104 protein-coding genes, 3 tRNA genes and 1 pseudogene (2 of these 108 running past the window's edge) are annotated in these 112,671 nt (G+C 62.1%); 70 read left to right on the top strand and 38 right to left on the bottom strand.

Annotated elements, in window-relative coordinates:
• A protein-coding gene (locus AC1Q67_RS06610; protein ID WP_492234759.1) for a glutathione S-transferase family protein crosses the window boundary here: on the top strand, positions 1–240 show its end. 462 nt of this gene lie to the left of the window's left edge; 240 of the gene's 702 nt are visible here — the last part of the coding sequence; its start codon lies beyond the left edge, outside the window; its stop codon occupies positions 238–240.
• 102 nt (positions 241–342) lie between these two features.
• Here AC1Q67_RS06610 and AC1Q67_RS06605 read toward each other — a convergent pair whose 3' ends face one another.
• Positions 343–540, bottom strand: coding sequence for a cysteine-rich CWC family protein (locus AC1Q67_RS06605; RefSeq protein ID WP_492234760.1), 198 nt, complete (start codon positions 538–540; stop codon positions 343–345).
• A 112-nt stretch (positions 541–652) separates the two neighbouring features.
• Between AC1Q67_RS06605 and AC1Q67_RS06600 the strand changes: the two genes are divergently transcribed.
• Positions 653–2,158, top strand: a complete 1,506-nt coding sequence (locus AC1Q67_RS06600; RefSeq protein WP_492234761.1) for a DUF1800 domain-containing protein — start codon at positions 653–655, stop codon at positions 2,156–2,158.
• Between the two features lie 2 nt (positions 2,159–2,160).
• Entirely contained in the window at positions 2,161–3,402 is a 1,242-nt protein-coding gene (locus AC1Q67_RS06595; RefSeq protein WP_492234762.1) for a DUF1501 domain-containing protein, read from the top strand.
• A 111-nt stretch (positions 3,403–3,513) separates the two neighbouring features.
• On the opposite strand, the gene AC1Q67_RS06590 is transcribed toward AC1Q67_RS06595, so the two are convergent.
• A complete protein-coding gene (locus tag AC1Q67_RS06590) occupies positions 3,514–4,455 on the bottom strand; it encodes an aldo/keto reductase (protein ID WP_492234764.1) in 942 nt (313 codons plus the stop codon).
• 12 nt (positions 4,456–4,467) lie between these two features.
• The gene (olsA, locus tag AC1Q67_RS06585) at positions 4,468–5,313 is read right to left on the bottom strand and encodes a lyso-ornithine lipid O-acyltransferase (RefSeq protein ID WP_492234765.1); all 846 of its coding nucleotides are present in this window, start codon (positions 5,311–5,313) and stop codon (positions 4,468–4,470) included.
• Positions 5,314–5,734: 421 nt separating this feature from the next.
• Here olsA and AC1Q67_RS06580 point away from each other — a divergent pair, with 421 nt between their 5' ends.
• Positions 5,735–6,091, top strand: coding sequence for a DMT family protein (locus AC1Q67_RS06580; protein WP_024577776.1), 357 nt, complete (start codon positions 5,735–5,737; stop codon positions 6,089–6,091).
• A gap of 178 nt (positions 6,092–6,269) precedes the next feature.
• Here the strand turns inward: AC1Q67_RS06580 and AC1Q67_RS06575 are convergent, their stop codons facing one another.
• From AC1Q67_RS06575 to AC1Q67_RS06560, 4 genes are all read right to left on the bottom strand, one after another.
• Positions 6,270–6,449 carry a hypothetical protein gene (locus AC1Q67_RS06575; protein ID WP_006021964.1) on the bottom strand — a complete coding sequence of 60 codons (180 nt, stop codon included), beginning with the start codon at positions 6,447–6,449 and terminating at the stop codon, positions 6,270–6,272.
• A gap of 161 nt (positions 6,450–6,610) precedes the next feature.
• Positions 6,611–7,282: a glutathione S-transferase family protein gene (locus tag AC1Q67_RS06570; protein ID WP_029659908.1), complete on the bottom strand. Its 672-nt coding sequence runs from the start codon at positions 7,280–7,282 to the stop codon at positions 6,611–6,613.
• A 236-nt stretch (positions 7,283–7,518) separates the two neighbouring features.
• Positions 7,519–8,508 carry a glycosyltransferase family 2 protein gene (locus tag AC1Q67_RS06565; RefSeq protein WP_492234768.1) on the bottom strand — a complete coding sequence of 330 codons (990 nt, stop codon included), beginning with the start codon at positions 8,506–8,508 and terminating at the stop codon, positions 7,519–7,521.
• Positions 8,495–9,724 carry a glycosyltransferase family 87 protein gene (locus AC1Q67_RS06560; RefSeq protein WP_492234769.1) on the bottom strand — a complete coding sequence of 410 codons (1,230 nt, stop codon included), beginning with the start codon at positions 9,722–9,724 and terminating at the stop codon, positions 8,495–8,497. The genes AC1Q67_RS06565 and AC1Q67_RS06560 overlap by 14 nt, the downstream gene beginning before the upstream one ends.
• A 212-nt stretch (positions 9,725–9,936) precedes the next feature.
• On the opposite strand from AC1Q67_RS06560, the gene AC1Q67_RS06555 reads away from it, so the two are divergent.
• From AC1Q67_RS06555 to AC1Q67_RS06520, 8 genes are all read left to right on the top strand, one after another.
• A complete protein-coding gene (locus tag AC1Q67_RS06555) occupies positions 9,937–11,139 on the top strand; it encodes a pyridoxal phosphate-dependent aminotransferase (protein ID WP_492234770.1) in 1,203 nt (400 codons plus the stop codon).
• A 122-nt stretch (positions 11,140–11,261) separates the two neighbouring features.
• On the top strand, positions 11,262–11,768 hold the full coding sequence (locus AC1Q67_RS06550) for a DUF992 domain-containing protein (protein WP_492234771.1): 507 nt from the start codon (positions 11,262–11,264) through the stop codon (positions 11,766–11,768).
• A gap of 183 nt (positions 11,769–11,951) precedes the next feature.
• Positions 11,952–12,434: a DUF992 domain-containing protein gene (locus AC1Q67_RS06545; protein ID WP_492234773.1), complete on the top strand. Its 483-nt coding sequence runs from the start codon at positions 11,952–11,954 to the stop codon at positions 12,432–12,434.
• 318 nt (positions 12,435–12,752) lie between these two features.
• A complete protein-coding gene (locus AC1Q67_RS06540; RefSeq protein WP_492234774.1) occupies positions 12,753–14,804 on the top strand; it encodes an elongation factor G in 2,052 nt (683 codons plus the stop codon).
• Positions 14,805–14,987: 183 nt separating this feature from the next.
• Positions 14,988–15,245 (top strand): helix-turn-helix domain-containing protein, encoded by a 258-nt coding sequence (locus AC1Q67_RS06535; protein WP_492234775.1) that lies wholly within the window; start codon positions 14,988–14,990, stop codon positions 15,243–15,245.
• A 41-nt stretch (positions 15,246–15,286) separates the two neighbouring features.
• Entirely contained in the window at positions 15,287–17,002 is a 1,716-nt protein-coding gene (locus AC1Q67_RS06530; RefSeq protein ID WP_492234776.1) for a SulP family inorganic anion transporter, read from the top strand.
• Positions 17,003–17,083: 81 nt separating this feature from the next.
• Positions 17,084–17,917 (top strand): shikimate dehydrogenase, encoded by an 834-nt coding sequence (locus AC1Q67_RS06525; RefSeq protein WP_492234778.1) that lies wholly within the window; start codon positions 17,084–17,086, stop codon positions 17,915–17,917.
• A 69-nt stretch (positions 17,918–17,986) separates the two neighbouring features.
• A complete protein-coding gene (locus AC1Q67_RS06520) occupies positions 17,987–18,298 on the top strand; it encodes a hypothetical protein (protein ID WP_492234779.1) in 312 nt (103 codons plus the stop codon).
• Between the two features lie 120 nt (positions 18,299–18,418).
• Here AC1Q67_RS06520 and AC1Q67_RS06515 read toward each other — a convergent pair whose 3' ends face one another.
• A complete protein-coding gene (locus AC1Q67_RS06515; RefSeq protein ID WP_492234781.1) occupies positions 18,419–19,594 on the bottom strand; it encodes an alpha-hydroxy acid oxidase in 1,176 nt (391 codons plus the stop codon).
• 88 nt (positions 19,595–19,682) lie between these two features.
• Between AC1Q67_RS06515 and AC1Q67_RS06510 the strand changes: the two genes are divergently transcribed.
• The 12 genes from AC1Q67_RS06510 to AC1Q67_RS06455 all read left to right on the top strand — a co-directional run bounded on the left by AC1Q67_RS06510 (position 19,683) and on the right by AC1Q67_RS06455 (position 33,530).
• Positions 19,683–19,847: a hypothetical protein gene (locus AC1Q67_RS06510; protein ID WP_192817771.1), complete on the top strand. Its 165-nt coding sequence runs from the start codon at positions 19,683–19,685 to the stop codon at positions 19,845–19,847.
• A gap of 59 nt (positions 19,848–19,906) precedes the next feature.
• Positions 19,907–20,083: a hypothetical protein gene (locus tag AC1Q67_RS06505; protein ID WP_192817770.1), complete on the top strand. Its 177-nt coding sequence runs from the start codon at positions 19,907–19,909 to the stop codon at positions 20,081–20,083.
• Positions 20,084–20,294: 211 nt separating this feature from the next.
• The gene (glmM, locus tag AC1Q67_RS06500) at positions 20,295–21,644 is read left to right on the top strand and encodes a phosphoglucosamine mutase (protein WP_492234782.1); all 1,350 of its coding nucleotides are present in this window, start codon (positions 20,295–20,297) and stop codon (positions 21,642–21,644) included.
• Between the two features lie 251 nt (positions 21,645–21,895).
• Positions 21,896–23,137 (top strand): MFS transporter, encoded by a 1,242-nt coding sequence (locus tag AC1Q67_RS06495; protein ID WP_492234783.1) that lies wholly within the window; start codon positions 21,896–21,898, stop codon positions 23,135–23,137.
• Positions 23,138–23,468: 331 nt separating this feature from the next.
• A complete protein-coding gene (locus AC1Q67_RS06490; RefSeq protein ID WP_492234784.1) occupies positions 23,469–24,290 on the top strand; it encodes an outer membrane protein in 822 nt (273 codons plus the stop codon).
• Between the two features lie 156 nt (positions 24,291–24,446).
• Positions 24,447–25,274, top strand: coding sequence for an outer membrane protein (locus AC1Q67_RS06485; RefSeq protein WP_024578131.1), 828 nt, complete (start codon positions 24,447–24,449; stop codon positions 25,272–25,274).
• A 111-nt stretch (positions 25,275–25,385) separates the two neighbouring features.
• On the top strand, positions 25,386–25,964 hold the full coding sequence (locus AC1Q67_RS06480; protein WP_024578130.1) for a glutathione S-transferase family protein: 579 nt from the start codon (positions 25,386–25,388) through the stop codon (positions 25,962–25,964).
• 172 nt (positions 25,965–26,136) lie between these two features.
• Positions 26,137–26,763 carry a flavin reductase family protein gene (locus AC1Q67_RS06475; RefSeq protein WP_024578129.1) on the top strand — a complete coding sequence of 209 codons (627 nt, stop codon included), beginning with the start codon at positions 26,137–26,139 and terminating at the stop codon, positions 26,761–26,763.
• Positions 26,764–26,904: 141 nt separating this feature from the next.
• The gene (locus AC1Q67_RS06470; protein ID WP_492234785.1) at positions 26,905–28,077 is read left to right on the top strand and encodes a phosphoserine transaminase; all 1,173 of its coding nucleotides are present in this window, start codon (positions 26,905–26,907) and stop codon (positions 28,075–28,077) included.
• A 123-nt stretch (positions 28,078–28,200) separates the two neighbouring features.
• The gene (gene serA / locus AC1Q67_RS06465) at positions 28,201–29,790 is read left to right on the top strand and encodes a phosphoglycerate dehydrogenase (protein WP_492234786.1); all 1,590 of its coding nucleotides are present in this window, start codon (positions 28,201–28,203) and stop codon (positions 29,788–29,790) included.
• 161 nt (positions 29,791–29,951) lie between these two features.
• Entirely contained in the window at positions 29,952–31,640 is a 1,689-nt protein-coding gene (locus AC1Q67_RS06460; RefSeq protein WP_024576137.1) for a methyl-accepting chemotaxis protein, read from the top strand.
• A gap of 201 nt (positions 31,641–31,841) precedes the next feature.
• On the top strand, positions 31,842–33,530 hold the full coding sequence (locus AC1Q67_RS06455; RefSeq protein ID WP_492234787.1) for a methyl-accepting chemotaxis protein: 1,689 nt from the start codon (positions 31,842–31,844) through the stop codon (positions 33,528–33,530).
• A 24-nt stretch (positions 33,531–33,554) separates the two neighbouring features.
• On the opposite strand, the pseudogene AC1Q67_RS06450 reads toward AC1Q67_RS06455, so the two are convergent.
• The 4 genes and pseudogenes from AC1Q67_RS06450 to AC1Q67_RS06435 all read right to left on the bottom strand — a co-directional run bounded on the left by AC1Q67_RS06450 (position 33,555) and on the right by AC1Q67_RS06435 (position 37,102).
• A pseudogene (locus tag AC1Q67_RS06450) lies at positions 33,555–33,912 on the bottom strand (GIY-YIG nuclease family protein).
• A 74-nt stretch (positions 33,913–33,986) separates the two neighbouring features.
• On the bottom strand, positions 33,987–34,979 hold the full coding sequence (locus tag AC1Q67_RS06445) for a Bug family tripartite tricarboxylate transporter substrate binding protein (protein WP_492234788.1): 993 nt from the start codon (positions 34,977–34,979) through the stop codon (positions 33,987–33,989).
• Between the two features lie 126 nt (positions 34,980–35,105).
• Positions 35,106–36,053 carry a DMT family transporter gene (locus AC1Q67_RS06440; RefSeq protein ID WP_492234789.1) on the bottom strand — a complete coding sequence of 316 codons (948 nt, stop codon included), beginning with the start codon at positions 36,051–36,053 and terminating at the stop codon, positions 35,106–35,108.
• Between the two features lie 119 nt (positions 36,054–36,172).
• Positions 36,173–37,102: a DMT family transporter gene (locus AC1Q67_RS06435; RefSeq protein WP_492234790.1), complete on the bottom strand. Its 930-nt coding sequence runs from the start codon at positions 37,100–37,102 to the stop codon at positions 36,173–36,175.
• A gap of 221 nt (positions 37,103–37,323) precedes the next feature.
• Between AC1Q67_RS06435 and AC1Q67_RS06430 the strand changes: the two genes are divergently transcribed.
• The 3 genes from AC1Q67_RS06430 (at position 37,324) to AC1Q67_RS06420 (ending at position 40,939) form a co-directional block, all read left to right on the top strand.
• Positions 37,324–38,616, top strand: a complete 1,293-nt coding sequence (locus AC1Q67_RS06430) for an adenylosuccinate synthase (RefSeq protein WP_024576143.1) — start codon at positions 37,324–37,326, stop codon at positions 38,614–38,616.
• A 90-nt stretch (positions 38,617–38,706) separates the two neighbouring features.
• Positions 38,707–40,302 carry a hypothetical protein gene (locus tag AC1Q67_RS06425; RefSeq protein ID WP_492234791.1) on the top strand — a complete coding sequence of 532 codons (1,596 nt, stop codon included), beginning with the start codon at positions 38,707–38,709 and terminating at the stop codon, positions 40,300–40,302.
• 4 nt (positions 40,303–40,306) lie between these two features.
• Entirely contained in the window at positions 40,307–40,939 is a 633-nt protein-coding gene (locus AC1Q67_RS06420) for a formyltransferase family protein (RefSeq protein WP_492234792.1), read from the top strand.
• A 174-nt stretch (positions 40,940–41,113) separates the two neighbouring features.
• Here the strand turns inward: AC1Q67_RS06420 and AC1Q67_RS06415 are convergent, their stop codons facing one another.
• Entirely contained in the window at positions 41,114–41,332 is a 219-nt protein-coding gene (locus AC1Q67_RS06415; RefSeq protein ID WP_024576146.1) for a hypothetical protein, read from the bottom strand.
• A 366-nt stretch (positions 41,333–41,698) separates the two neighbouring features.
• Here AC1Q67_RS06415 and AC1Q67_RS06410 point away from each other — a divergent pair, with 366 nt between their 5' ends.
• From AC1Q67_RS06410 to AC1Q67_RS06390, 5 genes are all read left to right on the top strand, one after another.
• Positions 41,699–41,998, top strand: a complete 300-nt coding sequence (locus AC1Q67_RS06410; RefSeq protein ID WP_492234793.1) for a hypothetical protein — start codon at positions 41,699–41,701, stop codon at positions 41,996–41,998.
• Positions 41,999–42,035: 37 nt separating this feature from the next.
• The gene (locus tag AC1Q67_RS06405) at positions 42,036–42,530 is read left to right on the top strand and encodes a hypothetical protein (RefSeq protein ID WP_492234794.1); all 495 of its coding nucleotides are present in this window, start codon (positions 42,036–42,038) and stop codon (positions 42,528–42,530) included.
• Positions 42,531–42,703: 173 nt separating this feature from the next.
• Positions 42,704–43,678, top strand: coding sequence for a Bug family tripartite tricarboxylate transporter substrate binding protein (locus AC1Q67_RS06400; protein WP_492234795.1), 975 nt, complete (start codon positions 42,704–42,706; stop codon positions 43,676–43,678).
• 382 nt (positions 43,679–44,060) lie between these two features.
• The gene (locus AC1Q67_RS06395) at positions 44,061–44,342 is read left to right on the top strand and encodes a hypothetical protein (protein ID WP_492234796.1); all 282 of its coding nucleotides are present in this window, start codon (positions 44,061–44,063) and stop codon (positions 44,340–44,342) included.
• A 502-nt stretch (positions 44,343–44,844) separates the two neighbouring features.
• Complete coding sequence (locus AC1Q67_RS06390; protein WP_492234797.1) at positions 44,845–45,192, top strand: hypothetical protein; 348 nt, start codon at positions 44,845–44,847, stop codon at positions 45,190–45,192.
• A gap of 264 nt (positions 45,193–45,456) precedes the next feature.
• On the opposite strand, the gene rpoH is transcribed toward AC1Q67_RS06390, so the two are convergent.
• Both rpoH and AC1Q67_RS06380 read right to left on the bottom strand, forming a co-directional pair.
• Complete coding sequence (gene rpoH / locus AC1Q67_RS06385) at positions 45,457–46,356, bottom strand: RNA polymerase sigma factor RpoH (RefSeq protein WP_024576152.1); 900 nt, start codon at positions 46,354–46,356, stop codon at positions 45,457–45,459.
• Between the two features lie 219 nt (positions 46,357–46,575).
• A complete protein-coding gene (locus AC1Q67_RS06380) occupies positions 46,576–47,583 on the bottom strand; it encodes an RluA family pseudouridine synthase (RefSeq protein WP_492234798.1) in 1,008 nt (335 codons plus the stop codon).
• On the opposite strand from AC1Q67_RS06380, the gene AC1Q67_RS06375 reads away from it, so the two are divergent.
• The 6 genes from AC1Q67_RS06375 to AC1Q67_RS06350 all read left to right on the top strand — a co-directional run bounded on the left by AC1Q67_RS06375 (position 47,582) and on the right by AC1Q67_RS06350 (position 52,957).
• Complete coding sequence (locus AC1Q67_RS06375; RefSeq protein WP_492234799.1) at positions 47,582–47,914, top strand: hypothetical protein; 333 nt, start codon at positions 47,582–47,584, stop codon at positions 47,912–47,914. The two genes, AC1Q67_RS06380 and AC1Q67_RS06375, sit on opposite strands and share 2 nt — an antisense overlap.
• A 148-nt stretch (positions 47,915–48,062) precedes the next feature.
• A tRNA-Glu gene (locus AC1Q67_RS06370) sits at positions 48,063–48,137 on the top strand.
• Positions 48,138–48,390: 253 nt separating this feature from the next.
• Positions 48,391–49,716: an ABC transporter substrate-binding protein gene (locus AC1Q67_RS06365; RefSeq protein ID WP_024576158.1), complete on the top strand. Its 1,326-nt coding sequence runs from the start codon at positions 48,391–48,393 to the stop codon at positions 49,714–49,716.
• 296 nt (positions 49,717–50,012) lie between these two features.
• Positions 50,013–51,638, top strand: coding sequence for an NADP-dependent glyceraldehyde-3-phosphate dehydrogenase (locus tag AC1Q67_RS06360; RefSeq protein WP_492234800.1), 1,626 nt, complete (start codon positions 50,013–50,015; stop codon positions 51,636–51,638).
• Between the two features lie 126 nt (positions 51,639–51,764).
• Entirely contained in the window at positions 51,765–52,604 is an 840-nt protein-coding gene (locus tag AC1Q67_RS06355) for a hypothetical protein (RefSeq protein WP_492234801.1), read from the top strand.
• 119 nt (positions 52,605–52,723) lie between these two features.
• Entirely contained in the window at positions 52,724–52,957 is a 234-nt protein-coding gene (locus AC1Q67_RS06350) for a hypothetical protein (protein WP_034461609.1), read from the top strand.
• Here AC1Q67_RS06350 and AC1Q67_RS06345 read toward each other — a convergent pair.
• On the bottom strand, positions 52,954–54,195 hold the full coding sequence (locus AC1Q67_RS06345; RefSeq protein WP_492234802.1) for a multidrug effflux MFS transporter: 1,242 nt from the start codon (positions 54,193–54,195) through the stop codon (positions 52,954–52,956). The two genes, AC1Q67_RS06350 and AC1Q67_RS06345, sit on opposite strands and share 4 nt — an antisense overlap.
• Before the next feature lie 241 nt (positions 54,196–54,436).
• Here AC1Q67_RS06345 and htpX point away from each other — a divergent pair, with 241 nt between their 5' ends.
• Positions 54,437–55,342 carry a zinc metalloprotease HtpX gene (gene htpX, locus AC1Q67_RS06340; protein WP_024576163.1) on the top strand — a complete coding sequence of 302 codons (906 nt, stop codon included), beginning with the start codon at positions 54,437–54,439 and terminating at the stop codon, positions 55,340–55,342.
• Positions 55,343–55,415: 73 nt separating this feature from the next.
• On the opposite strand, the gene AC1Q67_RS06335 is transcribed toward htpX, so the two are convergent.
• Both AC1Q67_RS06335 and AC1Q67_RS06330 read right to left on the bottom strand, forming a co-directional pair.
• Positions 55,416–55,616 (bottom strand): cold-shock protein, encoded by a 201-nt coding sequence (locus tag AC1Q67_RS06335; RefSeq protein WP_006021915.1) that lies wholly within the window; start codon positions 55,614–55,616, stop codon positions 55,416–55,418.
• A 159-nt stretch (positions 55,617–55,775) separates the two neighbouring features.
• Positions 55,776–57,515, bottom strand: a complete 1,740-nt coding sequence (locus AC1Q67_RS06330) for an adenylate/guanylate cyclase domain-containing protein (RefSeq protein ID WP_492234804.1) — start codon at positions 57,513–57,515, stop codon at positions 55,776–55,778.
• A 186-nt stretch (positions 57,516–57,701) separates the two neighbouring features.
• Between AC1Q67_RS06330 and AC1Q67_RS06325 the strand changes: the two genes are divergently transcribed.
• Positions 57,702–59,267 carry a glycosyltransferase family 39 protein gene (locus AC1Q67_RS06325; protein WP_492234805.1) on the top strand — a complete coding sequence of 522 codons (1,566 nt, stop codon included), beginning with the start codon at positions 57,702–57,704 and terminating at the stop codon, positions 59,265–59,267.
• 57 nt (positions 59,268–59,324) lie between these two features.
• Here AC1Q67_RS06325 and AC1Q67_RS06320 read toward each other — a convergent pair whose 3' ends face one another.
• From AC1Q67_RS06320 to AC1Q67_RS06310, 3 genes are all read right to left on the bottom strand, one after another.
• Positions 59,325–59,579, bottom strand: a complete 255-nt coding sequence (locus AC1Q67_RS06320; RefSeq protein WP_492234807.1) for a hypothetical protein — start codon at positions 59,577–59,579, stop codon at positions 59,325–59,327.
• A 119-nt stretch (positions 59,580–59,698) separates the two neighbouring features.
• Positions 59,699–60,742 carry a YcjF family protein gene (locus AC1Q67_RS06315; protein ID WP_492234809.1) on the bottom strand — a complete coding sequence of 348 codons (1,044 nt, stop codon included), beginning with the start codon at positions 60,740–60,742 and terminating at the stop codon, positions 59,699–59,701.
• Positions 60,739–62,208 (bottom strand): YcjX family GTP-binding protein, encoded by a 1,470-nt coding sequence (locus AC1Q67_RS06310; protein ID WP_492234810.1) that lies wholly within the window; start codon positions 62,206–62,208, stop codon positions 60,739–60,741. The genes AC1Q67_RS06315 and AC1Q67_RS06310 overlap by 4 nt, the downstream gene beginning before the upstream one ends.
• 200 nt (positions 62,209–62,408) lie before the next feature.
• Between AC1Q67_RS06310 and trhA the strand changes: the two genes are divergently transcribed.
• Both trhA and AC1Q67_RS06300 read left to right on the top strand, forming a co-directional pair.
• A complete protein-coding gene (gene trhA, locus AC1Q67_RS06305; protein ID WP_024576169.1) occupies positions 62,409–63,110 on the top strand; it encodes a PAQR family membrane homeostasis protein TrhA in 702 nt (233 codons plus the stop codon).
• 178 nt (positions 63,111–63,288) lie between these two features.
• Positions 63,289–64,086 (top strand): SDR family oxidoreductase, encoded by a 798-nt coding sequence (locus AC1Q67_RS06300; protein ID WP_492234811.1) that lies wholly within the window; start codon positions 63,289–63,291, stop codon positions 64,084–64,086.
• Between the two features lie 154 nt (positions 64,087–64,240).
• On the opposite strand, the gene AC1Q67_RS06295 is transcribed toward AC1Q67_RS06300, so the two are convergent.
• From AC1Q67_RS06295 to AC1Q67_RS06275, 5 genes are all read right to left on the bottom strand, one after another.
• Positions 64,241–65,095 carry an HTD2 family dehydratase gene (locus AC1Q67_RS06295; protein ID WP_492234812.1) on the bottom strand — a complete coding sequence of 285 codons (855 nt, stop codon included), beginning with the start codon at positions 65,093–65,095 and terminating at the stop codon, positions 64,241–64,243.
• Positions 65,092–66,210 (bottom strand): CaiB/BaiF CoA transferase family protein, encoded by a 1,119-nt coding sequence (locus AC1Q67_RS06290; protein WP_492234813.1) that lies wholly within the window; start codon positions 66,208–66,210, stop codon positions 65,092–65,094. Before AC1Q67_RS06290 ends, AC1Q67_RS06295 begins: the two co-directional genes overlap by 4 nt.
• A 224-nt stretch (positions 66,211–66,434) precedes the next feature.
• Entirely contained in the window at positions 66,435–67,601 is a 1,167-nt protein-coding gene (locus AC1Q67_RS06285; protein WP_492234814.1) for an acyl-CoA dehydrogenase family protein, read from the bottom strand.
• A 130-nt stretch (positions 67,602–67,731) separates the two neighbouring features.
• On the bottom strand, positions 67,732–68,997 hold the full coding sequence (locus tag AC1Q67_RS06280; RefSeq protein ID WP_024576174.1) for a cytochrome P450: 1,266 nt from the start codon (positions 68,995–68,997) through the stop codon (positions 67,732–67,734).
• Positions 68,998–69,067: 70 nt separating this feature from the next.
• Positions 69,068–70,339, bottom strand: a complete 1,272-nt coding sequence (locus AC1Q67_RS06275; protein ID WP_492234815.1) for a cytochrome P450 — start codon at positions 70,337–70,339, stop codon at positions 69,068–69,070.
• 231 nt (positions 70,340–70,570) lie between these two features.
• Here AC1Q67_RS06275 and AC1Q67_RS06270 point away from each other — a divergent pair, with 231 nt between their 5' ends.
• Positions 70,571–72,052, top strand: a complete 1,482-nt coding sequence (locus AC1Q67_RS06270; protein WP_492234816.1) for a methyl-accepting chemotaxis protein — start codon at positions 70,571–70,573, stop codon at positions 72,050–72,052.
• A gap of 213 nt (positions 72,053–72,265) precedes the next feature.
• Complete coding sequence (locus AC1Q67_RS06265; protein ID WP_024576177.1) at positions 72,266–73,438, top strand: isovaleryl-CoA dehydrogenase; 1,173 nt, start codon at positions 72,266–72,268, stop codon at positions 73,436–73,438.
• A 123-nt stretch (positions 73,439–73,561) separates the two neighbouring features.
• On the opposite strand, the gene AC1Q67_RS06260 is transcribed toward AC1Q67_RS06265, so the two are convergent.
• Both AC1Q67_RS06260 and AC1Q67_RS06255 read right to left on the bottom strand, forming a co-directional pair.
• Positions 73,562–74,371, bottom strand: a complete 810-nt coding sequence (locus tag AC1Q67_RS06260; protein WP_492234817.1) for a DUF2927 domain-containing protein — start codon at positions 74,369–74,371, stop codon at positions 73,562–73,564.
• A 129-nt stretch (positions 74,372–74,500) separates the two neighbouring features.
• Positions 74,501–75,010, bottom strand: a complete 510-nt coding sequence (locus AC1Q67_RS06255; RefSeq protein ID WP_492235696.1) for a L,D-transpeptidase — start codon at positions 75,008–75,010, stop codon at positions 74,501–74,503.
• Between the two features lie 350 nt (positions 75,011–75,360).
• Here AC1Q67_RS06255 and AC1Q67_RS06250 point away from each other — a divergent pair, with 350 nt between their 5' ends.
• From AC1Q67_RS06250 to AC1Q67_RS06235, 4 genes are all read left to right on the top strand, one after another.
• Complete coding sequence (locus tag AC1Q67_RS06250) at positions 75,361–76,905, top strand: acetolactate synthase large subunit (protein ID WP_492234819.1); 1,545 nt, start codon at positions 75,361–75,363, stop codon at positions 76,903–76,905.
• A gap of 77 nt (positions 76,906–76,982) precedes the next feature.
• The gene (locus tag AC1Q67_RS06245; protein ID WP_024576181.1) at positions 76,983–77,201 is read left to right on the top strand and encodes a hypothetical protein; all 219 of its coding nucleotides are present in this window, start codon (positions 76,983–76,985) and stop codon (positions 77,199–77,201) included.
• A 124-nt stretch (positions 77,202–77,325) separates the two neighbouring features.
• Complete coding sequence (locus AC1Q67_RS06240; protein ID WP_024576182.1) at positions 77,326–77,487, top strand: Flp family type IVb pilin; 162 nt, start codon at positions 77,326–77,328, stop codon at positions 77,485–77,487.
• A gap of 107 nt (positions 77,488–77,594) precedes the next feature.
• Positions 77,595–78,710 (top strand): acyltransferase family protein, encoded by a 1,116-nt coding sequence (locus tag AC1Q67_RS06235; protein WP_492234820.1) that lies wholly within the window; start codon positions 77,595–77,597, stop codon positions 78,708–78,710.
• 45 nt (positions 78,711–78,755) lie between these two features.
• Here AC1Q67_RS06235 and AC1Q67_RS06230 read toward each other — a convergent pair.
• From AC1Q67_RS06230 to AC1Q67_RS06220, 3 genes are all read right to left on the bottom strand, one after another.
• Positions 78,756–78,830, bottom strand: a tRNA-Val gene (locus tag AC1Q67_RS06230).
• Positions 78,831–78,951: 121 nt separating this feature from the next.
• The gene (locus AC1Q67_RS06225) at positions 78,952–80,247 is read right to left on the bottom strand and encodes a hypothetical protein (protein ID WP_492234822.1); all 1,296 of its coding nucleotides are present in this window, start codon (positions 80,245–80,247) and stop codon (positions 78,952–78,954) included.
• Positions 80,248–80,394: 147 nt separating this feature from the next.
• Positions 80,395–80,964, bottom strand: coding sequence for a DUF1134 domain-containing protein (locus tag AC1Q67_RS06220; protein ID WP_024576185.1), 570 nt, complete (start codon positions 80,962–80,964; stop codon positions 80,395–80,397).
• A gap of 121 nt (positions 80,965–81,085) precedes the next feature.
• On the opposite strand from AC1Q67_RS06220, the gene AC1Q67_RS06215 reads away from it, so the two are divergent.
• The gene (locus tag AC1Q67_RS06215; protein ID WP_024576186.1) at positions 81,086–81,583 is read left to right on the top strand and encodes a YHS domain-containing (seleno)protein; all 498 of its coding nucleotides are present in this window, start codon (positions 81,086–81,088) and stop codon (positions 81,581–81,583) included.
• Here the strand turns inward: AC1Q67_RS06215 and cysQ are convergent.
• Positions 81,577–82,401: a 3'(2'),5'-bisphosphate nucleotidase CysQ gene (gene cysQ, locus AC1Q67_RS06210; protein WP_492234823.1), complete on the bottom strand. Its 825-nt coding sequence runs from the start codon at positions 82,399–82,401 to the stop codon at positions 81,577–81,579. The genes AC1Q67_RS06215 and cysQ overlap by 7 nt on opposite strands.
• Positions 82,402–82,564: 163 nt before the next feature.
• Here cysQ and chpT point away from each other — a divergent pair, with 163 nt between their 5' ends.
• The 8 genes from chpT to chrA all read left to right on the top strand — a co-directional run bounded on the left by chpT (position 82,565) and on the right by chrA (position 91,498).
• Complete coding sequence (chpT, locus tag AC1Q67_RS06205) at positions 82,565–83,212, top strand: histidine phosphotransferase ChpT (protein WP_024576188.1); 648 nt, start codon at positions 82,565–82,567, stop codon at positions 83,210–83,212.
• A 186-nt stretch (positions 83,213–83,398) separates the two neighbouring features.
• Positions 83,399–86,122 carry a hybrid sensor histidine kinase/response regulator gene (locus AC1Q67_RS06200; RefSeq protein WP_492234824.1) on the top strand — a complete coding sequence of 908 codons (2,724 nt, stop codon included), beginning with the start codon at positions 83,399–83,401 and terminating at the stop codon, positions 86,120–86,122.
• 11 nt (positions 86,123–86,133) lie between these two features.
• On the top strand, positions 86,134–86,604 hold the full coding sequence (locus AC1Q67_RS06195) for a chemotaxis protein CheW (protein WP_024576189.1): 471 nt from the start codon (positions 86,134–86,136) through the stop codon (positions 86,602–86,604).
• 72 nt (positions 86,605–86,676) lie between these two features.
• On the top strand, positions 86,677–87,042 hold the full coding sequence (locus tag AC1Q67_RS06190) for a response regulator (RefSeq protein WP_024576190.1): 366 nt from the start codon (positions 86,677–86,679) through the stop codon (positions 87,040–87,042).
• 54 nt (positions 87,043–87,096) lie between these two features.
• Complete coding sequence (locus tag AC1Q67_RS06185) at positions 87,097–88,272, top strand: protein-glutamate methylesterase/protein-glutamine glutaminase (protein ID WP_492234825.1); 1,176 nt, start codon at positions 87,097–87,099, stop codon at positions 88,270–88,272.
• Entirely contained in the window at positions 88,269–89,138 is an 870-nt protein-coding gene (locus AC1Q67_RS06180) for a CheR family methyltransferase (RefSeq protein ID WP_492234826.1), read from the top strand. Before AC1Q67_RS06185 ends, AC1Q67_RS06180 begins: the two co-directional genes overlap by 4 nt.
• A gap of 132 nt (positions 89,139–89,270) precedes the next feature.
• Positions 89,271–90,101, top strand: a complete 831-nt coding sequence (locus tag AC1Q67_RS06175) for a chromate resistance protein ChrB domain-containing protein (protein WP_492234827.1) — start codon at positions 89,271–89,273, stop codon at positions 90,099–90,101.
• Between the two features lie 59 nt (positions 90,102–90,160).
• Positions 90,161–91,498: a chromate efflux transporter gene (gene chrA, locus AC1Q67_RS06170; protein ID WP_492235697.1), complete on the top strand. Its 1,338-nt coding sequence runs from the start codon at positions 90,161–90,163 to the stop codon at positions 91,496–91,498.
• Positions 91,499–91,702: 204 nt separating this feature from the next.
• Here the strand turns inward: chrA and ctrA are convergent, their stop codons facing one another.
• Entirely contained in the window at positions 91,703–92,404 is a 702-nt protein-coding gene (gene ctrA / locus AC1Q67_RS06165; RefSeq protein ID WP_006021880.1) for a response regulator transcription factor CtrA, read from the bottom strand.
• Positions 92,405–92,771: 367 nt separating this feature from the next.
• Here ctrA and fliI point away from each other — a divergent pair, with 367 nt between their 5' ends.
• From fliI to AC1Q67_RS06145, 4 genes are all read left to right on the top strand, one after another.
• Complete coding sequence (fliI, locus tag AC1Q67_RS06160; protein WP_024576195.1) at positions 92,772–94,097, top strand: flagellar protein export ATPase FliI; 1,326 nt, start codon at positions 92,772–92,774, stop codon at positions 94,095–94,097.
• Between the two features lie 106 nt (positions 94,098–94,203).
• Complete coding sequence (gene fliJ / locus AC1Q67_RS06155; protein WP_006021878.1) at positions 94,204–94,623, top strand: flagellar export protein FliJ; 420 nt, start codon at positions 94,204–94,206, stop codon at positions 94,621–94,623.
• A gap of 280 nt (positions 94,624–94,903) precedes the next feature.
• Positions 94,904–95,452, top strand: a complete 549-nt coding sequence (locus tag AC1Q67_RS06150; protein WP_024576196.1) for a sigma-70 family RNA polymerase sigma factor — start codon at positions 94,904–94,906, stop codon at positions 95,450–95,452.
• Between the two features lies 1 nt (position 95,453).
• On the top strand, positions 95,454–96,440 hold the full coding sequence (locus tag AC1Q67_RS06145; protein WP_492234828.1) for an anti-sigma factor: 987 nt from the start codon (positions 95,454–95,456) through the stop codon (positions 96,438–96,440).
• Positions 96,441–96,572: 132 nt separating this feature from the next.
• On the opposite strand, the gene AC1Q67_RS06140 is transcribed toward AC1Q67_RS06145, so the two are convergent.
• Both AC1Q67_RS06140 and flhA read right to left on the bottom strand, forming a co-directional pair.
• Positions 96,573–96,782, bottom strand: a complete 210-nt coding sequence (locus tag AC1Q67_RS06140; RefSeq protein WP_492234829.1) for a hypothetical protein — start codon at positions 96,780–96,782, stop codon at positions 96,573–96,575.
• A 301-nt stretch (positions 96,783–97,083) separates the two neighbouring features.
• Positions 97,084–99,216, bottom strand: a complete 2,133-nt coding sequence (gene flhA, locus AC1Q67_RS06135) for a flagellar biosynthesis protein FlhA (protein ID WP_024576199.1) — start codon at positions 99,214–99,216, stop codon at positions 97,084–97,086.
• A gap of 293 nt (positions 99,217–99,509) precedes the next feature.
• Between flhA and AC1Q67_RS06130 the strand changes: the two genes are divergently transcribed.
• From AC1Q67_RS06130 to AC1Q67_RS06105, 6 genes are all read left to right on the top strand, one after another.
• Complete coding sequence (locus AC1Q67_RS06130; RefSeq protein ID WP_492234830.1) at positions 99,510–100,745, top strand: MFS transporter; 1,236 nt, start codon at positions 99,510–99,512, stop codon at positions 100,743–100,745.
• Positions 100,746–100,836: 91 nt separating this feature from the next.
• Positions 100,837–101,184 (top strand): aspartate 1-decarboxylase, encoded by a 348-nt coding sequence (gene panD / locus AC1Q67_RS06125; protein WP_024576201.1) that lies wholly within the window; start codon positions 100,837–100,839, stop codon positions 101,182–101,184.
• 54 nt (positions 101,185–101,238) lie between these two features.
• Positions 101,239–102,369, top strand: a complete 1,131-nt coding sequence (locus AC1Q67_RS06120) for an 8-amino-7-oxononanoate synthase (RefSeq protein ID WP_492234831.1) — start codon at positions 101,239–101,241, stop codon at positions 102,367–102,369.
• A complete protein-coding gene (gene bioD / locus AC1Q67_RS06115; RefSeq protein WP_024576203.1) occupies positions 102,366–103,004 on the top strand; it encodes a dethiobiotin synthase in 639 nt (212 codons plus the stop codon). The genes AC1Q67_RS06120 and bioD overlap by 4 nt, the downstream gene beginning before the upstream one ends.
• Complete coding sequence (locus tag AC1Q67_RS06110) at positions 103,004–104,263, top strand: adenosylmethionine--8-amino-7-oxononanoate transaminase (protein WP_492234832.1); 1,260 nt, start codon at positions 103,004–103,006, stop codon at positions 104,261–104,263. The genes bioD and AC1Q67_RS06110 overlap by 1 nt, the downstream gene beginning before the upstream one ends.
• Before the next feature lie 63 nt (positions 104,264–104,326).
• Positions 104,327–104,402, top strand: a tRNA-Ile gene (locus AC1Q67_RS06105).
• Between the two features lie 164 nt (positions 104,403–104,566).
• Here the strand turns inward: AC1Q67_RS06105 and AC1Q67_RS06100 are convergent.
• Genes AC1Q67_RS06100 through AC1Q67_RS06090 form a run of 3 tightly spaced genes read right to left on the bottom strand, consistent with a single transcriptional unit; the run spans position 104,567 to position 107,039 of the window.
• The gene (locus AC1Q67_RS06100; RefSeq protein WP_002713070.1) at positions 104,567–106,159 is read right to left on the bottom strand and encodes a recombinase family protein; all 1,593 of its coding nucleotides are present in this window, start codon (positions 106,157–106,159) and stop codon (positions 104,567–104,569) included.
• Positions 106,156–106,632 (bottom strand): DUF2924 domain-containing protein, encoded by a 477-nt coding sequence (locus AC1Q67_RS06095; protein ID WP_009737330.1) that lies wholly within the window; start codon positions 106,630–106,632, stop codon positions 106,156–106,158. The genes AC1Q67_RS06100 and AC1Q67_RS06095 overlap by 4 nt, the downstream gene beginning before the upstream one ends.
• A 32-nt stretch (positions 106,633–106,664) precedes the next feature.
• The gene (locus AC1Q67_RS06090; RefSeq protein WP_081602401.1) at positions 106,665–107,039 is read right to left on the bottom strand and encodes a DUF3489 domain-containing protein; all 375 of its coding nucleotides are present in this window, start codon (positions 107,037–107,039) and stop codon (positions 106,665–106,667) included.
• Between the two features lie 642 nt (positions 107,040–107,681).
• Between AC1Q67_RS06090 and AC1Q67_RS06085 the strand changes: the two genes are divergently transcribed.
• The 3 genes in view from AC1Q67_RS06085 to AC1Q67_RS06075 are tightly spaced (at most 15 nt apart) and all read left to right on the top strand, a layout consistent with a single transcriptional unit that may run on beyond the window.
• The gene (locus AC1Q67_RS06085) at positions 107,682–110,321 is read left to right on the top strand and encodes an ATP-binding protein (protein ID WP_002713069.1); all 2,640 of its coding nucleotides are present in this window, start codon (positions 107,682–107,684) and stop codon (positions 110,319–110,321) included.
• Positions 110,318–111,493: a DNA methyltransferase gene (locus tag AC1Q67_RS06080; protein ID WP_002713068.1), complete on the top strand. Its 1,176-nt coding sequence runs from the start codon at positions 110,318–110,320 to the stop codon at positions 111,491–111,493. The genes AC1Q67_RS06085 and AC1Q67_RS06080 overlap by 4 nt, the downstream gene beginning before the upstream one ends.
• A gap of 15 nt (positions 111,494–111,508) precedes the next feature.
• A protein-coding gene (locus AC1Q67_RS06075) for a Z1 domain-containing protein (protein ID WP_002713067.1) crosses the window boundary here: on the top strand, positions 111,509–112,671 show its 5' portion. 685 nt of this gene lie beyond the right edge of the window; the window shows 1,163 of its 1,848 coding nt (coding positions 1–1,163); the start codon lies at positions 111,509–111,511; the stop codon falls past the right edge of the window.

Below are 112,671 nucleotides of genomic sequence, written 5' to 3'. Positions count from 1 at the left end.
GCGGTCGAGGGATTCCGCAACGCGCTGAATCCGATGCGGCTCACGCTCAAGACGCAGCCTTACATCGGCGGCGAGTCGCCGAATTACGCCGACTACATTGTGTTCGGCCCGTTCCAGTGGGCGCGCGCGACCAGCCCGTTCAGGCTGCTGAAGGAAGACGATCCGGTCTATGCCTGGCGCGAAAAGCTGCTCGATGCGTTCGGCGGCATGGCGCGAAATTCGCCCGGGTATGCGGTGTAGTGCAGAAAGATCGTCATTGCGAGGAGCGTTGGCGACGAAGCAATCCATCTTTTGTATCGAGAATTTGAATGGATTGCTTCGCTTCGCTCGCAATGACGTGAATCAGGTCGCTGCGCGCCGCTCCGCCGCCGCCCGCAAACACGCCTGACACAAACAGTCCTCGCCCTCGGCGGGCAGCGGCAGTTTCGCTGTCTCGTCCGAGCACCAGCAGGGGCCGGACAGGTTGCAGGTGAACGCCGTTCCGCACCGCGCGCAACTCACCGTCCGCTGCCCGGCGGGATCAACGGGTGGCTTGGTCACGGTCTCGTTCACGATTCTGCCGAATCCTTCATGTGACGTTCAGGCGCCCATGGCGCATACTTCGCACCATATTCGGCCAACCGATTTCTGAGATCAATCGTGAGTTCCAGCAATGGCGCGTGATCCGCAAGGCGCTCTCATCGCACTCAACCGGTTCGGATTTGGCGCGCGCGGCGGCGCGGCCAGCGACTTTTCCAGTGCAGCTTCCGATCCGCGCGGCTTCGTGAAGGCGGAACTGGGCAGGCCCAACGCGGCTTTGCTCGATGCGCCCGGTTTGCAACCGACGCCCGCGCTGGCACAGGCGGTGTTCGATTATCAGAAGGACGTCAAGCAGCAGCGCGAAGCGGCGGCGAAAACCGCACAGGCGATGGCCTCTGCGCCGGGGGAGGCGAAAGCCGCCGAAACGGATATGAAGCCCGATCCTGCCAAGGCAATGATGCCGCCCGACGCCATGCAGCCGGCGATGCCGAACGCCGCGCCGGCCAAGGAGCCGCCGAAGCCGCTCAACATCATCCAGAAGACGTTCCGGGCCGAGGCGCTGGCGCGGCTTCAGCGCGCAACCATGGCTGAGTGCGGATTCGTCGAACGGCTGGTGACGTTCTGGTCCAATCATTTCTGCACCTCCGCCAACAAGGGCGAGCTGGCGCGGATGTGGGCTGGGGCGTTCGAGCGCGAGGCGATCCGTCCGCATGTGCTGGGCAACTTCGGCGAGATGCTCCGCGCGGTCGAGCAGCATCCGGCGATGATCTTCTTTCTCGACAACCAGCAGTCGATCGGGCCGGACTCGCGCGCCGGACAAAACCGCAAGAAGGGCCTGAACGAGAATCTCGCCCGCGAGATCATGGAGCTTCATACGCTCGGCGTGAACGGCGGCTACACCCAGGCCGACGTGACATCGCTGGCGCGCATTATCACCGGCTGGACCTTCGCAGGACGGCAGGCAAAGCTGGGTGCGCCCGGCACCTTCATCTTCAACGCCAATGCGCATGAGCCGGGACCGCAAAAGCTGCTCGGCAAGGTCTATGAAGACACCGGCCTCGCGCAAGGCGAGACGGCGCTTGCCGACATCGCGCGGCATCCGGCGACGGCAAAATTCATCGCCACGAAATTCGCGCGCCATTTCGTGGCCGACGACCCGCCGCCCGCGCTGGTGGCGAAGCTCGAAAGCACGTTCAGGAAAACCGGCGGCGATCTGCATGCGATGACGCTGGCGCTGGTCGATGCGGATGAGGCGTGGCGGGCGCCGATGACCAAGATCCGCATGCCGTACGAATATCTCGTGGCGGCCGGGCGGATGATGGGACGCATCCCGGAAGACCCGCAGCGTTATCTCGGTGGATTGAATGTTCTCGGCCAGCCGCTGTGGACGCCCGCCGGGCCGAATGGTTTTGCCGACACCAATGCGGCCTGGGCCGCGCCTGAAGGCATCAAGCTGCGGCTCGACATCGCGTCGCAGATTTCGTCGCGGATCGCCGACAGCATCGATCCGCGCGCGCTGCTCGATGTGGTCGCCGGGGACGCTGCTTCGGCCGAGACGCGGCAAACCATCGAGCGGGCGGAATCGAAGCAGCAGGCGTTCGCGCTGCTGCTGATGTCGCCCGAATTCCAGAGGAGATGAGCATGTCCAGCCTTCCCGATGATTGCTGCGAAAGCCATACCGCGCGCGGGCTGACGCGACGTTCGCTGCTGCTCGGATCGGCGACCTTCGCGGCCTGGGCCTACCTGCCGAAATTCGCGCGCGCGAAGGACGGCCGCGATCCGCGCTTCGTCACCATCATCCTGCGCGGTGCGCTCGATGGCCTCGCCACCGTCGCGCCGGTCGGCGATCCCGATTACGCCGCGCTGCATGGATTGATCGCGCTCTCGCTGGATGGCGCACACGCCGCGACCGCGCTGGATTCATTCTTCGCGCTGCATCCGTCGATGCCGGAATTCGCGCGGATGTATAAGGACAAGAAAGCCGCTGTGGTTCATGCAGTGGCGACGCCCTACCGCGAGCGCTCGCATTTCGACGGGCAGGATGTGCTGGAAAGCGGCTTTGCCGGGCCGGGCCGCGTGCAAAGCGGCTGGCTCAATCGCGCGCTGGAGGCACTGCCGCGCGGCGAGCGCGTCATGAGCGGACTGGCGGTCGGCCCCACCACGCCGCTGGTGCTGCGCGGTGCCGCCCCGACGGTCGGCTGGGTGCCGCCGTATCTGCCGCAGGCCGCCGACGACACCGCGATGCGCCTGATGAATCTCTACACCCACCGCGATCCCGCATTGGCCGCAGCGCTGTCACAGGGCTTGCAGATCGACAAGATCGCGGCGCGTGACGATGCCATGAAGCCGAAACCGGGCATGAACGGCGCAGGCGCGATGCGGCTCGCGGCCAAGGGCGCGGCGCGGTTGATGGCGGCGGACGACGGCCCGCGCATTGCGGCGCTCGCATTCGACGGCTGGGACACCCACGCCAATGAAGGCGGGGCGGTGGGGCGGCTGGCGCAATTGCTGGGCGGACTCGACGGAGCACTGGCGGAATTCGAGACCGTTCTCGGAGAGCGCTGGCGCGACACAGTGATTGTGGTGGCCACCGAATTCGGCCGCACGGCGCGGATTAACGGCACCGACGGCACCGATCATGGCACCGGCACGATTGCGCTGCTTGCGGGCGGCGCGGTCAACGGCGGACGGGTGATTTCGGACTGGCCGGGACTCAAGCTGGCGAATCTTTATGAGGGCCGCGATCTCAAGCCCACCACCGATCTGCGCGGTGTGATCAAGGGCGTGCTGCGCGATCACCTCGGGCTCGGTGAGCGCGTGCTGGCGGACACGGTGTTTCCCGACAGCGGGGCGGTGAAAGCGATGCAGGGGCTGGTGGTTTAGCGCAAGATTGGAGCAAAGTCGTCATTGCGAGGAGCGCAGGCGACGAAGCAATCCAGCCTTCAGGAGTGGATTGCCTCGCTTCGCTCGCAATGACGGGAGCGAGTGAAACAGTCAGCCCTTCGTGATCTGATCGATCTCCGCCATCTCCTCCTGCGTCAGCTTCCAGCCGATGGCTTTGACATTCTGCTCGATCTGCTCGACGCGAGTTGCGCCGGCAATCACGCTCGACACCTGCGGCCGCGCCGCCAGCCACGAGAACGCCAGCTCCAGCATGGTTTTTCCGCGCGCATTCACGAAATCCTGAAGCTTCTGCACGATGTCGAGATTCTTGTCGGTCATGTAGCGGTCGCTGAGATATTGCATCTTGGCGAAGCGGGTATCGGCGGGCGCTGCCTCGCCGCGCTTGTATTTTCCGGTGAGCAGTCCGCTCGCCAGCGGGAAGAACGGCAGGATGCCGAGATTGTAAGCTTCCGCTGCAGGAAACAGGTCTTTCTCGTGGTCGCGCACGATCAGGCTGTATTCGTCCTGGCATGACACGAACGCATGGGTGTTGATGCCGCGCGCGGTGAACTGTGCTTCGGCGACGCGCCATGCCGGAAAATTCGAGCAGCCGATGTAGCGCACCTTGCCCTGACGGATCAGATCTTCCAGCGCGCGCAGTGTTTCTTCAATCGGGGTCAGAGGATCGAAATCGTGCTGCTGGTAAAGGTCGATGTAATCGGTCTTCAGGCGGCGCAGGCTGTCCTCCACCGCGCTCATGATGTAGCGGCGCGATGCCCCCTGCTTGGTGCCGTCGTCGCTCATCGCCTTGGAGTACTTCGTGGCGAGCACAATGTCCTTGCGGCGGTCGCCGAGCACTTCGCCCAGCACGGTCTCCGAGCCGCCGCGTCCGGCATAGATGTCGGCGGTGTCGAACAGCGTGATGCCGAGATCGATCGCCTTGTGGATCACCTTGCGCGAGGTCTCCAGATCGGTGCGCTGGCCGAAATTGTTGCAGCCGAGGCCGACAGCCGACACGCGCAGGCCGGAGCCGCCGAGATTTCTGATTTCCATGATCTTACCCCGTCAGGTCTGGTCGAGGGCCGGAATGGCAGGAGGCAATCCTTCTTCCGTACCTGACGGCTGCGCCGGAGGCGAGCGCAAAGCGCGCGCCGTCATGCGCCGCACCGCGGTTTCGGCATCCCGCGCGATCTCCTTGCGGTTCGCGGCCATGCCGTACCCGATCGCCTCGCCCCAGCTCACCGTGACGTCGACCGCGCCATTCGCCAGCACGTTCAGCAGATGCGGCACCAGTTCGGCTTCGCCATACCACGCCACCTTGTCGCGCAGTGCGCGGCCGACCGGCACGCCGCCGAAGCGGACATAGGCGATCGACACCGGTTGGACGGTGACGCGGTCATGATGGGTGGAATCGCCTATGGCATGGTGCACCGCGCCGATCAGCGCCGACCGGAACGGCAGGATGCGAATCCCGTCGCTCGAGGTGCCTTCGGGAAACAGCACGACGGCGTCGCCCCCGAGCAGGCGGTCGCCCATGGCGCGCGCGGCATCGCCGGTCTTGTGGCGGCGTTCGCGTTCGACAAAAACCGTGCGCTGCAATTTGGCGAGCTGACCGAACAGCGGCCAGTTCGCAACTTCGGACTTTGCGACAAACACCACCGGCGCGACCGCGCCGAGCACGGTGATGTCGAGCCACGAGGCGTGGTTCGACAGGATCAGCACCGGGGTTTCGCGCGTGCGCTCGCCGACCTGTGTGATCCGGATGCCGATGATCGCGCAGGTCGCGCGATGAAACAGGTTCGGCACGATGCGCTGGAGCCGGCTGTTGAGCAGGATTCCCGCGAGCTGGAACGGCAGCAGCAGAAGGGCGATGAGAACCAGCAGGGTGCCGGCGCAGATGGTGCGGATCATGAGGTGCGTATCGGTCTCAGGGAAATCGTGACGAGGTATTGATCATATCATAGCGGGCGCATCGCACACCGCGAAAGCGAACAACAGACCGGCGGCAGTTCGGACAAAAAAGGCGCGGCCCCGGCCGGATACAGCGCAGAGGGGATTTACGCGACCGGGGACCGCTCGAACGCGTGATCGATGACGGGGGCCGGACCACACGCATCCGCAGGCTAGGGGCCGACCGTAACAGCGCTATGACAGCGCCAATTGTCCACAGGCAGGGCTGCCAGCGTGCTCAACAGCTGTGGCGTCCCTGCGAAGGCGGGGACCCAGAACCACAGGGCGGCGTTGGTGAAAACGTGATCGCCAACGTATGCTTCAGGAATGATGGTTCCCCGCTTTCGCGGGCGATATGGACGTTTGTTTCGAAAGGATACCCATGCCCACGACGGTTTCGCCGTTTCTTCTGCCGATCCTGATGTTGCTCGCCTCCAACATTTTCATGACCTTCGCCTGGTACGGCCATTTGAAGTTCAAGGAGCATTCGCTGCCGCTGGTCATCATGGTGAGCTGGGGCATCGCCTTCTTCGAGTATTGGCTTGCGGTGCCGGCCAATCGCTGGGGCAGCGCGGTCTATTCGGCGGCGCAGCTCAAGACGATGCAGGAAGTCATTACGCTGGTGGTGTTCGCTGGCTTTTCGGTCCTGTACCTGAAGGAGCCGCTCGGCTGGAATCACGCGATCGGCTTCGCCTTCATCGCGGCGGGCGCATTCTTCATTTTCCATAAATGGTCGTGAGTACCGTCGCCGTAGTCATGGCTGCGCGCCTGCGTCGCGATCAAAAATCCTGCAACGAGGATGATCGCGAGCGTCAGCGACGCTGAAACCACAACGAGAGACGTCTTCATCCGTGTATCTCCACCGCGCGCGTCTTCGCGCGGCCGCGGGGTAGTCTGGGTGCGCAGGGAAAAGCGGCTCAGCCAGCAATCGGCATGGCGGCCACGACCTTGATCGACAGCGCCGTAACGGTGACGAGCAGGCACAATGACAGCGACGCCACCGCGAGCGAGGCGGCGACGGCGTTCGTCAGTCGGAACGATGCAACACGCGCGGACCGCAGTCCGAAACCAATTCCTGAAACGGGCGACCGGATCATGGTCGGGCATCCTCAAATCGGGCGGCGAATCACCACTGCCCGGAATGTGTCAGGACTCGCTGTCGAGATTGCGGCATGCCCTAGCCAAACGTGGCAGAAGCAAGGCAGGGGCTGAAAAATCAGCAGGTTATGCCCATTATCCCGCTCCGATTCGGCTGGTTTCAGGCCTCTGCGGTCAGGCCGGTCTCGGTTCCCGGGGCGGTTTCGGGGGCCGCGACCTCGGCAGGCTTCCACGCCATCGACACGAAGCGCGGCTCGCTTTCGACCCGCTTCAGCCAGGCCTTCACGGACGGATAGCCGGAGAGGTCGAAGTCGCACTGGTTGGCGACGTGGGTGTAGCCGTACATGGCGATGTCCGCGACGGTCAGATGCCCTGCGGCGAAGTAGTCGTTGGTCTTGAGGTGATTTTCCATCACCCGCAGCGCGGCGTAGCCGCGCTCCATCCAGTCTTCCAGCGAATGGGTCTGCAGGTCGCGGCCGCCGCGCACCAGCACGAGCCAGAAATACGCAGCGCCGACGCTCGGCTCCAGCGCGTGCTGTTCGAAGAACATCCATTGCAGCGCCTGCGCGCGATCGATGCGGTCCTCGGGCGCCAGCGATGTGCCGATCGCCACATACCAGAGGATCGCGTTGGACTCTGCGAGATAGCGCCCGTCGGCGACTTCGAGCAGCGGCACCTGTCCTGAGGGATTGCGCGCGAGAAATTCCGGCGTGCGGCTTTCACCGCGCAGAATGTCGACCTCGATGGCTTTATACGGCGCATTCAACAGCGCCAGCGCAAGGCGGACCTTGTAGCTGTTGCCGGAGCGCTGCATCGAGTAAAGTTTGTACATACAGGCCTTCGAAAGTACCGCCGGAGACATACGGCGCGAACCGGACTGCCACCCCTGCCTGCCCCCAGGCCGATGTAACAATGAGGTTCTGGGACCCTCGCCGCAAGGCCTTTGCGTTAGAAAAAGTCAAATCGCTCACAGCCGCGTAGCCATGAGAGATTTTATTCTGCGGAATGTGGGTCAGTGCGTCAATTTCGCGCGAAACAGCGCGAGAAAATGCTGGTTTTTTGTGATCGTCAAAGTTTGTTCGCAACTGCGTCAAGATCGAGATAGCGCATCCGCTTGGCTTCGCGGCGGCCCTGCGCAATGGCCTCAAGCACGAGACCGATGGCGAAGGAGAGGAAGCCGAGCTGCGCGATGGCGGCGGCGAGTATCGCGGTGGGAAAACGCGGCACGAGTCCGGTCTCGAGATACGTGACGATCAGCGGCGCGCCGAGGCCGAGGCAGATCAGCAGCAGCATGGCGCCGATCGCGCTGAAGAACCGCAGCGGCCGTGTTTCCTTGTAGAGCTTGATGAGCGTCAGCAGAATCCGGGTGCCGTCGCGATAGGTCCTCAGCTTGCTCTGCGATCCCTCGGGCCGCGTCGCATAAGGCAGCGGCATCTCGCCGGTGGCGATCTTGAGATCGAGTGCATGAACCGACAGCTCAGCCTCGATTTCGAATCCGCTCGATGTGACCGGAAACGATTTCGCGAAGCGCCGCGACAGCACGCGATAGCCTGAAAGAATATCGGTGAAGCCGTCGCCGAACATGTGCGCAAGGATGCGGTTGAACAGGTGGTTGCCGAAACGGTGTCCGCGCGGAAACGCGCCGTCGCCGCCGTTGCGGGTGCCGACCATCATGTCGAGGTTGCGCGTCACCAGCGCCTCGATCAGCGCGCCTGCTGCGGTCGGATCGTAGGTCGCGTCGCCATCGGCGAGGATGTAGATGTCGGCTTCGATATCCGCCAGCATGCGGCGGACCACGTTGCCCTTGCCCTGTAGCGTTTCGCGGCGGACGATGGCGCCTGCGGCGACCGCGGCCTCATAAGTGCCGTCGGTGGAATTGTTGTCGTAGACGTAAATCCGCGCGCCGGGCAGCGCGCGCTGAAAGCCCTCGATCACAGCGGTGATGGCGGCTTCCTCGTTGTAGCAGGGCAGCAGCACCGCGATCGAGCGGTTGCGCACCATGGCGCTCTGCGGAAACAGATCATCGATTTCGTCGCGGACGCGATCAAGCTTTGACAAGACGGCTGCTCCCGATTGCATGAATGCCGAGATCGCTCGCTGCGCGCCGCAGCGTCATCGTGTAAAGTGCGATCATCACAATGAGTCCGAGCGGAACGCCGCTCAGGCCCGCGATGCTGCGCGTGAGGAATGGAGCGGCCCATGCCAGCGCCAGCAGCGAGATTTCGTACGGCTGGAAGCCGCGCGCGAATCCGTGACGTGCGAGGAACGCAATCGCGATGCCGAGCACCACGAGGTCGTAGTCCAGCACATAGGGTGTCGCCAGCAGGCTCGCGATGGCCAGCGCCGCGGCCTTCAGTTCGAATGCGGCCTGCGAGCGCCACAGTCTGACGACCGTGACCGCGAGCACCAGCGCGAGCGCGCCTTGCGCGGCGTAAGCCAGATCGATGCCGCCGCCCCACATCCGCACCGCGGAGAACAGCGACTGGATTTTCTCCCAGCCGGTGCCGCCGGCTTCGAGCACGATGGTGCGCGTGAAGGTCGCGGACTCGGCGAAAGCGTGCCAGACGTTCATGCCGAACAGCAGCGTCGACATGGCGATCAGCGCGATCACCGTCGCGGCGGCGCTGATGATCGTGGTCCAGCGGCCGGTCGCGAGCAAGACGAGCGGAATCAGAATTCCGAATTGCGGCTTGTAGGAGAGGAGGCCAAGGCAAAGGCCGGCCAGTGCGGGCCGCCGCTCCAGCAGGGTGAGAAATCCGCCGAGCAGGGCTGCGGTGAAGAATCCATTCTGGCCGTGGCCGACATTGACGAACACGGCCGGAAACGCCGCCGTGACCAGCCACGTCTCGCGCCTCGGCACGATGGCGTGAATGGCTGCCATGAAAGCAGGGAGGGACACCGCGAGCCAGCATGCGAGCGCGAAGCCGTAGGGCATCAGCGCCAGGGCTGCCGCGACCATCAGGAAGAACGGCGGATAGTGCCAGCCGAAGAACGGGACATCGCGGCCCTCGAACACCGCGATCTCGGCGGCGTGCTGGAGCCTAGGGTCGTAGGCGTCAGCCGCCTTGCCCGACAGGGTCAGAACCCCGGCTGCGTAGACGTTGGAGAAGTCGGTTCCGATCGGCTTGCCGTTGCGATCGATCATGTGGTCCGAGGTGGCGAGCAGGCCGATCAGCCCGGCCACTGAAATGGCGAGGACCAGCAATGCATAGTTGCGGATACGGGCCGGCGTGAGCCAGCTTCCGGTCCGCAGGGCTTGCCAAATATGGCTCATTTTCTCGCCAGGATTTATGAATGTTGCAGGGGGCCTTTTGCGCGCATCGACCCTAGGCGGCGCGCTTTAAGGTTTCCTTAGTCCGGCACGCAATTTCGTGTGTTTTCGGCGAAGTTTCTTGCGATGCAGCGTCGCCCGTTTTAGGGTGCCCCGCCCGCTAAACCCCGCGAATCCGGGCCTTCGCGACCCTCAGCATCCTTTAGGAGAACACGATGCCGTTTCTGTCCGCTGCGCTTGACCGTGTGAAGCCGTCCGCGACCATCGCGGTCACGGATAAAGCACGTCAGCTCAAAGCCGCGGGCCGCAATGTCATCGGTCTCGGCGCAGGCGAGCCCGACTTCGACACGCCAGCCAACATCAAGCTGGCGGCGATCCATGCCATCGAGGCCGGCAAGACCAAGTACACCGCGGTGGACGGCATTCCCGAGCTGAAGGACGCGATCATCGCGAAGTTTCAGCGCGAGAACGGCCTGACCTACAAGCCGAACCAGATCACGGTCGGCACCGGCGGCAAGCAGGTGCTGTACAACGCGCTGATGGCGACGCTGAACCCCGGCGATGAGGTCATCATCCCGGCGCCGTACTGGGTGAGCTATCCGGAGATGGTGGCGCTCGCGGGCGGCGAACCGGTGCCGGTGGTCTGCACCGCGGAGTTCGGCTTCAAGCTGCAGCCGGCCGCGCTGGAGAAGGCGATCACGCCGAAGACCAAGTGGATTATCCTCAACTCGCCGTCGAACCCGACCGGCTCGGCCTATACCCACGCCGAACTGAAGGCGCTCACCGATGTGCTGGTGAAGCACCCGCATGTCTGGGTGATGACCGACGACATGTACGAACATCTCGTCTACGACGACTTCAAGTTCGCCACGCCGGCGCAGGTCGAGCCGAAACTGTTCGACCGCACGCTGACCGTGAACGGCGTGTCGAAAGCCTACTGCATGACCGGCTGGCGTATCGGTTATGCGGGCGGGCCGCAGCAGCTCATCTCGGCAATGGCGACCATCCAGTCGCAATCGACCTCGAACCCGTCGTCGGTTTCGCAGTGGGCGGCAGTCGAGGCGCTCAACGGACCGCAGGACTTCATCGCGGCGAACAACAAGGTGTTCAAGGAGCGCCGCGATCTCGTGGTCGCGATGCTCAACCAGGCCAGCGGCATCGACTGCCCGCGTCCGGAAGGCGCGTTCTACGTCTATCCGTCCTGTGCAGGCACCATCGGCAAGACCGCGCCGTCGGGGAAAAAGCTCGAGACCGATGAAGATTTCGTGACCGAGCTTCTGGAAACCGAAGGCGTCGCGGTGGTGCAGGGGTCCGCATTCGGCCTCGGCCCGGCGTTTCGTATCTCCTACGCCACCAAAACCTCGGATCTCGAGGAAGCCTGCAAGCGCATCCAGCGGTTCTGCGGTAACTTGCGCTAAAGCAACACTGCCGGAATAACGTCAGCAGTTTGATTGGAAATAAGGAAAGCGCCATGTTTTTGACACGGCGCTTCCCTTTTGTCCGCGCGCCAATCAAAACAATCAATCTGGAGTTCAATTCCATGCGTCTTTCATCAGCTCTCGGTACCGCGTTCGCGGCACTCGTCGCCTCGTTCGCCACGGCGAATGCACAGCAGGCCGTTCAGGTCGGCGTGCTGGAATGCCGCGGGGGCCAGAACGTCGGCATGGTCATCGCGTCCAAGACCACCCTCGAGTGCGTCTTCCGCAGCGAAGGCCGCCGTCCCGAGCCTTACCTGGCGCATGTCACCCGCATCGGCGTTGACCTCGGCGTAACCGAAAACACCACCTTCGCATGGGCCGTGCATGCGCCGACCCAGCGGCTCGGCCGCGGCGATCTCTCCGGCAGCTACGGCGGCGTCGGCGGCAACGTCTCGTTCGGCCTCGGCGGCGGTGGCAATCTGCTGTGGGGCGGTTCGCAGAATTCCTACGCCCTCCAGCCGCTCAGCCTGCAGGGCCAGACCGGCCTGAACGTGGCCGGCGGCGTTGTCGGCCTTGATCTTGAGCCGGCGGGCCTGGTGAAGCGCAAGCATCGCCGTCACCGCCACTAAGCAGTTGAGTTAACAAAACGGAATGAAAAAGGCCCGCACATGCGGGCCTTTTTTGTTGCTCTTTAAGGGCTATCGGCAGGGCGGGAATTGAACATTACCCGCCGGTATGACTAGATGCGCGGACCTTTCACGGTCTTTTTCACATCGATCCTTCAATTCGCGCCATATAGCCGGAGATATCCCATGCGCCGCCTTTCCACCGTCCTGTCCGTTGCTTCGGCAGCCCTCGTCGCGACGGCTGCCCTCGTTCATGCGCAGTCCGGGCGCACCCAGGTCGGCGTGCTTGAATGCCGCGGCGGTCCGAATGTCGGCATGATTGTCGGTTCGGTGACCAATCTCGGATGCGTCTTCCGCTCCGACGGCCGCCCGGACGATCTCTATACCGCGCGCATCACCAAGATCGGCGTCGATCTCGGCATCACGACTGAGACCGCGTTGTCATGGGCGGTGTTCGCGCCGACCGCGCGTATCGGCATGGGCGACCTGTCCGGCAATTACGCCGGCGTCGACGCCAGTGCCGCGGTGGGCGTCGGTCTTGGCGGCAACGCCATGCTCGGCGGTTCGGCCAATTCCTTCGCCCTGCAACCGCTGAGCGTGCAGGGACAGACCGGCTTGAGCGTCGCTGGCGGCGTGCAGAGCATGGAACTGCGTCCGGGCCGGTTCTGAGAATTCTCAGTTCCATTCGTCATTGCGAGGAGCGTTTGCGACGAAGCAATCCCTTTTTTGAGATTTCAAAGAGTGGATTGCTTCGCTTCGCTCGCAATGACGACATCACATTGCTGCGCAGCGGCATGTTTCCCGCTTGCCAACCGTACCGCGCCTTGAGACGATCACGGTGCCGACCCGCATGAGCGCATTCAGCAGAAGTGGGATTGGCGCGAGCGGAATGCGCCCAACATGAGTTAAGAGTGTTCCGGCGGCGACCGGATGAACCCTTCGCCGGGAAGTGCTCGATGCGGGCCGTACTCCATGAGGAGACGGCAAATGGGACAAGACAACCTGAGAAGTCCCCGTGGTCCCCGGTGCATTGCGCTGGTGGGCCCATTCCAGAGTGGCAAGACCACGTTACTTGAAGCGATCCTGGCCCGGACCGGGGCCATTCCCAAAGCAGGCACCGTTGAAGCATGTACCACCGTCGGGGATCAGTCTCCGGAGGCGCGTAACCATCGCATGAGTGTCGGGCTGACAGCCGCGACCACCACCTTCATGGGCGACAGCTACACCTTCATCGATTGTCCGGGGTCCGTTGAATTCGCGCACGACATGCGTGCCGCGCTGCCGGCGGTCGATGCCGCGGTCATCGTGTGCGAGGCCGACGAGCGCAAGCTGCCGCAATTGCAGATCATCATGCGCGAGCTCGAAGACCTCGGGATTCCGCGCTTCCTGTTCCTCAACAAGATCGACAAGGCGAACAAGCGCATCCGCGAAACGCTGGCGACGTTGCAGCCGGCCTCGCGCACGCCGCTGGTATTGCGTCAGATTCCGATCTGGAAAGGCGATCTGATCGCCGGATTCGTCGACCTCGCGCTGGAGCGCGCCTTTGTCTATCGCGAGCACATGCCGTCCGAGGTGATCGATCTCGATGCCGGCGATCTCGACCGCGAGAAGGAAGCCCGGCTCACCATGCTGGAGAAACTCGCCGATCACGATGACCGGCTGCTCGAACAGTTGCTGGAAGATATCCCGCCGCCGCGCGATGCGGTGTTCGACGATCTCGCCAGCGAACTGCGCGAGGGGCAGATCTGTCCGGTGCTGCTCGGCTGCGCGACGCGGGAGAACGGCGTGCTGCGGCTGATGAAGGCGCTGCGCCACGAAGCGCCAAATGTCACGGCCACCGCCAAGCGCCTCGGCGTTGACGACGAGAAGACGGGACTCGCCTACGTGATGAAGACCACGCATCTTCAGCATGGAGGCAAGTTGTCACTGGCGCGTGTTCTGCGCGGGCACATTACCGATGGCGACACTGTGCTGTCGTCAGGCGGCGGCAGCGGCCGCGTGTCGGGAATCTCAATCCCGAATGGCGGTGCCGACGGCAAGCGTGCATCCGCGGCTGCCGGCGAGACGGTTTCGCTCGGCAAGCTTGATCCGGTCCACACCGGCGAGACGCTGACGACGGGCAAGACCACGCCCGCTGCGCTGGCCGATGTCACGGCGACGCCGCCCGTTCTGGCGACGGCGCTGTCTGCGCTGGATCGCAAGGACGACGTCAAGCTCGGGCAGGCGCTCACACGTCTGGTCGAGGAAGATCCGTCACTGAGCGTTGTCCATAATCCTCTCACGCACGAAATGGTGCTGTGGGGACAGGGCGAGATGCATCTGCGTGTCGCGGTTGAGCGTTTGAAGGACCGCTTCGGTGTCACCGTGAAGCAGCATGCGCCGCCGGTCGGCTATCAGGAGACCATCCGCAAGACGATCACCCAGCGTGGACGTCACAAGAAGCAGTCCGGTGGCCATGGCCAGTTCGGCGATGTGGTGCTCGACATCAAGCCGTTGCCGCGCGGCAGCGGCGTGGTGTTCCGGGAAAAGATCGTCGGCGGCGCGGTGCCGAAGAACTACATCGGCGCGGTGGAGGAAGGCGTCGGCGACGGCATGATGCGCGGGCCGCTCGGCTTCCCGGTGATCGATCTCGAAGTGACGCTGACCGACGGCTCGTATCACAGCGTCGACTCCTCCGATCAGGCGTTCCGCACGGCGGCGCGTATCGGCGTGACCGAGGCTCTGCCGCAATGCGCGCCGGTGTTGCTGGAGCCGATCCATGTGGTCGAGATCGTCTGTCCGACGGAGGCGACTGCGAAGATCAACTCCATCCTGTCCGGGCGGCGCGGCCAGATTCTCGGCTTCGACACCCGCGACGGGTGGACCGGCTGGGATCGGGTGCGGGCCATGATGCCCGAAGCGGAGATCGGCGATCTCATCGTCGAACTGCGCTCGGCCACCGCGGGCGCCGGCGGCTTCACCCGGCAGTTCGACCACATGTCGGAAGTGACCGGCCGCGCGGCGGAGCAGATCATCGCCGCGCATCGCGCCGCAGCGTAGCGGGCAACGTCGCGCAGGCGACGAGCCAGAAATGAAACTGGTCGCCTCTCCCCGGCCGCGGGAGAGGCGACAATCAAAGTTCCCTGTCAAAAATCAGCGTGCAAACGGTCTTATGTGATGTATTATACATCACTAAGGCCGTTTTTTAGTTGCATCCTGGCCTGCCAGAATGGAATCCTGCCATTGATTACGTCATCGCAGATGCGCGCCGCGCGGGCCCTTCTGGGCATCGACCAAAAGACTCTCGCGGAACTGTCCGGTGTGTCGCTTCCCACCATCCAGCGCATGGAAGCCAGCGGCGGCGTTGTTCGCGGTGTTGTCGACTCGCTGACCAAGGTCGCCGATGCGCTGAATCGCGCGGGCATCGACCTGATCGGTGACAACGCCAGAAGCGAAGGCGGGGGCCGGGGTGTGCGGTTCAGGGAGCCGTCGCAAAGTTAGAGGGCCGGCGGTGCGCCGGCGTGAGACGCGGGCGCAAATACATGGATGCATCGGGAACACAGGCGCGGCAGCCGCAGCCAACATTCGCCGAACTGTACACGCCGAAATTCGTCACCGTCCTGCGCGAAGGTTACGACCTCGATGCCTTCCGTGCCGACGCTGTCGCCGGCCTGACAGTTGCCATTGTCGCGCTGCCGCTGTCGATGGCCATCGCGATTGCCTCCGGCACGACGCCTGATCGCGGCCTCTACGCCGCGATCTTCGGCGGCTTCCTTGTTTCGCTGCTCGGCGGCAGCCGTTTCCAGATCGGCGGTCCCGCGGGGGCGTTCATTGTGCTCGTCGCGGCATCGATGGCGCGTCACGGCATCGAGGGCGTGCTGCTGGCGACGACGATCGCCGGGCTTATCCTGATCGTGGCCGGATTTCTCAAGCTCGGCACCTATATCAAGTTCATTCCCTATCCGGTGACAGTGGGCTTCACCGCAGGCATTGCGGTCATCATCTTCGCCAGCCAGATCCGCGATCTGCTCGGCATCACACTCGCGGGCAGGGAGCCGGGCGAACTGATCCCGAAGCTTGAGGCGCTGGGGCGCGCCATCGGCACCACGAATATCGCGGCCGTGGCGATCTCGGCCGCAACCGTCGTCATCATTTCAGGCCTGCGGAAATTACGACCGGCCTGGCCCGGCATGCTGATCGCCGTCGTCGTGACCGGTCTCGCGGCAGCGTTGCTGTCGCTGCCGGTGGAAACCATCGGCACGCGTTTCGGCGGCATTCCGCAATCATTTCCGGCCCCGTCGTTTCCCGTCATCACATGGGCGAAGATTCAGGCGGTGCTGCCGGATGCGATGGCTTTCGCATTGCTCGGCGCGATCGAGTCGCTGCTGTCCGCCGTGGTCGCCGACGGCATGACCGGCCGCCGTCATCGCTCCAACTCTGAACTGGTGGCGCAGGGTTTTGCCAATATCGGCTCGGCGTTGTTCGGCGGAATCTGCGTCACCGGCACCATCGCACGCACCGCCACCAATGTCCGCGCCGGCGCGCGCGGGCCGATCGCCGGCATGCTGCATTCGGTGTTTCTGCTGGCCTTCATGCTGCTGGCTGCTCCGCTCGCGAGTTACATTCCGCTGGCGACGCTGGCGGGCGTGCTCGCCGTGGTGGCGTGGAACATGGCGGAGAAGCATGAGTTCGCGACACTCATTCGCTCGTCATGGGGCGATGCCGTCGTGCTGCTCGCGACATTCCTGCTCACCGTGTTCCGCGATCTCACCGAAGGCATCGTGGTCGGTTTCGCGCTTGGCGCGCTGTTGTTCATCCACCGCATGTCGCAGATCACCGGCATCGACACCTACGCGCCGCTCACCGTCGACGACAAGGCCGACAGGTCGAACGGCGACCGCGAACCCTACGATCCCGCCCTCGCTGCGGACCGCGACATTATGGTCTATCGCATCAGCGGTGCCTTCTTCTTCGGCGCGGTCGCCGCCGTCGCGTCCGTGCTTGATCGCCTGTCCGGCTACAAGGCGCTGGTGATCGACTTCAAGGCGGTACCGCTGCTAGACTCCACAGCGGCGAATGCCATCGCGCAGATCGCGGTCAAGGCGCGGCGTCATGGCGTGCGGGTGTTCATCACCGGCGCATCGCCTTCCGTACGGCGAACGCTGCTGTCCTATGGCGCGCGGCCGCCACAGGCGAAATACCGCTCCGACATTGCGAGCGCCGTCGCTGAAATCAAACGGCTGGATCAAACGATTTGACAGCGCCGGGGGCTGCGTGATTTGACCGATCCACGTACGCATTTGATGCAGATGCGGGTTGATCGAACCGGAGCGCGATTTGTGAGTGTGACACCTGCCGCATGTCTGATCGGCTGGCCCGCGGCGCATTCGCGCTCGCCGCTGATCCATAAATACTGGCTGAAGTCCTTCGGCATCGACGGCGACTATCGCATCGAGGCGGTGGAGCCGGCGGCGTTCGCGGATTTCATCGGAAACCTTGCGGCGCGTGGCTACAAGGGCGCCAATGTCACCATCCCGCACAAGGAGCAGGCGCTCGCACTCTCGGCGCCCGATGCGCGTGCGCGGGCGGTGGGCGCGGCCAACACGCTCTACTTCAACGGTGGTGACCTGCATTCGACCAACACCGATGTCGAGGGCTTCATCGGTAATCTCGACGCCAGCGCGCCGGGCTGGGATCGCACGGAGGACGTGTTGGTGCTCGGCGCGGGCGGTTCGGCGCGCGCAGTGATTTTCGGATTGATCGAGCGCGGCATCAGGCGCGTGCATCTTGCCAACCGGACCGCGTCGCGCACGCGGTTGCTGGCAGATCAGTTCGGCGCGCAGGTGCAGCCGCTGGCATGGGAGCGCGTCGAAGACGTGCTGCCGCGCGCGGGTCTCCTGGTGAATACCACCTCCCTCGGCATGAAAGGTCAGCCGCCGCTGGAGGTGAATGTCGGTGCGCTCCCGGCAGGCGCGACCGTCGCTGATCTGGTCTACGTGCCGCTCGAAACGGATCTGCTGAAGGCAGCCAAGGCGCGCGGCCTGAAAACCGCCGATGGTCTCGGCATGCTGCTGCATCAGGCCGTGCGCGGATTTGAACTGTGGTTCGGCAAACGCCCTGTGGTGACGCCGGAACTGCGCGCGCTGGTCGAAGCCGACCTGACACGAAGCTAGATCCGCGACACCGCAACAGCTTGAGATTCTCACCGTACGACGCTAAAGGGGCGCCTTCAGCATGAAGGGATGTCTGTGAACAGAACCGGAAAATTCGTCGTGCTCGCCGCGCTTGCGCTGGTGATCTACAGCGCCACCACCGTTTATCAGGGCGCGCAGGGCTTCAACCCGGCGTTCATCGAAGACGTCAAGAAGCGCATGCAGGATGACTTTGCTGCCAAGAACATCACCGTCACGGAAATCAATATGCTCCGTCGCGGTCCCCGCGAACTTGCCGGCTTTGTGAAGCTGAAGACGCCGGGCTCGAACGAAATTGAGCAGAAAAACTGCACGGCGACCATGGCCGAGGACAAGGTGACCACGTCCTGGAGTTGTCAGTAACACCTGCGGGACGAACGCGGTCATCGACCGCACCGTCGCAGGCAATGATGGCCTCACCCCGCCGATGTGAACTTTACCTCTCCCCGCGAGCGGGGAGAGGTGAAGGAATCAATCCCCGATTCAATTCCGCGGGCTGCTCACCGCGTTGGTCTGCATGTAGTCCGTCAGCACGCGGCGATCGATCTCGTTGATGTGGTTGATTCCGGTAAGGCCCATCGTGGTGCTGAGCTCCTTGCCGATCAGATCGAGCGCCAATTCCACGCCGGCCTGTCCGCCCGCGCCGAGGCCATAGATATAGGCGCGGCCGATCATGCAGGACTTGGCGCCGAGCGCCAGCGCGCGCATCACGTCCTGGCCGGTGCGGATGCCGCCGTCGAACATGATCTCGGTTTGCGAGCCGACATCCTGCACGATCTCCGGCAACACCGAAATCGAAGAGGGTGCGCCGTCAAGCTGACGTCCGCCATGGTTCGAGACCACGATGGCTTCCGCGCCGGTCTTCACAGCTTCACGCGCATCGACGACATCGAGAATGCCCTTGATGACGAGCTTGCCGGGCCAGATCGAGCGGATCCACTCGACATCTTTCCAGTTCAGCGACTGGTCGAATTGCGACGCAACCCACGCCGAGGTGGAGCCGAGATCGCCCGCGCCCTTCACATGGCCGGTGATGTTGCCGAAATTCCGGCTCTTCCCTTTGAGCATACCCATGACCCAGGCCGGTTTGGTCGCGAAGTCGATCAGGTTTCGCAGCGTCGCGAGCTTGGGCGGCACTGTCAGGCCGTTCTTGACGTCGGCGTGGCGCTGGCCGAGCACTTGCAGGTCGACCGTGAGCACCAGCGCGCTGCACTTCGCGGCGATGGCGCGCTCGATCAGCGATTTCGCGAAACCGCGGTCCTTCATCACATAAAGCTGGAACCAGAACGGCTTCTCGACATTCGCGGCGACGTCTTCGATCGAGCAGATCGACATGGTCGAAAGCGTGTAGGGAATGCCCACCTTCTGCGCAGCTCGGCAGGCGTAGATTTCGCCGTCCATGTACTGAAGTCCGCCCGAGCCGATCGGGGCGAGGATCAGCGGCAGCGCAGCCGGTTCGCCGAGAATGGTCGTGTTGAGTTGCCGCTTCGAGATGTCCACGAGGATGCGCTGGCGAAACTTGTACTTCTGCATGTCGCTGATGTTGGCGCGCAGGGTTTCTTCCGCATAGGAGCCGCCGTCCACATAATCGAAAAACGGCTTCGGCACGCGGCGCTTGTGAATCTGCCGCAGGTCCTCGATGCAGGTAATGTTCTTCATGGACGCTTCCTCATTGAATTTTTTGTTCCCGCAATCATCTATCATGCTTGCAGCGTGCGCAAACAGCCGTACACGCCAGGAGAGCGCCATGACCACGAAAAAGGCCGATCCGGAAGCCGCCAAAAAGGCTGAGGCAGAAAAGCGCAAACTCGATGACGAACTGAACGAGGCGCTTGAAGAGACCTTCCCGGCCTCCGATCCGGTCAAGCTGACCCAGCCGGATCCGCACGCCGAACCTCGTCCGAAGGACTAAGATCCGGAACAGGCGGCGTCCCGGGACGTTATTCCTGCGAACCCACGCAGGAGCACATCATGGCTGAGGCCGACACCAAGCCGAAAAACCCAAACAAGCCGAAAGACCCGGAGAAAAAGAAGCTCGACGACGAGCTTGAGCAGGGGCTCGAAGAATCGTTTCCGGGGTCTGATCCGGTCAGCGTGACCCAGCCGTCCCCGTCCAGGCACGATGAGGACAGCAAGCGGAAAGGGTAACTCCGGACGATTTTGGAATATTTCTAAAAAAATCAAATAGATGGGTGCCGTCGCCCGATCCGGGCGGCGGTAATGATTCATCATATTATTTGAAGAAATCCGGCCGACAGAGGCTTTATAACGTCCTCTCCGCTAGAATGGGGACATTCGCCAGAGCCAAGCAGGCGCTTTTCGACGTCCTGGCCAGAGACTCGGCGGAGCAGGGGAATTCATGGTGCGCAAATATTTCGGGACCGACGGTATCCGTGGCCGTGCCAACGGTCTGATCACGCCGGAACTGGCTCTCAAGGTCGGGCAGGCCGCCGGGCTGGTGTTTCAGCGCGGCGACCATCGTCATCGCGTGGTGATCGGCAAGGACACCCGGCTGTCCGGTTACATGATCGAGACTGCGATGATCGCGGGCTTCACATCCGTCGGCATGGACGTGCTCCAGCTCGGCCCGATGCCGACGCCGGCCGTCGCCATGCTGACCAAGTCGATGCGCGCCGATCTCGGCGTGATGATCTCGGCCTCGCATAATCTGTTCGACGACAACGGCATCAAGCTGTTCGGCCCCGCCGGCTTCAAGCTGTCCGACGACGTCGAAGCGCAGATCGAACTTCTGATGGACGAGAACCTCGACAAGCGCCTCGCCCAGAGCGCCAGTCTCGGCCGCGCCCGCCGCATCGACGGCGTGCATGACCGCTACATCGAATTCGCCAAACGCACGCTGCCACGCGATTTGAGTCTCGACGGCCTGCGCGTGGTGGTCGATTGCGCCAACGGCGCGGCCTACAAGGTGGTGCCGGAAGCGCTGTGGGAGCTGGGCGCGGACGTCATCTCCATCGGCGTCGAGCCGGATGGCTTCAACATCAACAAGGATTGCGGCTCGACTTCGCCGGAAGCGCTGTCGCGCAAGGTGCGCGAGATGCGCGCCGACATCGGCATCGCACTCGACGGCGACGCCGATCGCGTCATCATCACCGACGAACGCGGCCATGTGGTCGACGGCGACCAGCTTCTCGCCGTGATCGCGCAGAGCTGGAAGGACGACGGACGGCTGGCGAAGCCCGGCATCGTCGCCACCGTGATGTCCAATCTCGGTCTCGAGCGTTATCTGAAAGAGCAGGGCATCGAATTGCTGCGCACACCGGTCGGCGATCGCTACGTGCTCGAGCAGATGCAGAAGGGCGGCTACAATCTCGGCGGCGAGCCGTCGGGTCACATCATCATGTCCGACTTCGCAACCACCGGCGACGGCTTCGTCGCGGCGTTGCAGGTTCTTGCCGTGGTGCAGCGCCTTGGCCGTCCGGTTTCGGAAGTCTGCCACCGCTTCGAGCCGATGCCGCAGATTCTCAAGAACGTGCGCTACCGCACCGGCAAGCCGCTCGACAATCCCGGCGTCAAATCCGCGATCGTCGATGCGGAGAAGCGCCTGAACGGCAGCGGCCGGCTGCTGATCCGCCCGAGCGGCACCGAGCCTGTCATCCGCGTGATGGGCGAGGGCGACAATCGCGATCTCGTCGAGGAAGCCGTGGACATGATCGTCTCGGCTTTGGGGACCGCATCCGCGGCGGCTTAAAATTCTACGTCGTCCCGGCGAATGCCGGGACCCATACTCCCTGTCGATGTTGTTGCGAAAGGATGTCCAATCACGCTGCCCAATTGCGGGCCTCGTGGTTATGGGTCCCGGCATTCGCCGGGACGACGTAGGTCTTTCTCCACCGCAGTCTGATCAATCCGGCACATCAGCCATGGGGAATCGCGACTGGTGACCTCGCCGCCGAATTTGTATTTGAATTCCATTCGATTTTGAATTTGCCGGAAGCTGCCGTGAACAAGCCCGTTATCCTGTCGGAAGACACCCTCGCTGCACCGATCGTTGTCGATGCGCCGCAGGCGCCGCCTGCGACCGCTCCTGCGTTCGCCGTCATCGGCGCCATCAGCTTTTCGCATCTTCTCAACGACCTGATGCAGTCGCTGATTCCGTCGGTCTATCCGATCCTGAAGGACAACTACGCGCTCGACTTCGGCCAGATCGGCATGATCACGCTGGCCTTCATGTTCACGTCATCGCTGCTGCAGCCGCTGATCGGCGCCTATACCGACAAATATCCGAAACCGTTTTCGCTGGCGCTCGGCATGGGCTTCACGTTTGCTGGCTTGATCCTGCTCAGCGTCGCGCATCATTACTGGGTCATCCTGGTGGCGGCCGGTCTGGTCGGCACCGGCTCAGCCGTTTTTCATCCGGAATCCTCACGCATCGCGCGCATGGCATCGGGCGGCCGTGTCGGCATGGCGCAGTCGGTGTTTCAGGTCGGCGGCAACTTCGGCAGCGCGATCGGTCCGGTGCTGGCCGCGCTGATCGTCGTGCCGTTCGGGCAGGGCAGCATCGCGTGGTTCTCGCTGGTTGCTGCGCTCGCCATCGTGATCCTCTGGCGGATCGGCCGCTGGTACAAACCGCGTGTCGCGCAGCGCAAGAGCGCCCATGCGGTGGCAGGGGAAGAGCGGTCGTCGGCGCGCACGCTCGTTGCGCTGACCGTGCTGATGGTGCTGCTGTTCTCGAAGGCGTTCTACACGGCGAGCATCGGCAGCTACTACACGTTCTTCCTGATCCAGAAGTTCGGCGTCACCACGCAGGCATCGCAGATCTATCTGTTCCTGTTCCTCGGCGCGAGCGCGGTCGGCGTGTTCTTCGGCGGGCCGCTCGGCGATCGCTTCGGCCGCAAGTACGTCATCTGGTTCTCGATCGTCGGTGCGCTGCCGTTCACGCTCGCACTGCCTTATGTCGGCCTGCTCTCCAGCGCGGTGCTGAGCATCCTGATCGGATTCATCATCTCGTCGGCGACGCCCGCGATCATCGTCTATGCGCAGGAACTGATGCCCCATCGCCTCGGCATGATCTCCGGACTGTTCTACGGCATGGCGTTCGGTTTCGGCGGGCTCGGCGCCGCGGTGCTCGGCCAGATCGCGGACTGGAAGGGCATCGACTTCGTCTATCAGGTCTGTGCCTTCCTTCCGACCATCGGCCTGCTCGCGATTTTCCTGCCGCAGATCAACCGCCACAAGCTCTGATCCGCCTCGTCATTGCGAGGAGCGCAGCGACGAAGCAATCCAGCTTGTCCAAGAATGGATTGCTTCGCTTCGCTCGCAATGACGGAAGAGTCTGATGCAGACTTCGCCGCCATTGCGTCAGCATTCCTGACTCATCCGTCAACACATCGTTAGGATTTGCGGCGCGCGATGCCGCGCGCGTTGTGTAAATGTTTACCGTCTCGCTTAAGCCGGATTAAAAATCACGGTTAAGAATTAGGGTTAAGTGCCGCTTAAGCATTTGGTGCCATGGTCCGCTCATGAGTTTTGAGCGTGAGGCTTTGTCTGTCTCACCGGCGAAAGGACCGGACCAATGCGTACTCTGAAGAATCTTCTTGCCGCTGGCGCGGCGACATTCATTTCCTCGGCGGCTCTCGCGGCCGATCTGCCGCCGCCGCCCATGTATGTCCCGCCTCCGGTTGAAGATTTCGGCGGCTGGTATCTGCGCGGCGACATCGGCTTCAGCAATCAGCAGGTCAAGCGCCTCGACAACGCGCTGTACTACACGCCCGGCACCACGGTGCAGAACACCGGCCTCGGCTTCGACAGCGCAGGCATCTTCGGCCTCGGCGTCGGTTATCGCTTCAACAACTGGTTCCGCGGCGACATCACCGGTGAGTATCGCGGCAAGGCTAACTTCCACGGCGTTGACGTCGTGTCGTTCAACGGCGCGCCGAGCAGCACCAACACCTACACCGGCAGCAAGTCCGAGTGGCTGGTTCTGGCCAACGTCTATGCGGATCTCGGCACCTGGTGGTGCATCACGCCGTTCGTCGGCGTCGGTATCGGCGGCTCCGCCAACACCATCTCGGGCTTCACCGACACGGGACAGCCTGCTCCGAGCCTGGCATTCGGCCCGACCGCGACGAAATGGAATTTCGCCTGGGCCGTGCACGCCGGTCTTGGCTACAAGGTCAATCCAAGCCTGACCCTCGAACTGGCCTATCGCTACGTCGATCTCGGCGACGGCATCACCGGCGACATGTACGCTTGGGACGGCACCAACAACGTCAACAACCCGATGCACTTCAAGAACCTGACTTCGCACGATCTCAAGTTCGGCGTGCGCTGGGCGATCGATCCGGTGCCGGCTTACGCTCCGCCGGTGCTGCCGCCGCTCATCCGCAAGGGCTGATCGGATTTCTTCTCGCTTTGTCTCTCCTGCCAAACTCAAACGGCGCGGATTTTTCCGCGCCGTTTTCTTTTGCGCGAACAGCGCAGCGATAACGAATGATTAGGGTTAACGCGGCATGATCGAACGTAGTTAAGCGTTTATGACGGGAGTTTCGTGATGCGTCGGATCGTGTTGGCGATGATGATGGCGGGAGCCGTGCAGGGGGCGCAGGCCGCCGACTATCCCGAAGATCCGCCGGTCCTGCGCGGAATGCTCCGCGAAAGTCCGCGCTATGTCAGATGGCAAGGCTTCTACGTCGGCGGGCAGGTTGGCTACGGCGCATCCGACATGAATTTCACCGGCTCGAACAGCGCCATGACTGCGAGGCTTCTGGCGAACACGGTCATCGAAAACGGCATGCAGGTGTCGCAGTGGCCGTTGTTCATCGGCAAGGCATCGGACAAGCGATCGGCGTTCGGCGGGTTCGCCGGCTACAATTCGCAGTGGGGCGATGTCGTGGTCGGCGTCGAGGCCAGCTACCTCCACGTCAACTTCAACGGAAACTCAACGGCCTCCGCCTCGCGCATCTCAGGCGCGACGCTGAGTGACGGCAATTTCCACGCGGTAACCGCAACGTCCACCGGTTCGATGGAAATCACCGACATGGGCACGATCCGCGGCCGCGCCGGTTACGTCTATGGAAACTTCCTGCCGTATCTGTTCGGTGGCGTGGCGCTGGGCAATGCCAATATCACCCGCTCCGTCACGGTCACGGATCGCTGGGGCTTGACCCAGGCCGACGCATTGGCGGCTGCGCCTGCCACGGTCAGCGCCAAGGATACCCAGGGCAACCATCTGCTGGTCGGCTATTCGGCGGGCGCCGGTGTCGACATGATGCTGTTCGGCAATATCTTTGCGCGCGCCGAATACGAGTATGTCCGCTTCTCGGGCTCGATCGACACCAATGTCAGCACCGTGCGCGGCGGTCTCGGCTACAAGTTCTGATCGCGCGGTAATCCGAATTCGCTTTTGCGGCTCCTGTCGTTGACAGGGGCCGTTTTGCCTGTTGGGCTGTCGTTCCGTCTGCGGCAGGGCAACCATCGGGAAGGTGCGGTCATGAAGATCTATGGCGATCTGAAATCCGGCAATTGCCTGAAGGTGAAATGGGTGTGCGACAAGCTTTCGCGCCGTTACACCTGGGTCGATGTCGACACCATGAAAAGCGAAAGCCGCACGCCCGAGTTTCTCAGGCTCAACGGCGCGGGGCAGGTGCCGGTGCTCGAACTCGACGACGGGCGCACGCTGGCGCAGTCCAATGCGATCATCCGGTATTTGGCGCGGGGCACCGACCTGATCCCCGCGGAGGCGTTCCTGTCGGCGAAGATGGATGAGTGGCTGTTCTGGGAGCAGTACAGCCACGAGCCGTATATCGCGGTCTGCCGGTTTCAGATGGTCTATCTCGGCAAGTCGCTGGGCGATCTTGATCCGGAGAAGGTCAAGCGGGGCTATGCCGCGCTGGCGCTGATGGAGCACCAGCTTCAGAAAACGAAATTCTTCGTCGAGGATGTGTTCTCGCTCGCGGATGTGGCGCTGCTGGCCTACACCCGCGCGGCCCATGAGGGCGGCTTCCATCTCGACGGCTATGACGCGGTCAAGCGATGGATCGGCGAGTCCGAAAAGCGGCTCGGCCTCTAAAGCCGGGCGCGGAAGGACGCCGCAGACCCCCCATGCAAAGCGTCAAGCGGGCTTGTGCGGCGTTGTAAGTTCTAAAAAAGCATTTACTGTCCCCGTCTGTCAGACTTGCGAATTGCAAGTTGTTTGAGAACGCAGCGGCGTATGCCGATACGGCTTCGCGCGAGGGGGGTCCATGCAGTTCGATTTCGAAGCAATGAAACCCGGCGAGCGTTACAAGCTGCTATTGGCCACCGTATTGCCGCGCCCGATCGCATGGATCACCACGCGCGACGGCAATGGCGCCGTGAATGCCGCGCCGTTTTCGTTCTTCAATGTGTTCGGGTCCGACCCGGCAACCGTCGGCGTCGGCATCGGCAGCAAGGGGCCCCGCGAGCCTAAGGACACCCGCGCCAACATTCGCGCCAACGAGCAGTTCGTCGTGAATCTGGTGCCTTACAGCCTCGCCCAGCAGATGCGGATCACATCGATCGCATTTCCCAAGGGCGTGGAGGAGCCGCTTGAGGCGGATCTGAAACTCGTTCCCTCGGAGCGGGTGGCGGTGCCGCGGATCGCAGCCTCCCCGGTCTCGATGGAATGCACCTTCATGCAGGAGGTGGCGCTCGGCGGCTTCAGCCTCGTGCTCGGCCGTATCCTGATGATTCACGTGCAGGATCACGCCGTGATCGACGCCGCGCGGCAGTACATCGACGCGGAAAAACTCGATCTGATCGGGCGTATGGAAGGCGGCTGGTACACCCGCACGACGGAGCGCTTCGAGATGCCCAATATCCCGCTGGAGGAGTGGCGCAAGCCAGCCTGACCGGGGGCGGGGAGGGCGTCTGCATCCCAGCTTTGTGAATGAAGCCGGGCGAAGTTTCTTGACGAAATCCGAAACCTTCCATATTCACGGCGGCGGGACACCTCCCCCCAACGGGAGGCTAGCTATCTGGAAGGATAGATTATGACTGTAGCGAAGCCCGGCTCAAAGCCGAACGTGCCGCATTTTTCCTCCGGCCCCTGCGCCAAGCGCCCCGGCTGGAACCCCCAAAATCTCAAGGACGCAGCCCTCGGCCGTTCGCATCGTGCGAAGGTCGGTAAGGCGAAACTCAAGCTCGCGATCGAACTGACGCGCGAAGTGCTTGAGGTGCCTGCCGACTACAAGATCGGCATTGTGCCCGCGTCCGACACCGGCGCCGTCGAAATGGCGCTGTGGTCGCTGCTCGGGCCGCGCCCTGTCACCACCATCGCCTGGGAATCCTTCGGCGAGGGCTGGGTCAGCGATATCGTCAAGGAATTGAAGCTCAAGGACGTCGTGAAGCTTCACGCCGGCTATGGCGAGATTCCGGATCTGTCGAAGGCCGACAGGAACTCGGACATCGTGTTCACCTGGAACGGCACCACTTCCGGCGTGCGCGTTCCGAATGCCGACTGGATCAAGGCCGACCGCGAAGGCCTGACCATCTGCGACGCCACCTCCGCCGCGTTCGCGCAGCCGCTCGACTGGCCGAAGCTCGATGTCGTGACCTTCTCCTGGCAGAAGGCGCTCGGCGGCGAAGCCGCGCACGGCATGCTGATCCTCTCGCCGCGCGCTGTTGCACGGCTCGAGAGCTACACGCCGCCGTGGCCGTTGCCGAAGATCTTCCGCATGACCAAGGGCGGCAAGCTCAATGCCGGCATCTTCGAAGGCGAGACGATCAACACACCGTCGATGCTCTGCGTCGAGGACTATCTCGATGCGCTGAACTGGGCCAAGTCGGTCGGCGGTCTCAAGGCGCTGATCGCGCGTGCCGACGCCAACACCAAGGTGCTCGCCGACTGGAAGGCGAAGACCCCGTGGGTGGACTTCCTTGCGGCCGATCCGGCGATCCGCTCCAACACCTCGGTGTGTCTGAAGGTGATCGATCCGGCGATCACGGCACTCTCCGCCGATGCGCAGGCGGATTTCGCCAAGAAGCTTGTCGCCGCCGTCGAGAAGGAAGGCGCCGGTTACGACTTCGCGCACTACCGCGATGCGCCCGCGGGCCTTCGCATCTGGTGCGGCGCGACGGTTGAGGCCGAGGACGTCGAGATTCTGACGCAGTGGATCGACTGGGCTTTCGCCGAGACCAAGGCTTCGCTCGCCAAGGCGGCGTAACTTTCCATCACGTTCGATTGTCATGGCCGGGCTTGACCCGGCCATCCATCAAAAAGATGGACCCGCGGGTCAGGCCCGCGGGTGACGTTCAGCAAATGCATCAGCTTTTCAGGATCACATCCCATGACCAAACCAAAGGTTCTCATTTCCGACGCACTTTCCCCGGCCGCCGTGCAGATCTTCAAGGATCGCGGCGTCGAGGTCGATTTCCAGCCGGATCTCGGCAAGGACAAGGACAAGCTCGCCGAGATCATCGGCAACTATGACGGCCTCGCCATCCGCTCCGCCACCAAGGCGACCGCGAAGATTCTCGAGAAGGCCAAGAACCTGAAGGTCATCGGCCGCGCCGGCATCGGCGTCGACAACGTCGAGATTCCCGCCGCCACGGCGAAGGGCATCATCGTGATGAACACGCCGTTCGGCAACTCGATCACCACCGCCGAGCACGCCATCACACTGATGCTGGCGCTGGCCCGCGAAATTCCCGCCGCCGACGCCTCGACCCAGGCCGGCAAGTGGGAGAAGAACCGCTTCATGGGTGTCGAAATCACCGGCAAGACGCTCGGCATCATCGGCGCCGGCAACATCGGTTCGATCGTTGCCGACCGTGCGCTGGGCCTGCGCATGAAGGTGATCGCGTTCGATCCGTTCCTGTCGCCGGAGCGCGCCAAGGACATCGGCATCGAGAAGGTCGAGCTCGACGACTTGTTCAAGCGCGCCGACTTCATCACGCTGCACACCCCGCTCACCGACAAGACCAAGAACATCATCGACGCAACCTCGATCGCGAAGATGAAGCAGGGCGTGCGCATCATCAATTGCGCGCGCGGCGGTCTGGTCGATGAGCAGGCGCTGGTCGATGCCCTGAATTCCAAGCATGTCGCGGGCGCTGCCTTCGACGTGTTCGTGGAGGAGCCGGCCAAGACCAACGTGCTGTTCGGTCATCCGAATGTCATCTGCACCCCGCATCTCGGCGCCTCCACCACGGAAGCGCAGGAGAACGTCGCGTTGCAGGTCGCCGAACAGATGTCGGATTACCTGCTGACCGGCGCGATCTCCAACGCCGTCAACTTCCCCTCGATCACCGCGGAAGAAGCACCGAAGCTGAAGCCGTTCATCGAACTCGCCGAAAAGCTCGGCTCGTTCGCGGGCCAGCTCACCGAAACCGGCATCACCAAGGTCACGATCACCTATGAAGGTGCTGTCGCGGACATGAAGATCAAGGCGCTGACCTCTGCGGCGCTGACCGGCATGCTGCGTCCGATGCTGGGCGACGTGAACGTCGTCTCCGCGCCGGTGGTGGCGAAGGAGCGTGGCATGGTGGTGGATGAAGTCACCCGAGCCGCCCGCAGCGACTATGAAAGCCTCATCACGGTGACGGTGGCCACCGAACGGCAGGAGCGTTCGGTATCGGGCACGGTCTATCATGACGGTAAGCCGCGCCTGGTCGACATCAAGGGCATCCGCGTCGATGCCGAGTTCGGCAAGTCGATGATCTACATCACCAACGAGGACAAGCCGGGCTTCATCGGCAAGTTCGCTTCGCTGCTCGGCGACGCCAAGATCAACATCGCGACCTTCCATCTCGGCCGCAACGAGCAGGGCGGCGATGCCATCGCGCTGGTCGAGGTTGACGGCGCGGTGCCGGCCGATGTTCTCGCGAAGGTGGCGGCGCTGCCGCAGGTCAAGCAGGCCAAGGCGCTGTCGTTCTAAGCGGGATATCGCAGCACCGGATATGAACGGGCCGGAGTTCTCCGGCCCGTTTGCGTTTGGGCGTTTTCCGAAGGCGGTACGGGGTAACCAACACGAAAGGAAGTTTCGGTAACTGATGTGTCGAACCCGTGCAGAAGCGCGGTCCCGCATCGGAGAAGCCCGTGAAATTTCTGAAGAATCTTCCGATCACCCCCAAGCTCGGTATCCTGGTGGGTGTCGCCGTCGTTGGTCTGTGCGTGGCCGGCCTGTTTGCCGCCTACATGATGAAGAGCGAACTGCTCAGCGCGCGCGAGGCGCAGACCCATGCGCTGGTGGAAACCGCACGCAACGCCGCGATCGGGCTGCAAAAGCAGGTAGAAGCCGGGAAAATGACCAAGGAAGCCGCCATCGAGGAATTCAGCCGTTTCGCGCGGACGATGACCTACGACAACGGCACCGGGTACATGTTCGTCTACACCATGGACGGCATCGCGCTGGCGACGCCGGATTCGAAGCAGATCGGCACCAACCGTCTCGATATCGAAACCGGCGGCCGCAAGCTGGCGCGCGAACTGCGCGACGGCGTCGCCGCCAAGGGCGATGTCACGCTGCGCTATGAATACGAGAAGCCTGGCACCAAGGACCTGATCCGCAAGGTGTCCTACGCGGGGGCGATTCCCGGCTGGAACATGTTCGTCGGCACCGGCGCCTATCTCGACGATCTCGATGCCAAGCTGATGCCGATTGTGATTGCGCTTGGTCTTGCCATTCTCGCCATTGCCGCCTTCGCTGGCGCCATCGCCTGGCTGATCGGCCGCAGCATCACGGTTCCGCTGGGCCAGCTCGGCGCCCGCATGCAGTCGCTCGCCGACGGCAAGCTGGACGACGCTATCCCGGCCCTCGACCGCCGCGACGAGATCGGCAAGATGGCGGCGACGGTTCAGGTGTTCAAGGACAACGCCATCCGCATCCGCGGGTTGGAGGAGCAGGAAGCGGAGCGCCAGAACCGCGCCGCCGCCGAGCGCCAGGAGATGATGAACAATATCGCCAGCAGCTTCGAGAGCAGCGTCAACGGCATCGTCCGCTCGGTGGCGACATCGGCGGCCGGCATGCAGACGACGGCGGAATCCATGACCTCGTCGGCCCGCGATGCCAGTGCCCGCGCCGCGACGGTGGGCTCGGCTTCGGAGAAGGCCTCGAACGACGTCGGCACCGTGGCCGCCGCTGCGGAAGAGCTGTCCAGCTCGGTCGCGGAAATTTCGCGTCAGGTCAGCCAGTCGAACGAGATCGCCACCAAGGCTGTCAGCGATGCCGAGCGCACCAATGCGACGGTGCAGGTTCTGTCCAGCGGCGCCGAGAAGATCGGCGAGGTGGTGCAGCTCATTCACTCGATCGCGGCGCAGACCAATCTGCTCGCGCTCAACGCCACCATCGAGGCGGCGCGTGCCGGTGAGGCTGGCCGCGGCTTTGCGGTCGTCGCATCGGAAGTGAAGGCGCTGGCCAACCAGACCGCCAAGGCCACCGAGGAAATCTCGGCGCAGGTCGCGGCGATGCAGGCGACCACCAGCGATGCGGTCGTTTCGATCCAGGGCATCACCGAGACCATCGCGCGCATGAGCGAGATCACGATGAACATCTCCAGCGCCGTCGAAGAGCAGGGCGCTGCCACCCGCGAGATCGCACGCAACATCCAGTCGGTGGCGGCGGGATCGACCGAGATCAGCGACCACATCGGCGGCGTCAGCGCGGCCGCGGCCGCGACGGGTACGGCGGCGTCGGACGTTCTCTCCAGCGCACGCGACCTCGACCAGCAGTCGGGCATGCTGCGGGCTGCAGTGGACGAATTCCTCGGCAAGGTGCGGGCGGCGTAATCTCCGGAAGCATCGAATACCATCTAACGAACAGGAAGCGGGGCTGCTGAAAGGCAGCCGCGCTTTTTTGTCTCAGTACGTGCGGCGTTACCTGTGGGCGTCAGGCGGACGACGGGTAAGAAAGATTCAACAGTCTTTCTATAAAAGAAGTGAATTCTTACTTCTGGCGCGAGCCTGCGCCGATTTTCCCGGAGAAGCCGCGTGAAATTCCTGAACAACTGGCCCGTCGCCTTGAAGCTTGGCGTTCTGGTGTGCGTGACCCTGATCGGTTTGTGTGCGGCGGGCTTTTTTGCCGCGCGCATGATGCAGAATGAAATGTTCAGCGCGCGGAAGGAGCAACTCCGCGCGATCGTCGATACCGCGAAGAATATGGCAATCGGATACCAGAAGCAGGTCGAAGCCGGGAAGCTGACCAAGGATGCCGCGATCGAGCAGTGGGTTCAGCGGATCCAGAACATGACCTACGACAACGGCGCCGGCTACATGTTCGCCTATACGATGGATGGTATCGCGGTCGCAGTGCTCAACCCGAAGCAGATCGGGACCAGTCACCTCGACAACGAAGTGAACGGCCGCAAGTCCACCCGCGAAATGCGCGACGGTGTTGCGGCGAAGGGCGATGTCACGATCGACTACTTCTGGCAGAAGCCGGGCCTTCCGGAATTGTCACGGAAGATATCTTACGCGGCCGGAATTCCGGGCTGGAATATGTTCGTCGGCACCGGCGCCTACGTCGACGATCTCGACGCCAAGCTGATGCAGATCGTGATGGCGCTGGGCGCGGCGATCCTCGGTATCGGCGTGATCTCCGGCGCGGTGGCCTGGTTCGTCGGCCGCAGCATCACCCGTCCGCTCGGCCTGCTCGGCCTGCGCATGAAGACGCTGGCCGATGGCGAACTCGAGCAGGAAATCCCGGGCATCGGCCGGCGCGACGAGATCGGTTCGATGGCGGAAACGGTGCAGGTGTTCAAGGACAATGCCGTTCGCATGCGCGATCTTGAAAGCGCCGAAGCCGCGACGCGCGAGCGCGCGGCGGAGGAGCGCAAGGCCGCGATGCATGCCATCGCGCTGGAGTTCGAGAGCAGCGTCAACGGCATCGTGCGTTCGGTGGCCTCATCCGCCGCGGGCATGCAGACCACGGCGCAATCGATGACCCATTCGGCGACCGACGCCAGCGCCCGCGCGGCGACAGTGGGCTCGGCCTCCGAGAAGGCCTCGAACGACGTCGGCACTGTGGCTGCGGCGGCGGAAGAGCTGTCGAGTTCGGTCGCGGAGATTTCGCGTCAGGTCAACCAGTCGAATGAAATCGCTTCCAAGGCGGTGGCGGATGCCGAGCGCACCAATGCGACGGTGCAGGTTCTGTCCAGCGGCGCGGAAAAGATTGGTGAAGTCGTGCAGCTCATTCACTCGATCGCGGCGCAGACCAATCTGCTCGCGCTCAACGCCACCATTGAGGCGGCGCGCGCCGGCGAGGCGGGCCGTGGTTTCGCCGTGGTGGCGTCCGAAGTGAAGGCGCTGGCGACGCAGACCGCCAAGGCGACCGAGGAGATTTCGGCTCAGGTTGCGGCGATGCAGGCGACCACCAGCGATGCGGTGGTGTCGATCGGCGGCATCACCGAGACGATCACGCGCATGAGCGAGATCACCATGAATATCTCCAGCGCCGTTGAAGAGCAGGGCGCTGCCACCCGCGAAATCGCGCGCAACATCCAGTCGGTGGCGGCGGGTTCGGCCGAGATCAGCGATCACATCGGCGGCGTCAGCGCGGCGGCATCGGCCACCGGCAATGCGGCGTCGGTCGTTCTCACCAGCGCCCGCGATCTCGACCAGCAATCGGGCATGCTGCGTTCGGCGGTGGATGAGTTCCTCGGCAAGGTGCGGGCAGCGTGATGCCTCGGTGGCGAAGTATCGCTACTACAAACAAGATGTCGTCCCCGCGAAAGCGGGGACCCACCTTTTCTTGGAAATTCCTGAGATGGCGAGGTCAGACAGGTCTCGCCAATCCGGATTGTTCTTTTCGATGAGTTCGATCTTCCAGGCCCTGTTCCATTTCTTGAGCTGCTTCTCCCGGCGAATGGCATCTGAGGGCGTGTCGTACCCTTCAACATAGACAAGACGATTAACGGCATAGCGTTGCGCGAATTCCGATCCGCGTCCGCCCTTGTGCTGAGATAGCCGAAGAGCGAGATTGTTTGTAATGCCGATAGAGCGTGCCGTTGGGTTGGCTCGCGAGAATGTAGACGTGGTACGTCACCCCGTCTTCGGTCACCACAAGTTCGCTTACAGGCTATGGGTCCCCGCTTTCGCGGGGACGACATCGGGGATTGCTCGAAAGTCAGCTTTAACTCACTGCTTCTCGATCTTGGCTTCGCGGATCAGCTTTTCCCACACCACCAGCTGCTCCTTCAGGAATTTGTCGAAGCTCTCGGGCGTGCCGGAAAAGGCCTCCATGCCGCGGCCGGCCAGTTCCTTTTGCATGTCGGGCCGCTCGATCACCTTGCGGATCTCCGCATTCAGCTTTGTCACGATATCCTTCGGCATGTTGGCCGGGCCGAGATAGCCCTGCCATGAGGTGATGTCGAAGCCCTTCACGCCGGCTTCGTCCATGGTGGGAAGCTGCGGCAGCAGTGCGGAGCGCTTGATCGTCGTCACCGCCAGCGCCTTCAGCGCGCCCGCGTTGACATGGGGAAGTCCGGTCGGGACGTCGACGAACATCATGCTCACGCGGCCGGCGATCACGTCGGTCAGCGCCGGCGGCGAACTCTTGTAGGGCACATGCAGCAGGTCGATGCCTGCGAGCGTGGCGAACGTCGCGCCGGAGACGATGGCTGACGAACTGCCGCTGGCGTAGGAGTATTTGCCCGGCTCCTTCTTGGCCAGCGCAACGAGGTCGGCGACCGAATTGACCGGCAGCTTCGGATCGATCACCAGCATGAACGGCAGGTCGCCGGTGCGCGCGATCGGGGTGAAGTCCTTGATCGGATCGTACGTCATGTTCTTCAGCAAATACGGATTTGCCGAATGCGACGTGTTGGTGGTGACGAAGATCGTGTAGCCGTCCGGCTCGGAGCGCGCGACGTAGCTCGCCGCGATCGAGCCGTTGGCGCCGGGCTTGTTCTCGATCACGATGTTGGCGCCGAGACCGGTGGCGAGTTCCTTCGAGATCAGGCGCGTGGTGGTGTCCGTGCCGCTGCCTGCGGCGAACGGCAGCACCAGCGTGATGTTCCTGCCCGGTGCGGGCCACGCCGTCTGCGCAGCCGATGGTCCGGCAGCCAGAACGCCCGCCGTGACGGCCAGCGCCAAGGTCATTGGTGATATCGTTGATTTCAGGAAGTTCATGGATGGTGTCTCCGCCCTGTCATTTCTTTATGCGCCGGTCGTCATGTCACCGGGCGGTGACTGCGCCGAACGCTTGGGGCAGAGATTGCGCGAAGTTGCGCGGGATTGCCAGCGAGTGATGCGATTTTAGGAGGCGGGACGTTTCCCGGCCGATCCGCGCCGCGATGCGGTGATCACGCCCGCCAGCACGAGCACATAGCCGACCAGGTGGAACAGCTCCGGCTTCTCGCCGAGCAGCACGATCGCCATGGCCGAACCGAACACCGGCACCAGATGGAAGAACGGCGCGGCCCGGTTGGGCCCGATCAGTTCGATCCCACGGTTGAAGAAAATGTAGGCCAGTGTCGAGGGAAAGATCACCACGAAGACGACGGTGGCGATCGTCAGCTTGTCGAGTATCAGCCTGTCGCCAACCGAGATTTCCCATCCCACCAGCGGCACCAGCATCAGGGCGCCGGACCCGGTGGTGAAAGCGATCAGCGAGAGCGGATTGATCTTCGGGCGCCGCGTCATCAGGGCGGAGTACAGTCCGAACACGAACAGCGCGGCGGCGAAGCTGATATCGCCGGCGTTGATCTGGATGTCTGCCAGCGCGCCGAGATTCCCGCGCAGAACGATCACGAGCACGCCGAGCAGCGAGACGAGGATGCCGGCCGTCTGCATCCATGACAGCCGTACGCCGAACAGCACCAGCGCCCACAGCGCCACGAACAGCGGTCCCGACGACTGGATCAGCAGCGCATTCAGCGCCTGGGTGTGTTGCAGTCCCCAATAGGACAGGGCGTTGTTGAAGGCGAAGCCGGTCAGCGCGAGAACCAGCAGCAGCGGCAAGTGCCTGCGCATCACCGGCCAGTCACGTTGCAGGTAGGGCCACGCGAAAGGAAACACGACGAGGGATGTTCCGGCCCAGCGCAGGAATGTCAGTGTGAACGGCGGGACATGGCCGGCGACGAAGCGCCCGAGCACGATATTGGCGGCCCAGAACAGCGCCATCAGACTGAGCAGCAGATAGGGCTGGTTCGCCAGCCGTGAGGCAAGCGAGGACTGGCGCAAGGGCGGATCGGCGACGGTCATGGGGCTTTGGGAAAGAGGCTGTGTGAAGTTGTGCCGGTGTTTCGCACCTTTCACAACCGCCAAACCCGGATTGCTCCGTTGCGCCAGACGGGCATCAGCGCGGTGTTTGCTTCTTCCTGCTAGGCTTCCGCGACCGCCGACGTGCGCCGCGCGGCGACGATCACACCGGTCAGCACCAGCGCATAGCCGGCAAAATGGAATAGTTGCGGCCGCTCGCCGAGGAAGGCGATGGCGAGCACAGATCCGAACACCGGGATCAGATGGAAAAACGGTGCGGCGCGGTTGGCGCCGATCAGTTCGACGCCGCGGTTGAAGAAAACATAGGCGAGGATCGATGGAAAGATTGCGACATAGGCGAGCGTGAGCGCGTTGTTCATGCTGAGCGATGGCGTCAGCCCGCTCAGAGCTTCGATGATCACGGCGGGAATCAGCAACACCGTCGCGTAGCCGGAGGTGAACGCCATGAAGGCGAGCGGATGGATCGCCGGGCGTTTCACGGCCATCACGGAGTAGAGTCCGAAGATGATCAGCGCGATGGTGAAGATCAGATCGCCCTTGTTCAGGTGAATCGAGGAAAGGGCAGCCGGATCGCCCCGCGTCAGAATCGTGAGGACGCCAAGCAGCGAAATTCCGATGCCGATGGTCTGCGGCCAGGTGAGGCGAATGCCGAGCAGCACGAGCGACCACAGCGCGACGATCAGCGGCCCCGATGACTGGATCAGCAGCGCATTCAGCGCCTCGGTGTATTTCAGCCCGAGATAGGCGATGGCGTTGTAACCGGCGAGCCCGGTGAGGGTCAGCAGCGTCAGGACAGGCAGATGCTTGCGGATCATCGGCCACTCGGCCCTCAGATGGGGCCATGCGAAGGGCAGAACGAGCAGGCAGGCGAAGCCCCAGCGCAGGAAGGACAGCGCCATCGGCGGAAAATCCGCTGCGATAAAGCGTCCCAGCACGACATTGCCCGCCCAGAACAGGGATGACAGCGTCAATAGCAGATAGGGCCGGTTCATCAGCCAGTGTGCGGCGGGTCGCGGGGCGGGCTCGTTCATGTCGGCGGCAGATTATGGGCTTTACAAGGAAGGCCGGGACTGGCCGGAATTATTTGGGGATATCAATGATTTGCGCCCCTTTCAGCAGAGCCGTCAACACCCGTTGGAGCTTGCGTCCCATGCGCGCATCCGTTATCCGGTGACATGCCTCGCAAGCGCGCGCCCTGCTGCAAGGCGCTGGGTTTCCAGCGGATTTGCGGGTTGCGGGAGAATGTCTCGAAATGGCTAACGTTGTCGTCGTCGGCGCCCAGTGGGGCGACGAAGGAAAAGGCAAGATTGTCGACTGGCTGTCGGAGCAGGCCGACATCGTCGTCCGCTTTCAGGGCGGCCACAACGCCGGCCATACGCTTGTCATCAACGGCAACACCTACAAGCTGGCGCTGCTTCCGTCGGGCGTGCTGCGGCCGTCGAAGCTTTCGGTGATCGGCAACGGCGTGGTGTTCGACGCGCAGGCGTTTCTCGCCGAACTCGAGAAGCTGCAGGGACAGGGCGTGAAGATTTCGCCCGACAATCTGCGCATCGCCGAGAACGTCACGCTGATCCTTCCGCTGCACCGCGAGCTCGATGCGATCCGCGAGAACGCTGCCAAGGCCAACGCCATCGGCACCACCCAGCGCGGCATCGGCCCTGCTTATGAAGACAAGGTCGGCCGCCGCGCCATCCGGCTGATGGATCTCGCCGATCCGCAGACGCTGCCGCACAAGATCGATCGCCTGCTGGCGCATCACAATGCACTGCGCCGTGGCCTCAATCTTCCTGAAGTCGATGGTAAGGATATCCTGAAGGAACTGTCGGCGATCGCGCCGAAGGTGTTGCCGTTCGCGGACTCGGTCTGGAATCTGCTCGACCACAAGCGCCGCGAAGGCAAACGCATTCTGTTCGAGGGCGCGCAGGGTGCGCTGCTCGACGTCGATCACGGCACCTATCCCTACGTCACCTCGTCCAACACCGTGGCTGCTCAGGCGGCGACGGGCACTGGCATGGGGCCGGGCTCGGTCGGCTATGTGCTTGGCATCTGCAAGGCCTACACCACGCGCGTCGGGCAGGGACCATTTCCGACCGAACTCAACAACGAGATCGGCGAGGAAATCGGCCGCCGCGGCAAGGAATTCGGCGTCAACACCGGACGCAAGCGCCGCTGCGGCTGGTTCGACGCGGTGCTGGTGCGGCAGACGGCCCGGACCAGCGGTATTCATGGCCTTGCGCTGACCAAGCTCGACATCCTCGACGGCTTCGACGAGATCCAGGTCTGTGTCGGCTACAAGCTCGACGGGAAGGAGATCGACCACCTGCCTGCCGGTGAGGGCGCGCAGGCACGGGTCGAGCCGATCTATGAGACCATCGAAGGCTGGAAGGAGCCGACGGCCAATGCCCGGTCGTGGGCCGATCTGCCTGCGCAGGCGATCAAATATGTTCGCCGGGTGGAGGAACTGGTCGGCTGCCCGATCGCGCTGCTGTCCACCAGCCCGGAACGCGAGGATACGATCCTCGTGCAAAACCCGTTCGAAGCTTGAACAAAATGGCCTGTCATGGGTGGACTGTGTTCTGTTGATTGACGTTTTTTAAGTACAGGGTTCGTCGAGAATCCTGCAGACTGGACAAGGATGGCTGATTACTACCCGCTCATAGCCCGTGCCATCGCCGGACTGGACCCCAGTGCCCCCGGCGAGCAACGTCGTGCGCTCTATGAGCGCGCGCGAACGGCGCTGATTTCCCAGTTGCGCGGCGTGCAGCCTGCCTTGAGCGAAGCCGAAATCACGCGCGAGCGGCTGGCGCTCGAGGACGCGGTGCGCCGGGTCGAGGCCGACGCCGTCCGCCGCGCGGCCGCGCATCAGGCCGCGTCCGGCGAAGCGCCGCCCGAGCGTCCAGCCGCCCCGCCGCCCCCTGCTGCGCCACCTTCGCCGTCAGCCCAGCCGCGCGCGCCGCTGCCCGGCCGGCGTGACGGTCCGCGCCCCGGCGATGCCCTGCGCGAAAGCGCACGCAGCGCACGTACCGGAAACGCTCCGCCGCCGGCCCCCGGCCGGCCCGCTCCACGGCCCGAGGCCAATGGAGCGCCGGACCAGCGTCCGCCGCGGAATCTGCGCGGCGATCAGCCGCCGCCGCTGGCCCGCCCGCAGCCGCCGGTTCAGCCGGGCCTGCCGTCGTCGATGCGCGATGTCCGCGCGCGCGATCAGCGCAGCGACGACACCCGCATGCTCGATGAGTTCACGCAGGATGCACGTGCGCAGCGCCGCCCGCCGCAGGGTTCGGGCATGCGCGATGTGGTTGCCGATGCCAACGATCTCGGCGGCGCGACCCGTTCCGCGCGGCGCAGCCAGGCGCAGGATTTTCCCGATCAGCGTGGTACGGCGCCTTACAGCTACGACGAATCCATCGAGGAAGCCGGACGCTATCAGCCGAACGGCTCGCCGCGCGCGCGTGCCTCCCGCGACGAACCCGAAACGGAGAAGCGCGGCTTTCCGGTCAAGACCGCCATCGCGGTCTGTGTCGCGATCATCGCGATCGGCGGCGCGGTGTGGGGCGGCCCCAAGGCGTATTCACTGATCAAGTCGCTCACCACCAAGCCCGCGCAGCAGGCCGACACCGCGCCGAAGGATGCGGCGGGAACGCGGCCGAAAATCACCGACCGGGTGGGGCAGCCGGGCTCGACGCAGATTGCGCCGGTGGCGCAGCGCGTGGTGCTCTACGACGAGGACCCCTCGGCGCCGCAGGGCAAGCAGTATGTCGGCTCGGTGATCTGGCGCACCGAAGCGGTCAAGGTGCCCGCCGGCCAGCCGCCGGATATCGGCGTGCGCGCCGACATCGATATTCCCGAGCGCAAGATCAAGATGTCGCTCTCGATCCGCCGCAACACCGATGCGTCGCTGCCCGCGAGCCACACTGCGGAGCTGACCTTCGTGCTGCCGCCGGATTTCGGCACCACCATCGCCAACGTGCCTGGTGTGCTGATGAAGTCCAACGAGCAGGCGCGCGGCACGCCGCTGGCCGGCCTCGCGGTGAAAGTCACCGACGGATTCTTCCTGGTCGGACTGTCGAATGTCGAGGCCGACAAGGCGCGCAATCTGCAGCTCCTGAAGGAGCGGTCGTGGTTCGATATTCCGCTGGTCTATGCCAACCAGCGCCGTTCGATCATCGCCATCGAGAAGGGCGCGCCGGGCGAGCGCGCATTCAACGAAGCATTCACGGCCTGGGGGCAGTGACATTATGAAGATCACACTCGCTGGCTCGCGTCATTTCGGCGTCGAGACATTCAACATGATGCGCGGTCACGGCATCGAGGTGATCCGTGTTGTGGTCGCGGACGGCGAGGACCGTCTCGCCGCGGCGGCCCGCGCCGCCGGCATCGAGGTCGTGGTGCAGGCAAAGCCCAAGCTCATCGTGGCTTCGGAAATCGCACCGGGCACCGATCTGATCGTCACCGCCCACAGCCATGCGATGGTCAGCGATGGTGCGCTGAAAGCCGCCAGACATGGCGGCATCGGCTACCATCCGTCGCTGCTGCCGCGCCATCGCGGCATCGCGGCGGTGGAATGGACCATCAAGGAGCGCGACGCGATTGCCGGCGGCACGATCTATCACCTGTCGGACCGGCTCGATGCGGGCGCGATCGCCGCGCAGGACTGGGTGTTCGTGAAGAAGAACGAGACCGCGCGCGAATTGTGGGAGCGGGCGCTGGCGCCGCTCGGCCTCAGGCTTCTGGCGCAGGTGATCGATCAGGCAAAGACCAGCGGCAATCTGCCGTCGATGCCGCAGGACGAGCAGTTCGCGACCAACGCGCCGCGGCTCGACAGGGAAAAGCCTCACGCCGCGCCCAAGAGCGCGGCGTCGGGATCGTAAGTTCCGGCGTCTTCAGTTCTCCGTCGAATTTTTTCAACCACATCGCATCTCACCCCATGTCATCCCCGCGAAAGCGGGGATCCATATTTTTCGAGTCGAATAGCGTTGTGACTGTACCCCCACCCCGACCGGCTTCGCCGGTCGACCCTCCCCGCAAGGGGGAGGGATCAAGACTCACGCCGCGCGGGTCTCGCCGGCGCGCACCGCGCTCGACACAAGGTCGTTGGCGTCGGTGACGCCGTCGGCGGCGCGGCGAACGATTGTCTGTGCCATCTTCGCCTTGGTCGCGGGCGTGCGGTTCTCCAGCGCGATCTGCTCGACGGCGATGTCGAGAATTTTTCTCAACGTGGCGACGTAATCCGGATCGAATTTTTCCGGTGGGCGATTGACCATGCGCTTCTCCTCTTCGGACATTTCAAGGCGTGATTGCATCGGACTTTATCTCTGCGATCGCGCCTTCGGTGAGCGGGCGGACCATGCTTCCGCAATGGGGCAGATGTGAGTCAGCATCGCGATTTGCAATGCGCATGCATCGATGTGAAATTGGAAAGGCTCCAGTCACATTTCTTTCAAGGTGATGAAGATTCCGCAGCGCACTTTGACGATTTGTCATGGGAATCGCACCACATCTTGTGTCTGCGATTCGACAATTTGCGCGGTGCGATGCATGCTTTCACACCTGCGACGAAACCGTGAATGCAAACGGGTGATGCGCCCGTGTTCCCGCGCCACAATTCACGCAACACACAAGGAGACGTGATGGCCGATACGCCCGCAACACAAGCCGATCCGCATTTCGTGCCGATCGAAGGTACGATGGAGGCACCGATCATCTTCTTCGAGGTGTGCCCGACATTCGGGAACAACGGCGGGCTGATCAACCTGATGCTTGCGACCGGCCTGATCGACTCCGCCCCCCATGGAAAAGTGGCAAGCCGTGTGAAAGCGGTGGCGCATCTGCGCATGACCGCCGCCGCCGCGGTGAATCTGCGTGACACATTGAACAATGCGCTCGCGATGGGCGTGCCGGTTCAGAAGCCCGAAGGCCGGACGAACTGATCGGGAATTTGATTCTGATATTTTTTGCGAGGTTGAGATGCTTTCGACGACAATGATGGTTCCAGTCACGATGTCCCGAGCCGCGTGGCGCGTGCTTGCGTTGTGTGGGGCGCTGACGATGGTGCTGCTGGCATGGCCGCTTGCGGCGCAGCACGTGACGCCGAGCAAGCCGTTCCTCGAGAAGAACGCGTTCTATCTGCGCTCGGCCGGGTTCCGCATCCAGCTCGCCAATGACGCGGGGGGACAGCGCGCACTCAAGGCGCTGCCGCCGCATCGTTTTGTGATTCACAAGGCGGGCGGCACGCCGCGGTATGTCTATGCCGATCCCGGCATGTGCAACTGCATTTTCAGCGGCACGCTCGACAACTACAGATCCTATCTGGATATCCTGCGGCAGCCGCTTCCGGGCGCTGACGATGTCTCGCCGGACTACAAGACGCAGGCCAGCGCGCTTTTGCTGGATCAGCCGATCGACTTCGGCATGACCAACGATAACGACAGCCTGGCGGATTACTTCCGCGACTATCTGTAGCTTCGGACCATCTGTAACCTGGTACGCCTGTTGTGCGCTGCCATAAGCAGGCAGCGCGCATCACGCTGCTTGTTCGCGCTCGTTTTTCTTTGTTACGCTTCACGTGTTGTCCATCAACACATGCTGACCGCGCGCCAAGTCGCGGCAGCCGGGGAAACAAGAGGGTAACAAAAATGGCTTCACGACGCGCCGCGATCGGGCTGATCGCGATGGGCTTTGCTGCATTCCTCTCATCAGGCGGCGCTTCGGCGCAGGACTATCCGACGCGTCCCGTGAAGTGGGTGGTGGGTTATCCGCCCGGCGGTGCGACCGACATTCTCGCGCGGCTGATCGGCCAGCGATTGTCGGAACGGCTCGGTCAGCAGTTCATCATCGAGAACAAGCCGGGCGCGGGCAACAATGTCGGCACCGAATCCGTGGTGAACGCCGATCCCGATGGCTATACGGTCCTGCTGGTCAATCCCGCCAACGGCATCAACGCCTCGCTCTACGCGAAGCTGAGCTTCAATTTCATTCGCGACATCGCGCCGGTGGCCGGGCTCGCGCGCGTGCCCAATGTGATGATCGTGCCGAACGATTTTCCGGCCAAGACGGTGGCGGAATTCATCGCCTATGCGAAGGCCAATCCCGGCAAGGTCAATATGGCCTCAAGCGGCAACGGCACCTCGATCCATCTGTCCGGTGAACTGTTCAAGGCGATGACCGGCGTCGAGATGCTGCACGTTCCCTATCGTGGCTCCGCGCCCGCGATCACCGATCTCTTGAGCGGCCGCGTGCAGGTGATGTTCGACAACATGCCGTCGGCGATTTCGCACATCCGGGCGGGCACGCTGCGGGCGATTGCGGTGACGACGGAGAAGCGCTCGCCGGAGCTGCCGGACACTCCGACCGTTGGCGACACGGTGAAGGGCTATGAAGCCTCCGCGTGGTTCGGCATGGGCGCGCCGGCCAAGACGCCGAAGCCGATCATCGACAAGCTCAACAAGGAGATCAACGCGATCCTCGCCGAGCCCGAGATGAAAAAGAAGATCGCGGACATGGGCGGCGTCGCGCTGGTCGGAACGCCGGAGGATTTCGGCAAGATCATCGTCTCCGAAACCGACAAGTGGGAGAAGGTGGTCAAGTTCGCCGGAGCAAGGGTGGAGTAGGGGCTAGGGCTCCACCTGAGGCGGAGCAGGGTAAATCGTCATTGCGAGGAGCGAAGCGACGAAGCAATCCACTCTTTCTTTATTTTGCAAAGATGGATTGCTTCGCTCCGCTCGCAATGACGGCGCTGCGGCCGCGCGTTCAGCCACGAGGTAATGCCGACAAGCAGCAAATCCTCAACCGGTCATCGTGGCCATCACCCGGTCATCCCCGCGAAAGCGGGGATCCATCTTTGCTTTATATTGAAGGCGGAAATTTTTAAGACTGGGTCCCCGCTTTCGCGGGGACGACCGGAATTAGTTAGCTTTACGACGAAGCCGGAGTTTGGCGCGGTCATCAAGGCAGCGGCAACTTGGTGAAAATCAAATATTTCGGGAGTTTTCAATGAAAGTGAAAGTACAAGGGTGGAGTAGAAATTGCGGCTGGAAAGAATTGGTCCGATCAAAATTACAGCGGCTTAAAATACCACCCCATTGGCAAGGCGACCTTTATGCTGGCAAGCCAAGACTTGAGTGCTCATTCCGAAATGGAAGAATTGAAGGTGTAAAATTCTCCAGCGATGCTCGGTTGCGTCTATCCGGCAATTACTTGTTGGAGATAAGCCTGACCAGAGAGGACATTGCGCATCTTCACTTGATTATGAGTAATCATCCTCAACAAGGCTGAATCATTCAAGGAATAAATTCCTTGACAATTTCCCCGCGATAATCCATCTTCCATCCATCCCGCCTCACTTGAGGGGCGTTGCCAGGGACGCTTGTTAGCGCGGGGCGGGATGCGGCGCCTGCGCGCGCGGGAGAGACGGTCTCTCGTGCGTCCGGGAGGCTTCGGGTCATCGTCCGGGCCAACTACGTGGCCCCGCCTTCAGTGGCTGGACGCGGACAGGATGAAGGCAGGCGAAAGCCCGCCGGATCGGGGCGTGAAAGCGTCCGTCCTGTCCCGGAAGAACGATCCCGTCGCCAAAAATCGCCGCGGCGGAGCGCCGAAAGGCGATGCGCGGTGCGGCTTGTCCGCGTCGCGACTCCACCTACGTGCGCCTTTCGGCGTTCCGTCCCCTCATGCTTGCGAGGGGGCCATGTGAGGCGAGGCCGCCGTGCGCGATGTGTGCGACAGACGGCGCGTGCGCGCTCATTCCACGTCATCAAATCCATCAACGGGAGCGTTGCTCATGACGGCGCGGTTCAGGCTGGAAGGTCCTTACGGTTTCAGCGGCGCGGAGAATCCGCGCCTGACCGGCGAGACACCCGCCGCGCACACCGCGCGCGATTGCGATTATTGCGGCCGTGTTGTCGCGCGTGCCGAGATGGAGTTTCTGCGCGCCTGGCGCGATTGTCCCGACCGCGCCTGCCGCCGCGCGCGGCGCTGTCTTGGGCCGGAATTTTCCTGCCGCGCGGACAACAGCAATCCGCGCCTCCTCGGATTTCTCGAACAGGGCGCTGCGATCGATTTCGCCTATGACGAATTGCAGCGGATGCGATTGCTGCGAAAGCAAATGCGGGAGCGGGAGTGGGCATGATGAGGGCGTGTGTGTCGCTACATCTTCGGTGTCGTCCCCGCGCAGACGATGTTTCTTCACCTCTCCCCGGCGGGGAGAGGTCGGCGCGTAGCGCCGGGTGAGGGGGATCGCATGCCAGTTTTGAGATCGGAACCCCCTCACCCCAACCCTCTCCCCCACGGGGAGAGGGAGCTATCAGGCATGCGCGGAATCCGACGGTTCGTAACCGCACAACAAAAAAGCCGGCCCGAAGGCCGGCTTTCGTATGTCGTGATGCGCGAGAGGTTAGTACGCCGCTTCCAGTGCGGCGTGCTCCTGCTTGGCGATGGCGGTCTTCACCGCCGCCTGCACCTTCTCGAACGCGCGGACCTCGATCTGCCGCACGCGCTCGCGCGACACGCCGAATTCGGCGGCAAGGTCTTCCAGCGTCATCGGCTCTTCAGCCAGACGCCGCGCCTCGAAGATGCGGCGCTCGCGGTCGTTGAGCACGCCCATCGCGCCGGTCAGCGCGTTGCGGCGATGATCAAACTCCTCGTTCTCCGCCATGATGGCTTCCTGGTTGGGCGAGGTATCGACCAGCCAGTCCTGCCATTCGCCGGGTTCGCCGTCGTCACGGATCGGAGCGTTGAGCGACGCGTCGCCACCGAGGCGGCGGTTCATGTCGATCACGTCCTGTTCCGTTACGCCCAGGCGGGTCGCGATCTGCTTCACCTGTTCGGGGCGCATATCGCCCTCTTCAAGCGCGGAGATCTTGCTCTTCGCCTTGCGGAGATTGAAGAACAGCTTCTTCTGGTTCGCGGTGGTGCCCATTTTCACGAGCGACCACGAACGCAGGATGTATTCCTGGATCGACGCCTTGATCCACCACATTGCGTAGGTGGCCAGGCGGAAGCCCTTCTCGGGCTCGAAGCGTTTGACAGCCTGCATCAGGCCGACGTTGCCTTCGGAGACAACCTCGGAAATCGGCAGGCCATAGCCGCGATAACCCATGGCAATCTTGGCCACGAGCCGGAGATGGCTGGTGACGAGCTTGTGCGCGGCGTCGCGGTCATCGTGCTCGCGCCAGCGCTTGGCGAGCATGTACTCATCCTGCGGTTCCAGCATCGGGAACTTGCGGATTTCCGTCAGGTAGTGTGCAAGGCCGGATTCTCCGTTGAGAACCGGTAAAGTAGCGGCACGGGCCATGTTGCGCCCCTCCAGAGTTCACGCCCCCGATAGCGGCGGGCGAGGCAGGCCATCTGCTGTGTCAAAGCCAGAAGCACTGCAATGTTCCGCGCCGGGACGATCCCGAGCGCAGGTGCAGCATACTCCAAAACCCGAGGGGGAGGGAAGAACAAAACGGGGTCACGAACCCGTGACCCGGGTTAAAGGTTTGTAACCATGCGGCTTTTTAGCGCACCACCTTTAGTCTGTGCTACGGAGGGCGGCCTCAAGGAGGACCAAATCCTCCGGCAGCGGCGATTCCCAGTGAAGAATTTCTCCGGACGCCGGATGCTCCAGGACCAGCAAATAAGCATGGAGGGCCTGCCTGCCAAGAGCGGCGAGCGCCGCCTGGCTTTGCGGGCCGAGCTGGCGGGCCTTGGTCTTGAAGCCGGAGCCGTAGACGTCGTCGCCGAGCAGCGGATGACCGAGATGGGCGAGGTGGACGCGGATCTGATGGGTGCGTCCGGTCTCGAGCTGGCAGGCGAGCAGCGAGGCGACCGGTTTGCCGTCCCGCCCGGTGAAGCTCTCCATGGTTTCCCAATGGGTGACCGCGTCGCGGCCACCCTGCCGCACCGCCATTTTGTCCCGCGAGTAGGGATGGCGGTCGATCGGCTGATCGATGGTGCCGCGGCTCCAGGCCGGCGCTCCCCAGACAAACGCCATGTAGCCGCGCCGCATTTCGCCGGTGCGACCGTGGTCGGCGAATTGCGCCGACAGCGACTGGTGCGCGCGGTCGTTCTTGGCGACCACCATCAATCCGGTGGTGTCCTTGTCCAGCCGGTGGACGATGCCGGGCCGCTTCACCCCGCCGATGCCGGACAGGCTTGCGCCGCAATGGGCAATCAGCGCGTTGACCAGTGTGCCGGTCTCGTGTCCGGCGGCGGGATGGACGACGAGGTTTTTCGGCTTGTCGATGACGATGATGTCGTCATCCTCGAACACGATGTCGAGCGGGATATCCTCGCCCTCGGGCTCGGCGGGCGCAGCGGGCGGAACGTCGATTGTGATCGTATCGCCCGCTTTGACATGATAAGCGGGGTCGCGAACCGGGGCAGGTCCGACGCTGACCTGGCCCGCAAGGATCAGCGCCTTCAGGCGCGAGCGCGACAGGTCGGGGCTGCGCACGGCCAGCACGCGATCCAGCCGCTGCGATCCTTCATCGCCCTCGACCGTGACCTTGTGACGCGTATTTTCGGAAGACTGCTGCATGACTGAAACTGTTGCGCCCGATCCGACCCCCGAGCAAGCCGCGCTGATCGCGCGGGTGCGACGGATGATGCTGATTGCCGGCCTGACCACGGCGATCGGGGTGGGGGCTCTGCTGGTCGCTATCGGCTACCGCCTTTTCCGCAGCGATGGAAGCGTTCAGATCACCGATGTGACCGCCACGCTGCCGAAGGGCGCGCGGATCGTCTCCACGGCAAGCGCGGGCGAGCGGCTGGCGGTGACTGTCGAGATCGGCGGCACAACCGAAATCCGCACCTATGACGCGAAGACGCTGAAACCGGTGGGGCGGCTGAAATTCGCGGCCGAGCCGTAAGCGTTCCGCGCCAGGTCGTTAACCGTCGTTCCATTCGTTCGTACGCTGGCCACCGGACGATGGCCGTGAAGCGGGCGCATATGTGGATTTCGCCGGCTCTCAAGCCTTGCAGGTGCGGCCGTTCGAGGCTATTCCCTCTCCAGCGCTTGCTCCCTTCGTCTAGCGGTTAGGACGCGGCCCTCTCAAGGCTGAAACAGGGGTTCGATTCCCCTAGGGAGCGCCAGTCTCTCGCGGCCGCCTGTGCGCCGCCGAAGGTAGACCGCAAACCTCCTCAAGAAATCGTCGAGTTAAGGCGTCGCATCGATTGTGCTCTGCACTCTCATCCTGCGCGCATTGATCGCGCATCGGGCAGATGATTACATCGGCGCGCTGGGGCGCGGGTTGCCCGAGCTCACTCAAGAAGGAATTCGCTCACGACCACATCGATTTGAAAAACATTGGCCGGCTAACGGCCAATCATCAGGGAGGAGATGCACATGACCGAGTTTACGCCGGATCGACGATCTCTGCTCAAAGGAAGCGCCGCGGCTCTGGCTGCTGCGGCGACCATGTCAGCCGACCAGATGCTCGGCTACGCCAAGGCCTGGGCGCAGACCGCGCAATGGAAGCCGGAAGCTGGCGCCACCATCAACATGCTGCGGTGGAAACGCTTTGTGGAGGCCGAGGACGTCGCCTTCATGAAGATCGTCGATGCCTTCCAGAAGGCGACCGGCGTCAAGATCAATGTCTCCAATGAATCGTTCGACGACATCCAGCCCAAGGCCTCGGTCGCGGCCAATACCGGGCAGGGGCTCGACATGGTGTGGGGGCTTTACTCGCTGCCGCATCTGTTTCCCGAAAAGTGTGTCGATGTCACCGACGTCGCAGAATATCTCGGCAAGAAATACGGCGGCTGGGCGCCGTCCGGCGTGGCCTATGGCAAGCGCGGCAACAAGTGGCTCGGCATTCCGGTGGCCGCGAGCGGCGGCCTTGTGAACTACCGCGTCGCCGCCATGCAGAAGTGCGGCTTCAAGGAATTTCCGAAAGACCTCGGCGGCTTCCGCGAACTGATCAAGGGTCTCAAGGCAAACGGAACGCCGGCAGGCATGGCGCTTGGCCATGCGACAGGCGACGCCAACGGCTGGCTCGCCTGGGCGATGTGGGCGCACAACGCTTACACTGTCGACAAGAACAACAAGGTGATCATCAACTCGCCGGAGACGGCGAAGGCGCTGGAATACGTCAAGTCGCTCTATGAGAACTTCATTCCCGGCGTCATCTCCTGGAACGACAGCTCCAACAACAAGGCGTTCCTGGCCGGCCAGCTTCATCTCACCACCAACGGCATCTCAATCTATGTCGCGGCGAAGAAGGAGAACCCGGCGATCGCGGCGGACATGGATCACGCGCATCTGCCGGTCGGCATCAGCGGTCAGGTGCGGGAGCAGCATCTCGGCTTTCCGATCCTGATCTTCAACTTCACCAAATATCCGCAGGCCTGCAAGGCGTTCACCGCATTCCTGATGGAAGGGCCCCAGTTCAATCCGTGGATCGAGGCGGCGCAGGGCTATCTGTCGCACTTCCTGCTCGCCTACGATGCCAATCCGATCTGGACCGCCGATCCCAAGAACACGCCGTATCGCGATGTCGCCAAACTGGCGTCGACACCGGCGGGCATCGGCACGCTCAACGAAAGCGCGGCGGCTGCGATTGCGGATTTCGTCGTCGTCGACATGTTCGCCAACTACTGCTCCGGGCGCGAAGACCTCAAGGGCGCGATCGCATCGGCGGAACGTCAGTTCAAGCGGATTTACCGCGGCTAGGCGCGCTGAATTTGTCGGCGATAGGCTCACATTCTCGTGTGCGTCATTGCGAGGAGCATAAGCGACGAAGCAATCCACGCTTTCTCCAAAAAAGTGGATTGCTTCGCTTCGCTCGCAATGACGGCGGTAGCTGCTCATAAAAAAGTCAGCCACATAATCATTTCGACTCATTCGTCAGGCAGACTAGTCTGGTCCCTTCAAAAGACCGGACGATTCACGCCGGTCATCCGCCTTGTTCAATCCCGGCAAATTTTCGCCAGGCATGTGCGGACCACGCCAAATCGATGAGGTGTCCGATGCTCACGTCGCAGCAGTTGAAAGAATTGTTCCCCGAGGAAAGTGCTTTGAAGGATTGCGGCCTGCCGCCGCCGATCCTTCAGCGCGAGACCCTCGTGAATGGAGAATTGAGGCCGTGGACGGGGCCGGTGGAGACCGTGCATTCGGCGATCTGCGTGCGCAAGGCCGACGGCTCGCTGGAGCAGGTCGAACTCGGCAGCTATCCGGTCGGCGGCATTCCCGAGGCGAAGGTTGCGCTGGATGCTGCGGTCGCCGCCTACGATAGCGGGCGCGGCGAATGGCCGACCATGACAGTCGCGCAGCGCATCGCCTGCATGCAGGATTTCACCCGGCAGATGGTGGCGCGCCGCGAGCAGATCGTGAACCTCATCATGTGGGAGATCGGCAAGACGCTGCCGGATTCGCAGAAGGAGTTCGATCGCACGGTCGAATACATGAAGGCGACCATCGAGGCGCTGAAACATCTCGACAATGACAATTCGCGCTTCACCATTGTCGAAGGCACCATCGGTCAGATCCGCCGCACGCCGCTCGGCGTCGTGCTCTGCATGGGGCCGTACAACTATCCGCTCAACGAAACCTTCGCGACGCTGATCCCGGCGCTGATCATGGGCAACACGATGGTGTTCAAGCCGCCGAAGTTCGGCGTGCTGCTGTTTCAGCCGCTCCTCGAAGCGTTTCGCAGCGCCTTCCCGAAAGGCGTCATCAACACGGTGTACGGCAAAGGCTCTGAGGTCGTGCCGATGCTGCTCGAGTCGGGCAAGGTCAATGTATTGACCCTGATCGGATCGAGCCGCGTCGCGGATCATCTCAAGAAGATGCACCCGAAGGTCAACCGGCTGCGCGCCATCCTCGGCCTCGATGCCAAGAATGCGGCCATCGTGCTGCCGGATGCGAATGTCGAACTCGCGGTGAAGGAGTGCCTGCTCGGATCGCTGTCGTTCAACGGCCAGCGCTGCACGGCGCTCAAGATGCTGATCGTGCACCGCTCGATCGTCGACAAATTTCTCGCACGCTTTACCGAAGAGCTCGCCAGGCTGAAGGCCGGCATGCCGTGGGACAAGGGCGTGACGCTGACGCCGTTGCCGGAACTCGGCAAGGTCGAGCACATGACACGTCTTGTTGCCGACGCCATGGAGAAGGGCGCCAGGGTCATCAACGAAGGGGGCGGCACAAGCGCCGGCACGCTGTTTTATCCCGCGGTGGTGTATCCGGTGAAGGAAGGCATGCTGCTTTACCGCGAGGAGCAGTTCGGGCCGATCGTTCCGGTGATGGCATTCGACGACATCGATACGGCGCTCGACTACGTCATCACGTCCGAACATGGCCAGCAGGTGTCGATCTTCAGCGAGGACGCAGAGACCATTGGGAGACTCGTTGATCCGCTGGTCAATCAGGTCTGCCGGGTGAACATCAACTGCCAGTGCCAGCGCGGGCCGGATGTCTTCCCGTTCACCGGCCGCAAGGATTCGGCGGAGGGCACGCTCTCGGTCACCGACGCGCTGCGCTCGTTCTCGATCCGCTCGATGATCGCGGCGAAGCAGACCGATGACTCGAAACGGCTGCTCGACGAGATCGTGCGCGACCACAAATCGAACTTCATAAATACTGGGTTCATTTTGTAATCGATACAACGTCGCAAGCAGCCTGCCGGGCGCTTGCGGCGTGACATCGGCGCGAATTCCGGAAGGTAACGAATTCTCAACCAATTCGTGGTTACCAAATAGTAAACCTATTCGGAGTTAGCGCTCATGACCGACCACACTGCCGACGGCGAGATCAAGGATTCCAGCAATCACAGCGAAGCATCGCTGGTGCCGGATGCCGGCGATATGGCTGCGCATGAGACGAAGGCGGCGGATGCGCCGCAGGAAAGCGCAGTGGCGCATGCCGCCAGGCAGCCGTCCAAGGAAATCACCCTGCAGCGTCTGACGCCGCACAGCTCTTGGGAAGACATTGTCAACGAAAGCGCCGCGCGCGAGCAGCAGTTCAACGCCGCGCCTGCCACGGGCCGCCGTCTCTCGATCGCCGCCATCGTCGCTATCGCAGCAGCAGTCGGCGCCATCGGCGGTTCGCTGGCGACCGTGAGCGCCGGCCACTACCTGAAGAACGATCAGACCGCTTCGGTTGCGGCCGTCACCGCTGCCGAGCAGGCACGTTCAGTCGAAAGCGCGCTCGCAAAGATCAATGCCGATATCTCTGCTCTCAAGACCAGCAGCGCTGCGCAATCGGCGAAGATCGCCGAACGCATCGACCGGGTCGAAAAAGCCCAGGCCGAGCCTGCCGCGAAGCTGGCGAAGCTGAGCGAGGCCGTTGAAAAGCTGAAGGCGCCGGCGCAGACAGCGAACGCTGCTCCGGAAACCACCGGCTCGATCAAGCCTGCCGCTGCGCAGCTGGGCCGGCTTCCGGTGGTTGAAGGCTGGACACTGCGTGAAGTGTCGGATGGCATCGCAACGGTGACCGGCCGACAGGGAATCTTCGATGTGATTCCGGGCGATCCGCTTCCGGGCGTCGGCCGGGTCGATGCGATCCGCCGTCAGGACGGCCGCTGGGTCGTCGTGACCAGCCGCGGCCTGATTATCTCGCGTTAAGACTGTCGGGAACCCGTTTCATCTTCCTGTCAGAAAGCGCGGGACCGCTAAAATTTGAGCGTTCCCCTGAACGGACCGGCATGATCTCGCGGGCATGATGCAGCCTCTGATGAAGAGGGATGAGCATGCCTGCATATCGAGTGATTCCGCGCCTCCATGTGGTTAATTTTTTCGCCCACGAGGTGACCGACGTATCTGATGGCGTGCCGTCGGCAGCGAACGACAACAATTGCCCGTATTGCGGCGGCGTGCTCGAGCCGGGTGACAAGGCGTCCGATTGTTCCGGTTCGGGTGCCGATTCCGGTGCCTGGCCGATGATCCCGTTCCCAAAAGGGTGGGGCGCGTCCTGCTAAGCGGGATTCTGGCGCGCGGGAACCGCGCGCTGACCGGCGAGATACAAAATCAGTCCGAGGATGGTTAGCGCCGCCTGTACGACGCCGATGGCGAGCGTGGCGCTGGCGATCGACGCTGTCAGCATGACGCCGATCGATGCTCCCGCCATTTGCAGGAAGCCAAGCAATGCCGAGGCGAGGCCGGCCCGGTCGCCGAACGGTTGCAGGGCGGTCGCAGTCCCGAGCGGCGTGACCATGCCGAACCCGGCAAGGAAGAAGGTCACCGGGACCAGATAGCTCCAGATCGTCGGGGTGACCCAATGAGTCAGCAGCAGCAGGGCGCCGCCCGCAGTTGCGATGGCAAGCCCGACCACCGTGGCGCGGGCATGGCCGATCTTCATCGCCAGATGCGGCGCCGCCATCCCGGATCCGAAGACGACGAACACGGTGCCTGCGAAGAACAGGCCGAGTTGGACCGGCGAGAAACCGAGCCCGTCGATCAGGACACGCGGCGTTCCTGAAAACATCGCGAAGAGGGCGCCCATGAACAGCCCGATGGCGCCTGCCGGTGCAATGAACCGGAGATCGGTGAGCAGACCCCGGTACCCGCGCAGGATGGCCGGCAAATGTATCGACACGTTTGCATCGGCGCGATGCGTCTCACCGACATAACGGTAATAGGCGAGCGCGACGATCGCCCCAAATACGGCGACAGCGAAGAATTCCGAGCGCCACCCGAAGGTCGTGTCCAGAAGACCGCCGATCAGCGGTGAGAAGCCGGGAGCCGCCGACATGGCAACCATGATGAAGGCCAGTGCGCGCGTCAGCGCTTCGCCGCTCAGCAGGTCGCGGGCGATGGCGCGCGAGAGGACCGATGCACAGCAGGCGCCGAGCGCCTGGATCGTGCGCCCGATCAGCAGCATGGGCAGGTCGGTGGCGAACTGACACCAGATGCTTCCGGCCACAAAGATGCTGAGGCCGAACATCACCGGTTTCCAGCGTCCGTAACGGTCGGACAACGGCCCGACGATCAGCTGCCCGATCGCGAAGACTGCGAGATAGACACTGATGGCCGAAGCTACGGCGGCCGTTGAGACATTGAGCGTCTTCGCGATTGCCGGCAAAGAGGGCAGCAGGATGCTGGTTGCGAAAGAGCCGACTGCGGCGAGTGCGGCCAGAACGACGATGTCAGCGGAAATCGATGTCGGCGCGCGAGCGGAGATCAGTTCGTCTCCGGCGTCGGCATTTTGAACGGTCATCTGGGCACCCCTTCTTTGGCCTTCGTTTATATGACGATCATCATTCAATCAAAGCGAAACTCGCCCGGAGCTCCCCGCTTTCGCCGGGTGACGGTTGCGGCAGGAACATGGCAGTGAGGGTTTCAGGAACGCGGCGCGCGACGCGCCGCCGCAGGGGTCCATCTTGAAGAAGGACCGATGTCCTCACCATTTATGACAGTGGAGAAAATATCCCCGGCAAAACGCCGGTCGGGAGGAGGAAATGAGTTATTTCAAAACTGCGGTTCTGCTTGCCGGATTGACGGCCCTGTTCATGGGGGTCGGCTATCTGATCGGCGGAGCGGGCGGCGCTGTGGTTGCGCTGGTGATCGCCGCAGCGACCAACATGTTTGCCTACTGGAACTCGGACCGCATGGTGCTGTCGATGCACGGCGCCCAGGAAGTCGACGAGCGCAGTGCGCCGGAACTGGTGCGGCTTGTGGCCGAGCTTGCGGGCCGTGCGCAGTTGCCGATGCCCAAGGTCTACCTGATGGACAATCCGCAGCCCAACGCGTTTGCGACCGGGCGCGATCCCCATCATGCCGCCGTGGCCGTGACGACCGGGCTGATGCAGATGCTGAGCCGCGAAGAACTCGCGGGCGTGATCGCGCACGAACTGGCGCATATCAAGAATCACGACACGCTGATCATGACGATCACCGCGACCATCGCCGGTGCGATTTCGATGATCGCGCAGTTCGGGATGTTCTTCGGCGGCAACCGCGACAATGGTCCGGGCATCGTCGGCTCGCTGGCGATGATGATCCTGGCGCCGCTGTCCGCGACCATCGTGCAGATGGCGATCAGCCGCACGCGCGAATACTCGGCCGACAATATGGGCGCGCGGATTTGCGGGCAGCCGATGTGGCTGGCGTCGGCGCTGGTCAAGATCGACAACGCGGCGCATCAGATCCCGAACATGGATGCAGAGCGCAGTCCTGCGACCGCGCACATGTTCATCATCAATCCGTTGTCGGGGCAGGGGATGGACAACCTGTTCTCGACTCATCCGTCGACCGAGAACCGTGTCCGCGAGTTGCAGCGCCTTGCTGGCGAACTCGGGCCGCGCGGAAACTTCGCAACCGCGCCGGCAAATGCGAGTGGCAGACCGCGTGGCCCCTGGGGTTAACGAGAAGGGCTGATCACGCGTCGCAGATCACAATCAAAGGTCCGATCCAGTTCTTCTGAATCGGACCTTCCTATCAAACCTTGAGATTTTCCGCGGAAGTCTTGCCGCGGTTTGCGACTTCTTCGTACTCGACCGACTGTCCCTCGTTGAGGGTTGAAAGACCTGCCTTCTCAACTGCCGAGATATGAACGAACACGTCCTTGCCGCCGTTGCTGGGCTGAATGAAACCGTAGCCCTTCGTCGGGTTGAACCACTTCACAGTACCTTTAGCCATTCCGTAGTCTCCAGAGGGTAAGACCCATAGTAAGTGTCGAACCCCGCGGATGGGCGTGTCCAACGGCGCGCACGATACGCGGTAAGTGCGAGCCTTGATAGCGAAAATGGCGATTTGGGCCGGTCGCTTTCGCTTAAACTTTGCTCGAATTCGCCGGTTTTACGCTGCTGCAACTGCGAAATCGGCGACCAGATCCGACAGCATTCCGGCTTTTTCGGCCGTGTAGACGATCAGCGGCTCGACCCGGCCGCGGATGGGGACCTCGACCTGCGGCAAATTGGTTGCCGCAAGATTTGCCGTTTTCAGCACGTCCGCGGACACCACGACCTCGCAGGACAGGGCCTTGGTCATGTCCTGCAGTCGCGCAGCGACATTCACGGAATCGCCCAGCGCCGTGAAGACGGTGTGTTCCTCGGACCCGATGTCGCCGATGATGACCTCGCCGGCATGAATGCCGATCCCGAACCGCAGCGGTTCCGGCACGTCGTCACCGAGAAATTCATTCAGCGCATCGACATGAATCGCGATCCGCGACGCGGCTTCGATCGCCTGCCGGCAGGCCGTCTGCGGATTGGTGGACAGGCCGAACAGCGCCAGTTGGCCGTCGCCGACGAACTGGTTCGGCTGTCCGCCGCATTCGACCACGGCCTGGGAGACAGCCGTCAGGAAGCGGTTGATGATGAAAACGGTATCGAACGGCAGAAGTTTTTCGGCGAGTTTGGTCGATCCGCGCATGTCCACGAACATGCTGACGACGTAGCGTTCCCGGCCCGGAAGCGCAGGCCTGATGGTTGCAGCCGAGGACGCATCGGTATGCGCGGGAAAGATCTGGAAGAACGCAAGATCGGTGTGAGGCCGTAGCTGGCAGGCCAGGCGAATGGCGGGATCGCCGCCGGTGCCGACGCGATCCAGCACAAAGGTCTCGCGGTTCGATGGTTCGGGCAACGCGGTGCAATCGCCGATGATGCGGATGCGGCAGGTCGAGCATCGCGCCCGGCCGCCGCAGACACTCGAATGAGGAATGTTGAAGCGCGTACTGGCCTCAAGGACACTCAGGCCGACCGGGACCCGAACTGTCTTGCCGTTGCCATAGGACAGCCTGACGAGGCCGCGCCGGCGTTCCACCAGCGCCCGCACGCCCCGTGCGGCAATGGCCAGGCCCATCAGCCCGAGATATCCATAAAGCACGGCGGAGCTGATCTGTTCGAGGGTGACCTGTTCGTCTCCGGTTCCGACCTTGTCCCGCGAAAGATTGTCGGCCCGCCATTCAGGAGAGGTGCTCGCGCGCTGGACGGCGCGTCCGCCCTGATAAAGCCCGAGCATGGAGAGGGTCGGGAGGATGACCGCGAGCGCGAGCAACAGCGACGAGATTTTCCTGAAGTAGGACTTGGTCCGGGCCCAGAAGTAGATGCCGATGCAGCCATGGACCCACGACACCAGCAGCACGGCATACATCGTCCATTGCATGGACGGACGGAACACCCAGTAGGCGAAAAAGACCTGCGGATAATCCTTTTCATGGCCGAACATGACGCCGGCAAGGCGGACGCCGATCACATGGCTGATGATGAAGGCCGGGATGCTGAGGCCGAAGATCAACTGGGTCAGTTCGATGCCCGTCCAGCGAAATTGCCGGCGTGCATACAGCGCCCAGATTCCGAGGCTCAGATGAATCAGCACGGAGCCATAGAGCAGAACCAGAACCGGCCAGCTCTGCCAGAGCATCGCATGATAGTAGAGCGCGCCGTCCATCGCGCCGACCGAGATATTGCCGAGGGCGTGGTTGGTAAAATGGCTGACGATATAGGCAAACAGGACAAGGCCGGTGGCCAGCCGCACCTGCCGGATTCCAATGCCGCGGATGAGGCGGCGAAAGGGAGATGCGGCGATCTCTGCCATGCGTCAAGGGTCCGAAGCCGGTGAATGCAACCGGATGATACCGCGCCCCGGATCGTCCGGAGGCGGCGGAATCCTAACGGAGATGTTGCGGCAGCGCCATGGCCGATGGTCGTGCCGCCGTTTGACAAGACGGTGAAGCGAGCGTGTGTTTGACTTCACCGGCGGGGTCGCGGAAAAGCTAGCCGCATGGGGACAGTCAACGCTGCCGGAGCGACGGAAACAGGGCGTCTGACGCCGCGCGTGATGCTGGCTGCGGCGGCTGCGATGGCTGTTGTTGTGGCGTTGCAGGTGATCTACGCCGCGACCGCCGATCTGCGTACGGATGAAGCCTATTACTGGACGCTCTCAAAAGAAAACGTGCTGTCATATCTCGATCATCCGCCGATGATCGCCTGGCTTGTGCGGTTCGGAACGGCGATTTTCGGAGACACCAATTTCGGCGCGCGCTTTGGCGGGCTGCTGGCGATGTGGATCGCCGTCGCCATCCTGGGCGACATTGTCTGGCGTCTGACGCGGGACCGGCGTGCGGTGGTTCTCGCCGTGGTGATGCCGTTCGCGGCGCCTGAATACGGCCTGTTCGCATCGCGCATCCTGCCCGACGTGGCCCTGATCCCGTTTTCGCTGGCGATGGTCTGGTCGCTGGTGCGGCTGACGCAGGGCAATGACGGGCGCTGGTGGCTGGCGGCCGGGTTGTTCGGCGGATTGTCGCTGCTGTCGAAATACACGGCGGTGTTCTTCGCGCCGGCCATTGCTGCGTTCCTGCTGGTGCCGCCGTGGCGATGGCGCTGGCTGCGCAGTATTTATCCATGGGCTGCTGTCGTCATTGCGCTCCTGGTGTTTTCGCCGGTGCTGATCTGGAATTGGCAGCACGACTGGGCGTCGTTCAAATTCCAGTTCATCCGTGCCGGTGCGGATCATGGCATCTCGGCGCGGACCGTCGGTGATTTCTTCGGGCTCCAGCTCGCGCTGGTCGGGCCGATCCTGTTTCCGGTGGTGCTCGCCGGATCGGTGATGCTGGCATGGCGCGGCTACCGGCAGCAGAATCCGGCGTTCATTCTGATCTCGACCTGTGCGCTGGCGCCGTTCGCCTACTTCTTCTGGAAATCGTTCTCGCTGCGGATCGGCGACACCTGGCCGATGCTGATCTGGCCGTTCGCCTTTGCTGCGGCAGCGATCAATCTTGCCGAGATCGGCAAGGAGCAGCGCTCAAACTGGATTCTTCGCACCGCTGAACCATGGGCGAGGGCTGCGATCGTTCTCGGCGTGGTGCTGAATGTTGCGATTTTCTATTACTACGGCGTCAGCAATTTCGCGGTTGCGGCCAAACAAGACCCGATTGCAAAGGAAGCCGGTTACGGCGAGATCGCGCGGCAGGCGAAGGCAATGGCGGAGAAGGTCGGGGCAACGTGGATCGCAACGCTCGACTACCGCATTTACGCGGAGCTGCGCTGGCACCTGAAGGACAGCATTCCGGTGGTGCAGGTGAATGAGCGCAGCCGCTTCATCGGATTCAGGGATACCGCAAGCGCGGCCATGACATCCGGCATCGGGCTGTATGTCGACAGCGCACCCAACGACGGCAATGTGATCGAGACGAAAACGCCTGCGACCTTGAGACTGGTCGGGCAGGCCGACCGGACGTGGCGCGGCGTTGTGATCGAGCCGTTCGCGTTCAAGACGGTTACCGGATGGGCGCCCGAATTGTCGCCACCTCCGGACTCGCTGTTTTACAAATGGCGGTTGCTCAACTGACGAAACATCCCGGCTGCATCAAGCAACCGGGATTTTCCGATTCAGACGAAGCTGAGCTCAGTAGCAGACGTTCACGGTCCGCCAGCGGATGCCGTAAGGCGTGCGCACACGGCGCTGCACATAGCAGCCGTCATCGGCATAACCGCCGCTGACGATGACGGGGCTGAAGCCGAGACCGAAGCCATAGCCGTGGCCCCAGCCATGACCCCAGTGATGCCCATGCCAGCCGCCTGCGGACGCGGAGGTGGGAGCGAGGGCGGCTGCGCCGAGGGCTGCGGTGGCAGCGAGTGCGAGAGTGAGCTTGCGAAACATGGTCATTCTCCTGAAGTGCGCGATCTGCGCGGGTTGATCGAAATCCACCCCTTGCAGATTGGTCGCGCCGGTCAGGAAACAGGTTCACCGGTGTTTCCGGCGTTGAGATGCCTCAGGTTTTAGGATTTCTGATCATCGCCGCCCACGCGCTTCAGCAGGTCCTTGGCGAGGTCCGACAGCGCCGGGCGCGGCAGCGCCTCGAACGGCAGCGGCCGCGTCACGTCGATGGCGGCGAGGCCGAGCCGGGCGGTGAGCAACCCGTTGAGCAGGCCTTCGCCGAGCTTGGCCGACAGCTTCGCGGTGATGCCATGCCCCAGCATCTGCTGGATCAGGCTGTCGCTGGCGGCCATGCCGCCGGTCAGCGCCAGATGCGCGATCACATGGCGCATCAGCCGGATCATGCCGAGCGTGCCGGGCCGTCCGCCGTAGAGCCGCGCCAGTTGCCGCACCAGCCGTAACGCTGCGGCGAACACGAACAGCATATCGATGACCGCGCCGGGGCTGACGGCGGTGACAATGGACACGCGCTGCGCCGCGCTCGAGACCAGCCGCCGCGCTTCCTGATCGAGCGGCGTCATCAGTTCGCGCTCGGCGAGCCGCACCATGTCGGCGCCGTCGATGATGTCGCGGCCATGCTCTTCGAGCGCGGCGCGGGCGCGGGCGAGCCTCGGATTGTCATGGGCGATCTTGAGCAGGTCGCGGACGATGGCGTCGCTTTCCTTGCGGTCGTCGCTGGTGAGCACCGCGTTGGCGCGCGCATGCAGCTTCTCGATGGTCTCCAGACGCGCCAGACTTAAAGCCTCGCGCGCGATGATGATCACCAGCGCCACGACGGCGAGGGTCGCGAACACGAGCCCGATGTAGCCCAGGCTGGTGCTGCGGTTGAACAGGTCCTCGACCAGATTGGAAATGCCGAGTCCGAGACCGAGCACGACCAGACCGGCGAGCGCGGTCCAGAACACGCCGCCCCAGCCGAAGCCCCTGCGCGCGGGGACGGCCGGTTCGTCGATGGGGACCGGAAGCAGGGCGGGATCGGTTTCCGGCGTGATGTGAACCTTGCCCCGCGCGGGGCGCGAGGGATCGTCCTCGGCATCCATCAGGATGACGCGGGGATCGTCGAGCTTGAATGCCGCCGGCTTGCGGTGATGCGGCTTGTCGCTCATTGCAGCTTGTCTCCGATCAGAAACTGAAGCGCACGGTCGAGGCGGATATGGGGCAGCGCAGGCTCTTCGCCACCCTCGCGGGCGAGCAAAGGCGGGCGAAATCGCAGAAACCGGAAGTCCGTCTGGTTGGATGCCGTGTTGGTCAGGCCGCGAAATGCGCCGTCCCCGCTGAACAGATCGTCGAGTTTCACCGGAAGGTCGCCGGGGAAGGTCGCCACTTCCGTCTCGCCGTCAAAGACTTCATCGCCGGACATCTCACCTTCTTCCGGCGTGCCGAGGATCGAGGGCAGCTTCTCGCGGCCCTGCTGCACCATGGCTTCGCGTGTCGCGCGCACGGCGGCGAGCGCAACCACGTCCACCGATGCACCGGCATATTCGGCGCGCGAAGCGGCGCGCTCGACCATGCGCTTGAGGATCGCCTCGAGCCGGTCGTGACTGGTGTGGTGCAGGTGATCGGCCTTGGTGGCGGCGAACAGGATCTTGTCGATGCGCGGCCGGAACAGCGAACTGACGAATGTGCTGCGCCCGATGTTGAAACAATCGAGAATGCCGGACAGCGCGCCTTCGAGATCCTTCAATGCCTCTGGGCCAGCGTTGAATGCGGCGAGCGCATCCACCAGCACGATCTGCCGGTCCAGCCGCGTGAAGTGATCGCGGAAGAACGGCCGCACCACCACGTCCTTGTAGGCCTCATAGCGCCGTTTCATCATCGCCCACAGCGAGCCGTCCGGCGCCGCGCCGTCCTGCGGAACATCCAGCGGCGCAAAGGTCAGCGCCGGCGAGCCTGCGAGATTGCCCGGCATCAGGAAGCGGCCCGGCGGCAAGAGGCTCATGGCGAAGCGTTCGTCGCGGCAGGCGCGCAGATAGTCGGTGAACAGTTTCGCGGCGGTGAGTGTCGCCTGCTCATCCTCGCGCTCTTTCGGTTCGAGTGTGGCGAGATGGGCGTGCCACTGCTTCGCCAGCCGCGCACGCGGATCGCGGCGGGACAGTGCAAGACTTTCCGCCGACCACTGCTCATAGCTCTTGTTCAGCAATGGCAGGTCGAGCAGCCATTCGCCCGGATAGTCGACAAGGTCGAGCGTCAGCGTGCGTGTCGCCGTGTTCTGCCGCTGGTACTCGATCACAAGGCGCAGTTCGCTGATGTCGGTGGTCGAATGCGGCCAGCGCCGATCCTCGATCAAGGTGCGGACGTGTCCCTCATAGGCAAAGCGCGGCACCGCGTCGTCGGGCTGCGGTTCGAGGCGGGCGCGGGCGATGCGCCCCGTCGCCAGCGACTCGAACACCGGAAAGCGGCCGCCGCGCAAGAGGCCATGGACGAGTGCCGTGATGAAGACGGTCTTGCCGGCCCGTGACAGGCCTGTGACGCCAAGCCGCACGGTGGGATTGAACAGGCTTTCGCCGTAGTCGATCAGAGATCTGATGGAAAGGCGGGTGTCTTCGATAATGTCCGAAAAGCTGGGTGCCATAATTCGATCAAGACTTTATCGGACTGAGGGATCAATGAGAGAAACAAGGCGCGACAGTTTTATGAAGCTGGCGATTTACGGCGCGAAAATCAAGTTTAAGACCGGTTTGAATCCTGATCCCGTCCCTTTCAGGGTTCGTTGACCGTCACCAAGTTATCATTGGTGCTTATGTAAGGTGGACCGATAACCCGGCTGTGCACATGACGATCTTCCGGTTGAAGCAGCTCAGTTCTCATGCCCGCGTCGCGGGCGGTGGTGTGGTGCGCTGGGACTACGACCGCGCCGAGCTGATTGCGGACGGCGTCGTTCATGTTCTCGGCATCGCCTTCGGGCTGATCGCCGCGATTGCCCTTGTCGTTCTTGCCGCGCTGTATGCCTCGACCAAGGAAATCGTCTCGGTGTCGGTTTACGTCGCCGGGCTGCTTGCGATGCTGGGCCTGTCCGCGACCTATAATCTGTGGCCGGTCTCGCCCGCCAAGTGGCTGCTACGCCGCTTCGATCATTCCGCGATCTACATTCTGATCGCCGCCACCTACACCCCGTTCCTCGCGCAGATGCACGATCGTTTCATGTCGACAGTGCTGCTGATCGGTGTGTGGTCGGTCGCCGCCGCCGGTATCGCGCTCAAGATCTTTCTGCCCGGCCGGTTCGATCGTCTGTCGGTCGGGCTCTATCTCGCGATGGGATGGAGCGGCGTCATCGCCTACGACAGCTTGGTGGCGTCGCTGCCGAACTCGACGCTGTGGCTGATCGCGGCAGGCGGCCTGATCTACTCGCTCGGCGTGATCTTCCATGCCTGGGAGCGGCTGCGGTTTCAGAATGCGATCTGGCATGCCTTCGTGCTGCTCGCCGCCGCGCTGCACTACACTGCGGTGCTCGATATGGTTCTGGTCGCGGCCTGAACAGAGTTTTCCCTTCGTCATTGCGAGGAGCGTTTGCGACGAAGCAATCCAGCTTTCTTTCTGTTTCAAACGTGGATTGCTTCGCTTCGCTCGCAATGACGGCCGGAACGGGCATTCGCATGGCCGGCCGGACTCCAGGCCAATTGATCTCTCCACCGTTCCCATCTAAAACATTTGTATGAAAGTTGCTGGAAAAGTTGTCGTTGTCACCGGCGGCGCGAATGGCATCGGCCAGGCGCTCGCTGAAATTTTCCATCGCGAAGGCGCGGCCAAGGTCGTGGTCGCCGATCTCGACGGCGCGCGGGCCAAGACGGTGGCCGACGCCATCGGCGGCGCATCGTTCGCCTGTGACGTCGGCAAGGAAGCCGACATTCTCCGTGTCATCGACGAAACCGAACAGCAGTTCGGCCCGATCGATCTGTTCTGCTCGAACGCAGGCATCGGCGGCGGCTTTGACATGATGTCGGAGAATGCCGGCGGCACGTCGGATGAGCCGTGGGCGCGAAGCTGGGCCATCCACGTCATGGCGCATGTCTATGCGGCGCGGCATCTGATCCCGCGCATGAGAGCGCGCGGCGGCGGATATTTCCTCAACACCGTTTCGGCCGCCGGTTTGCTGTCGCAGGTCGGCAGCGCTGCCTATTCGACCACCAAGCACGCCGCCGTCGGGTTTGCGGAAAATCTCGCAATCTCGCACCGGGCGCATAACATCAAGGTTTCGATCCTCTGCCCGCAGGGCGTGGAGACCAACATGATCCGGGGCATGCCGAAGGGGCCGCAGTCCCATGACGGCAATCTGACGCCGGAAGAAGTCGCGCAATGCGCGCTGGACGGCATCGACCGCGAGACCTTCCTGATTCTGCCGCATCCGCAGGTGCTCGATTACATGCGCAAGAAGACCGACAACTACGATCGCTGGATCGGCGGCATGGCCAAGATTCAGGCCGCGATGCGCGAGACCTTCGGGAAGAAGTAGGTTTCTTTACCTCTCCCGTGGGGAGAGGTCGTCCGGCGAAGCTCGCGCAGCGAGCGAAGACGGGAGGGTGAGGGCGTAGAATCTCTCGATAGATTTAGAGCCCCTCACCCCAACCCTCTCCCCGCTGGGGAGAGGGAGTAAATCATGCCTGCGATCACCAGCTCGCGGTGCCCTTCATGGTCGGCGCGCCTGCGGCGTTCGCAGTCCAGACCTCCAGCGCGCCGTCCGTCTCGTTGCCATTGACGCTGAACTCCGCGCCATCGAACAGCGGATTGACGCCGCGATAAACGAACTTTGCGGGCGCCTTGCCGCCGCGCTGACGGGCGGCGAATTCGATCAGCAGCGAGGCCTGCAACGGCCCATGCACGATCAGTCCGGGATAGCCCTCGACCTTGGTGACATAATCGCGGTCGTAGTGAATGCGGTGGCCGTTGAAGGTCAGCGCCGAATAGCGAAACAGCAGCACCGGATCGGCCATGTGCGTTTCGCGGATCTTTCCGGCGGGCGCAGGTGCTGGCGCAGCGGCGGGTTTCTGGTCGCCCGGCGCGGGCATGTCGCGATAGACGATATCGTGGCGCTCGCGGATGGCGACACCGCGCGGCGTGGTGATGGTGTGCTCCACCGAGACAAAGCACAGCGTGCCGGTCGAGCCGGTCTTCAGGTTCACATCGGAAATGCGCGAGGAGCGCGTCACGGCATCGCCGACGCGCAGCGGATCGATGAACTCGATCTGGCCGCCGGCCCACATCCGGCGCGGCAGCGGCACCGGCGGCAGGAAGCCGCCGCGTGCGGGGTGACCGTCGGCGCCGATTTCGCTCATCGGCGCCACCGGCTGCGCGAGGCACCAGTGCGTTGTGAGCGGCGCGGCATCGCCCTCAGCGGGATTGCCGATGTCGAGGAACAGCGTGGCGCGCAGGCCTTTCACCAGTTGCGCCGTGATGACGTCGGATGCTTCCTGGGTGCGGCCGACCCACTGGCGCAGATGATCGATATCGGGTTTCGCGCTCATGATGTCTTGCCTCGCGGAATTTCGCCGGTGGAATCGCCGACAGCAGGCACGGCGCCGTAGTGCCGCTGCTCACCGACGACAATGGATGCGGGCGCGGGATAGGCGACGGTGCCGTTCGGCGTTGCGACCTCGATCCGGCGCAGATGCGGATGCGTCGATAAATCGTCCATCGTGTTCACTTCGGCGAAGGCGATATCGGCATCGTCCAGCCGCTTGAGCAGGTCGTCGCGCGTCATGGTCGCGAACACACCGGCCACGGTGTCATCGGTCAGTTTGCGGTTCTTCACGCGCTCGACCATGCTGGCGAAGCGCGGATCGTTCGGCAGATCCGGCATGCTCAGCACATCGGCGCAGAGCTTTTTCCACTCGCGCTCGCTCTGGATCGAGATCAGGAGGTCGCGGCCATCCTTGGAGCGAAACACGCCGTAGGGCGCGATCGAGGTATGAGCGAGGCCCATGCGCTTCGGCGGCTGGCCGTTCTCGGCGTTGAGCAGCGGCACGGTCAGCCAGTCAGCCATCACGTCGAACATCGAAATGCGGATGTCCGCACCCTGTCCGGTTTTGGAGCGACCGATCAGGGCTTCAAGGATCGCGGCATGAGCGGTCGCGCCGGTGGCGATATCGACAATGGAGAGGCCGACGCGCGCAGGTGTCTCCGGGCCGCCGGTGATCGAGGCAAGGCCGCTCTCGGCCTGAATCAAAAGGTCATAGGCCTTGCGCTCGGCATAGGGACCTTCATCGCCGTAACCCGAGATGGTGCAGATGACGAGGCCCGGATAATCCCTGCGCAGCCGCTCGCGGGTGAAGCCGAGCTTGTCCATCGAGCCGGGCTTGAGATTCTGCACCAGCACGTCCGCGCCGGCGATCAGGCGCTCCAGTGTCTTGCGGCCCTCGTCGGTGGCAAGATCGATCACCACGGACTTCTTGCCGCGATTGAGCCAGACGAAGTAGCTGCTCTGCCCCTTGGCGGCGGCGTCATAGCCGCGCGCGAAGTCGCCTTCGGGCCGCTCGACCTTGTAGACTGTCGCGCCTGCGTCAGCGAGACGCGAGGTGCAGAAGGGGGCGGCGACCGCCTGCTCGACGGCGATGACGGTCAGTCCTTCAAGCGGCAGCATGATGAATGTCCCAAAGCTCAGGTCCTGCTTTTGTCATTGCGAGCGAAGCGAAGCCATTACCTCTCCCCGAGGGGGAGAGGTCGGATCGCGTCAGCGATCCGGGTGAGGGGGGTCGAATTTCAATTCGGACATTTAGAGCCCCTCACCCCAACCCTCTCCCCACAGGGGAGAGGGAGAAGAAAGCGCAAGATTGCTTCGCTTCGCTCGTAATGACGGCATGTTGATCAATACGACCGCGGCATGCCGAGCACATGCTCGGACAGATGCGACAGGATCAGGTTGGTGGAGATCGGCGCGACCGAATAGAGCCGCGTCTCGCGGAATTTGCGCTCGACATCGTATTCCTCGGCAAAGCCGAAGCCGCCGTGGGTCTGAATGCAGGCATTGGCCGCCTCGAACGACGCATCGGCGGCGAGCATCTTCGCCATGTTGGCTTCCGCGCCGCAATCCTTGCCGGCTTCATAGAGGCGGGTGGCTTCCTTCACCATCAGTTCGGCCGCACGCATGTTGGCGTAGGATTTGGCGATCGGAAACTGGATGCCCTGGTTCTGGCCAATCGGGCGGCCGAACACGGTGCGCTCCTTGGCGTAGTCGCTGGCCTTCTTGATGAACCATTTGGCGTCGCCGACGCATTCGGAAGCAATCAGGATGCGTTCCGCGTTCATGCCGGAGAGGATGTAGCGGAAGCCCTTGCCTTCCTCGCCGATCAGGTTTTCGGCGGGCACCTTCATGTTGTCGAAGAACACCTCGGTGGTGGCATGGTTCATCATGGTGCGGATCGGGCGGATGGTCAGGCCGCCGGACTTCTTCGCTTCCTGCATGTCGACGATGAAGACCGACAGGCCGTCGGTGCGCTTGGCCACCTGGTCCTTCGGCGTGGTGCGGGCGAGCAGGATCATCAGGTCGGAATATTCGGCGCGGCTGGTCCAGATCTTCTGGCCATTGACCACGTAGTGGTCGTTGCCCTCGCGTTTGGCAAAGGTCTTGAGCGAGGATGTGTCGGTGCCGCTGGTCGGCTCGGTGACGCCGAAGGCCTGCAGGCGGAGTTCGCCGCTGGCGATGCGCGGCAGCCATTTGGATTTCTGCTCCTCGCTGCCATGCCGAAGCAGGGTGCCCATGGTGTACATCTGGGCGTGGGTGGCGCCGCCGTTGCAGCCGGAGCGCTGGATCTCTTCGAGGATCGCGGCCGCCGCCGACAGCTTCAGGCCGGAGCCGCCGTATTCCTCGGGGATCAGCACCGAGAGGTAACCGGCGTCGATCAGCGCCTGCACGAATTCCTTCGGATACGCCATCTCGCGGTCCAGCTTGCGCCAGTACTCGCCGGGGAACTGCGCGCAGAGCTTGGCAACGGATTCGCGGATGTCGGAAAAGTCTTGCTCGTGATGTGTCATGGGGGTGTGTTTGGCAGATCGCCAGCCTGTATTCCAGCGGTTTGGGACGCGCAGCCATATTCCGAAATTGCATCCGTGGCGCAGCCACTGGCCACAAGAGGCCCGCCACGAAAGATGGCATCAGACGCGGTTACGCGTTGATGCGCACCGGGAGTTCCTCGTAGCCCTTCACAAAGCTCGAATAGATCCGCTTGGGCTCGCCGACCACCTCGATGTTGTCGAACCGCTTGAGGATTTCTTCCCAGATGATCTTGAGCTGCAGGTCGGCCAGCCGCATGCCGACACAGCGGTGGATGCCGAAGCCGAACGACATATGCGTGCGCGGCCGGGCGCGGTCGATAATGAAGCTGTCCGGGTTCTCGATCATCTCGCCGTCGCGGTTGCCGGAGACGTACCACATCACCACGCGGTCGCCCTTCCTGATCTTCTTGCCGCCGAGTTCGGTGTCCTGCAGGGCGGTGCGGCGCATGTGGGCCAGCGGCGTCTGCCAGCGGATCACCTCGGGGACGAAGCTGTCGATCAGCGCATGGTTCTCGCGCAGCTTGTCGTACTGGTCGGGGTTCTCGTTCAGCGCCAGCACCGAGCCGCTCATCGAGTTGCGGGTGGTGTCGTTGCCGCCGACGATCAGCAGGATCAGGTTGCCGAGCAGTTCATCCCGGTTCATCTCACGGGTGGCGTCGCTGTGCGCCATCATCGAGATCAGATCGTTGCCCGGATTCTTGAGGCGCTCGTTCCACAGGCGGGTGAAGTAGTCGGCGCATTCGCCGAGCTCACGCAGGCGCTGTTCCTCGCTCTCGTAGATGCCGCTCTTTGGCAGCGCCGTGGAAAGATCGGACCAGCGCGTCAGCATGCGGCGGTCCTCCCACGGGAAGTCGAACAGCGTCGCCAGCATCTGCGTCGTGAGTTCGATGGAGACGCGATCGACCCAGTTGAACGTCTCGTTGCGCGGCAGATTGTCCAGGATGGTGGCCGAGCGCTCACGAATAAGAACGGCGAGGCGGTCGAGATGCACCGGCGTAAACATCGGCTGCACGGTCTTGCGCTGCGGGCCGTGCTTCGGCTCGTCCATCGCGATGAAGCTCGGCCAGTTATAATTCTCGCCGACGTCGCGCAGGCTGATGCCGCCGTATTTCACATCGGACGAGAAAATCCCGGCATTGGTGTCGACATGCATGATGTCGTTGTACTTGGTCACCGACCAGTAATCGCCGACCGGGCAGGTGGTGCAGTAGTGCACCGGCTCTTCCTTGCGCAGCCGTTCGAAGTAGGGCCACAGCGTGTCGCTCCGGAACAGTTCAGGCGCGCCGACATGGAAGTCCGAGAGTGGCATCGAATAGGCCTTCTCGCGCGCGGCCTTCTGGCGCTCGTCGCGGGCCATGCTGATCGTTCCATGCATCGTTCGTTTCCCTTATCCCAAGGCGTGAGTGTTTCTGACGCCAGAATTCTTATCGCCGGATGCCGGCTTGCTATGACGCCAGCCGTACCGGAAGGGTCTCGTAGCCCTTGACGAAACTGGAATACACCCGATGCGGCGGCTCGACCACTTCGATGTTGTCGTAGCGCTTGAGAATTTCCTCCCAGACGATCTTCAGTTGCAATTCCGCCAGGCGGATTCCAACGCAGCGGTGAATGCCGAAGCCGAACGACAGGTGCTGACGGGGCCGGGCGCGATCGATGATGAAGCTGTCGGGATTCTCGATCACCTCGTCGTCGCGGTTGCCCGAGACGTACCACATCACGACCTTGTCGCCCTTCTTGATCTGCTTGCCGCGCAGCTCGGTGTCCTGCAACGCGGTGCGGCGCATATGCGCCAGTGGCGTCTGCCAGCGGATGATTTCCGGCACCATGCTGTCGACCAGTGCGTGATTGTCGCGCAGCTTCTGATACTCGCGCGGATTCTGGTTCAGCGCGTAAAGTCCGCCGGACAGCGAGTTGCGCGTGGTGTCGTTGCCGCCGACGATCAGGAGAATGAGATTCCCCAGAAACGTCTTGGGGTCCATGTCGCGGGTCGCTTCCGCATGCGCCATCATCGAGATGAGATCGCTTTTCGGCTCGGCATCGATCCGCTCGTTCCAGAGCCTTGAGAAATAGGCGGCGCATTCCTGCAGTTCGGCCTGCCGGGCATCCTCGGATGCGATGATCTCGGTGTTGCCGGGAAGGGCGGTCGCGACATCGGACCAGCGCGTCAGCTTGCGGCGCTCCTCCCACGGAAAATCGAACAGGGTCGCGAGCATCTGGGTGGTCAGTTCGATGGAGACCCGGTCGACCCAGTCGAAGGTGGCGTTGCGGGGCAGCGAATCCAGACACTGCGCGGCGCGCTGGCGGATCGTGCCGGCGAGCTGGTCGAGATGGGTGGGCGTGAACATCGGCGCGACCGTCTTGCGCTGCGCGCTGTGTTTCGGCTGATCCATCGCGATGAACATCGGGCGGCGAAACTCGGGCGGCGCGTCGCGGATGGTGATTCCGCCGAGGCTCGACTCCGAGGAGTAGATTTGATGATTGGTCTCGACATGCATGATGTCGTTGTACTTGGTGACCGACCAGTACGCGCCGAACTCGCTGTCCTTGCAGTAATGGACAGGGTCTTCCTTCCGCAACCGCTCGAAGTACGGCCAGAACGTATCGTTGCGGAAACGGTCGGGATCGCCGGGATTGAGCTCCGCAAGCGGCGTCGAATAGGCCTCGTCTCGCGCCGCCTTCAATGCGGAATCGTGTGAAGAATCGAGGCTCCCGTGCATCGCCGTTTCTCCCTGATTGCGCTCACGGGTTGATCCCTGACGCATGTGTTTTGGGGAATTACATCAGCTTCGCTGGCAGCCCGGCAAGTCGCAGTTTTGCCGCCCCGCCGCGGCCACGGTAGGAGCATGCCGGTGCCATCGGAGGGAACCATTACGAAGATGTTCGCGTAAAAGTTGCTTAACCAGTTAACCCTAGCCTTGGTGCGTCGATCTGAGTCAGGGGCACAGGAAATGCAATTGTTCAAATCTTCTCATGGACTTACCGAAAAGCTCGACGCGCTCAATAAATCGCAGGCCGTCATCGAGTTTAACCTCGATGGCACGATCGTGACCGCAAATCCCAATTTCCTGAACGCCATGGGTTATCGGCTGGACGAAATTCAGGGCAAGCACCACAGCATGTTTGTCGATCCTGAACTGCGCGACCGGCCCGAATATCGCGAATTCTGGGACGCGCTGCGCCGAGGAGAGCACCAGTCGCGCGAGTTTCTCCGCATCGCCAAGGGCGGGCGCCAGGTCTGGATCCAGGCGTCGTACAATCCGCTGCTGGGCCGCGGCGGCAAGCCGTACAAGGTGGTGAAGTTCGCCACCGACATCACCGAACAGAAGCTGAAGAGCGCCGATTACGAAGGCCAGATCGCGGCCATTCACAAGTCGCAGGCCGTGATCGAGTTCAACCTCGACGGCACTGTCATCACAGCGAACGAGAATTTCCTGAAAACGCTCGGCTACCGGCTGGACGAGATCGAGGGCAAGCATCACCGCATGTTCGTCGAGCCTCAGTATCGCGACAGCGCGGCTTACCGCGATTTCTGGGATTCGCTGCGCCGGGGTGACTATCAGGCCGCCGAATATAAGCGCGTGGGCAAAGGCGGCAAGGCAGTCTGGATTCAGGCGTCCTATAATCCGATCCGGGGCGCGGATGGCAAGCTCGTCAAGGTGGTGAAATTCGCCACCGACACCACGGCGCAGGTCGAGGACCGAATCCGCCGCGGCGAGTTGCAGAAGTCCATCGACCTCGACCTCGGACAGATCACCGAGGCTGTGACCTCGACCTCCGAGCGCGTGACGTCGGCGGTGAGCGCCTCGACACAGACGTCGTCCAATATGCAGGCCGTTGCCTCGGGTGCGGAGGAACTTGCAGCTTCGGTGAGTGAAATCAGCCGCCAGGCGTCGGATGCGCTCTCCATCTCGCTTCAGGCGGTGCAGCAGGCCAACGAGACAAGCGCCATCGTTTCGGGTCTCGCCATCGCGGCGCAAAAGATCGGCGATGTGGTCAAGCTCATCAACAACATTGCCGAACAGACCAACCTGCTCGCGCTCAACGCCACCATCGAGGCGGCGCGTGCGGGCGAGGCGGGCCGGGGCTTCGCCGTCGTCGCGTCGGAAGTCAAAAGCCTGGCGACCCAGACCGCGAAGGCGACCGACGAAATCAGCGCGCAGATCGCCGAGGTGCAGGGTACCACCACCAGCGCTGTCAGTGTTATCGAGGCCATCACGCAGACGATCTCCCGCATCAACGAAATCTCGGCGGCGATCGCGGCGTCGGTCGAGGAACAGGCGTCGGTGACCCAGAGCATCTCGTCCAACATGCAGGTCGCCGCGAGAGGTGTGACCGATATCAACGCCAACATGACCGATATCGCGGAGGCGACCCGCTCGGTCGATGAATCGACCCGCAAGGTGCGGGAGGCTTCGCGCGCTCTGGCGTGACGCCTGCGAAATTGCCGCCGAAATGTCAGCCACAAGACATTTCGGCATCCCGCTTTATGGCCATCTCCCCGCAGACTCGGGGCAGGATTGCTGTCGGGAAGGTGCCGGCATGTTCCGGCGCTTCCGCTCTTCTCCCCGCAACCGGCCCGTGGCATTGTCCGCCAAACAAGGGCTGGCCTTCGTTAAAGGGGCGACCCCCGGGGAGAGAACCTGATGATTCCGAACGCGCACAGCATGTTCAATTTCGATCTCGGCGAGACCGCGGATGCGATCCGCGAAACCGTCCGCGATTTCTCGGCGAACGAGATCGCGCCGCGTGCCGACGAGATCGACAAGAGCAACCAGTTTCCGCGCGACCTCTGGCCGAAGATGGGCGAACTGGGCCTGCTCGGCATGACGGTTGAAGAGGAATTCGGCGGCTCGGGGCTGGGCTATCTCGAACACTGCATCGCGATGGAGGAAATCTCGCGCGGGTCCGCCTCGGTGGGGCTGTCCTATGGCGCGCACTCGAACCTGTGCGTCAACCAGATCCGCCGCAACGGCAACGACGCCCAGAAGCGTAAGTATCTGCCGAAGCTGATCTCCGGCGAACATGTCGGCGCGCTGGCGATGTCCGAGCCTGGCGCAGGGTCGGACGTCGTGTCGATGAAGACCCGCGCCGACAAGAAGGGCGATCGGTACATCATCAACGGCAACAAGATGTGGATCACCAACGGTCCGGTTGCCGAGACGCTTGTTGTTTACGCCAAGACCGACCCGGCAGCCGGTCCTCGCGGCATGACGGCATTCCTGATCGAAAAGGGCATGAAGGGATTCTCCACGGCGCAGAAGCTCGACAAGCTCGGCATGCGCGGTTCCGATACCGCGGAGCTTGTGTTCGAGGATTGTGAAGTGCCGGAGGAGAACGTCCTCGGCAATGTCGGGCGCGGCGTCAACGTGCTGATGTCCGGCCTCGACTACGAGCGCGCCGTGCTGGCGGCGGGACCGCTCGGCATCATGCAGGCCTGCCTCGATGTCGTGATGCCATATGTCCACGAGCGCAAGCAGTTCGGCGAGCCGATCGGCAGCTTCCAGCTCGTGCAGGGCAAGGTCGCCGACATGTATGTCACGATGAATGCGTCGCGCGCCTACGTCTACGCCGTCGCAAAAGCGTGCGATCGTGGCGAGACCACGCGCGAGGACGCGGCTGGCGCGATCCTTTACGCGGCGGAGCGCGCAACCCAGTGCGCGCTGGATGCGATCCAGTTGCTCGGCGGCAACGGCTACATCAACGACTACCCGACGGGGCGGCTGCTGCGCGACGCCAAGCTCTATGAGATCGGCGCGGGCACCAGCGAAATCCGCCGCATGCTGATCGGCCGCGAGCTGTTCGAGAAGACGGCTTAGGCGACCTCGACGTCATTGCGAGCGAAGCGAAGCAATCCATTCTAAAAAGAAGAAGCTGGATTGCTTCGTCGCAAGAGCTCCTCGCAATGACGAAGCGCAAAGCCGCGCTCGGGCGATGCAAGGCTACCGTGGCAGGATGTTGACCTTGGCGACCCATGCCCGCACGTCCGGCAGAATGGCCGGCAGCACATCGCGGACTTCATCGACGGTCATGCCTGCCTTGATGCGGGGATCGTACAGGATGTTCATGATGTACTGGTCGTAGACGTCGAAGAACCCCATCGAGACGTCATCGTTGAACATCGTCCATGGCACTGAGTCGGTGTCGTTGATCGGCCCGAGGGATTGCAGCAATTCCTCATAGGCGCAGTCGAGAAACACGAAGTCGCTGCTATCGACCGTCAGGATCACGTCCGAGTGCTGGATCTCGTAGTTGTCGTTCTTGCGAAATCCGGACAGGCATTGCGGGTCCAGCGTGTCGTGAATTTCCTTGGCCTTCTCAGCGCCGTAGAACGACGTGATGGTTTTCTGAAGATCGCGGTCGCGAACCAGCGTGATGATGGTGTTGGCCTCGTCGCGCTTGTTCGTCACCGCAATGTCGAGATGCTGAACCCGCCTTGCGATGTCGCCGACAACCTTTCCGATTTGCTTTTTCCGGTCGGCGCGGGCACCGTCGATAAAGACGCGCACCGGCATGTGGTATTTGCGGATGCGGTCGACGCGCCCGGCCAGATGATACTCCGCGCCGAACGCCGTCTTCATGAAGCCGTCGATGATCTGGCTGTCGGTGAAGGTCTTCTTTTCGTTGCGCTGGCGTGCGCTGATATTGGGCCCTTCGGCAAGGGTCGGCGACCACAATGTCGTGCTGAGCGTCAGGCTGCCCAGCAGGACGATGCCCGGTATCAGCCGCCGCATTGTTGAAGACGTTTCCATGACAACCTGAGCTAGCCGTCGCTCCGCTCGCGCGCAAGAGCGTTCGCGGCCAGTCTACAAATGCGAAGACCGGCCACAGGGGCCGGCCTGCAAGAGCTTGCGGCAGGACCCGAGCGGGCCATCCGGACCTTAGTTCTTGACGATGACCGTCGCGCCCACCTGCACCCGGTTGTAGAGGTCGATGACGTCGTCATTGACCATGCGGAAGCAGCCTGACGAGACAGCCTGACCGATCGTCTCCGGCTCGTTGGAGCCGTGAATGCGATAGAGCGTCGAGCCGAGATACATGGCGCGTGCGCCGAGCGGATTGTCGGGTCCGCCGACCATGTGGCGCGGCAGATCGGGACGGCGGCGCAGCATCTGTGCCGGCGGCGTCCAGCTCGGCCATTCCTTCTTCGCGGTGATGCGATGGACTCCGCCCCAGCGGAAGCCGTCGCGGCCGACGCCAATGCCATAGCGCAGCGCCCGGCCGCCTTCCTGAACCAGATACAGCCGGCGTTCCCTGGTATCGACGATGATGGTGCCCGGCGCATAGTTGCCCTGGAAACTAACTGTGGTGCGCGGAATCGGGCCGGAGCCGCCTCCCATTCCGCCGCCGCCGAAAAGCTGAAGCAGCGGATTGAACTCCTGATCCGCCATCGCAAGGCTGCTGCTGCCCAACAAGGTCGCTGCGGTAAGAATTACGGACAATAGGCGCGTCATTAGAATCCTCATAAGAGATCGTCAGACCGGGGCGGAAATGTTGGCGAACCGGGAACAGGTGCCATGAACTCCGCGAGAAAGGCCACAATTTGCCTGTCTTCGCAACCCACGGACGCGTGAAAGGCTTCGGGGCAGCCCATTATCCGCCGAGGGCGTGACTTCTGCGAGACATGCCACATCCGCACAGTCATGCTGCTGTTCCAACCTACCGCAGGCTTTGACGAACTGTCATAAGGATGGTTCATCTAGCGATACTTCAACAAAAAGCCTCGAACGGGAGTGGAATGATGAACGGCGCGGAAAGTCTGGTGCGAACATTGGTCGCGGGCGATGTGAATGTCTGCTTCACCAATCCGGGAACATCGGAGATGCATTTTGTCGCCGCGCTGGATCGTGTCGAGGGGATGCGATGTGTGCTCGGGCTGTTTGAAGGCATCGTGACCGGCGCCGCCGACGGGTATTATCGGATGTCCGGGAAGCCGGCATCGACATTGCTGCATCTCGGGCCCGGCCTCGCCAACGGCCTCGCCAATCTGCACAACGCCAAGAAGGCGCATTCCGGCATCGTCAACATCGTCGGTCAGCATGCGACCTATCACATCGAATACAACGCGCCGCTGACCTCGGACATCGAAGGTCTCGCGCGGCCGATGTCGGCGTGGGTTCGCACCTCGCCGGACTCGAAGTCCATTGCGCGCGACGGCGCTGCCGCTATTGCGGCGGCGCGAAGCCATCCGGGCCAGATCGCGACGCTTATTCTCCCCGCCGACACCGCCTGGAATGAAGCCGATGGCATCGCGCAGGTGCCGGAGGATTCGCAGCGCGCCAGTTATTCGCCGCAGGCGGTCGATGAAGCCGCGCGCGTTCTGCGCAGCGGTGAGCAGACGCTGTTGCTGCTGACCGGCAAGGCGCTCACGGAAGAAGGACTGGCGCTCGCCGCGCGCATCGCCGGCAAGACCGGATGCAAGGTCATGGGCCAGACCTACAATCCGCGCATGGCGCGCGGGCGCGGACGGTTCTCCATCGACCGCATTCCCTATGTGATCGAGCAGGCGCTGCCGATCCTGAAGGATTTCCGCCACATCATCCTGGTCGAGACCAACGATCCGGTGGCGTTCTTCGCCTATCCGAACAAGCCGAGCCTCCTGAAGCCGGAAGGCTGCGAGGTGCATCGCATGTGCGAATCCGGCGAGAACTCGGTGGCGGCATTGCACGCGCTGGCCGATGCGCTCGGCGCCAAGGCGGCGGATGCGCAGCCTCAGAAGCTGATGGAGCTGTCCAAACCCACCGGCGCGCTGACGCACGCCTCGATCGCGCAGGCGATTGCGATGGCCATTCCGGAGAACGCCATCGTGGTCGATGAATCGATCACCACCGGCCGCGGCTTCTTTCCGCCGACGGCGGCAGCCGCTCCGCATGACTGGCTTCAGAACATGGGCGGATCGATCGGCTTCTCGACCCCGGTTGCGACCGGCGCCGCGGTCGCCTGCCCGGACCGCAAGGTGATCTGCATGGTCGGCGACGGCAGCGCGATGTACACGCTGCAATCGCTGTGGACGCAGGCGCGCGAGGGACTCGATGTCACCACCATCGTCTTCGCCAACCGCACCTATCAGATCCTCAAGGGTGAGTTCGCCGGCGTCGATGCGGGCGAGCCCGGCCGCAAGGCGCTCGACATGCTGAACATCGACAATCCCGCCCTCGACTGGGTATCGCTGGCCAAGGGCATGGGCGTGTCCGCGCAGTCGGTCACCACGGCGGAGGACTTCTCGAACGCACTGACCAATTCGGTGCGCGAAAAGGGTCCGCGGCTGATCGAAGTCGTGATGTAACCGACAACAAGAGAAGGAACCCTGCGCGAGGCTTTTGCGTTGAATACGCAAGAGCATTTCTCGCGGGGGTTCCTGAGATGAAAGTCTTTCAGGGCTCGTCCTTTAGCCCCGACACCATTGCCGCCATGACGCAGGCCTTCGAGGAGGCCGTCGAGACCCTGCCATTCCCGGTGGGGTCGGCGCGGGTTCAGGCGCTGGCAAAAAATATCATCGAGCTTGCGTCGCAGGGGGAGCGTGACCCGGAGCGCATGAAGCTGCTGGCCCTGCTGGCGCTGAAGTCGGTCCCGCACGACTGAGGCGGTATCATGGAAAGGTTTAGTTAAGTCTTCGGCAGCTTCTTGCCGCTAGGTTAGCCGTGGCTTCAGCGAGCACTCGTATGGCGAAGCCGTCATGTGCAAGAAATGCAGTGGGGCTGATCCGATGAAGACGGTGTTTGGTTTTATCCGTGACGAGAAGGCTGCGACATCGATCGAGTATGCCCTGATCGCAACGGGCATCGCGGTCGCGATCGTTGCTGCGGTCAACGGTCTCGGCACCACGCTCGGCGGCAAGTACGCCACGGTCAAGGCCGCGTTCGATTGATCCGACGGCCGGCGCGTTCCGCCGGCGCCATTCCAGCCAGCAAATTTTGCCTTTCGCTCCGGCGTGCAGACAGCCTAAGACAGAACGGGTCTTGGGCGGGGATGCACATGAGCGAGGCGGGCGCGCGACGTTTCCACCCGGAGCTGGAAAGCCTCCGGGGGCTGGCCGCGTTGTCCGTTGCCGGATTCCACATTTCCCAATCGCCTGCGCTGGTGGGCGGCGAGTCCGTCATCCTGAAGGCGATGCCGTCGGCGGCCATGGATGTGCTGAAGATCCTGTTTCAGGGCCAGCCCGCGGTGGTGTTCTTTTTCGTGCTGAGCGGCTTTGTGCTGACGGCCTCGCTGCAAAGGACGCCGCGCCCCGTCGCTGAAATCGCCTTGCCGTTCGCGATCGCGCGCATTTTCCGGATTTACCCGGCGTGGATATTCGCCATCCTGATGTTCGTCGGAGTCTACTGGCTGACGGGACGAACATTGAGTGTCGTTCCGTCGCTGGCGGAGACAATTCAGAACATCCTGCTGCTGTCGGTCTCGATCGACGGCGTCGGCTGGTCGATCCAGACCGAGCTGCTGGCGATCCCCGTTCTTCTCATCGCGCTCCACTGGATCGCCGCCGGGAAGATTTTCAGGATTCTCGTCATCGCTTCGGTGATGGCCATTCTGACAAATCCCATGAAGGTGATCCTGCCGCTGGAAGGCGGCGAGCCGCGGGCGATATTCCTCTACTGTTTTCTGTTCGGCGCGCTCACCCATGTTCTCCTGCCGCGTGCACAGCCCCGTCATGCCAATGCGCTGTTCGGCCTCGGCGTGGTGCTGTTCTTCGCCGGCGTGACCTTGTTCGCGCGTCACTTCAACGTCAGGGACGCCTGGGTGACGATCGCCTCGTGCCTGATGATTGCCGGCGGCGCTTTGGGCTTGCGTGGATGGCTGACGGTCCTGCGCGACAATGCCGTGCTCAGGTTTCTCGGCAGGGTGTCGTACAGTTTCTATCTGCTGCATCCGCTGATGCTGATGATCTGCTGGCAGATGGAGAAGGAGCTTGGCGCGGCGCTGCAGGCCGGATGCCCGCCATGGCTGGCTCTCCTGATCATGCTTGTCGTGTCGAGCGCGGCCGTGCTGCCGCTCGCAGCGCTGTCGTATCGCTTCGTTGAAAAGCCGTTCATCCGGCTGGGTTATCGGCTGACCGCATCGATGCGCGCGCGCGAGGCGGCGCTGGCCGGGTAACGGGTCCGATTTCTGTGAACGCGCCGAAAACGTCTGGTGAGAAAATGGTGGGCGCACAAGGGATCGAACCTTGGACCTCTCCCGTGTGAAGGGAACGCTCTCCCGCTGAGCTATGCGCCCGGAACCACCGGATATCTTTCGGAGCGGCGATTTACGAAAGCAGGGGCACAGGTGTCAAGCGCAGCTGGCCTGTGTGCTTCAGAAATCGGCTCAAATCCAGCCGATGTGCTGGATAATCAAGTTAGCCCGGCTGACGTGCCCGCGAGGCGTGGGCCTGCAAGGCCCGAATCCGTTCGGCCAGCGTGCCGCGCGGCTCTGTCGCCGCCGGTGCCGCTCCGTTGGGGGCCGCGCCGTTTGTGGTCGTTGCCTTGACGATTGTGCTGATGGCGGGCTTCTGCTCTTCGGACGCCAGGATCGCCTCGATCGGCGAGTCCGGTCCTTCCAGCGTCACAGCAAGCTTGGCGACTTCGGCTGCGATGTCATTGATGCGCTCGCGCAGCAGCGCGTTTTCCATGCGCTCTGTGGACCACGAGCTTTCCGCCTGCTGCTGAATGAGATTGATGTCGCGCTGAAGTTTGGCGCGCTCATCCCGGGCGACGGTGAGCTGTTCCTCCAGCGCGGCCTTCTCGGTGCGAAGCTTCTCTACCGCCGCTGAATTGCCGGTGCCGGATGCCATGTCCTCGCGCAGCTTCTGCTCGGTCTGTTTCGCGGTCTCGGCCTGCTGGCGGAGCAGGGTGTTCTCGTATTCGCGCTCGGCGAGAATCTTGCCCTGCAAGGCAAGACGGTTTTCGAGGTCCGTGACCCGCGTCGACAGCATCTCGGTTTCCTTGGTCTGCACCACAAGCTGGCGATCGAGGTCGGTGACCTTCCCGCTCAGGTCCTCGACCTTTCCGCGCGCATCGCTGAGTTCGCGGGTCGCGATCTCGGCCTCGTTGCGATGATCGGTGAGGCGCTGCTGACTGCTGGAAACTTCCTTCTCGGCGTCGTTGACGCGGCTTTGCAGGGCTTCGATCTGGCTGCGGACCGCCAGCAGTTCGACCTGACGGCTTTCCGCCGTCATCGAGCGCTGGGAGAGCTCGCTGTTGAGCTTGCCGAGTTCACCTTGCTTGTCCGAGAGCTGCTGTTCGGCGATGCGCAGCGCCTGCGTCTTGGCGCTGAATTCTTCTTCCGTCGCCCGCAGTTGATCCTTCAGCGCCTTCTCGCGCGCTTCCAGCGCGAAAATCGCCGCGTTCTTTTCGCCGAGTTCGATCTTGAGGCGGTTGATCGCATCCGATTTCTTGCCGAGTTCGGCGAGCTGGCTCGAGGTCTTGTTCTTGAGCTGCTCGACGCTCATTTCGAGCCGGCGGGCGGACATCGCGAACTCGGCCCGCAACTGGTCCTTGTCGGCCTGGATCTCGGCCATCGAGAGCGGGGTCGCGGCTTCGAGGCGCTTGGTCGTGAGCCGGACTGCGCGGTTATGGACCAGCGGCACGATCATCAGACCGAACAGCATCGAGACCAGAAAACCGATCGCCAAATACATGATCGGTTCGACCATATGCGTACCCCTGCGTGAGAAAATATTAACTGTTTCACCATGCCACGGCGGGCCGGGAAAAAGCTAGCGGGACAGCGTGTTAACGTGAATCAGCCCGCCTCCCTGAAGGCAGGCGGGCGATGCCCCGGTCATCCTGTCAGGAAAGTGTCAGAAAGGGTTCCAGGTCGCGCGGGGCGTGAACTTCAGATAGCCGATATTGGCGCCGAGCCGCAGGCCGACGCCTGAGCGGATCGGGACCAGCACGATGCCGTTCGCCGTCAGCGCCGTCATGCCGAAGCCGCCGATAATGTAGGCAGAGCCGTCGATGCCGGCAAAGCGCTGATAGATCGCGTCGGTCGCGGGCAGGTTGTAGACCAGCACCATGGTGCGCGCGCCGTCGCCGCCCCAGTCGAAGCCGACCGACGGTCCCTGCCAGTAGACCCGCAGGTCGCCGGCGTTCTTGGTGTAGAGCGTGCCTTCGCCGTAGCGCAGTCCCGCGACGAAAGCGCCGCTGCCTTCCTCGCCGAGCACGTAGCCGTTGGGCAGGCCCCACTGGCTCACCGCGCGCTCGATCACGGACGCCAGTCCGCGCGACACGTTGCCGAAGAACCGGTGGCCCGCGCCGACCAGTTCGTCCGGGCCATAGGTATTTGGGGCGCGCTGTTGGGCCGAGGCCGGCACGGCCAGGGAAATCGTCGCCGCAAACACCAGCGCCGCGATGCGCAAAGCAAAGGTCATGAAAGAACCCCTTGGACCACAGATGGCCGAGTTGCATGTCCATCGCTTAACGCCTTGCTGAGAAGCAATGGCATAAGCTGCGGTCCCACGTCCCCGACTCGATTGTTTATCGGCATCAACTATGACGGCACGGCGGCAAGAAAATAAAGGGCAGCGCCTTGGAATCGCCTGTCTTGCGGTCCTTGCAGGGCTGGCCGGACCGTATACCAGCGCATCGGCGGTCACCGAGCGGGTGGTCGTGAACCGCCATAGCGGCCTTGCCATCGATGGCTTCGACCCTGTGGCCTATTTCACCGACGCTGAGGCGGCCAAGGGGCAGCCCGACATCGAGGCGTCCAGGGATGGCGCCGTCTGGCGTTTCCGGAACGAAGCCAACCGCGCCGTTTTCCTCAGCCATCCGGATATCTACGGACCCCGGTTCGGCGGCTATGACCCGGTCGACGTGGCGCGCGGCAAGACCGTCGCCGGGCAGGCGCGGCTGTGGCTGGTGTCCGGTGAACGGCTGTATCTGTTCAGCCGCGAAGACAACCTCAACGCCTTTGCCGCCGATCCGGATGCTGTCCTCAAACAGGCGGCCGGCAAATGGCCGGCGCTGGTCGAAACGCTCTCCGCTTACTGATCGACCGCGGCGGGATCGCCCCACGCAATGAACTCGGGCACCAGAAAATCCTCGCGCGCTTCCCCGAAGCACAGCGCGGCGCCCTTGCTGTCCGTGATCAGCCCGCCGGCCGCGGTTACCACCGCATGCCCCGCCGCCACGTCCCATTCGGAGGTCGGGGACAGCCGGGGGTAGATGTCGGCGCCGCCCTCGGCGATCCGGCCAAACTTGACCGCCGATCCGAGGGCCTGCCGGATCGCTCCGGGGCGGGCCGCAATGAAGGCTTCGGTGCGCTTGTCGCCGTGGGACCTGCTCACGGCCACGATCCAGGCCGTGCGAGGGCCCGGATGAGGGCGGGTGTGGATCGGCTGGGCCGAGCGGGCCTTGCCGTCCTTGGTCATCATCAGTCGCTCGGCTCCCCGGCCGACAATTCCCCGCCAGACCAGGCCGAGGGCGGGGGCTGCGATAATTCCCAGCACCGGCGAGCCATTGGTGATGAGCGCGACGTTGACGGTGAATTCGTCGCGCCCGGCCACGAACTCCTTGGTGCCGTCCAGCGGATCGACCAGGAAAAAGCTGTTCTTGTAGGGGCGTGCGGCCAGGTCGGTTCGCTCCTCGGACAGGGCCGGAACATCTGGCACGAGCCTGTTCAGGCCTTCCGCGATGATGTGATGTGCCGCCATGTCCGCTTCGGTGACGGGAGAGCCATCGGATTTGCCGGTCACCTGCATGGTGGACCGGCTGACGGCGAGGATCGCCGCTCCCGCCGCCACCACGATGTCGGTCAGCGGCTCCATCAAGAGGGCGGCGGCGTCGCGGTCGATTGCAGGGCTGGTCATTGATGGGTCTCGGTTGCGTACATGTCAGCCTTCAATTCCGCTGTGGTCGGTGGCCGCAGGGCCAGCCGCAGTGTATCAAATTATAAAGCACGCTTGATTCGCCGCGTCAGCATCCTGTGGCCCCCGTGATTGCAGGAAATCGCTGGAAAATCCGAGGAAATTCATGTCTGGCACGTCAACTCCCGGTCCTACACCCGATGCTCTCGAACTCGCCGCGTTGATGTGTTCGCGCGTCTGCCACGATCTCATCAACCCGGTGGGCGCCATCGTCAACGGCCTTGAGGTGTTCGACAGCAGCAACAAGGAAGACGACAAGGAGTTTGCGCTCGATCTGATCCGCAAGAGCGCGAAATCCACCTCGGCACGGCTGCAGTTCTGCCGCATCGCCTACGGCGCCGCGGGCTCTGCCGGTTCCCAGATCGATCTCGGCGAGGCGCAGAAGATGACGCGCAATCATCTTGAGGACGAGAAGACCAAGATCGTCTGGAATCTGCCGCACGTCCTGATGGCGAAAAACCGGGTCAAGCTGCTGCTGAACATGTTCGTCATCGCGCAGCAGGCGATTCCGCGCGGAGGTCAGCTCATCGTCGATCCGATCGGCGAGGGAGACACGATGGGATTCCGTCTTCGCGCCGCTGGCACCAATGCGCGCGAGCCGCAGAACGTCGCGGCGCAACTGAATCTCGACAATGCCGGATCGGTCTCCGCGCATGCGGTACAGCCCTATTACACGGCGCTGCTGGCGCAGGCGTGCGGGCTCAAGGTGTCGCTGGCCGCCGAGCCGGACGCCGTGGTTTTGACCGCGGCCTGACGATATCTTCATGAACTCTTAATGATGCGGGCGCCGGAAAATGCCGGTGCCGCTGGCATTTGCGTTAGGCGTTTATTCAGCGCGTTCTTTTCTGATTGCTCAACCAATATTAAACGCTTTGCCCCGACACTGGCCGGCATCTAGGAGGCGTGACGTTCATGCCTCCCTTGCCAGAAGGCCGGCTTCATGGACGATTTGCTGCGGGAATTCCTGACCGAAACCAACGAGAGTCTCGATACCGTCGACAACCAACTGGTTCGTTTCGAGCAGGATCCGAATAACGCGAAGATTCTCGATAATATCTTTCGGCTTGTTCACACCATCAAGGGCACGTGCGGCTTCCTCGGATTGCCGCGTCTTGAAGCGCTCGCTCACGCAGCCGAGACGCTGATGGGCAAATTCCGCGACGGCATGCCGGTGACCGGCGAAGCCGTCACGCTGATCCTGAGCACCATCGACCGCATCAAGGAGATTCTCGGCCAGCTCGAGGCAACCGAGGCGGAGCCGGAAGGCGCCGATGTCGATCTGATCGACGCGCTTCACCATATGGTCGAGCAGGGCATGGCCGCGATGGCAGCCGCGCCTGCTGCGCCTGCGCCAGCCGCACCTGCGCCGGTTGCAGCCAAGCCGGTGACCGTCGGCATGATGGTCGATCAGACGCTGGAACGCGAACTGCGTCCCGGTGAAGTTTCGCTCGACGAACTTGAGCGCGCTTTCCGCGAAACCGAAATCGAAGTCGCATCGCCATCGATTGCGCCGGTTGAGCAGCCCGCCCCAAAGGCCGAAGCTCCAAAGGCCGATGCGACGAAGGCCGCGGTAAAGGCAAAGAAGCCGGTCATCGAGAATGAGACGACGGAGAGCGACAAGATCGCGAACCAATCCATTCGCGTCAATGTCGATACGCTCGAGCATCTGATGACCATGGTTTCGGAACTGGTGCTGACGCGCAACCAGTTGCTCGAGATCAGCCGCCGTAACGAGGATTCCGAGTTCAAGGTGCCGTTGCAGCGGCTCTCGAACGTCACCGCCGAGTTGCAGGAAGGCGTCATGAAGACGCGCATGCAGCCGATCGGCAACGCCTGGCAGAAGCTGCCGCGCATCGTGCGCGACCTGTCGAGCGAACTCGGCAAGCAGATCGAACTGGAAATGCACGGCGCCGACACCGAGCTCGATCGCCAGGTGCTCGATCTGATCAAGGATCCGCTGACGCACATGGTCCGCAACTCCGCCGACCACGGCCTTGAGACCACGGCGGATCGCGTCGCCGCCGGCAAGCCGGAGCAGGGCACCATCCGCGTGTCCGCCTATCATGAGGGCGGCCATATCATCATCTGCATCGCCGACAACGGGCGCGGCCTGAACACCGAGCGCATCAAGCAGAAGGCCGTGCAGAACGGTCTGGTCACCGAAGCCGAAGTCGAGAAGATGACCGAGGCGCAGATCCACAAGTTCATTTTCGCGCCGGGCTTCTCCACGGCTGCGGCAGTCACGAGCGTGTCCGGCCGCGGCGTCGGCATGGATGTGGTGCGCACCAACATCGATCAGATCGGCGGCACCATCGACGTGAAGTCGGTGCCGGGCGAGGGTTCGAGCTTCACCATCAAGATTCCGCTGACGCTGGCGATCGTGTCGGCGCTGATCGTGGAAGCCGCCGGCGACCGCTTTGCGATCCCGCAGCTGTCGGTGGTCGAGCTGGTGCGCGCGCGCTCCAATTCCGATCATCGCATCGAGCGGATCAAGGACACGCCGGTGCTGCGGCTGCGCAACAAGCTGCTGCCGCTGATGCATCTGAAGAAGCTGCTCAAGATCGACGACGGCGCGTCGATCGATCCGGAGAACGGCTTCATTGTGGTCACCCAGGTCGGAAGCCAGACCTTCGGCATCGTGGTCGACGGCGTTTTCCACACCGAGGAAATCGTGGTCAAGCCGATGTCCACCAAGCTGCGCCATATCGGAATGTTCTCGGGCAACACCATTCTCGGTGACGGCGCCGTGATCATGATCATCGATCCGAACGGCATTGCCCAGTCGCTCGGTACGGCGGCTGCGACCCAGAGCGAGATCGGCGACGAGAACGCCGCGGCGCGCTCCAGCTCCGATGCCCAGCTCACCTCGCTTCTCGTGTTCCGGTCCGGCTCGTCCCAGCCCAAGGCTGTGCCGCTGGCTCTGGTCACACGGCTCGAGGAGATTTCGGTCGACAAAATCGAACTCTCGAACGGCCGTCACATGGTCCAGTACCGCGAGCAGTTGATGCCGCTGGTCGAGATGGAAGGCGTGACGATCCGCGAAAGCGGCGTTCAGCCGATTCTCGTTTTCGCCGACGATGGACGCTCGATGGGACTCGTAGTCGATGAAATCATCGATATCGTCGAGGAGCAGCTCAGCATCGAAGTGGCGAGCACGCGCGAAGGCGTGCTTGGCTCTGCGGTCGTGAAGGGCCAGGCCACCGAGGTGATCGACGTCGGGCACTTCCTGCCGATGGCGTTCGCCGACTGGTTCAGCCGCAAGGAAATGCGTCTGTCGGCCACGGCGCAGACCGTTCTGCTGGTCGACGACTCCGCGTTCTTCCGCAACATGCTGGCGCCCGTCCTGAAGGCGGCGGGCTATCGGGTCACGGTTGCGCAGAACGGCCACGAAGGCCTGTCGGTGCTGCGCTCCGGCAACCAGTTCGACGTCATTCTGACCGATATCGAGATGCCGGACATGAATGGCTTCGAGTTCGCCGAAGCGATCCGCGCCGATCGCAAGATGGAGTCGATGCCGATCATCGCGCTGTCGTCCGTGGTGTCGCCCGCGGCTATCGAACGCGGCCGCCAGGCCGGCTTCCATGACTATGTCGCTAAATTCGACCGGCCGGGACTGATCGCCGCGCTGAAGGAACAGACCGCTGACGTCAGGCAGGCGGCGTAAGGAACATGACAATGGATACGAATGTTGACGGCGCTGACCGTGGTATCACCGAATACGTCACCGCGATGATCGGCGGACAGTTGTTCGGACTGCCGATTTCGCGGGTTCAGGATGTGTTCATGCCGGAGCGGCTAACGCGAGTTCCCCTCGCGTCCGCGGACGTCGCGGGTGTTCTCAACCTTCGCGGCAGGATCGTCACCGCGATCGATATGCGCGCCCGTCTTGGACTGGCGAAGAACGAAGACGGCCGTCCGCCGATGGCGGTGGGCGTCGACCTGCGCGGCGAATCCTACGGCTTGCTGATCGACAGCATCGGTGAGGTCCTCAAGCTCGCGGACGAAAGCCGCGAGGTAAATCCCGTCAATCTCGACCCGCGCATGGCGAAGATGGCCGGCGGCGTTCACCGGCTCGACGGGCAGTTGATGGTCGTTCTCGACGTCGACCGCGTTCTGGAAATCAATCCGGATATGCTCGCCGCCTAAAAATAATTTTGGGAAGCAACGCAAGCCCCGTGACAGCGGCCCACACGGGAACTGAGGAAAAAAGAGGCTAAGATGAAAACATGTCTGATTGTTGACGATTCAAGCGTCATCCGGAAAGTCGCGCGGCGCATTCTGGAAGGGCTGGATTTCCAGATTGTCGAAGCCGAGGACGGCGAGAAGGCCATGGAAGTCTGCAAGCGCGGAATGCCGGAGGCCATCCTGCTCGATTGGAACATGCCGGTGATGGATGGATACGAGTTCCTCCGCAACCTGCGTCTGATGCCGGGCGGCGACAGGCCGAAGGTGGTGTTCTGCACCACCGAGAACGATGTCGCCCACATCGCCCGTGCGCTCCATGCCGGCGCCAATGAATACATCATGAAGCCGTTCGACAAGGAAATCGTGACGGCGAAATTTCATGAAGTCGGTCTGATCTAGGCTCGCGCTCTGAAGCCGCGTGTTGTGTTGTTCGTTGCGTAGAGTTGGTTGTTCATGAGCGTTGCAGTTTTGACTCCACCGGGCTCGTCCGCACAGCGGCACGAGCCGCTGCGCGTCATGGTCGTCGACGACTCTGCGGTCATCCGCGGTCTGATTTCCCGCTGGATCGAGGCTGAGGCGGATCTCACGGTCGTCGCATCGATCCGCACCGGGCTCGATGCGGTCAACCAGGTCGTGCGCGTCGATCCCGATGTTGTCGTGCTCGATATCGAGATGCCGGATATGGACGGCATCTCGGCGCTGCCGCTGCTGCTGGAGAAGAAGCGCAACCTCGTGATCATCATGGCGTCGACGCTGACCCGCCGGAATGCGGAGATCAGCTTCAAGGCGCTGTCGCTCGGCGCGTCGGATTACATCCCCAAGCCCGAGAGCACGCGTGAGATCGCCGCGGCCGACATCTTCAAGCACGATCTGATCGAAAAGATCCGCCACCTCGGCGCGCGTCTGCGCCGTCCGGCTGTCGTTGCCAGTCCGCCGCTATCGCCGGTTGCGCAGCCGGTGCGGACGCCGCTGCCGCGAACCTCCACGGCCACGATGCCGCCGGTCGCGCAGCCCAAGCTGATGGTGCGGCCGTTCAGTGCGGTTATCCCGCGCGTCCTGGTGATCGGTTCCTCGACCGGCGGACCGCAAGCGCTGATGACTCTGGTCGCCGGTATCGGTCCGGTGGTCGACCAGCATCCGGTTCTCATCACCCAGCATATGCCGCCGACCTTCACCACCATTCTCGCCGAACATCTGGCGCGCGCGAGCGGGCGTCCCGCTCACGAGGCGGTCGATGGCGAGACGGTCAAGGCGGGACAAATCTATCTTGCGCCGGGCGGGCGTCATATGCGCGTGGTGCGCTCGGGGACGAATACGGTGATCGCTCTCGATGACGGGCCGCAGATCAACTTCTGCAAGCCGGCGGTCGATCCGCTGTTCGCCTCGGCAGCGGAAGTCTGGCAGGCCGGCATTCTCGCCGTGGTGCTGACCGGGATGGGGTCTGACGGCGCGCAGGGCGCCAGGACCATCGTCGCCGCCGGCGGCAACGTCATCGCACAGGACGAAGCCACCAGCGTTGTGTGGGGTATGCCGGGCGCTGTGGCCCATGCAGGTGTCTGCGCGGCGATTCTGCCGCTCGACCAGATCGCTCCCAAAATTGTTCGCGTGTTTTCAGGAGTTCGCGGGTGACGCCACTGGATTACGAGTATCTGCGCAAGCTTCTGAAAGATCGCTCCGGTCTGCTGTTGTCTTCGGACAAGCAGTACCTGATCGAAAGCCGTCTGCTGCCGCTTGCCCGCAAGGCCGGTATTTCTGGCATCAGCGAACTTGTGCAGAAGATCAAGTCGGGTTCGGAATCCCTGACCGTCGATGTCGTCGAGGCGATGACGACCAACGAGACGTTCTTCTTCCGCGACAAGGTTCCGTTCGAAAATGTCCGCGATACGGTGCTTCCCAATTTGCTGAAGGCGCGCGCCAGCCGCCGCAGCCTGCGCATCTGGTGCGCGGCGGCGTCGACCGGGCAGGAGCCTTACTCGCTCGCCATGCTTTTGAAGGAAGCCTTGCCGCCGGACTGGCGCGCGGAAATCGTTGCGACCGATCTGTCGCTCGAAGTTCTCGAAAAGGCGAAGGCGGGGATCTACAGCCAGTTCGAAGTTCAGCGCGGATTGCCGATCCAGCTGCTGGTGAAACATTTCAAGCAGGTCGGGGATGTCTGGCAGCTCAATCCGGATATCCGCGCCATGGTCCGCTACCAGCAGGCCAACCTGCTGCAGGATTTCTCGCACTTCGGCGTCTTCGACATTATCTTCTGCCGGAACGTTCTGATCTATTTCGATCAGCCGACCAAGATCGACGTGTTCGGCCGCATGCAGAAGGTGAATGAGCCGGACGGCTTCCTTTTCCTTGGCGCAGCCGAGACCGTGATCGGACTGACGGATGCCTACCGGGCCGCCCCGGACCTGCGCGGCGTCTATATGCCGAATCCTGCACGCGTGTCCTCGCCCTCTCTGGCGCCCGGGATGATGCGTAGCCAGAAGGCATTCGCGGCAAGCTGACGGTTCATCGTCGAGGCGCGTGTCGTTGACAACCGTCCCGCGCCGGGGTGTAAGATAGGGCATGGGGAAAGCGATCTCCCCACGAGGCGACATGCCCAAGAATCGCGTCCATTCTCTTGAGAGGGACGCATCATGTCTTCCATCAATTCGATCTCACCCGAAAAACTCGCCCGGCTGACCGGCACGCCCAGGTGCCCGGCCCTTATCGACGTTCGCCTTGCCGACGATCTTGCCGCCGAGCCGAAATTCGTTCCGGGCGCATGTCACCGGGACCATGCGTCGGTTGCCGATTGGGCGTCAGAGTTCGCCGGCCGTGCCGCCGTTGTCATATGCAAGAGAGGCGGGAAGCTGAGCGAGGGAGTCGCCGCCTGGCTCCGTCACGCCGGAGCGTCAGCCGACGTTCTGGAAGGGGGCCATGAAGCCTGGGCGAACGCGAAGCTTCCATTGGTGCCTGCTGCGAAACTACCGCCGCGCGATCGGCAGGGGCGCACGCTCTGGGTGACGCGCTCGCGGCCGAAAGTCGACCGCATCGCCTGCCCATGGCTGATCCGGCGCTTTGTCGATCCGTCCGCGATTTTTCTCTTTGTGACGGCTTCCGAAGTGGAGGAGGTCGGTCAGCGCTTTGGCGCGGCGCCGTTCGACATTGAAAATGTGTTCTGGAGCCATCGCGGTGAACTGTGCACCTTTGATGTCATGGTCGAGGAGTTCGGTCTTGATACAGAGCCGCTCAAGCGTCTGGCGACTATCGTGCGCGCGGCCGATACCGCACGTCCCGATCTTTCGCCGGAAGCGCCCGGCCTGCTCGCGGCATCTCTGGGCCTGTCGCGGATGTATTCGGACGATCTCGAACAGCTCGATGCTGGACTCGCGCTCTATGATACGTTCTATCGCTGGTGCAGGGATGCGACCGATGAAACTCATAACTGGCCCTCGCATAAGGCCAAGGCAAAGGTCAAAGCATGACTGACGTCACGACGCCGTCGGCGATTCCCGCTCCACGGAGCACGCCGGGCTTTCCGGACATGAAAGAAGCTTTCGGGGTCTGGCTTCGGGTCGCGATGCTCAGTTTTGGCGGCCCTGCCGGACAGATCGCGGTCATGCACCGCATTCTGGTGGAGGAGAAGCGCTGGGTTTCCGAGAGCCGATTCCTGCACGCCCTGAATTACTGCATGCTGCTGCCCGGTCCCGAGGCGCAGCAGCTCGCCACCTACATCGGCTGGCTGATGCATCGTACCCGCGGCGGGATCATGGCGGGCGGCCTCTTCATCATGCCTGGCGTTATCGCCATCATGGCGCTGAGCTACATCTATGCCGCCTTCGGCAATGTGGGATTTGTCGCCGCGCTGTTCTTCGGTCTCAAGGCGGCGGTGCTGGCGATCGTGATCCAGGCGGTTGTCCGTGTCGGCAAACGGGCTCTCAAGAATCGGGTCCTGCAAGGTCTCGCGGCGGCCGCGTTCATCGCGATCTTCTTTTTCAACGTGCCGTTTCCCGTCATCATTCTGGCCGCCGGGCTGATCGGCTATTTCGGAGGCCGGGCCGGGCTGCCTGCGTTTGCAGCGGGCGGCGGGCATGACAGCAAGACGCCGACCGCTCTGGTCGATGCATTGCTGGGTGATGAATTGCCCGAGCATGCGCACCCGACTGTCGCCCGCTCGTTACGGGTCGCCGCGGTCTGGCTCCTTCTGTGGCTGACGCCGGTGGCGTTGCTCGTCCTGATGCTTGGAAAGGGCAGCGTGTTCTCCGAGATCGCGGTGTTCTTCAGCAAGATGGCCATGGTGACATTCGGGGGAGCCTACGCGGTGCTGGCCTACGTCGCTCAACAGGCCGTGGAAAATTATCACTGGCTGCGGCCGCATGAGATGCTCGACGGATTGGGCATGGCGGAAACCACGCCCGGTCCGCTGATCATGGTCTTGCAGTTCGTGGGCTTTATGGCTGCTTTCCGCGATCCGGGAACACTGCCGCCGATGGTGGCAGGAACGCTCGGCGGACTGCTTGCGACATGGGTGACGTTCACGCCGTGCTTCCTGTGGATTTTCCTCGGCGCGCCGTTCATTGAGGTGCTGCGCGGAAACAAGGCTCTCGCGGGTGCGTTGTCGGCGATCACGGCGGCGGTGGTTGGCGTGATCCTCAACCTTGCGATCTGGTTCGCGATTCACACCGTCTTCCGGGAAACATTTCCGGTGCGCAGTTTCGGAATGTCGTTCGATGCTCCAGTGCTGTGGAGTGTCGATCCGTGGGCGCTCGCCCTTTCCGTCGCGGCGGCGACCGCGATCTTTCGCTTCAATGCAGGAATGTTGCAGACGCTGGCCGCCTGTGCCTCGGCAGGGGTGCTGCTCTATTTCGCCGGAGCTCTCTGACTCTGATTACAGGGCTTCTGGAGAAAACCGGCGCGCATTGCCTTATCGGCCGGAGATCGCCACCGGTTCGCCTTATCGGGCAAATGTCGGAAAGCCGGCTGCGGCGCGGCGGGATTGTGCCTTTTCCAAACAAAAACCCCGCCATTCGCGGCGGGGTTCAGTCTGGGAGGTGAGAGCCGCACAGGCTCTCGATACAACCCGGTGTCAGGCTGGAATGCGCACTTCGTCGTCGTGCGGCTCGCGCAGCACATAGCCGCGGCCCCAGACGGTTTCGATGAAGTTACGGCCTTCCGAAGCGTTCGCAAGCTTCTTGCGCAGCTTGCAGATGAAGACGTCAATGATCTTGAGTTCGGGCTCGTCCATGCCGCCGTAGAGATGATTGAGGAACATCTCCTTGGTGAGGGTGGTGCCCTTGCGGAGCGAGAGCAGCTCCAGCATCTGGTATTCCTTGCCCGTCAGGTGGACGCGCTGGCCGCCGACTTCGACGGTCTTGGTGTCGAGATTGACCACCAGATCGCCGGTCTGGATGACCGACTGGGCGTGACCCTTGGAACGGCGGACGATCGCGTGAATGCGGGCGACCAGTTCGTCCTTGTGGAAGGGCTTGGTCATGTAGTCATCGGCGCCGACGCCGAGACCCTTGACCTTGTCCTCGATGCCGGCGAGGCCGGAGAGGATCAGGATCGGTGTCTTGATCTTCGAGACACGCAGCTGCTTGAGAACATCATAGCCGGACATGTCCGGGAGGTTCAGGTCGAGCAGGATGATGTCGTAATCGTAAAGTTTTCCGAGGTCGACGCCCTCTTCTCCGAGATCCGTCGTGTAGACGTTGAAGCTCTCGGATTTGAGCATCAGCTCGATCGACTGCGCAGTGGCGCTGTCATCTTCTATCAGCAATACGCGCATGCCAGTCCCCTATAGTCGCCGCTCCGGGCGTCAGGCCGGCCGCCTACTCGCGGCACTGGAAACGCCTTTGAACAACTGATTCGGATCCTGACGACATATGGTTAACAAATGCTGATTCGTGTCTGCAAGCTCTATCGTGCAATTTTTGTCGAATCGCACTAAGATATTGCGGTCAAGAAGCTTTTCGCACCCGCGTCGTTCAAGTTCCACATTAAGAGCCGGGCCTAACCGACTCCTGCGACTCGCTCCTTCGTTCTGAAGGTCAAGCGCTCTCAGTCATCAAAGACAGTGACGCAATGATTAACGATGCGGGTAAACACAGGGTTAAGGGGATGCCGCGAAATCGCGGAAACTTAAGGTTTTCGCAATGAAGGCCCTCGCGGAACAGATCTCCGACATCGACGGCGTCAATATTTATGGCCGCGTTGTCGGTGTGCGCGGACTTATGGTGGAGATCGCGGGACCGATCCATGCGATGTCGGTCGGCGCGCGCATCGTGGTCGAGACCGGCAACAATCGCTTCATCCCATGCGAGGTGATCGGCTTCACCGGCAACAATGCCGTGGTGATGCCGTTCGCGGGACTGGAAGGTGTCCGGCGCGGCTGCCGCGCGGTGATTGCCAACGCCGCCAGCCAGGTGCGTCCGTCGGCGGCGTGGCTCGGGCGTGTCGTCAATGCCATGGGCGAGCCGATCGACGGCAAGGGACCTTTGGTTCAGGGCCCGTCGCCGATGACCTACCGGAACGCGCCGCCGCCTGCGCATTCCCGCAAGCGGGTGGGTCCGCCGCTCGATCTCGGCGTGCGGTCGCTCAATACTTTCCTGACCTGTTGCCGCGGCCAGCGCATGGGCATCTTCGCAGGCTCCGGCGTCGGCAAGTCGGTGCTGCTGTCGATGCTCGCGCGCAATGTGGATGCCGATGTTTCGGTGATCGGCCTGATCGGCGAACGCGGCCGTGAGGTGCAGGAGTTCCTGCAGGACGATCTCGGCGAGGAAGGCCTGGCGCGCTCGGTGGTGGTGGTCGCGACATCCGACGAGCCCGCATTGATGCGGCGGCAGGCGGCTTACCTGACCCTGGCCATCGCGGAATATTTCCGCGATGAGGACAAGGACGTCATGTGCATGATGGACTCGGTGACACGCTTTGCGATGGCGCAGCGTGAAATCGGCCTGTCCGCCGGAGAGCCGCCGACGGCGAAAGGCTATACGCCGACGGTGTTCACCGAACTGCCGAAGCTGCTGGAGCGGGCAGGGCCTGGACTGGGTGAAGGCACCATCACCGGCATCTTCACGGTGCTGGTTGACGGCGATGACCACAACGAGCCGGTGGCCGACGCGGTGCGCGGCATCCTCGACGGCCATATCGTGATGCAGCGCTCGATCGCCGAGCGCGGCCGTTATCCAGCGATCAACATCCTGAAGTCGGTTTCCCGAACCATGCCGCGATCTGCCGATCCGGCTTTCCTCCCCAGCGTCACCCGGGCCCGGCAGGTCATGGCGACCTATGCGGACATGGAAGAATTGATCCGCCTTGGTGCTTACCGGGCCGGATCGAGCCCTGAGGTCGATGAGGCCATCCGGCTGCACGAGCCGCTCGAAACCTTCCTGCGGCAGGCCAAGGATGAATCCACCGGGATCGGGGAGGGCTATCGCCGATTGGAGCAAATCCTGCAAACCTTGGAAACGGAACGCTAACTTTGTCGCGCCATGATCCCGCCATCTGTGTTTGACCGGAGGGGCCCTTGGGGGGATGCCGGTTCCGTCCCGCTTTGTGGTTGGGACTTCTGGGGAGTACGAGTCGATGAAGTCACGTGAAACGCTGATCCGCCTGAAGAAATTTCAGGTCGACGAAAAGCGCCGAAGGGTTGCGCAGATCGAAGGCATGATCGCCGACTTCCAGCGCATGTCGGTCGACCTGGAGCGCGAAATCCAGCACGAGCAGGACCGCGCTGGCATTAATGATCCCACACACTTCGCCTATCCCACCTATGCCAAGGCAGCCATTCAGCGCCGCGAAAATCTGACCCGCTCCGCCGACGAACTGCGGGTTCAGCTCGAAGATGCGAAGGCGGTGCTCGGCGAGGCGTTCGAGGAGCTTAAGAAGGTGGAACTGCTGGACGAGCGCGACCAGGCACGCGAACGCGCCGAGGAAAGCGCCCGGGAGCAGGCTGATCTCGACAGCATCGGTTTGATGCGCTCGCGGATCGGAGCGATGGCCTGAGGTCTGGAGCGTCCGGTGGCTACAGCGGCCGGAACCCATTCGCCTCGCTGAACCTGCCTGATTGCCGCTGGTTCTAAAGTCTCAGCTCACAAGGCTGGTTTTTGTGAGTTGTTTCCGTGATATGAGACCCGGGCCGCAAGCCCGGGTTTTGCTTTTTCGCGACTTATCTCATGGCGGGACGCTGGACCCGATGCTGGCAAGATGTGATACGACGGCAAGAGTGACTTCGATTTTCGACTCTGCCGGGTACGATAGAGCGACGTATATTTGAGGACGTTTAATGCTGACGCCGGCTGAGTTGATCTGGCTGCTCGCATCGGTTGCGAAGGGGGATGAGGCGGCATTTGAGCGCCTTTACGCCGCCACACGGGCGAAACTCTTCGGCGTGGTGCTCCGTATATTGAGGCGTCAGGATCTTGCCGAGGAGGTGGTCCAGGAAGCCTACGTCAAGATCTGGCACAGTGCTGGCCAGTTCAATCCTTCGCTGGCTTCTCCGATTACCTGGATGGTTTCGATCGCACGCAACCGGGCGATCGATGTCGTGCGTAAACGGAGCGAGGCGTCGATCGAAGACGAGCCGTCTGCCATGGAGATCGCGTCGGATATTCCGGATCCGCTGGCGCGGCGGGAAATGACGGAGGAGCTGAAGCGCATTCTGGAGTGCGTCGGGCAGCTCGATCCGGAGCGCCAGAAACTCGTGCTGCTGGCCTATTACAATGGATGGAGCCGCGAACAGCTGTCGGAGAAATTCAATACGCCGCTGAACACCGTGAAGACCTGGCTACGTCGCAGCATGATTGAAATTCGCGGATGTCTTGGTTTGGGATGAGATGAACTACAGCGAAGACCATATCGCGCTTGCCGCGGAATATGCCCTCGGCACACTGAGTGCCGACGAGCGCGCCCTCGTCGAAACCATGATGATCGTCGATCACGGTTTCATGGAGGTGGTCGATGCGTGGGATCGCAAGCTCAGTCCGCTGCACCAGATGGTTGCCCCGATCGAGCCGCCGGCGCATCTGTGGGATAACATCAGCGCCGCGCTCGGCCTCGTCGGACCGCAGCCGGAGCCGGTTGAAGAACCCAAGGAAGAGTCTGTCGCCGCGGAGCTGCCGGAGCCGACGCCTGCGGTTGCTGAGCAGCCCGCCCAACCCGAGCAATCCGTCGTCGCACCATCAACCGATGTAACGGCAGAAGCCCCTCCGGTTGCGGCGTCGCCCGAGATCGTCCCGGAGCCGGTCGTGGTCCCGCCGTCTAATGTCGTTCCGCTGGCCGCTCGCAAGCGCGGCGGGTCGGCGTTCGGCTGGGTCATGACGGCGGTTGCAGCATCGCTGGCCGGAGTGATCGCGCTTCAGGCCAACCGGCCTGAATTGCTGCCGGAGCCATTGCGGGTCAAGCCGCAGATCAAGGTCGTTGAGGTCGCGGCGCCCGCGCAGCCACCCGCGCCGGCGGCGCAGTTCGTCGCTGTGCTCCAGCAGAACGCTGCCGCGCCGGCTTTCATTCTCACCGTGGATACGGCGACGAAGAACTTCACCGTGCGCAAGGTTAGCGCTGCGCCGGAGCCGGGCAAAAGCTATGAGCTCTGGCTGGTCTCGGACAAGCTGCAACGTCCGCGCTCACTCGGTGTCATCGGCGGCAGTGATTTCACCATCCGCCCGGGGCTGGCAGCGTACGACACCGATACGATCAACAAGGCCACCTATGCTGTAACCATTGAACCCGAGGGTGGCTCGCCGACCGGAGTTGCAACCGGGCCGATCGTCTACACGGGCAAGCTGATCGAGAGCGTGCCAGCGCTTCCTGCGCAGCCGCGCTGATATCTTGAAGTGAGCGCAACAAAAAACGCCCGTGGGGAGCGGGCGTTTTCTGTTCTCAGACTTGGGGTCTTCTGAGCACTCACAAGGCGACTTCGGGGGGCGGGGAAGAGAGCCTCGTGAATTCGTGATTCGTTAGCGGATGGCCGACTGCTCCGAACTGGTTATGACAACAGCCTTGTTAGCCTTCAACGCCGGACCTGTAACCTTAGCCGTCTGAGTGAGGCCGGTATCTGAAAGGCGAGCAGAGATTCCGAGACCCGCAACACCGATCGCGGCGACCAGAGCCACCACGACGATCTTCAAATGGGTCATGCGGTCCGCACTGTAAAACGAATGGTTCATAAAAACCTCCCGCCGCCTTTTGATGCAGTCGAACGTTTGTCTCGTTCGCATGCCCGAGGGTTCAACCCCACGCTCTCAACAACGTAATTGGCAGGGATTCGTTTCCAAGCATCGTTCACAAACGAGTGAAATGTCTTGAAGTTCCGAGAGGTCAGTAAACCACTCTAAAATATGTCAATACTTTCAGATATTTATCAAGTTGATGAGGAAAGCGCGCGGCTGTGAAGATTTCCAAAATTTCATGAAAAGCTTGTCTGTGACGATTTTGTCGCAGGCATTCCTATGGAAATCCAATGCCGGATCAGATGCTTCCGACCGTTTTCAGGCGCGCCCGGGGATGGATTTCCGACTGCGACAGGACAGTCGTCTGGGCCCGGAAACGTTCCACCAGAGAGCGCACGAAAGGCCGGATCGCCGCTGAAGTAACTAGCACAGGCGCTTCACCTTCACGGGCCGCCTGTTCGAAACGGTCGCGCACCGCGGTCATGAACTCGGACAGCTTGGACGGCTGCATCGCGAGGCTGCGTTCATCGCCGGTGCCGATCAGCGATTCCGCGAACGCCTGCTCCCACTTCGCGCTGAGTGCGATCAGCGGGAGGTAGCCGTTCATCGATGTGTTCTGCGCGCAGATCTGCCGCGCCAGACGGGTCCTCACATGCTCGGCCAGCGTTGCCGGATTACGTGAGAAGGCGAGTGCGTCGGCGATACCCTCAAGAATGGTCGAGAGGTCGCGGATCGAGATGCGCTCGGCCAGCAGCAATTGCAGGACGCGCTGGATGCCGGAGACCGTGATCTGGTTCGGGACGATATCCTTGACCAGTTCGCCCTGTTCCTTGGGCAGGTCGCGCAGGAGCTTCTGAACCTCGCCATAGGACAGCAGGTCGGACATATTGCCCTTGAGCAGCTCAGTGAGATGCGTAGAGAGGACCGTGGCGGAATCCACCACCGTATAGCCCTTGAGCGAGGCCTCTTCCTTCAGCGATGCATCGACCCAGGTTGCCGGCAATCCGAATGTCGGCTCGGTGGTGTGGGTGCCGGGAATGGTCACCTGGTTGCCCGATGGGTCCATGACCATGAACTGGTTGGCCCAGATGCGGCCGGTGCCGGCATCGACTTCCTTGATCTTGATGACGTAGGTGTTCGCCTCGAGCTGGACGTTGTCCAGAATGCGCACGGCCGGCATCACAAAGCCCATCTCTGTCGCGAGCGAGCGGCGCAGCGCCTTGATCTGGTCGGTGAGGCGGTCGGTGCCATCCGGTCCGTTGACCAGCGGCAGCAGCGCGTAACCAAGCTCGATCTTGAGGTCGTCGATCTTCAGCGCACTCGAGATCGGTTCTTCGGCGGCGGCTGCGGCAGCCGCAGCCGCTGCCGGAGCGGCTGCCTCGCGGGCTTCCTCGACCTTGACCGCGCGATTGCGCGTGCGTGCATTCCAGGCCAGCCAGCCCGCACCGCCACCAAGCAGCAGGAACGGCAGCATCGGGATGCCTGGCAGAAGCCCAAGCACCAGCATCACGCCGGAAGACATGCCGAGCGCCTGCGGATAGCCCGACAACTGCTTCATCATGGCCTTGTCGGCGGCGCCGGTGACGCCCGCCTTCGACACAAGCAGGCCGGCAGCGGTCGAGACGATCAGCGCCGGGACCTGCGTGACAAGGCCGTCGCCCACCGTCAGCAAAGTGTAGGTGCGTGCGGCATCCGCAAAACCCATGCCTTGCTGTGCGACGCCGATAATGATGCCGCCGATCACGTTGATGAACACCACGAGCAGGCCGGCGATGGCATCGCCGCGCACGAACTTGGAGGCGCCGTCCATGGCGCCGAAGAAGCCGCTTTCGTCTTCCAATTCCTTGCGGCGCTGCTTTGCGACTTTCTCGTCGATCAGGCCGGCGGAGAGGTCGGCGTCGATCGCCATCTGCTTGCCGGGCATCGAGTCGAGGTGAAAGCGCGCCGCCACTTCGGCGATGCGGCCCGAACCCTTGGTGATCACGACGAAGTTCACGATCACAAGGATCGTGAAGACGATGATGCCGATGACGAAATTGCCGCCCATCACGAAATTGCCGAACGCTTCGATGACGTGTCCGGCGGCGGCGGTGCCTTCGTGGCCGTGCGACAGGATCAGGCGGGTGGACGCGAGGTTGAGCGACAGCCGCAGCATGGTCGAGATCAGCAGGACGGTCGGGAATGCCGAGAATTCCAGCGGGGTCTGAATGAACAGCGCCGTCATCAGGATCAGGATCGAGAGCGTGATCGAGATCGCCAGAAACAGGTCCAGCACCACCGCTGGCAGCGGCAGGATGAGAACCACAAGAATGGTGAGAACACCGAAAGCCAGCGCGAGGTCGCCGCGCCTGAGCATTCCGCCGATGTCGCTGAGGCTGGGAAATCCGGAGCCGGTTGCCGCAGTGCCCTGGCCCGCCGTTACATCAACCATTGTCGCCGCTTCCCCCCGCGAATGTCGCTCGCGAGCCCCAAAGGTTTGAGCGGCGGCCGAAGGGCCGCCGTTCCTAAAGTGAGGCACCGCACTGGCATCCACGGGCATTTCCCCCGTTCAGCGACCGACGACACTCGACTTCACCCGGCAAAATTTGCCCAGTTTATGGTTAGCAAAGAGTTAACGAGAAAGCCGAAGGCCGATAATGTCATGCGCAGGAGGATGTTATTCTCGCATAACCCCCATTCGGAGAATGACTTGACCGGCAGCATAAGGCCGACGAAGTTGCATCCGTGCCGGTCTCCATCGATTCTGACTCTCATCCAGCGGTCTTCACGCCGGACTCACGTGCGGCGTGGGCACGGCTGGGTATTGCCCTCATTATCGGCTCGATCGGCAGCGTCGGCATGTGGTCGGTGGTGGTGGTCATCCCCATCGTCCAGGCCGACTTCGGCGCGACCCGGGGCGCGGCGTCGCTGGCTTTCACCTGCACCATGCTCGGGTTTGGCCTCGGTGGTGTGGTAATGGGCAAGCTGTCGGACCGCTTTGGCATTGTGCCTGCGATCGCAATCGGTATCGTCGCCATGCTGCTGGGCTATGTCGGTGCCGGCTATGCGGCAGCGCTGTGGCAATTCAACCTGATGCACTTCCTGATCGGGCTCGGCGCCGCCGCGACCTTCGGGCCGCTGATGACCGAGGCATCGCACTGGTTCGATCGCCACCGCGGGCTGGCCGTCACCATCGCCGCCAGCGGAAACTACATCGCCGGCACATTCTGGCCCACTGTTGTCGAACGCGGCACGGCATATGCTGGATGGCGCGCCACACATATCGCGATTGGAATCGGCTGTACGATCGTTATGGCGATCGTTGTCGCAGTTCTGCGCTGGCAGATCGGCAGTGAAACCGTGCGCTCGCACGCAGATGCGCCGCCGCCGCGCGTCGATCTGCAGATCGGCACCAATGCGCTCACCGCCGTGCTGGGCATCGCGGCTATCGCCTGCTGCGTGGCAATGTCGATGCCGCAGGTTCATATCGTCGCCTATTGCGGCGATCTTGGTTACGGCGTGGCGCGCGGCGCCGAGATGCTGTCATTGATGCTCGCCTTCGGAATCGTCAGCCGGATCGGCTCCGGTTTCCTGGCCGACCGTATCGGCGGGTTACGCACACTGCTGGTCGGCTCGATCGCGCAGGGCGTCGCGCTGATGTTCTATCTGTTTTTCGACGGGCTGACGTCGCTGTACATTATCTCCGCGATGTTCGGCCTGTTTCAGGGCGGCATCGTGCCGAGCTACGCCATCATTATCCGGGAATCGATGCCCTCCAGCGTGGCCGCAACCCGCGTCGGTATCGTCATCTTCGCATCGGTTATCGGCATGTCGTTCGGGGGGTGGATTTCCGGTGTGATTTTCGATGCGACCGGTTCCTACGCCGCCGCCTTTCTGAATGGTGTAGGCTGGAACGCTTTGAATATTGCTATTGTCGTAGCGTTATTGCTCCGCGCCCGCCGGCGCATGGCGCTCGCCTGACAGCTATCTCCTCCTAAAGTCTTGACCCCGGCGAGCGCCCGTCCTAACGGACTTGCGCGCGAGGCGTCCGCGCCGGAACCAGGGCAGGCCGATGCAAGTCACGATGATGAAGGGCAAGATCCACCGCGCGCGGGTGACCGAGGCGGATTTGCACTACGAAGGCTCGATTTCGATCGACCGCACTCTGATCGACGCCGCCGGATTTCTGGTCAATGAGCGGGTCGACATCTACAACATCGACACCGGCGCGCGTTTCTCGACCTATGTGATCGAAGCGCCTGCGGGCTCTGGCATCATCGGCTTGAATGGCGCCGCCGCGCGGCTGGCGATGATGGGCGACAAGGTGATCATCGTCGCTTATGCGAATTTTGATGAAACCGAGGCACGGCAGCATCAGCCCCGCGTGGTTCTCGTCAATGAAAAGAATCAAAAGCTGTAGACTTGCGGCATGTGCCCGCATCCATCCTCCATCGTTGCAGACGGGATTTGATGCATGCATGAGAAGTTCGAAGCCGATTTGCGCGATCTCGCGGGCAAGGGCCGATTGCGATCGCTTCGTGGCCGCACCGGAATCGATTTCACGTCGAACGATTATCTGGGCCTCGCCGAGTCCGATGAACTGAAGTGCGCCGCAACCGAGGCGATCGCGCGCGGCGTACCCGTTGGATCCGGCGGGTCCCGTCTGCTGCGCGGAAATCAGGACGAGCATGAGGCGCTCGAAAGTGAAGCCGCTTCCTATTTCGGTGCGGAGACCGCGCTCTATTTCGGCGGCGGTTATGTTGCGAACTTCGCGATCTTTTCAACGCTGCCGCAGCAGGGCGATCTCGTCGTCCATGACGAACTGATCCACGCCAGCGTCCATGAAGGAATGCGCCGCGGACGCGCTGAAACCGTGAGTATTCCGCACAACAATATCGATGCTTTCGACGCCGCTATCGTCCGCTGGCGTGCGGCCGGCGGCAAGGGACGGCCCTGGATTTCGGTCGAGAGCCTTTACAGCATGGATGGCGACAGCCCGGACATCGCGGGACTCATGGCCGTTGCCGATCGTCATGACGGGATGCTGGTCATCGACGAGGCGCATGCAACCGGTGTGCTTGGGCCGCAAGGGCGGGGGCTTGCTGCGGCATGCGAGGGACGGGACAATGTCATTACATTGCATACCTGCGGGAAGGCGCTTGGCACGGTCGGCGGCTTCATCCTCGCGCCGCGTACGATCCGTGATTTTCTCGTCAACCGCGCACGTCCCTTCATCTTTGCAACCGCGCCGTCGCCGTTGATCGCGGCGATCACCCGTGCGGCCATTCATATTTCCAGGACCAATCCGGAGCGCCGCGAGCGGCTTGCGCGGCTGGTCCGGTTCGCGGGCGATGAACTCTATCGCCGCTGCAGCGTCGCGCCGTCCGGTTCGCAAATTCTTCCGGTGATCATCGGCGCGGATCGCGCAGCGGTCGCCGTCGCGGCATCCTTGCAACAACGAGGCTTCGATATTCGCGCCATCCGTCCGCCCACTGTTCCGGAAGGGACGGCGCGGCTGCGTATCGCGCTGACGTTGAATGTCGATGAGGCCACAGTCGCGTCGCTGTTCGAGGCTTTGGCCGAAGACATGCGGAAAGCGGCATGAGCGCGCGTATCGTCGTCACCGGGACCGATACCGGAATTGGCAAGACAGTCTTTTCAGCCGCGCTCGCGGGCGCACTCGATGCATACTACTGGAAACCGGTTCAGGCCGGCGTCGAAGAAGAGACCGATCGCGACGCCGTCGCGCGGTTGTCAGGTCTCTCCCAGGAACGCGTGCTGCGTGAGGCCTATCGGCTGTTAACGCCTGCCTCTCCGCATCTGGCGGCGAAGATCGATGGCATCACTATCGATCCGGAAGCGCTTGCCTTGCCGGAAGTTGATCGGCCGCTGGTGATCGAAGGGGCGGGCGGTCTGATGGTGCCGCTGACAGCAAGCCTCACATATATAGATGTCATGGCGCAATGGCGTGTACCGGTCGTGCTGTGCGCGCGCACGACGCTCGGGACTATCAATCACAGCCTGCTGTCGGTCGAAGCGCTACGCGCGCGGAACATCCCGTTGCTCGGCATAGCTTTCATTGGCGATGAGAATGTTGAGTCGGAAACAGTGATTGCCAGCATGGGACAGGTGCGGCGTCTTGGTAGGCTGCCGCATCTGGCCTCGCTCACACACGAGACGTTGCGCGCGGCGTTCGCACAGCATTTTTCACCCGGTGACTTTCTGAAGGACGTGGCCTGATGATATCCAGATCTCCGGTATGGCATCCGTTCACGCAGCATGCGGTGCCACCCGAAGCGACGCTGATCTCGCGAGGCGAGGGCGCATGGCTCGAGGCGGCTGACGGCCGGCGCATTTTTGATGCGATTTCATCCTGGTGGGTGGTGACCCATGGTCATCGTCACCCTCGTATCATGCAGGCGATCAAGGACCAGGCCGACAAGCTCGATCAGGTCATCTTCGCCGGGTTTACCCATGAGCCGGCAGAGAAGCTTGCCCGGCATCTCGTTGCGATCACGCCGCCAGAGCTTGAATATGTTTTCTTCTCCGACAGCGGATCGACCTCGGTTGAAGTCGCACTCAAGATGGCATTGGGCTACTGGTGTCACGTCGGCGGAAAACGCAGCCGCATCCTCGCGCTCGAAGGCGCCTATCACGGCGACACGATCGGTGGCATGTCTGTCGGTGAACGCGGCGTCTTCAATGCGCCTTACGACCCGCTTCTCTTTGACGTAGAGCGAATTCCGTTCCCCGCATCCGGTCGCGAGCAGGAGACGTTCGATGCGCTGGCAATGGCATGCAGGCGCGGCGATGTTGCTGCACTGATCGTCGAGCCGCTTATTCTCGGTGCGGGCGGCATGCTGATCTATCCGCCGAATGTTCTGGCCGAGATGAAGCGCATCTGTGAGACGCACGAGGTTCTGTTCATCGCCGATGAGGTCATGACCGGATGGGGGCGCACAGGCACGTTGTTCGCATGCGAGCAGGCCGGGATCGCGCCTGATATCGCCTGCTACTCGAAGGGGCTGACGGGCGGTTCGGTGCCTCTGGCGGTAACGCTCTGCCGTTCCGAAATTTTCGATGCGCATTACTCGACGGACCGCAGCAGGACGTTTTTTCACTCCAGCTCGTACACCGCGAACCCGATTGCCTGCGCAGCAGCGCTGGCCAATCTGGAAGTCTGGCAGAGCGAGCCGGTTATGGACCGTATCAACGGGCTTGCCGCGCTCCACAAGGAGAAGCTCGATCGGTTTCGCGGCGACAAACGTTTCGCCGACGTTCGCCAGATCGGAACCATCGCGGCGCTCGATATCGTGGCGAAGGATGCCGGCTACCTGGCGGATATCGGTCCGCGGCTTTACCGCGGATTTCTCGAGCGCGGCCTGCTGATCCGGCCGCTCGGCAACACGATCTACCTTATGCCACCCTATTGCAGCACCGCGGACGATCTGGACCAAGCGTACAGCGCTATCGATGATCTGACGAGCGAGGTTGCCTGAGGTTGCCCGCTTGCTGCGGTCATTGTATGGGGAGGTTGCACCGTTGCTCGGAACGAGCCGGCGGGGCCTGTAGCTCAATGGTTAGAGCCGACCGCTCATAACGGTCTGGTTGCAGGTTCGAGTCCTGCCGGGCCCACCACACAGTCCTTCAATATCTTCGACATCGCGAGAGCGACGAGAAAAGCCCGCTATTGGCGGGCTTTCTGAAACTGCCTGTCGCTAAATTGGTCTCAGAGACCCGCATTCAGCCAAATTGGCCGGTTTGTCTCTGCGGCCGAAAAATCCTGTTCCCCAGCCAGCCAATTAAGCCTGCAGGCCGAGGCTTCGGTGTTGGGCTGCCCAGAGGTATGGCAAATCGCGAATGTTCGAGATTCCAATTCCTCTCGGAAGATGCCCATCCACAGCAGCCTTGACCAAGGTGGGGGACAAAAACGCTAGCGAAATCGTCAGATTAACTTGCCGCAGGCTGCATTGCTCGCGCGAGGCGATTTGTTGAGTAGATGTTACGCTGCCCGAGACGAGTTCATCGACCCAACATCGGCCTTGAGCGATCGCCTGGACGAGCTTTGCTCGTGTTTCAGATCGGATTGGTCGTTTATCGATGCGCCGTGATGACCTTGCTGGCGGGATAATTTCTCTTGCGACTTTGGAGGACGGCTTAGACCAAGGTACGAGGAGAATGTTTGGCTTGCTACGTTGTGATTTTTGCGTAGTTTTTCGTTCGCTAGCCTTGGTCGCGAGATGAATCTTCAAGGTTTTCAGCCCCACTTCGACCCGCGCAATGTGGTCACGAACGACCAACGCGGCGTCGTTTTCATTCTGCTTTAGTCGTTTCTGGACGGCGTCGATCACCAGCTTCTCGACTAGTGGGGCCGGCACTCGCGCCGCACTGCCGGCCTTGCGGGATTCGCCCTGAATGAGTGCGGTCGATATGTAATAGCGATAGCGAACACCTTTCTTGATTTTCGATGTAGGTGTCATTCGGTTGCCACCGTCATCGAAGATGAGGCCCATGAGGAAAGCCCCTGAGTTGCTTCGGGCTGTGGCGGTCGCTTGACGTTGCTGGTCGAGTTTGGTCTGGACGGCATCAAACAACTTACGATCAAGGATCGGCTTCTGCTCGCCGCGCAATATCTCGTTCTTATATTTGACCTCACCGATATAGAAACGGTTGCGGAGGAGGTGAGAAAGCGGCCCTCTGCCGAAAGGAATACCTCCGATGACCTTGCCGGTCGATAGAGATCGGCGCTTCGTCGTGATCTTGCCTTTTCTTAGATCCTCAAGGAGAGCGTTGATGCTGCCGAGTTCGAGATAGCGATGGTAGATATGACGAACAGTCTTGGCCTCGCTCTCGGCAATGGTGATCTTGCGATCCTTGGCTTTGTACCCTAGTGGAACGACGCCCCCAACCCAAAGTCCCTTGCGTTTTGAGGCCGCTATCTTGTCTCGAATACGCTCTGACGTAACTTCTCGTTCAAATTGGGCGAAGGACAACAGCACGTTGAGCGTCAGGCGTCCCATGGAGGTCGTGGTGTTGAATTGCTGCGTAACCGAAACAAACGAGACGCCGTGCTTGTCGAAAAGCTCAACAAGCTTGGCGAAGTCGGCGAGTGATCTCGTCAGGCGGTCGACTTTATAAACGATAATGACGTCGATCCTCCCTTCCTGAATGTCAGTTAGGAGTTGCTGGAGTGCGGGACGATCAGTCGATCCTCCGGAGAAACCACCATCGTCGTACCGTTTGCGAAGCTGGATCCATCCCGCGTGTGCTTGGCTTTTGATGTAAGAAGATGCACCCTCGTATTGGGCATCGAGAGAGTTGAAATTCTGATCAAGGCCTAAATCGGTCGAAACGCGAGTATAGATCGCACATCGAATGCTCTTGCGATCATTCATCGGTCAGTCCTTGATTTTTTGTCTATGGTGCCGTCTCGCAGACCGAAAAACCTCGGACCGTTCCAACGCGTGCCTGTCATCGCTAATGCAACTGCGGAAAGGCTCCTGTAGGTTTTCCCATTCCAGGCAAAGCCATCTGCCATCGCCATGACGCGGTGCTCGCGGCCCTTCCACTCCCGCATTAGAACAGTGCCAGCTTCCGGCTTGGCCTGTCGCTGATCATGATCATCAAGCTGAGATGCGACTACGCCCCGAGACTTGGCTCCGCCGCTCTGTTCAAGTGCGGCTTTTGTCGCCGCGTCGAGATCGCCGAATGCATCAGCCTGCAGCCGATATGCAAGGATGCCAAACAGCAAGTGTTTCGGCAGATGGGGGAGGGCAGGCTTTCGGAAGGTGATCTTCCAGCGGGCCTGCAACCCGCGCAGATCAAGACCGCGCAACTGCGCGATCTCTTCTTCGATCGAGTTCTTCAAAGGCTGCCTCAAGCCGCGCGTGCGGACCATGGCTAGGCCATGGAGCCAGTCGCGGTAGCTTTGGCTGCTGATGATCGTGCAGCTTTGATGCGATAGATGCGATCCTTGCCTGGCTTCTCCGAGGCAAGGTCTAGTTTCAGCCGCTTGCGCACAACACCGCTTAGGAAGCCGCGCACTGAGTGCTGTTGCCAGCCTGTCGCCTTCACAATTGCTTCTATCGTCGCGCCCCGATTGGACCGAAGCATCACCAGCACTTTTTCGCGTTTAGTTTCGCGGCTAACTACTCTTTCAGCTGGGGACGAGGCGGAGCCAATTGGCTTGGTTCTTCGTTGCGGTGCGGAATGCGAAGTTGTCTGTCGGGGTGAGCTCTTTGCGCGTTTCGGAGAGGCTTTCTTGGCTTTTGTCACGGAAATCTCCTGAGATTGTCGCGGCAACGTCTGCCGCACGACCTCGACCCCACGCTCGGCGGGGTGACCTCAGGGGCCGCCTTTTGGGCGGCTGACGCGTATAGCAATGCTCCTTTTGTGCCTGATTGCCAGCGGTTTTTAATGCGAAATGGGAGGGTCTAGGTTCGAATCCTTCCACCCCAGCCAGCCAGTGTGTGATTTGGAGAATTTCTCTGTTAGTTGCGAGAAAGGCCGCCAATAGCAGGCTTTTCACGCGATGGTATCCTCAGCATAGACCGAGTTTCCGCCAAGCCGACTGAAATGGGGTCAGTATTCTCCGGTCGTCTAATAAAATATTCCCGTTTTAGAAGACCTAGGCCGGAGACGGGTTCGATCGCACTGAGTGCTGGCCAGAATGGTCGGAAATTTGCGGCACAGTACGTTGAGTTTATCAATGCGTCGGGATGTCTTCTTTCATCCTGCGAGGGTCTAACCCTTTGACTTTTGCAAGTAGCCTAGCACGCGCGTAGCACAAAATTCGACTGCGGCCGGGTTCGAGTCCAGCGGTCGCACCATCCTTTTTGCCGCGATTGTGTGTAGGGTTGTCCACCCACATTAGTTGTGGTGCTATCCTGATATAGAAATGACTAACGGGCGGGGCAAATGAATCAGGTGCCAGCGGCGCCGGCCAAGAGCCAGGCGCTGCCAATATTGCCGGACACGATCGGAAAGGAGGCGCCGACTAAGATTCCGGTCGAGCTCAGCGCCCAGTTCCTCAAGCATTTTAGCGAACAGCTATACTCGTCACCTCAAAAAGCCTTTGAGGAGCTGATCTCAAATGGCTGGGATGCAGGCGCTGACTGCGTAGACATCCGGATACCCGACAATCTGCACGATCCCGCAGCCACGCTTTGCGTCCTCGACAACGGGGCGTCGATGGATGAGGCTGGCCTTCGTGAACTCTGGCACATTGCCTTCTCGCCCAAGACGGACAAGCCGCAACAGCACGGCCGGCACGTCATAGGAAAGTTTGGGATCGGCAAGCTTGCAACCTACGTACTCGCCGGCAAGCTTACCTATATTTGCAAAGCTGCAGACGGAAAGATCCGGCGCGTCACGATGGACTATAATTCCATCGACCAAACCGGCAAGAAATCTGGGAAGCTTCTGAGCACCCTGCAGCTGGATCTATTTGACGTTAGCCCTGAAGACCTAGGGGAGGCGTTGAAGACCGTCTACGGTGGTCCCGAACTGCTCAAATTGATTGAGAGCGGCGTTCCAAAGCCCCAAGACGCGCTTCCAATTGACGAATTCGGCGCGGAAAAAAGTGCGCTTCAAAAGCCATCTTCCAAGGCGTGGACCCTAGTTGTCCTCTCGGAACTAAAGCCTGTCGGGCGGCAGTTGAAACTTGGCGTGCTGCGAAGGATGCTTGAGGCGGCCCTTCCATTCGGGAGTGAGATGGCCATCAGCATCAACGGCGAGGTGCTAACTTCCTCGAAGTTTGACGCGCCTGTCTCTAAAGAATGGATCATTGGTCCCCAGCTGGGTTTGACAGAATTCGAGCTTGAGATGGCTCAACCGGACGGAGCCGGTGGCCAAACGACCAAAGAAGAAACAATCAAAATCGAAGCGTTCGACAAACCCGTGCCGCACGTGGTTATCCCCCAAGTTGGGAAGATAACTGGCCAGGTAAAGCTTTTCCGCGATTCTATCGCCGTTGGTAAGAGTGAAGAACGCGGTGCCTCCAATGGCTTTCACGTAAACGTACTTGGCCGCGTGGTAAACCAAAACGACCCTAGCTTCGGCGAGGAAAACCTTAGTCATGCGGCGTGGGCGCGCTTCCGCATGACCGTCCGTGCTGATGGCCTCAATGGCCTGCTCACCACCGACCGCGAAAGGTTCAGAGAAACGCGCGAATTGCAGATATTCCGTGGATTTCTACGCAAGATCTTCAACAAGTCCAGAAGTCAGTACGACAGCGATGACGATGCACGAATGCCCGACGGCGGGGACGTCCTCGTCAAATCGCTCGGCGTCGTATCTCTCAACCCACTGCGTAACATTGTGTCTGAGGTTCTTAGTTCAACTCGCGCATTGCCAAAAGACATGTTCGATGACTCTGGAATTCAGAATCGAGCCGAGAAAAAGGAGTCATGGCAGAAGAACACAGCCGATAATATCAAGAGCGCATTAGGAGAGGTCAAATACGAGAAGGCTGACGACGACAGTTTCGTGAAGTTTCGAATCTCCGATAACTCAATTGTCGTTAACAACAATCACCCGTTCGTAGTCGAGCATAGTCGAAGCAAGGCCGAGAAGGAGCTCGTGCGGACGTTTGCGATGGTCAATCTGTTGACCGATGTCTACGCACTGGATGTTGGCGTTGAAACTTCGGCCCTAGACAACATTAGGCAGTATCGCGACAGGCTCCTGCGCTTCCGCGCCATGCAACAACGACGGTCCGGCACATACATCGCCCGCCTCTTGCGCGAAATGCAAAACGACAGTGAGAACAGCAAACGCCTCGAACAGGTGGTGTCCGATGCTCTTACATATCTTGGGTTCTCGGTAAGGGATCTGGCAAAATCTGGAGAGCCAGAGGGTGTTGCCAGTGCATTCGCCTCGCCGACGCTCAAGACACCGACCGCCGACAAGCCGAACCCACCTCTTTACAGTTTCACGTTCGACGCGAAATCGTCGAAGCACGAGGTCGCCAAAACCGGCAATATCAGCCTCGACGCCGTAAATGAGCACCGGAAGAAATACGGTGCTGACTACGCGCTCGTTGTGGCTCCAGGATACAGCGACGGAGCCCTTGTAAATCGCTGTACAGACCTGGGAATCACTCCCATGACCGCCCACGATCTCGGTCGGCTGTTGGAATACACCGTCGAGTATGGTGCACTTCCCCTACCAAAACTTCGACAGATATTCAGCTTCCACGACCCCAAAAAGCTAGCGGAATGGGTCTTTGACCTTGGCAAGGCCCTCAAGACTCAGCGAATATTGACGATCGACATATTCTTGAAGGCCCTTGACCATCTGAAGAATGTTGTTCCTGACAGCCTCTCCGCCTCAACCGTAGTCATGGCCTGCCGGCAGCACCTGAACGCCGTGGCCGTAAAAGAAGACGATGTCATTGCTCTCGTGAAAGGCCTATCCATTCTCGTGCCCGACCTTATCGGTATCGAGGGTGATAAGATCATCATCAATGCCAGCTCTGAAAGGGTTGCCGCAGCGGTCTCCAGCCAGTTGGAAGCATTGCACGAAACAAAAACAACCGCGTCGGAGAAGTCTAAATGATTCGCCCCGTTCACCCGTTCCCCGCTCGAATGGCCCCTGAGCTTGCTATAGGCGAGCTTACCAGTCTCAAGCCCAATAGCATTGTGCTCGATCCGATGGCCGGCTCTGGCACGGTGATCAGGCATGCCTCGGAATTGGGATTGCGTGCCCTGGGCTTCGACATGGATCCTTTAGCCGTCCTAATGGCTAGTGTCTGGACCACACCGGTCGAGTCAAACGAGATAAGCAGCGTTGCGGCGGCCGTGCTCAAAATAGCCAGGAGCGCAAGGGCCGGAAATGCCTCTCTTCCGTGGATGGAAGATGAGGAGACTGCCGCCTTCGTAAAATATTGGTTCGGACTCAAACAAAGGCGGTGCCTCAAACGGCTGGCCTACGCGCTATATACATTTGAAGCGCGCCACCCGGAAAACCAAGTTACTGCGCTTAATGTCGTCAAGCTGGCATTGAGCCGTATTATCGTAACCAAAGAAAAAGGCGCCTCGCTCGCGAGAGATACTTCGCACAGCCGTCCCCACAAGGTTGCGACCAAATCTGATTACGATGTCTTTGCTGGTTTTGAGCAAGCCATCAACAATCTATCGCGGCTGCTTTTGTCGTCCCCTCCAAAGGGCAATGTAAAGCTTCAGTTGGGAGACGCTCGATCACTCACCTTACGCGCCAATAGCGTAGATGCTGTGGTGACCTCCCCACCTTATCTGAATGCTATCGACTACATGCGAGGGCATCGCCTTGCGCTTGTTTGGCTCGGTTATCGATTGAGAGATCTACGGACGATCAGATCGGAAAGCATCGGCGCAGAGCGCGGCCCTAGCGCCGCCGACACATCGGTTCAAGATGTCGCGCGGGCGATGGCCAATACGAAGGGGATGGAAAATCGACATCGCGCGATGATCGATCGCTATGCTCAAGACGTAAGCACCATGATGGCTGAGATCGCGCGAGTATTGAAGCCCAACGGTAAGGCAGTTTTGGTGGTCGGAAACTCGTGTTTGAAGGGTACCTTTATTCGAAATTCCGAGGGGGTAGCCCGTGCAGGAGAGCGAGCGGGACTAATAGTCACAAGCAAGGTAGAGCGCGACCTTCCTGAGCGAAGCCGCTACCTGCCTCTCACATCGGGCCCGCTCAGTAAGCGCATGCGCACAGAGACTGTGCTCACGTTCACCAAGAATTAGTTAGAAAAATTGAAAATGGCGGTGAACGTTGAAAAATTCAAGAAGACTACGAAGCTTTCGGGGCGTTACGAAAAGCAGCTGTATCGCCTTCAGAGCAAGGGAATTCCCACCGACTGCATTGAGGAGGCCGTTAAGGGCGCAATTGAGAATCTGAAGACAGCAAAGAAATCTTCGCTCATCATCTATGGGGAGCCGCAAAGCGGCAAAACTGAGATGATGATCTGTCTCACGGCAAAGCTTTTGGACGACGGACACAAGACGATTGTCCACCTCATGAACGATAGCGTGGACCTCCTCACGCAGAATCTCCGACGCTTTAAAGGCTCGGGCCTAGCGCCAGCCGCCAAGAATTCTTCGGAGCTGCTGAACACAAACAAGAACCTAAAGACCCAAGAGGCGGTTATCTTCTGTAAAAAGAACGCTCGCGACCTCGAGAAGCTTATTGAGCGTCTCGCAGGTGTAAAATCGGTGGTCGTGATCGATGACGAAGCCGACTACGCCAGTCCGAACGCAAAGATAAACAAAGGTACCAAGACGAAAATCAACAAGCTTGTAGGGGAGTTGATCGGTCCGAGCGGCTATTATGCGGGAGTAACCGCAACGCCGGCCCGTTTAGATCTCAACAATACGTTCCACAATGATGCTGAAAAATGGGTCAACTTTCCCGCCCATGCGAAATACACCGGACAGGATGTATTCTTTCCCTTGGATCAGAAGAAGATTCCTTACCGCCTGAAGCTGCTGGACCAGTCAGGCGATCCCAAGGACGCAGAACAAGCACTGATCCGCTTCTTGGTAACTTCGGCGTATCTAAACCTCTACTTCAACAGCGAGGAGCAGAATTATTCGCTTCTGGTACACACCAGTGGCAAGAAGCAAGACCACGAGAGCGACCTAAAAACCATCGAGAACCTGATTTACGCCCTCAGCGACACCAACGACAAGGCGTTTGCCCACCTGGTGACGCAGGTTCATACAAATGCGGACGCGCTCTATCCGAAGGCTGACGCTGACGCGATCACCAAGTGGGCCCTTGAGAATATTTCTCGCGCGTCAACCGTCGTCTTAAATAGCGAGCGTGACAGAGTGGCCGCAGGCGATTCCGCCACAGAGCCCACTTCTCCCTTCACGATCATAATCGGCGGAAACATCGTCTCGCGCGGTGTGACCTTCCCGAA

Source organism: Afipia sp. GW823-FHT06G09, assembly GCF_058794875.1.
This window is presented reverse-complemented; position numbering and strand designations above follow the sequence as displayed.

Coding starts and splice junctions, on each gene's coding strand:
- AC1Q67_RS06520 (WP_492234779.1), top strand. CDS start 17,987: ATGTCTGTGAACAGAACCGGAAAATTCGTCGTGCTCGCCGCGCTTGCG.
- AC1Q67_RS06395 (WP_492234796.1), top strand. CDS start 44,061: ATGAAAGTGAAAGTACAAGGGTGGAGTAGAAATTGCGGCTGGAAAGAA.
- AC1Q67_RS06260 (WP_492234817.1), bottom strand. CDS start 74,371: ATGGAAACGTCTTCAACAATGCGGCGGCTGATACCGGGCATCGTCCTG.
- AC1Q67_RS06240 (WP_024576182.1), top strand. CDS start 77,326: ATGAAGACGGTGTTTGGTTTTATCCGTGACGAGAAGGCTGCGACATCG.
- AC1Q67_RS06325 (WP_492234805.1), top strand. CDS start 57,702: ATGGGGACAGTCAACGCTGCCGGAGCGACGGAAACAGGGCGTCTGACG.
- AC1Q67_RS06570 (WP_029659908.1), bottom strand. CDS start 7,282: ATGTACAAACTTTACTCGATGCAGCGCTCCGGCAACAGCTACAAGGTC.
- AC1Q67_RS06435 (WP_492234790.1), bottom strand. CDS start 37,102: ATGAACGAGCCCGCCCCGCGACCCGCCGCACACTGGCTGATGAACCGG.
- AC1Q67_RS06225 (WP_492234822.1), bottom strand. CDS start 80,247: ATGGTCGAACCGATCATGTATTTGGCGATCGGTTTTCTGGTCTCGATG.
- trhA (WP_024576169.1), top strand. CDS start 62,409: ATGACGATCTTCCGGTTGAAGCAGCTCAGTTCTCATGCCCGCGTCGCG.
- AC1Q67_RS06265 (WP_024576177.1), top strand. CDS start 72,266: ATGATTCCGAACGCGCACAGCATGTTCAATTTCGATCTCGGCGAGACC.
- AC1Q67_RS06275 (WP_492234815.1), bottom strand. CDS start 70,339: ATGCACGGGAGCCTCGATTCTTCACACGATTCCGCATTGAAGGCGGCG.
- AC1Q67_RS06285 (WP_492234814.1), bottom strand. CDS start 67,601: ATGACACATCACGAGCAAGACTTTTCCGACATCCGCGAATCCGTTGCC.
- AC1Q67_RS06390 (WP_492234797.1), top strand. CDS start 44,845: ATGACGGCGCGGTTCAGGCTGGAAGGTCCTTACGGTTTCAGCGGCGCG.
- AC1Q67_RS06245 (WP_024576181.1), top strand. CDS start 76,983: ATGAAAGTCTTTCAGGGCTCGTCCTTTAGCCCCGACACCATTGCCGCC.
- AC1Q67_RS06215 (WP_024576186.1), top strand. CDS start 81,086: ATGACGGCACGGCGGCAAGAAAATAAAGGGCAGCGCCTTGGAATCGCC.
- AC1Q67_RS06120 (WP_492234831.1), top strand. CDS start 101,239: ATGCATGAGAAGTTCGAAGCCGATTTGCGCGATCTCGCGGGCAAGGGC.
- AC1Q67_RS06175 (WP_492234827.1), top strand. CDS start 89,271: ATGTCTTCCATCAATTCGATCTCACCCGAAAAACTCGCCCGGCTGACC.
- AC1Q67_RS06505 (WP_192817770.1), top strand. CDS start 19,907: ATGGCTGAGGCCGACACCAAGCCGAAAAACCCAAACAAGCCGAAAGAC.
- AC1Q67_RS06085 (WP_002713069.1), top strand. CDS start 107,682: ATGAATCAGGTGCCAGCGGCGCCGGCCAAGAGCCAGGCGCTGCCAATA.
- AC1Q67_RS06380 (WP_492234798.1), bottom strand. CDS start 47,583: ATGCAGCAGTCTTCCGAAAATACGCGTCACAAGGTCACGGTCGAGGGC.
- fliI (WP_024576195.1), top strand. CDS start 92,772: ATGAAGGCCCTCGCGGAACAGATCTCCGACATCGACGGCGTCAATATT.
- AC1Q67_RS06355 (WP_492234801.1), top strand. CDS start 51,765: ATGACCGACCACACTGCCGACGGCGAGATCAAGGATTCCAGCAATCAC.
- AC1Q67_RS06595 (WP_492234762.1), top strand. CDS start 2,161: ATGTCCAGCCTTCCCGATGATTGCTGCGAAAGCCATACCGCGCGCGGG.
- htpX (WP_024576163.1), top strand. CDS start 54,437: ATGAGTTATTTCAAAACTGCGGTTCTGCTTGCCGGATTGACGGCCCTG.
- AC1Q67_RS06150 (WP_024576196.1), top strand. CDS start 94,904: ATGCTGACGCCGGCTGAGTTGATCTGGCTGCTCGCATCGGTTGCGAAG.
- ctrA (WP_006021880.1), bottom strand. CDS start 92,404: ATGCGCGTATTGCTGATAGAAGATGACAGCGCCACTGCGCAGTCGATC.
- AC1Q67_RS06280 (WP_024576174.1), bottom strand. CDS start 68,997: ATGCATGGAACGATCAGCATGGCCCGCGACGAGCGCCAGAAGGCCGCG.
- glmM (WP_492234782.1), top strand. CDS start 20,295: ATGGTGCGCAAATATTTCGGGACCGACGGTATCCGTGGCCGTGCCAAC.
- AC1Q67_RS06145 (WP_492234828.1), top strand. CDS start 95,454: ATGAACTACAGCGAAGACCATATCGCGCTTGCCGCGGAATATGCCCTC.
- AC1Q67_RS06560 (WP_492234769.1), bottom strand. CDS start 9,724: ATGAGCCATATTTGGCAAGCCCTGCGGACCGGAAGCTGGCTCACGCCG.
- AC1Q67_RS06510 (WP_192817771.1), top strand. CDS start 19,683: ATGACCACGAAAAAGGCCGATCCGGAAGCCGCCAAAAAGGCTGAGGCA.
- AC1Q67_RS06470 (WP_492234785.1), top strand. CDS start 26,905: ATGACTGTAGCGAAGCCCGGCTCAAAGCCGAACGTGCCGCATTTTTCC.
- AC1Q67_RS06330 (WP_492234804.1), bottom strand. CDS start 57,515: ATGGCAGAGATCGCCGCATCTCCCTTTCGCCGCCTCATCCGCGGCATT.
- AC1Q67_RS06300 (WP_492234811.1), top strand. CDS start 63,289: ATGAAAGTTGCTGGAAAAGTTGTCGTTGTCACCGGCGGCGCGAATGGC.
- AC1Q67_RS06485 (WP_024578131.1), top strand. CDS start 24,447: ATGCGTCGGATCGTGTTGGCGATGATGATGGCGGGAGCCGTGCAGGGG.
- AC1Q67_RS06425 (WP_492234791.1), top strand. CDS start 38,707: ATGGCTGATTACTACCCGCTCATAGCCCGTGCCATCGCCGGACTGGAC.
- AC1Q67_RS06405 (WP_492234794.1), top strand. CDS start 42,036: ATGCTTTCGACGACAATGATGGTTCCAGTCACGATGTCCCGAGCCGCG.
- AC1Q67_RS06550 (WP_492234771.1), top strand. CDS start 11,262: ATGCGTCTTTCATCAGCTCTCGGTACCGCGTTCGCGGCACTCGTCGCC.
- AC1Q67_RS06110 (WP_492234832.1), top strand. CDS start 103,004: ATGATATCCAGATCTCCGGTATGGCATCCGTTCACGCAGCATGCGGTG.
- AC1Q67_RS06530 (WP_492234776.1), top strand. CDS start 15,287: ATGGATGCATCGGGAACACAGGCGCGGCAGCCGCAGCCAACATTCGCC.
- AC1Q67_RS06415 (WP_024576146.1), bottom strand. CDS start 41,332: ATGGTCAATCGCCCACCGGAAAAATTCGATCCGGATTACGTCGCCACG.
- AC1Q67_RS06475 (WP_024578129.1), top strand. CDS start 26,137: ATGCAGTTCGATTTCGAAGCAATGAAACCCGGCGAGCGTTACAAGCTG.
- AC1Q67_RS06345 (WP_492234802.1), bottom strand. CDS start 54,195: ATGACCGTTCAAAATGCCGACGCCGGAGACGAACTGATCTCCGCTCGC.
- AC1Q67_RS06445 (WP_492234788.1), bottom strand. CDS start 34,979: ATGAACTTCCTGAAATCAACGATATCACCAATGACCTTGGCGCTGGCC.
- AC1Q67_RS06360 (WP_492234800.1), top strand. CDS start 50,013: ATGCTCACGTCGCAGCAGTTGAAAGAATTGTTCCCCGAGGAAAGTGCT.
- AC1Q67_RS06255 (WP_492235696.1), bottom strand. CDS start 75,010: ATGGCGGATCAGGAGTTCAATCCGCTGCTTCAGCTTTTCGGCGGCGGC.
- panD (WP_024576201.1), top strand. CDS start 100,837: ATGCAAGTCACGATGATGAAGGGCAAGATCCACCGCGCGCGGGTGACC.
- AC1Q67_RS06200 (WP_492234824.1), top strand. CDS start 83,399: ATGGACGATTTGCTGCGGGAATTCCTGACCGAAACCAACGAGAGTCTC.
- AC1Q67_RS06480 (WP_024578130.1), top strand. CDS start 25,386: ATGAAGATCTATGGCGATCTGAAATCCGGCAATTGCCTGAAGGTGAAA.
- AC1Q67_RS06400 (WP_492234795.1), top strand. CDS start 42,704: ATGGCTTCACGACGCGCCGCGATCGGGCTGATCGCGATGGGCTTTGCT.
- AC1Q67_RS06580 (WP_024577776.1), top strand. CDS start 5,735: ATGCCCACGACGGTTTCGCCGTTTCTTCTGCCGATCCTGATGTTGCTC.
- AC1Q67_RS06375 (WP_492234799.1), top strand. CDS start 47,582: ATGACTGAAACTGTTGCGCCCGATCCGACCCCCGAGCAAGCCGCGCTG.
- AC1Q67_RS06315 (WP_492234809.1), bottom strand. CDS start 60,742: ATGAGCGACAAGCCGCATCACCGCAAGCCGGCGGCATTCAAGCTCGAC.
- AC1Q67_RS06190 (WP_024576190.1), top strand. CDS start 86,677: ATGAAAACATGTCTGATTGTTGACGATTCAAGCGTCATCCGGAAAGTC.
- AC1Q67_RS06290 (WP_492234813.1), bottom strand. CDS start 66,210: ATGCTGCCGCTTGAAGGACTGACCGTCATCGCCGTCGAGCAGGCGGTC.
- AC1Q67_RS06185 (WP_492234825.1), top strand. CDS start 87,097: ATGAGCGTTGCAGTTTTGACTCCACCGGGCTCGTCCGCACAGCGGCAC.
- AC1Q67_RS06545 (WP_492234773.1), top strand. CDS start 11,952: ATGCGCCGCCTTTCCACCGTCCTGTCCGTTGCTTCGGCAGCCCTCGTC.
- AC1Q67_RS06250 (WP_492234819.1), top strand. CDS start 75,361: ATGAACGGCGCGGAAAGTCTGGTGCGAACATTGGTCGCGGGCGATGTG.
- AC1Q67_RS06575 (WP_006021964.1), bottom strand. CDS start 6,449: ATGATCCGGTCGCCCGTTTCAGGAATTGGTTTCGGACTGCGGTCCGCG.
- olsA (WP_492234765.1), bottom strand. CDS start 5,313: ATGATCCGCACCATCTGCGCCGGCACCCTGCTGGTTCTCATCGCCCTT.
- AC1Q67_RS06490 (WP_492234784.1), top strand. CDS start 23,469: ATGCGTACTCTGAAGAATCTTCTTGCCGCTGGCGCGGCGACATTCATT.
- AC1Q67_RS06100 (WP_002713070.1), bottom strand. CDS start 106,159: ATGAATGATCGCAAGAGCATTCGATGTGCGATCTATACTCGCGTTTCG.
- chrA (WP_492235697.1), top strand. CDS start 90,161: ATGAAAGAAGCTTTCGGGGTCTGGCTTCGGGTCGCGATGCTCAGTTTT.
- AC1Q67_RS06080 (WP_002713068.1), top strand. CDS start 110,318: ATGATTCGCCCCGTTCACCCGTTCCCCGCTCGAATGGCCCCTGAGCTT.
- AC1Q67_RS06420 (WP_492234792.1), top strand. CDS start 40,307: ATGAAGATCACACTCGCTGGCTCGCGTCATTTCGGCGTCGAGACATTC.
- bioD (WP_024576203.1), top strand. CDS start 102,366: ATGAGCGCGCGTATCGTCGTCACCGGGACCGATACCGGAATTGGCAAG.
- cysQ (WP_492234823.1), bottom strand. CDS start 82,401: ATGACCAGCCCTGCAATCGACCGCGACGCCGCCGCCCTCTTGATGGAG.
- AC1Q67_RS06320 (WP_492234807.1), bottom strand. CDS start 59,579: ATGTTTCGCAAGCTCACTCTCGCACTCGCTGCCACCGCAGCCCTCGGC.
- AC1Q67_RS06555 (WP_492234770.1), top strand. CDS start 9,937: ATGCCGTTTCTGTCCGCTGCGCTTGACCGTGTGAAGCCGTCCGCGACC.
- AC1Q67_RS06440 (WP_492234789.1), bottom strand. CDS start 36,053: ATGACCGTCGCCGATCCGCCCTTGCGCCAGTCCTCGCTTGCCTCACGG.
- AC1Q67_RS06540 (WP_492234774.1), top strand. CDS start 12,753: ATGGGACAAGACAACCTGAGAAGTCCCCGTGGTCCCCGGTGCATTGCG.
- AC1Q67_RS06140 (WP_492234829.1), bottom strand. CDS start 96,782: ATGAACCATTCGTTTTACAGTGCGGACCGCATGACCCATTTGAAGATC.
- AC1Q67_RS06310 (WP_492234810.1), bottom strand. CDS start 62,208: ATGGCACCCAGCTTTTCGGACATTATCGAAGACACCCGCCTTTCCATC.
- AC1Q67_RS06590 (WP_492234764.1), bottom strand. CDS start 4,455: ATGGAAATCAGAAATCTCGGCGGCTCCGGCCTGCGCGTGTCGGCTGTC.
- flhA (WP_024576199.1), bottom strand. CDS start 99,216: ATGGTTGATGTAACGGCGGGCCAGGGCACTGCGGCAACCGGCTCCGGA.
- AC1Q67_RS06600 (WP_492234761.1), top strand. CDS start 653: ATGGCGCGTGATCCGCAAGGCGCTCTCATCGCACTCAACCGGTTCGGA.
- serA (WP_492234786.1), top strand. CDS start 28,201: ATGACCAAACCAAAGGTTCTCATTTCCGACGCACTTTCCCCGGCCGCC.
- AC1Q67_RS06195 (WP_024576189.1), top strand. CDS start 86,134: ATGGATACGAATGTTGACGGCGCTGACCGTGGTATCACCGAATACGTC.
- AC1Q67_RS06295 (WP_492234812.1), bottom strand. CDS start 65,095: ATGAGCGCGAAACCCGATATCGATCATCTGCGCCAGTGGGTCGGCCGC.
- AC1Q67_RS06235 (WP_492234820.1), top strand. CDS start 77,595: ATGAGCGAGGCGGGCGCGCGACGTTTCCACCCGGAGCTGGAAAGCCTC.
- AC1Q67_RS06335 (WP_006021915.1), bottom strand. CDS start 55,616: ATGGCTAAAGGTACTGTGAAGTGGTTCAACCCGACGAAGGGCTACGGT.
- AC1Q67_RS06365 (WP_024576158.1), top strand. CDS start 48,391: ATGACCGAGTTTACGCCGGATCGACGATCTCTGCTCAAAGGAAGCGCC.
- chpT (WP_024576188.1), top strand. CDS start 82,565: ATGTCTGGCACGTCAACTCCCGGTCCTACACCCGATGCTCTCGAACTC.
- rpoH (WP_024576152.1), bottom strand. CDS start 46,356: ATGGCCCGTGCCGCTACTTTACCGGTTCTCAACGGAGAATCCGGCCTT.
- AC1Q67_RS06410 (WP_492234793.1), top strand. CDS start 41,699: ATGGCCGATACGCCCGCAACACAAGCCGATCCGCATTTCGTGCCGATC.
- AC1Q67_RS06350 (WP_034461609.1), top strand. CDS start 52,724: ATGAGCATGCCTGCATATCGAGTGATTCCGCGCCTCCATGTGGTTAAT.
- AC1Q67_RS06220 (WP_024576185.1), bottom strand. CDS start 80,964: ATGACCTTTGCTTTGCGCATCGCGGCGCTGGTGTTTGCGGCGACGATT.
- AC1Q67_RS06515 (WP_492234781.1), bottom strand. CDS start 19,594: ATGAAGAACATTACCTGCATCGAGGACCTGCGGCAGATTCACAAGCGC.
- AC1Q67_RS06430 (WP_024576143.1), top strand. CDS start 37,324: ATGGCTAACGTTGTCGTCGTCGGCGCCCAGTGGGGCGACGAAGGAAAA.
- fliJ (WP_006021878.1), top strand. CDS start 94,204: ATGAAGTCACGTGAAACGCTGATCCGCCTGAAGAAATTTCAGGTCGAC.
- AC1Q67_RS06270 (WP_492234816.1), top strand. CDS start 70,571: ATGCAATTGTTCAAATCTTCTCATGGACTTACCGAAAAGCTCGACGCG.